The 113,138-nt window shown below is 71.2% G+C and carries 95 protein-coding genes (1 of these 95 running past the window's edge); 56 read left to right on the top strand and 39 right to left on the bottom strand.

What is annotated here, in order from left to right; all coding sequences use genetic code 11:
- Positions 1 to 105 precede the first annotated feature (105 nt).
- Positions 106 to 1,638 (top strand): ATP-binding protein, encoded by a 1,533-nt coding sequence (locus JYK02_RS15750; protein WP_207051882.1) that lies wholly within the window; start codon positions 106 to 108, stop codon positions 1,636 to 1,638.
- A complete protein-coding gene (locus JYK02_RS15755; protein ID WP_207051883.1) occupies positions 1,635 to 2,348 on the top strand; it encodes a response regulator transcription factor in 714 nt (237 codons plus the stop codon). Before JYK02_RS15750 ends, JYK02_RS15755 begins: the two co-directional genes overlap by 4 nt.
- Before the next feature lie 9 nt (positions 2,349 to 2,357).
- Here JYK02_RS15755 and JYK02_RS15760 read toward each other — a convergent pair whose 3' ends face one another.
- Positions 2,358 to 3,056, bottom strand: coding sequence for a class I SAM-dependent methyltransferase (locus JYK02_RS15760; protein ID WP_207051885.1), 699 nt, complete (start codon positions 3,054 to 3,056; stop codon positions 2,358 to 2,360).
- 217 nt (positions 3,057 to 3,273) lie between these two features.
- Between JYK02_RS15760 and JYK02_RS15765 the strand changes: the two genes are divergently transcribed.
- The 4 genes from JYK02_RS15765 (at position 3,274) to JYK02_RS15780 (ending at position 10,641) form a co-directional block, all read left to right on the top strand.
- Positions 3,274 to 4,995, top strand: a complete 1,722-nt coding sequence (locus JYK02_RS15765) for a hypothetical protein (protein ID WP_207051887.1) — start codon at positions 3,274 to 3,276, stop codon at positions 4,993 to 4,995.
- Positions 4,996 to 5,424: 429 nt separating this feature from the next.
- On the top strand, positions 5,425 to 8,421 hold the full coding sequence (locus JYK02_RS15770) for an SBBP repeat-containing protein (RefSeq protein ID WP_207051889.1): 2,997 nt from the start codon (positions 5,425 to 5,427) through the stop codon (positions 8,419 to 8,421).
- 149 nt (positions 8,422 to 8,570) lie between these two features.
- The gene (locus tag JYK02_RS15775) at positions 8,571 to 9,935 is read left to right on the top strand and encodes a sigma 54-interacting transcriptional regulator (RefSeq protein WP_207051891.1); all 1,365 of its coding nucleotides are present in this window, start codon (positions 8,571 to 8,573) and stop codon (positions 9,933 to 9,935) included.
- Positions 9,936 to 9,993: 58 nt separating this feature from the next.
- Entirely contained in the window at positions 9,994 to 10,641 is a 648-nt protein-coding gene (locus JYK02_RS15780) for a DUF3332 domain-containing protein (protein WP_207051893.1), read from the top strand.
- Between the two features lie 50 nt (positions 10,642 to 10,691).
- Here the strand turns inward: JYK02_RS15780 and JYK02_RS15785 are convergent, their stop codons facing one another.
- Positions 10,692 to 11,240, bottom strand: coding sequence for a hypothetical protein (locus tag JYK02_RS15785; RefSeq protein ID WP_207051895.1), 549 nt, complete (start codon positions 11,238 to 11,240; stop codon positions 10,692 to 10,694).
- Positions 11,237 to 12,565: a hypothetical protein gene (locus JYK02_RS15790; protein ID WP_207051897.1), complete on the bottom strand. Its 1,329-nt coding sequence runs from the start codon at positions 12,563 to 12,565 to the stop codon at positions 11,237 to 11,239. Before JYK02_RS15790 ends, JYK02_RS15785 begins: the two co-directional genes overlap by 4 nt.
- Before the next feature lie 74 nt (positions 12,566 to 12,639).
- Between JYK02_RS15790 and JYK02_RS15795 the strand changes: the two genes are divergently transcribed.
- Positions 12,640 to 13,293, top strand: a complete 654-nt coding sequence (locus JYK02_RS15795) for a gluconate 2-dehydrogenase subunit 3 family protein (protein WP_207051899.1) — start codon at positions 12,640 to 12,642, stop codon at positions 13,291 to 13,293.
- The gene (locus tag JYK02_RS15800) at positions 13,290 to 14,942 is read left to right on the top strand and encodes a GMC oxidoreductase (protein ID WP_207051901.1); all 1,653 of its coding nucleotides are present in this window, start codon (positions 13,290 to 13,292) and stop codon (positions 14,940 to 14,942) included. Before JYK02_RS15795 ends, JYK02_RS15800 begins: the two co-directional genes overlap by 4 nt.
- Positions 14,943 to 14,964: 22 nt before the next feature.
- Here JYK02_RS15800 and JYK02_RS15805 read toward each other — a convergent pair whose 3' ends face one another.
- A complete protein-coding gene (locus tag JYK02_RS15805) occupies positions 14,965 to 15,405 on the bottom strand; it encodes a hypothetical protein (RefSeq protein WP_242588764.1) in 441 nt (146 codons plus the stop codon).
- Positions 15,406 to 15,493: 88 nt separating this feature from the next.
- On the opposite strand from JYK02_RS15805, the gene JYK02_RS15810 reads away from it, so the two are divergent.
- A complete protein-coding gene (locus JYK02_RS15810) occupies positions 15,494 to 15,928 on the top strand; it encodes a hypothetical protein (protein ID WP_207051905.1) in 435 nt (144 codons plus the stop codon).
- 59 nt (positions 15,929 to 15,987) lie between these two features.
- Here JYK02_RS15810 and JYK02_RS15815 read toward each other — a convergent pair whose 3' ends face one another.
- The 5 genes from JYK02_RS15815 to JYK02_RS15835 form a co-directional block, all read right to left on the bottom strand.
- Positions 15,988 to 18,285 carry a hypothetical protein gene (locus JYK02_RS15815; protein ID WP_207051907.1) on the bottom strand — a complete coding sequence of 766 codons (2,298 nt, stop codon included), beginning with the start codon at positions 18,283 to 18,285 and terminating at the stop codon, positions 15,988 to 15,990.
- Positions 18,286 to 18,313: 28 nt separating this feature from the next.
- Entirely contained in the window at positions 18,314 to 20,104 is a 1,791-nt protein-coding gene (locus JYK02_RS15820; RefSeq protein ID WP_207051909.1) for a VWA domain-containing protein, read from the bottom strand.
- Complete coding sequence (gene mtsD, locus JYK02_RS15825) at positions 20,101 to 22,083, bottom strand: cell-cell cohesion protein MtsD (protein ID WP_207051912.1); 1,983 nt, start codon at positions 22,081 to 22,083, stop codon at positions 20,101 to 20,103. The genes JYK02_RS15820 and mtsD overlap by 4 nt, the downstream gene beginning before the upstream one ends.
- Before the next feature lie 35 nt (positions 22,084 to 22,118).
- Complete coding sequence (mtsC, locus tag JYK02_RS15830; RefSeq protein ID WP_207051914.1) at positions 22,119 to 23,441, bottom strand: cell-cell cohesion MYXO-CTERM protein MtsC; 1,323 nt, start codon at positions 23,439 to 23,441, stop codon at positions 22,119 to 22,121.
- A 169-nt stretch (positions 23,442 to 23,610) separates the two neighbouring features.
- The gene (locus JYK02_RS15835; RefSeq protein WP_207051916.1) at positions 23,611 to 25,248 is read right to left on the bottom strand and encodes a calcium-binding protein; all 1,638 of its coding nucleotides are present in this window, start codon (positions 25,246 to 25,248) and stop codon (positions 23,611 to 23,613) included.
- 246 nt (positions 25,249 to 25,494) lie between these two features.
- Here JYK02_RS15835 and JYK02_RS15840 point away from each other — a divergent pair, with 246 nt between their 5' ends.
- The 3 genes from JYK02_RS15840 (at position 25,495) to JYK02_RS15850 (ending at position 27,422) form a co-directional block, all read left to right on the top strand.
- Positions 25,495 to 25,806: a hypothetical protein gene (locus tag JYK02_RS15840; protein ID WP_207051918.1), complete on the top strand. Its 312-nt coding sequence runs from the start codon at positions 25,495 to 25,497 to the stop codon at positions 25,804 to 25,806.
- 105 nt (positions 25,807 to 25,911) lie between these two features.
- Positions 25,912 to 26,442, top strand: coding sequence for a hypothetical protein (locus JYK02_RS15845; RefSeq protein ID WP_207051920.1), 531 nt, complete (start codon positions 25,912 to 25,914; stop codon positions 26,440 to 26,442).
- A gap of 29 nt (positions 26,443 to 26,471) precedes the next feature.
- Positions 26,472 to 27,422, top strand: a complete 951-nt coding sequence (locus JYK02_RS15850; protein WP_347402503.1) for a hypothetical protein — start codon at positions 26,472 to 26,474, stop codon at positions 27,420 to 27,422.
- On the opposite strand, the gene JYK02_RS15855 is transcribed toward JYK02_RS15850, so the two are convergent.
- A complete protein-coding gene (locus JYK02_RS15855; protein WP_207051924.1) occupies positions 27,408 to 29,747 on the bottom strand; it encodes an MtsA protein in 2,340 nt (779 codons plus the stop codon). The two genes, JYK02_RS15850 and JYK02_RS15855, sit on opposite strands and share 15 nt — an antisense overlap.
- Before the next feature lie 230 nt (positions 29,748 to 29,977).
- Here JYK02_RS15855 and JYK02_RS15860 point away from each other — a divergent pair, with 230 nt between their 5' ends.
- The 9 genes from JYK02_RS15860 to JYK02_RS15900 all read left to right on the top strand — a co-directional run bounded on the left by JYK02_RS15860 (position 29,978) and on the right by JYK02_RS15900 (position 42,304).
- The gene (locus JYK02_RS15860; protein WP_242588765.1) at positions 29,978 to 30,388 is read left to right on the top strand and encodes a hypothetical protein; all 411 of its coding nucleotides are present in this window, start codon (positions 29,978 to 29,980) and stop codon (positions 30,386 to 30,388) included.
- 39 nt (positions 30,389 to 30,427) lie between these two features.
- Complete coding sequence (locus tag JYK02_RS15865; protein ID WP_207051929.1) at positions 30,428 to 32,896, top strand: AgmX/PglI C-terminal domain-containing protein; 2,469 nt, start codon at positions 30,428 to 30,430, stop codon at positions 32,894 to 32,896.
- A gap of 58 nt (positions 32,897 to 32,954) precedes the next feature.
- Entirely contained in the window at positions 32,955 to 33,590 is a 636-nt protein-coding gene (locus JYK02_RS15870) for an outer membrane beta-barrel domain-containing protein (RefSeq protein ID WP_207051930.1), read from the top strand.
- Positions 33,587 to 35,197, top strand: a complete 1,611-nt coding sequence (locus tag JYK02_RS15875; RefSeq protein ID WP_207051931.1) for a hypothetical protein — start codon at positions 33,587 to 33,589, stop codon at positions 35,195 to 35,197. Before JYK02_RS15870 ends, JYK02_RS15875 begins: the two co-directional genes overlap by 4 nt.
- The gene (gene bamD / locus JYK02_RS15880; RefSeq protein WP_207051932.1) at positions 35,194 to 38,466 is read left to right on the top strand and encodes an outer membrane protein assembly factor BamD; all 3,273 of its coding nucleotides are present in this window, start codon (positions 35,194 to 35,196) and stop codon (positions 38,464 to 38,466) included. Before JYK02_RS15875 ends, bamD begins: the two co-directional genes overlap by 4 nt.
- Positions 38,463 to 38,960, top strand: coding sequence for a hypothetical protein (locus JYK02_RS15885; RefSeq protein ID WP_347402504.1), 498 nt, complete (start codon positions 38,463 to 38,465; stop codon positions 38,958 to 38,960). The genes bamD and JYK02_RS15885 overlap by 4 nt, the downstream gene beginning before the upstream one ends.
- Complete coding sequence (locus tag JYK02_RS15890) at positions 38,957 to 39,595, top strand: hypothetical protein (RefSeq protein ID WP_207051936.1); 639 nt, start codon at positions 38,957 to 38,959, stop codon at positions 39,593 to 39,595. Before JYK02_RS15885 ends, JYK02_RS15890 begins: the two co-directional genes overlap by 4 nt.
- Positions 39,595 to 41,502 carry a tetratricopeptide repeat protein gene (locus JYK02_RS15895; RefSeq protein ID WP_207051947.1) on the top strand — a complete coding sequence of 636 codons (1,908 nt, stop codon included), beginning with the start codon at positions 39,595 to 39,597 and terminating at the stop codon, positions 41,500 to 41,502. The genes JYK02_RS15890 and JYK02_RS15895 overlap by 1 nt, the downstream gene beginning before the upstream one ends.
- Positions 41,503 to 41,590: 88 nt before the next feature.
- Positions 41,591 to 42,304, top strand: a complete 714-nt coding sequence (locus JYK02_RS15900; protein ID WP_207051949.1) for a laminin G domain-containing protein — start codon at positions 41,591 to 41,593, stop codon at positions 42,302 to 42,304.
- Positions 42,305 to 42,311: 7 nt separating this feature from the next.
- Here the strand turns inward: JYK02_RS15900 and JYK02_RS15905 are convergent, their stop codons facing one another.
- From JYK02_RS15905 to JYK02_RS15920, 4 genes are all read right to left on the bottom strand, one after another.
- Positions 42,312 to 43,088 carry a hypothetical protein gene (locus JYK02_RS15905; RefSeq protein ID WP_207051951.1) on the bottom strand — a complete coding sequence of 259 codons (777 nt, stop codon included), beginning with the start codon at positions 43,086 to 43,088 and terminating at the stop codon, positions 42,312 to 42,314.
- 154 nt (positions 43,089 to 43,242) lie between these two features.
- On the bottom strand, positions 43,243 to 44,883 hold the full coding sequence (locus tag JYK02_RS15910; RefSeq protein WP_207051953.1) for a hypothetical protein: 1,641 nt from the start codon (positions 44,881 to 44,883) through the stop codon (positions 43,243 to 43,245).
- 270 nt (positions 44,884 to 45,153) lie between these two features.
- Entirely contained in the window at positions 45,154 to 45,642 is a 489-nt protein-coding gene (locus JYK02_RS15915; RefSeq protein WP_207051955.1) for a hemerythrin domain-containing protein, read from the bottom strand.
- A gap of 10 nt (positions 45,643 to 45,652) precedes the next feature.
- Positions 45,653 to 46,297 (bottom strand): hypothetical protein, encoded by a 645-nt coding sequence (locus JYK02_RS15920; RefSeq protein WP_207051957.1) that lies wholly within the window; start codon positions 46,295 to 46,297, stop codon positions 45,653 to 45,655.
- A gap of 56 nt (positions 46,298 to 46,353) precedes the next feature.
- Here JYK02_RS15920 and JYK02_RS15925 point away from each other — a divergent pair, with 56 nt between their 5' ends.
- From JYK02_RS15925 to JYK02_RS15935, 3 genes are read left to right on the top strand one after another with little or no spacing between them, the layout of a single operon-like run.
- Positions 46,354 to 47,196 (top strand): LEA type 2 family protein, encoded by an 843-nt coding sequence (locus JYK02_RS15925; RefSeq protein ID WP_207051959.1) that lies wholly within the window; start codon positions 46,354 to 46,356, stop codon positions 47,194 to 47,196.
- A 14-nt stretch (positions 47,197 to 47,210) separates the two neighbouring features.
- Positions 47,211 to 47,897 (top strand): leucyl/phenylalanyl-tRNA--protein transferase, encoded by a 687-nt coding sequence (aat, locus tag JYK02_RS15930; protein ID WP_207051961.1) that lies wholly within the window; start codon positions 47,211 to 47,213, stop codon positions 47,895 to 47,897.
- Between the two features lie 10 nt (positions 47,898 to 47,907).
- Positions 47,908 to 48,831, top strand: coding sequence for a hypothetical protein (locus tag JYK02_RS15935; RefSeq protein WP_207051963.1), 924 nt, complete (start codon positions 47,908 to 47,910; stop codon positions 48,829 to 48,831).
- 6 nt (positions 48,832 to 48,837) lie between these two features.
- On the opposite strand, the gene JYK02_RS40405 is transcribed toward JYK02_RS15935, so the two are convergent.
- Both JYK02_RS40405 and JYK02_RS15945 read right to left on the bottom strand, forming a co-directional pair.
- Entirely contained in the window at positions 48,838 to 49,839 is a 1,002-nt protein-coding gene (locus JYK02_RS40405) for a hypothetical protein (protein ID WP_207051965.1), read from the bottom strand.
- A 48-nt stretch (positions 49,840 to 49,887) separates the two neighbouring features.
- A complete protein-coding gene (locus JYK02_RS15945) occupies positions 49,888 to 50,682 on the bottom strand; it encodes a hypothetical protein (protein ID WP_207051967.1) in 795 nt (264 codons plus the stop codon).
- Between the two features lie 55 nt (positions 50,683 to 50,737).
- Between JYK02_RS15945 and JYK02_RS15950 the strand changes: the two genes are divergently transcribed.
- Entirely contained in the window at positions 50,738 to 52,135 is a 1,398-nt protein-coding gene (locus JYK02_RS15950) for a hemolysin family protein (protein ID WP_207051969.1), read from the top strand.
- A 10-nt stretch (positions 52,136 to 52,145) separates the two neighbouring features.
- Here JYK02_RS15950 and JYK02_RS15955 read toward each other — a convergent pair whose 3' ends face one another.
- From JYK02_RS15955 to glgA, 3 genes are read right to left on the bottom strand one after another with little or no spacing between them, the layout of a single operon-like run.
- Entirely contained in the window at positions 52,146 to 52,640 is a 495-nt protein-coding gene (locus tag JYK02_RS15955) for a hypothetical protein (protein ID WP_207051971.1), read from the bottom strand.
- Positions 52,640 to 53,557 (bottom strand): protein kinase domain-containing protein, encoded by a 918-nt coding sequence (locus JYK02_RS15960; protein WP_207051973.1) that lies wholly within the window; start codon positions 53,555 to 53,557, stop codon positions 52,640 to 52,642. The genes JYK02_RS15955 and JYK02_RS15960 overlap by 1 nt, the downstream gene beginning before the upstream one ends.
- 35 nt (positions 53,558 to 53,592) lie before the next feature.
- The gene (gene glgA, locus JYK02_RS15965; RefSeq protein WP_207051975.1) at positions 53,593 to 55,026 is read right to left on the bottom strand and encodes a glycogen synthase GlgA; all 1,434 of its coding nucleotides are present in this window, start codon (positions 55,024 to 55,026) and stop codon (positions 53,593 to 53,595) included.
- 71 nt (positions 55,027 to 55,097) lie between these two features.
- Here glgA and pdxH point away from each other — a divergent pair, with 71 nt between their 5' ends.
- Entirely contained in the window at positions 55,098 to 55,697 is a 600-nt protein-coding gene (gene pdxH / locus JYK02_RS15970) for a pyridoxamine 5'-phosphate oxidase (protein WP_242588766.1), read from the top strand.
- Between the two features lie 22 nt (positions 55,698 to 55,719).
- Here pdxH and JYK02_RS15975 read toward each other — a convergent pair whose 3' ends face one another.
- Together JYK02_RS15975 and JYK02_RS15980 are read right to left on the bottom strand one after the other, a co-directional pair.
- Positions 55,720 to 58,146 (bottom strand): CapA family protein, encoded by a 2,427-nt coding sequence (locus JYK02_RS15975; protein WP_207051987.1) that lies wholly within the window; start codon positions 58,144 to 58,146, stop codon positions 55,720 to 55,722.
- A 149-nt stretch (positions 58,147 to 58,295) separates the two neighbouring features.
- Positions 58,296 to 58,985 carry an SDR family oxidoreductase gene (locus JYK02_RS15980; protein ID WP_207051989.1) on the bottom strand — a complete coding sequence of 230 codons (690 nt, stop codon included), beginning with the start codon at positions 58,983 to 58,985 and terminating at the stop codon, positions 58,296 to 58,298.
- A 104-nt stretch (positions 58,986 to 59,089) separates the two neighbouring features.
- On the opposite strand from JYK02_RS15980, the gene hemG reads away from it, so the two are divergent.
- The 3 genes from hemG to JYK02_RS15995 all read left to right on the top strand — a co-directional run bounded on the left by hemG (position 59,090) and on the right by JYK02_RS15995 (position 62,577).
- Positions 59,090 to 60,490, top strand: coding sequence for a protoporphyrinogen oxidase (gene hemG / locus JYK02_RS15985; protein ID WP_207051993.1), 1,401 nt, complete (start codon positions 59,090 to 59,092; stop codon positions 60,488 to 60,490).
- A 255-nt stretch (positions 60,491 to 60,745) separates the two neighbouring features.
- Entirely contained in the window at positions 60,746 to 61,804 is a 1,059-nt protein-coding gene (locus JYK02_RS15990) for a sensor histidine kinase (protein ID WP_207052000.1), read from the top strand.
- The gene (locus JYK02_RS15995) at positions 61,801 to 62,577 is read left to right on the top strand and encodes a response regulator (protein ID WP_207052002.1); all 777 of its coding nucleotides are present in this window, start codon (positions 61,801 to 61,803) and stop codon (positions 62,575 to 62,577) included. Before JYK02_RS15990 ends, JYK02_RS15995 begins: the two co-directional genes overlap by 4 nt.
- Positions 62,578 to 62,611: 34 nt before the next feature.
- On the opposite strand, the gene JYK02_RS16000 is transcribed toward JYK02_RS15995, so the two are convergent.
- Both JYK02_RS16000 and JYK02_RS16005 read right to left on the bottom strand, forming a co-directional pair.
- Entirely contained in the window at positions 62,612 to 64,078 is a 1,467-nt protein-coding gene (locus JYK02_RS16000; RefSeq protein ID WP_207052004.1) for a hypothetical protein, read from the bottom strand.
- 136 nt (positions 64,079 to 64,214) lie between these two features.
- Positions 64,215 to 65,702 (bottom strand): glutamate--cysteine ligase, encoded by a 1,488-nt coding sequence (locus tag JYK02_RS16005; RefSeq protein ID WP_207052012.1) that lies wholly within the window; start codon positions 65,700 to 65,702, stop codon positions 64,215 to 64,217.
- A gap of 153 nt (positions 65,703 to 65,855) precedes the next feature.
- Between JYK02_RS16005 and rlmN the strand changes: the two genes are divergently transcribed.
- Positions 65,856 to 66,932 (top strand): 23S rRNA (adenine(2503)-C(2))-methyltransferase RlmN, encoded by a 1,077-nt coding sequence (gene rlmN, locus JYK02_RS16010; protein WP_207052014.1) that lies wholly within the window; start codon positions 65,856 to 65,858, stop codon positions 66,930 to 66,932.
- A gap of 200 nt (positions 66,933 to 67,132) precedes the next feature.
- Positions 67,133 to 67,519 carry a hypothetical protein gene (locus JYK02_RS16015; RefSeq protein ID WP_207052016.1) on the top strand — a complete coding sequence of 129 codons (387 nt, stop codon included), beginning with the start codon at positions 67,133 to 67,135 and terminating at the stop codon, positions 67,517 to 67,519.
- Between the two features lie 3 nt (positions 67,520 to 67,522).
- Here the strand turns inward: JYK02_RS16015 and JYK02_RS16020 are convergent, their stop codons facing one another.
- Both JYK02_RS16020 and JYK02_RS16025 read right to left on the bottom strand, forming a co-directional pair.
- Positions 67,523 to 69,133, bottom strand: coding sequence for an adenylate/guanylate cyclase domain-containing protein (locus JYK02_RS16020; RefSeq protein ID WP_207052018.1), 1,611 nt, complete (start codon positions 69,131 to 69,133; stop codon positions 67,523 to 67,525).
- Between the two features lie 33 nt (positions 69,134 to 69,166).
- Positions 69,167 to 70,021: a metallophosphoesterase family protein gene (locus tag JYK02_RS16025; RefSeq protein WP_207052020.1), complete on the bottom strand. Its 855-nt coding sequence runs from the start codon at positions 70,019 to 70,021 to the stop codon at positions 69,167 to 69,169.
- A gap of 88 nt (positions 70,022 to 70,109) precedes the next feature.
- Here JYK02_RS16025 and gluQRS point away from each other — a divergent pair, with 88 nt between their 5' ends.
- From gluQRS to JYK02_RS16060, 7 genes are all read left to right on the top strand, one after another.
- Positions 70,110 to 71,048 (top strand): tRNA glutamyl-Q(34) synthetase GluQRS, encoded by a 939-nt coding sequence (gene gluQRS / locus JYK02_RS16030; protein WP_242588767.1) that lies wholly within the window; start codon positions 70,110 to 70,112, stop codon positions 71,046 to 71,048.
- A gap of 156 nt (positions 71,049 to 71,204) precedes the next feature.
- Positions 71,205 to 72,149 carry a hypothetical protein gene (locus JYK02_RS16035; protein WP_207052025.1) on the top strand — a complete coding sequence of 315 codons (945 nt, stop codon included), beginning with the start codon at positions 71,205 to 71,207 and terminating at the stop codon, positions 72,147 to 72,149.
- Positions 72,150 to 72,221: 72 nt separating this feature from the next.
- Positions 72,222 to 72,866, top strand: coding sequence for an AgmX/PglI C-terminal domain-containing protein (locus tag JYK02_RS16040; RefSeq protein ID WP_207052027.1), 645 nt, complete (start codon positions 72,222 to 72,224; stop codon positions 72,864 to 72,866).
- Between the two features lie 43 nt (positions 72,867 to 72,909).
- Entirely contained in the window at positions 72,910 to 73,749 is an 840-nt protein-coding gene (locus JYK02_RS16045; protein WP_207052029.1) for a DUF4081 domain-containing protein, read from the top strand.
- A gap of 188 nt (positions 73,750 to 73,937) precedes the next feature.
- Complete coding sequence (locus tag JYK02_RS16050; protein ID WP_207052031.1) at positions 73,938 to 74,387, top strand: hypothetical protein; 450 nt, start codon at positions 73,938 to 73,940, stop codon at positions 74,385 to 74,387.
- A 105-nt stretch (positions 74,388 to 74,492) separates the two neighbouring features.
- Complete coding sequence (locus JYK02_RS16055) at positions 74,493 to 75,152, top strand: hypothetical protein (protein WP_207052032.1); 660 nt, start codon at positions 74,493 to 74,495, stop codon at positions 75,150 to 75,152.
- Between the two features lie 101 nt (positions 75,153 to 75,253).
- On the top strand, positions 75,254 to 75,880 hold the full coding sequence (locus tag JYK02_RS16060) for a tRNA-(ms[2]io[6]A)-hydroxylase (RefSeq protein WP_207055145.1): 627 nt from the start codon (positions 75,254 to 75,256) through the stop codon (positions 75,878 to 75,880).
- Here the strand turns inward: JYK02_RS16060 and JYK02_RS16065 are convergent.
- The gene (locus JYK02_RS16065) at positions 75,877 to 77,670 is read right to left on the bottom strand and encodes an SLC13 family permease (RefSeq protein WP_207052034.1); all 1,794 of its coding nucleotides are present in this window, start codon (positions 77,668 to 77,670) and stop codon (positions 75,877 to 75,879) included. The two genes, JYK02_RS16060 and JYK02_RS16065, sit on opposite strands and share 4 nt — an antisense overlap.
- 266 nt (positions 77,671 to 77,936) lie before the next feature.
- Between JYK02_RS16065 and JYK02_RS16070 the strand changes: the two genes are divergently transcribed.
- From JYK02_RS16070 to JYK02_RS16080, 3 genes are all read left to right on the top strand, one after another.
- The gene (locus JYK02_RS16070; RefSeq protein WP_207052036.1) at positions 77,937 to 79,730 is read left to right on the top strand and encodes a phosphoenolpyruvate carboxykinase (GTP); all 1,794 of its coding nucleotides are present in this window, start codon (positions 77,937 to 77,939) and stop codon (positions 79,728 to 79,730) included.
- A gap of 138 nt (positions 79,731 to 79,868) precedes the next feature.
- Positions 79,869 to 80,699, top strand: a complete 831-nt coding sequence (locus JYK02_RS16075; protein ID WP_207052038.1) for a hypothetical protein — start codon at positions 79,869 to 79,871, stop codon at positions 80,697 to 80,699.
- On the top strand, positions 80,699 to 82,135 hold the full coding sequence (locus JYK02_RS16080) for an ABC transporter substrate-binding protein (RefSeq protein WP_207052040.1): 1,437 nt from the start codon (positions 80,699 to 80,701) through the stop codon (positions 82,133 to 82,135). Before JYK02_RS16075 ends, JYK02_RS16080 begins: the two co-directional genes overlap by 1 nt.
- Here JYK02_RS16080 and JYK02_RS16085 read toward each other — a convergent pair.
- From JYK02_RS16085 to JYK02_RS16110, 6 genes are all read right to left on the bottom strand, one after another.
- Positions 82,116 to 83,291 (bottom strand): aminotransferase class I/II-fold pyridoxal phosphate-dependent enzyme, encoded by a 1,176-nt coding sequence (locus JYK02_RS16085; RefSeq protein ID WP_207052041.1) that lies wholly within the window; start codon positions 83,289 to 83,291, stop codon positions 82,116 to 82,118. The two genes, JYK02_RS16080 and JYK02_RS16085, sit on opposite strands and share 20 nt — an antisense overlap.
- Positions 83,288 to 83,566, bottom strand: coding sequence for a hypothetical protein (locus tag JYK02_RS16090; RefSeq protein WP_207052043.1), 279 nt, complete (start codon positions 83,564 to 83,566; stop codon positions 83,288 to 83,290). Before JYK02_RS16090 ends, JYK02_RS16085 begins: the two co-directional genes overlap by 4 nt.
- Positions 83,567 to 83,681: 115 nt before the next feature.
- Positions 83,682 to 84,377 (bottom strand): dethiobiotin synthase, encoded by a 696-nt coding sequence (gene bioD, locus JYK02_RS16095; protein WP_207052045.1) that lies wholly within the window; start codon positions 84,375 to 84,377, stop codon positions 83,682 to 83,684.
- Entirely contained in the window at positions 84,367 to 85,536 is a 1,170-nt protein-coding gene (bioF, locus tag JYK02_RS16100; RefSeq protein ID WP_207052046.1) for an 8-amino-7-oxononanoate synthase, read from the bottom strand. The genes bioD and bioF overlap by 11 nt, the downstream gene beginning before the upstream one ends.
- The gene (gene bioB, locus JYK02_RS16105; RefSeq protein WP_207052049.1) at positions 85,533 to 86,558 is read right to left on the bottom strand and encodes a biotin synthase BioB; all 1,026 of its coding nucleotides are present in this window, start codon (positions 86,556 to 86,558) and stop codon (positions 85,533 to 85,535) included. Before bioB ends, bioF begins: the two co-directional genes overlap by 4 nt.
- 175 nt (positions 86,559 to 86,733) lie before the next feature.
- Entirely contained in the window at positions 86,734 to 87,003 is a 270-nt protein-coding gene (locus JYK02_RS16110; RefSeq protein WP_207052051.1) for a GlsB/YeaQ/YmgE family stress response membrane protein, read from the bottom strand.
- Positions 87,004 to 87,183: 180 nt separating this feature from the next.
- Between JYK02_RS16110 and radA the strand changes: the two genes are divergently transcribed.
- Positions 87,184 to 88,545, top strand: a complete 1,362-nt coding sequence (gene radA / locus JYK02_RS16115) for a DNA repair protein RadA (RefSeq protein ID WP_171419675.1) — start codon at positions 87,184 to 87,186, stop codon at positions 88,543 to 88,545.
- A gap of 10 nt (positions 88,546 to 88,555) precedes the next feature.
- Here the strand turns inward: radA and JYK02_RS16120 are convergent, their stop codons facing one another.
- Together JYK02_RS16120 and JYK02_RS16125 are read right to left on the bottom strand one after the other, a co-directional pair.
- Positions 88,556 to 89,200 (bottom strand): hypothetical protein, encoded by a 645-nt coding sequence (locus tag JYK02_RS16120; protein WP_207052053.1) that lies wholly within the window; start codon positions 89,198 to 89,200, stop codon positions 88,556 to 88,558.
- Positions 89,201 to 89,344: 144 nt separating this feature from the next.
- The gene (locus tag JYK02_RS16125; protein ID WP_207052055.1) at positions 89,345 to 91,063 is read right to left on the bottom strand and encodes a hypothetical protein; all 1,719 of its coding nucleotides are present in this window, start codon (positions 91,061 to 91,063) and stop codon (positions 89,345 to 89,347) included.
- A gap of 291 nt (positions 91,064 to 91,354) precedes the next feature.
- On the opposite strand from JYK02_RS16125, the gene JYK02_RS16130 reads away from it, so the two are divergent.
- Positions 91,355 to 92,833, top strand: a complete 1,479-nt coding sequence (locus JYK02_RS16130) for a sensor histidine kinase (RefSeq protein ID WP_207052056.1) — start codon at positions 91,355 to 91,357, stop codon at positions 92,831 to 92,833.
- Here JYK02_RS16130 and JYK02_RS16135 read toward each other — a convergent pair.
- A complete protein-coding gene (locus JYK02_RS16135) occupies positions 92,802 to 93,371 on the bottom strand; it encodes an NUDIX hydrolase (RefSeq protein ID WP_207052059.1) in 570 nt (189 codons plus the stop codon). The genes JYK02_RS16130 and JYK02_RS16135 overlap by 32 nt on opposite strands.
- A 154-nt stretch (positions 93,372 to 93,525) precedes the next feature.
- On the opposite strand from JYK02_RS16135, the gene JYK02_RS16140 reads away from it, so the two are divergent.
- Complete coding sequence (locus JYK02_RS16140) at positions 93,526 to 94,932, top strand: sigma-54-dependent transcriptional regulator (RefSeq protein WP_207052061.1); 1,407 nt, start codon at positions 93,526 to 93,528, stop codon at positions 94,930 to 94,932.
- A 189-nt stretch (positions 94,933 to 95,121) separates the two neighbouring features.
- The gene (locus JYK02_RS16145; RefSeq protein WP_207052063.1) at positions 95,122 to 96,171 is read left to right on the top strand and encodes a TetR family transcriptional regulator; all 1,050 of its coding nucleotides are present in this window, start codon (positions 95,122 to 95,124) and stop codon (positions 96,169 to 96,171) included.
- On the opposite strand, the gene JYK02_RS16150 is transcribed toward JYK02_RS16145, so the two are convergent.
- A complete protein-coding gene (locus tag JYK02_RS16150; protein WP_207052065.1) occupies positions 96,172 to 96,714 on the bottom strand; it encodes a hypothetical protein in 543 nt (180 codons plus the stop codon).
- 135 nt (positions 96,715 to 96,849) lie between these two features.
- Here JYK02_RS16150 and JYK02_RS16155 point away from each other — a divergent pair, with 135 nt between their 5' ends.
- Positions 96,850 to 97,905 (top strand): hypothetical protein, encoded by a 1,056-nt coding sequence (locus JYK02_RS16155; protein WP_207052067.1) that lies wholly within the window; start codon positions 96,850 to 96,852, stop codon positions 97,903 to 97,905.
- 3 nt (positions 97,906 to 97,908) lie between these two features.
- Here JYK02_RS16155 and JYK02_RS16160 read toward each other — a convergent pair whose 3' ends face one another.
- A complete protein-coding gene (locus JYK02_RS16160) occupies positions 97,909 to 98,223 on the bottom strand; it encodes a tetratricopeptide repeat protein (RefSeq protein WP_207052069.1) in 315 nt (104 codons plus the stop codon).
- A gap of 60 nt (positions 98,224 to 98,283) precedes the next feature.
- On the opposite strand from JYK02_RS16160, the gene rsfS reads away from it, so the two are divergent.
- The 4 genes from rsfS (at position 98,284) to JYK02_RS16180 (ending at position 101,284) form a co-directional block, all read left to right on the top strand.
- Positions 98,284 to 98,829, top strand: a complete 546-nt coding sequence (rsfS, locus tag JYK02_RS16165; protein WP_207052072.1) for a ribosome silencing factor — start codon at positions 98,284 to 98,286, stop codon at positions 98,827 to 98,829.
- Between the two features lie 6 nt (positions 98,830 to 98,835).
- A complete protein-coding gene (locus tag JYK02_RS16170; RefSeq protein ID WP_207052074.1) occupies positions 98,836 to 99,300 on the top strand; it encodes a 23S rRNA (pseudouridine(1915)-N(3))-methyltransferase RlmH in 465 nt (154 codons plus the stop codon).
- 79 nt (positions 99,301 to 99,379) lie between these two features.
- Positions 99,380 to 100,525: an RNA ligase RtcB family protein gene (locus JYK02_RS16175; RefSeq protein ID WP_207052075.1), complete on the top strand. Its 1,146-nt coding sequence runs from the start codon at positions 99,380 to 99,382 to the stop codon at positions 100,523 to 100,525.
- Between the two features lie 57 nt (positions 100,526 to 100,582).
- Complete coding sequence (locus tag JYK02_RS16180) at positions 100,583 to 101,284, top strand: ComF family protein (protein ID WP_207052077.1); 702 nt, start codon at positions 100,583 to 100,585, stop codon at positions 101,282 to 101,284.
- Here JYK02_RS16180 and JYK02_RS16185 read toward each other — a convergent pair.
- Positions 101,277 to 102,122, bottom strand: a complete 846-nt coding sequence (locus tag JYK02_RS16185; RefSeq protein ID WP_207052078.1) for a Uma2 family endonuclease — start codon at positions 102,120 to 102,122, stop codon at positions 101,277 to 101,279. The genes JYK02_RS16180 and JYK02_RS16185 overlap by 8 nt on opposite strands.
- Positions 102,123 to 102,242: 120 nt before the next feature.
- Between JYK02_RS16185 and JYK02_RS16190 the strand changes: the two genes are divergently transcribed.
- Positions 102,243 to 102,542 (top strand): hypothetical protein, encoded by a 300-nt coding sequence (locus tag JYK02_RS16190; RefSeq protein ID WP_207052080.1) that lies wholly within the window; start codon positions 102,243 to 102,245, stop codon positions 102,540 to 102,542.
- Here the strand turns inward: JYK02_RS16190 and JYK02_RS16195 are convergent.
- Positions 102,526 to 102,843 (bottom strand): DUF3817 domain-containing protein, encoded by a 318-nt coding sequence (locus tag JYK02_RS16195; RefSeq protein WP_207052082.1) that lies wholly within the window; start codon positions 102,841 to 102,843, stop codon positions 102,526 to 102,528. The two genes, JYK02_RS16190 and JYK02_RS16195, sit on opposite strands and share 17 nt — an antisense overlap.
- A 181-nt stretch (positions 102,844 to 103,024) precedes the next feature.
- Here JYK02_RS16195 and JYK02_RS16200 point away from each other — a divergent pair, with 181 nt between their 5' ends.
- From JYK02_RS16200 to JYK02_RS16220, 5 genes are all read left to right on the top strand, one after another.
- Positions 103,025 to 104,056: an SIS domain-containing protein gene (locus tag JYK02_RS16200; RefSeq protein ID WP_207052084.1), complete on the top strand. Its 1,032-nt coding sequence runs from the start codon at positions 103,025 to 103,027 to the stop codon at positions 104,054 to 104,056.
- Positions 104,056 to 105,228 (top strand): N-acetylglucosamine-6-phosphate deacetylase, encoded by a 1,173-nt coding sequence (gene nagA, locus JYK02_RS16205; RefSeq protein ID WP_207052086.1) that lies wholly within the window; start codon positions 104,056 to 104,058, stop codon positions 105,226 to 105,228. Before JYK02_RS16200 ends, nagA begins: the two co-directional genes overlap by 1 nt.
- Before the next feature lie 57 nt (positions 105,229 to 105,285).
- Positions 105,286 to 107,325 carry a glycosyl hydrolase family 18 protein gene (locus JYK02_RS16210; RefSeq protein ID WP_207052088.1) on the top strand — a complete coding sequence of 680 codons (2,040 nt, stop codon included), beginning with the start codon at positions 105,286 to 105,288 and terminating at the stop codon, positions 107,323 to 107,325.
- A 262-nt stretch (positions 107,326 to 107,587) separates the two neighbouring features.
- Entirely contained in the window at positions 107,588 to 111,250 is a 3,663-nt protein-coding gene (locus JYK02_RS16215) for a DUF3857 domain-containing protein (RefSeq protein ID WP_207052090.1), read from the top strand.
- A gap of 84 nt (positions 111,251 to 111,334) precedes the next feature.
- Positions 111,335 to 113,138, top strand: the 5' portion of a protein-coding gene (locus tag JYK02_RS16220) for a hypothetical protein (RefSeq protein ID WP_207052091.1). The gene runs 488 nt beyond the window's last position; only the first 1,804 of its 2,292 coding nucleotides appear in the window; it begins with the start codon at positions 111,335 to 111,337; its stop codon lies off the right edge, out of view.

Below are 113,138 nucleotides of genomic sequence, written 5' to 3' on the forward strand. Positions count from 1 at the left end.
CGCCGTATGCCTCCCGACAATGCCGCCGACAGTGTCGGGAAGACTCCCCCTTCCCCTCAAATGCCGCGAGCACCCGGCCGCCGTCGCGTGTAGACACGGGGGGCCGTGTCACGTCCCGCGCCCGTCATCCTCAGCTTCCGGCGCACGTTCGCGCTGCTCATCCTGCTGGTCGTGCTGCCCTCGGCCGGCCTGTCCGGCTTCGGCGTCGTGGCCATCATCAACGAGCGCGCCGCGGTGGAGAAACGCCTGGAGGCCGCGTGGCGCGGCACGCTGGCGGACCTGTCCGCGGAGGTGCCCCGGGCGCTCAGCCGCGGACGCCTGGAGCCGGTGGGCAACGAGCGGCTGGCGTTCCTCTTGCCGGACGACCAGGAGCTGTCCGACCCGGAGGGCACCTTCCATGTCGAGAACGGGCTGGTGCGCACGAAGGATCCGCAGTTGGCGGAGGCCCTGGCGGCGCTGGTGCCGGAGGCCGCCTCGCTGCCGACGGTGACCACCGTCTTCTCGCTCGCCACGGGCAGCCGCGCGGTGATGGTGGCCGCCGAGCGTCAGGGCGCCTCCGTGCGCGGCGTGCGGCTGTCAGGCATCGCGCTGGACGCGCTCCTGTCGGACAAGGCGCAGGGCCGGGCCACGTCGGAGCCCGTGCGCTTCACGCTCCTGCCCGTGCCGCGCGACACCACCGGCGAGGGCGGGCTCGTCAACCGGCTGATGTCGGAGGTGGCCCAGGCGCGGCAGAACGCGCTGGGGCCGCCGGTGCTCGCGGAGCGGGTGCTGTCCGCGCCGCTGCAGGACTTCCGCCTGGTGGTGCTGCCCACCGGCGAGGACCCCGTGGCGAGCGCCTCCACGCGCAACCGCGTCGTTTACGGCGTGCTGCTGGGTTTGTTCTACCTGACGCTCACCTTCGGCGTGGCGTACACCGGCCGCGTGCTCTACCGCGAGGCGCGCCTGTCGCGCATGAAGACGGACTTCGTGTCGCTGGTGAGCCATGAGCTGCGCACGCCGCTCACCTCCATCCGCATGTTCATCGAGACGCTGGCGCTGGGACGGTTGAAGGATCCGGCGCAGCAGCAGGAGGTGCTGGACCTGCTCACGAAGGAGACCGAGCGGCTGTCGGACCTCATCGAGCGGGTGCTGGACTGGGCGCGCATCGAGAGCGGCCGCAAGGTGTACCAGCGCGACGCGCTGCCGGTGACGGAGGTGGTGGACGCGGCGGTGGCGGCCTTCCGCACGCAGCGGCTGGGCGACGACATGCAGTTCACCGTGAACGTGGACGACGGCTTGCCTCGCGTGGAGGTGGACCGCGTCGCGGTGGCGGGCGCGCTGCTCAACCTGTTGCAGAATGCCTACAAGTACAGTGGGCCCACGAACCGCAGAATCGCCCTCCGGGCACAGAGAGACGGCGGACACGTGAACCTGTCGGTGGAGGACAACGGGGTGGGAATCGCCAGGAAGGACCGCAGGCGCATCTTCGAGCGCTTCTACCGGGTGGACAACCTGCTCACGCGCAAGACGGAGGGCAGCGGCCTGGGGCTCGCCATCAGCAAGCGCATCGTGGAGGCGCACGGTGGCCGCATCACCCTGAAGAGCGAGCCCGGCCAGGGCAGCTGCTTCACCATCCAGCTGCCGGTGAGCCGCGCATGAGCACGTCCGTCCCTTCAGAGGAGAAGCCCCGGCGCATCCTGGTGGTGGAGGACGACCTGTCCATCCTCACCGGCGTGTCCATGAACCTGCGCTTCGAGGGCTACGAGGTCCTCCAGGCCCAGGACGGCCGCACGGGCCTGGCCAAGGCGCTGGATGAAGCGCCGGACCTGCTGGTGCTGGACCTGATGCTCCCGGAGCTCAACGGCTACGAAGTGATTCGCGAGCTGCGCGCGCGCGGCCGCGACACGCCCGTGGTGGTGCTGTCCGCGCGGGGCCAGGAGTCGGACAAGATATTGGGCCTCAACCTGGGCGCGGACGACTACGTGGTGAAGCCCTTCGGGCTCCAGGAATTGCTCGCGCGCATCAAGGCGGTGCTGCGCCGCAGGTTCGGCGGCACGGGCACCGCGCCGCCGCCGGTGACGTTCGGGGACGTGAAGGTGGACCTGTCCCAGCGCACGGTGTCGCGCGACGGGCAGCCGGTGGACCTGACCGCGCAGGAGTTCAAGCTGCTGGCGCACTTCCTCGCGCACCCGGGCCGAACCTTCACCCGCGAGGAACTCTTGTCCGGCGCGTGGGGCTACCACTACGAGGGCAGCGCGCGCACGGTGGACAACTTCATGCGCCAGCTTCGGCTGAAGTTCGAAGCGGACCCGGAGGCGCCCCGGCACTTCCTCACGGTGCGCGGGCTGGGCTACCGCTTCGAGCGCTGAAGCGGCTCGCTAGCTTCCGGCGACGCCAATCTGGCGCAGGTCCTCGAGGTCGAAGGGCTTGCCGTCGAAGCGGCCGAAGCGCTCGCGCAGCGTAAGGCCGCTGGCGGTGAGGGCGGTCTCCAGCTCCTCGGGGAGGAAGTGGCGCAGCTTGAGGCGGCGGATGGGGCTCTGGCCGCCGGCCGGGCGCCGCTCGCGCAGGTGCAGGGCGAAGAGGGGGCGGCGGGGCTCCACCGCGGCGCCGGGCTCGTCGTCGTCGCGCGGCAGCACGGGTTCGCGCGGGGCGTTGAGCACGTCGTAGATGAAGGTGCCGCCGGGGGCCAGGTGGTGGCGCACGGTGGCGAGGAACGCCTCCAGGTCGTCGCGCCCGGCCATCAGCCCCAGCGCGTGCTGTGGGGCGAGCACCAGGGGGAACTTCTCCGGCAGCCGCAGCGCACGGGGGTCGGCGGCCATGAGGCGCGTGCGGCCGGAGACGTCGGAGGACTCGGAGGCGCGGCGCTCCTCGGCGGAGCGGATCATCGCCTCCGAGGGGTCCACACCCACGGTGTCGAAGCCATGGCCCGCCAGCGCCCAGGGCACTCGGCCATTGGCGGCGCCCAGCACGAGCACGGGACCGCCATGTTCGGAAGCCTGCCGTGTGTAGAAGACGAGGTCCGGCTCCTGTCCCACGAGGGACAGCGGGGTGCGGCCGCGTGCGTCGTTCCCAGCCATTGCCCAGGCCCTAGCACGGTTAGGGGGCGCTTCGGGACCCCGGCGTTCACACATTGGGTAAACGGTTGCCCACCCGGTGGCGCTCCCGGGACGCGCACTGCCCGTGATCCGACGGTTTTCGGCCTCCAGGGGCTGGCACCCTCCTTGCCAGGAAGGGCTCGAACGAGGAGGTCCGGCAAGGGGACCTCCCGCTGCGCGAGTGTGAGGTGGGCGTCATATGAAGCACGGGTGGCGGTGGACGGGGGCGGTCCTGCTGGTGGGAGCGCTGGGGTGGGCGGGCTGCGGTGGGGACGACGGCAACACGCGGGACGTGGACAACCCGACGGTGCCGGTGACGCCGGTGGAGGACCCGCGGCTGCAGGACGGCGGCACGGGTGAGGTGGACGCGGGCACGCAGGTCCCCGACGCGGGCACCGGCACCGATGCGGGCACCGGCACGGATGCCGGGACTGGCACCGACGCGGGTACGGGCACGGATGCCGGAACGGGCACCGACGCGGGCACGGATGCAGGCACGGACGCGGGCGTTCCGGAGAAGGTGCAGACCTATCCTCTGCCCTCGGCACCGGGCTGGACGTTCTACAACCAGGAGATGGGCGCGCCGCGCTACGTGTACGGCATCTCCGCGGACCAGGGCGGCAACGTCTGGGTCGCGGGTGGCGAGGAGGGCCTGTTCCTCATCAAGAAGGGCTCCAACACCATCCAACGCTTCACCATGTCCGACGGTCTCCACCCGTTCGGCCGCATGCGCGACGGCGTGGGCGGTCCTCCGCCGGGCGTGCCGTACCTCAAGGTCATCTCCGTGGCGGGCGGTCCCGCGGGCACGGTGTTCGTCGGCTACGCCGGCAAGCCGCCCAAGGCGGGCATGCCCACCTGCGAGGACGAGTGGGACCAGGCGGAGAACGACCACCGCGAGCCGGACGCCAGCGTCTACAAGAGCGGTGACGCGGACAAGGTGACGCTCAAGGCGGACGGCACGCTGGACGTCGTGCACTACGACATCCACACCGGTCCCACGAAGGTCTCCCGCGAGCTGCGCGGGCGCGAGAAGCTCTGCACCATCTACCGCATCGCCTACGACCCGGTGAAGGAGGTCGTCTGGTTCGGCGGCAACCACGGCTTCGCCATGGGTGACGCGAAGTTCAACGGCATCGTCCCGGCCTACTGCTGGGATCCCCGCCCCTGGAACCAGCCGCCCGCGCCGGGTGAGGAGAAGTTCAAGTGGGAGTTCGAGTGCGCGGGCCTCTACGAGCACGTGCACCCCGCCATCGCCGGCCCCAAGGACGAGGTCCTGTCGGACCGGTACTACGGCATCGCCATCACGGAGAACCACGACGTCTTCTTCGGTGGGCAGATCCGCTCCACGCGCTTCCGCTACGGAACGAACGGGGACAACTACTGGCGCGCCCAGTCCGAGACGGAGGACTCGGGTTACGAGTGGAACCGCTTCGACATCTGGGCTGACGCCGTGCCGAACTACCCGAAGCCCGAGCAGCGCGTGGACGACAACGTCTCCGGCATGGCGATGGCTGGCAACGGAGATGTCTGGGTCAGCTCCTTCTACTACGGCCTGGCGCGCCTGGGCCCGGATGGCACCGTCCAGACGAAGGTGATGCAGGACCTGGTCAACTACACGCCCGCGAGCGGTGGCAACTCCGCGATGGCGCCCACGTCCTCCGTGGCGACGGACCCCTGGGACGGCAGCCTCTGGGTGGGCGCCAACTGGTGGGGCGGCATCACGCGCCTGAAGGGCGGCAGCACGGTGAAGTACAGCGGTGACGTCTTCGGCAACGTGGTCACCTCCGTCAGCAGCGTGTCCGACATCCAGTTCGACCGCTCCGCCGGCAAGCGCCGCGTGCTCGTGGCCATCGAGGGCGTCAAGAACGCGAAGACGGGCGTCGTCACCCCGGGCCTCATCGGCATCTACGAAGGCGACTGACGCCGCAGCCAGCGGCAATGCCTTGCACGGCCGTCCTTCCCGTCACGGGGAGGGCGGCCGTCTTCTTTTCACCAGACGTCAATCCAGTCCCTCCAACGCCAGACACCCAACAATCCCTCCGACTTTCCGCCCCTGACATCGCCAGACCAAACGTGCCGTTGCGTCTTCGAAGCACGCCATCCCCGGCGTCAACGTCGACCCACCACCGCCATGTCAGAAGCCATCCATCCCATCCCCCGTCACCTCTTCCATCCTTTATCTGGCGCCCTGCTGCTGCTGGGGCTGGCACTCGGTTGTCAGGACGTCGAACCTGAGCGGCCCCGTGAAGAGCCGCAGGTCCGCCTGGCCACCAGGACCGCCACGCAGGCGCTCCTGCCTTCCTGCGCGTCCGTGAGCGCTGGCACCCCCTGCGTCGGTGCGAGAAGCGCCATGAACACGGCGTTCGTCGACGCCGCGCCCTCTGCTCCGCACCTGATCCGTCACGTCGGGATCCTCTGCGGGACCTGGGGAGGCATCCCAAACGCGGACCGCCCCTACTGCTCCGACAACAGTGACGGTCTCACGCCCCAGACCGCGTGGGCCACCCTGCAGTACGCCGTGGACCACGTGCCCCCGGGCGGAACCATCTACGTGCACCAGCCGGCCTTCACCCCCAGCCCGGATGACCGCTACAGCGAGCAGGTCGTCATCTCCCGGGCCGGCAGTCCGAGCCAGCCGTTCCGCATCATGCGGGCCCCCGAGGAGATGGTCAGCTCCAGTGGGTTCTACGCGAATCCCACCCTCTACTCTCCCATGCATGCCACCCAGAACCGGCGGCTGGCCCCCCTCGTCTTCGTCGACGGCGCGGCCTACTGGAGTGTCGAGGGCCTGAGCATTGACTGCGAGGAGGCCCCCGTCGTCGGCATCACGCTGTTCAACACGGTCAACGTCCAGCCCCGCATCCGCTCCATCGCCTTGCGCTTCATGGATGTCCGCCGCTGCGACAACGGCGGAGCAGTGGTCACGAACTCCGAGGACATCCTCTTCGACCGGAACCACTTCATCGACAACGCGCGGATGTATCCCTCTGGCGACGCGATCCAGGACGCGCATGGCATCCTCGTGACCAAGAAGAGCTCGCGGATCCTCGTGCGCGGCAACACCATCACGGGAAGCTCCGGTGACGCCTTCCAGTGCCAGGGCCGGGAGACGCCGCAGGACGGCTGGACCCCTGAACAACTGGGGCCCTCCACGGACATCACCCTGGAGAACAACACCTTCACGGGTGACTTCGAGAACGCCGTCGACATCAAGGAGTGCGTGGGCGTCACGGTCCGCAACGGCGTCTATTCAGGCTATCGGCCCAAGTCGAACACCGCGACCCAGTGCGGCGGGGATGCCGTCATCTTCCACTTCGGCTCCAGCAACATCCTCTTCGAGAACAACCGCATCTCCGACAGCGGGCTGGGCGTCATGCTCGGCAACAACTTCAAGGTCCAGGCCACGGACTCCGGCCCCACCTACGTCAGCAACGTCGTCATCCGGAGGAATCAAATCTTCCGGATGACCCAGGATGGCGACGGCGATGCAACGAATGGAACCCAGACGCCGGGCATTCGTGGCGGCGTCGGCTGCGCGGATGGCATCCGGATCGACTACGCGCGGGACGTGGACATCTACAACAACACCTTCGATGAGGTGGGACACTCGGCGATCCGCCTGGGCATCGACGGATGGAACAACGACCTGAACGCCCGCCGCCTCCAGCAGGCCGTCAACGTGCACGTCTGGAACAACATCATCCGGAACACGGGCACCGTGCAGTACCTGGAGGCCAGCAAGGTGGGCCAGCGCAAGGGCGGTGCGCTGGACTTCCACACTTCATCCACCTATTCGCCGGGGCTGACGAGCAACTACAACCTCGTCTTCAACACCTCGGGGCCCGTGCTGCTGCGCAAGGACAACGAGCCGGATACCTTCGCGCCGCGAAACCTCGCGCAGTGGAAGTCGGCGACCGGCCTGGACGCGGCCAGCTTCGAGCTGGATCCCCTCTTCGACCCCAACTCCGCGCATACCGGCTACATGACGCTCACGGGCTCCCCGGCCCGCAACGCGGCGCTGGATGATACCAACAACGACAATGATCCCACCGTCCCCTGCGGAAGCCCTGCCCGGCTGGACCTGGGCGCCGTCGAGAGTGATTGCGGCGTGGGCTCGACTCCTTCCGGCGAGTGGCAGCGGCAGCGCGGCACCAGTGATTCCGACCAATACAACGCGGTCGTGACCGACAGCGCTGGCAATGTCTACGCCGCGGGTTACTCAAGGGGCAGCTTCGGGTTCACCAACCAGGGCAAGGCGGACGCCATCCTGAAGCAACACTCCGCGACGGGTAACAACGGCTGGACGCGCCAGCTGGGTGGATCCGAGGACGACCAGGCCTATGCCCTCGCCTACTCGGGCACGCCTCCCTTCGCGCCCACCCAGCACTATCTGTACATGGTGGGATTGACCACGGGGCCGCTGCCTGGAACGTCGACGAGTTCGCTCGTGCCCGCCGGCTTCGTGGCGCAGTACGACACGGCCGGCAACCGTGGCTGGACCCAGCGGGTGGGCACGTCTGGCTTCAGTGATTTGCGCGCGGTGGCGGTGGATGCCGCGGGCGACGTCTATGTCGCGGGTGGGACGTGGGGATACGAAACGGGAGGCGGGATGCCGGACGGCGCCCTCATCCTCATCGCGAAGCTGAGCGGTGAGACCGGTGCCATCCTGTGGAAGCACGTCCATTTCGGGAACACGAGCGCCAGCCTCGGACCGACGGGCATCGCACTCGATGCCCAGGGGAACATCTTCGTCGCCGGGGAGATCCGCTCCTCCTCCAACGCCCAGCCCATCGCGGGGTTCATCGGCAAGTACAGCGCCGATGGCACCCAGCAGCTGGCCCATACGTCCCTGGGCGGGCTTGGCATCACCTCCGTGTCGTCGCTTGCCCGCGACACCACTGGCGCGCTGGTGATTGGCGGCTTCGCCAGCGGACTCGTTCCTGGAAAGCAGAGCGCCGGTGGCCAGGAGGGCGTCGTCGCCAAGCTCAGCGCGGCGGACTTCTCTCCCATCTGGCTGGAGCTGGTGGGAACCTGGGGTGACGACGCCGTCAACGCGGTGGCCGTGGATCCCCAGACGAACAACATCTGGGTCGCGGGCCGTACTGGGGGGCCGCTCAACGGCTTCCCCAACTACGGCGGCGGCGCGGACTTCTTCCTCTGGAAGTGGAGCCCTACTGGGAGTCCGACCTCGACCTTCCGCCAGGCAGGGACCGGGCTGGAGGAGGAAGCCATGGCGGTCTGCGTGGATCCCTCTGGGAACGCAGTCTCCGCGGGGTGGACCTCCGGTGCGCTGCTCGGCCAGTGGAACGGTTCCACGGACGCGGTCCTCCTGAAGAAGAACCCTTGAGCCCCCACGTCTCACCGCCCGAGAAAACAAACCGGTGAAAACGTCCCCTGGGGAATGACGCGCCGTGCCCGGCTGGCCACCAGCCGGGCACGGTCCGTACCGACAGAACGTTCGCGCGGGCCAGAAGCCGACTAGAATCCCGGCCGCTCATGCCCCCCGTTCCCCCCGCCCCCATCCCCACGCACACCGTCGTCGCCGCGCGGGCGCTGGGCGAGCCGCTGTCCGCACAGCGCTTCCACCTGGTGCTGCTGGACACCGAACGCGCGGGCACCGTGTACCCGCTGGCCACCGAGGACCTTCGCGTCGGCAAGTCCACCGACAACGACGTCGTCATCGACCACCCCACCGTCAGCCGCAACCACCTCGTGGTCCGCCGCCAGGGTGACCGCTTCCTCGTGCAGGACCTGGGCTCCACCAACGGCACCTTCCTCGACGGCGCCCAGGTGCGTGAGGCCTACCTGCGCCCCGGCGCCCTCCTGGAAGTGGGCGACGTGCGCCTGCGCTTCAGCCCGCAGATGGCGCCCGTGCAGGTGGAGCCCACCGCCGAGGACCGGCTGGGCGACCTGGTGGGCCGCAGCGTGCCCATGCGGCAGATCTTCGCGCTGCTCCAGCGCATCGCCCCCACGGACTCCACCGTGCTCCTGGTGGGCGAGACGGGCTCCGGCAAGGGCGCGGGCGCCAAGGCCATCCACAAGTTGAGCCCCCGCGCGTCCGGGCCGCTCGTGGTCTTCGACTGCGCCAGCGTGTCCGACTCCCTCATCGAGTCCGAGCTCTTCGGCCACGAGAAGGGCGCCTTCACCGGCGCGGTGGGCCAGCGCATCGGCTGCCTGGAGCGCGCCCACGGCGGCACCCTCTTCCTGGACGAAATCGACGACCTCGCCCTGGACCTGCAGCCCAAGCTGCTGCGCGCCATTGAAGACCGCGAGTTCCGGCGCCTGGGCTCCTCCACGCCCATCTCCTTCGACGCGCGCATCGTCGTGGCCAGCAAGAAGGACCTGTGGGCGGAGACGCAGGCGGGCCGCTTCCGCGAGGACCTCTACTTCCGCCTGTCTGTCTTCACCGTCAGCCTGCCGCCCCTGCGCGACCGCAAGGAGGACATCCCGCTGCTCGTGGAGGCCTTCGCGGGCGAGGGCCTCTGGCCCCGGCTGCCGGAGAAGATTCAAGAGCAGTTCCTGGGGCACACCTGGCCGGGCAACGTGCGCGAGTTGCGCAACGCCCTGGAGCGCGCCCGGCACATGGTGGACATCCCGGGCCTCGCCGGGGACAACCTCCTGCGCGAGTACACCCGCGACGTGCCCGCGCCCGCCGGGGACTTCCTGCCGGTGGAGTTCACCGGGCCGTTCAAGGTCTGCAAGGACGAGCTCGTGCGCGCCTTCGAGCGCGAGTACCTCACGCGCCTCCTGGGCCGCGCCCGGGGCAACATCGCCCGCGCCGCTCGCGAGGCGGAGCTGGACCGCAAGCACCTCTATTCGCTCCTGCACAAGTACGGGCTGGTTCAGAGCGAGCCGGACTGAAGCCTTCGTGGCATGGTGGCGGCCGCTTCCGCGGTCCCCCATCCCCCAGGAGGGCTTCATGAAGATGCGTCCGTCCCGCTGGCTCGGCGTGCTGTGCGCGGGTGTCCTGATGATGAACGCCACCGGCTGCTTCGGCTCGTTCAAGCTCACGACGAAGATCTGGCAGTTCAACAAGGGCATCTCCGGCAACAAGTTCGTCCAGTGGCTGGTGTTCCTCGTGTTCGTCGTGGTGCCTGTCTATGAGATTGGCACGCTGGTGGACGCGCTCGTCGTCAACAGCATCGAGTTCTGGACCGGCAGCAACCCGGTGAGCAGCGTGGAGGGCGAGGACAGCGACACGCGCATCGTGAAGCTCGGCCCCACCGACACGCTGAAGATGTCCCGCGACGTGGAGTCCGGCGTCATGCGCCTGGAGTTGCAGCGCGAGGGCCAGGAGCCGCTGGTGCGCTACTTCGAGCCGCTGGAGGACGGCATGGTCGCGCGCGACGAGGCGGGTGCCCTGCTCATCCGCGCCCAGGGCCAGCAGGACGGCGCGGTGAAGGTGACGGATGCCCGCGGCACCACCGTGACGGTGCACGCGCGGGACGCGGTGGACGCCGCTCGCCAGCTCTTCCTGGACGGGGGCGCTCCGGCGCTCGCTCGGTTCGCCACGCACCAGGGGCAGCTCTCCCAGGGCATGGCGGCGCTCGACACCTGCACGCCGTGAGACGAAGCCCAGGGCTTCCGGCTTGAAGTCACCGGAAGCCCCGGGGTGGATCAGGGAGCGGGCTCGTCCACCACCACGTCGCCCAGGTCCGGACCGAAGCCCGCGTCGAGCGCCAGGGAGTTGAACGTCCCCTCCATGCTGCGCCCCGCGCCGTAGCCGTCGCCCTTCTTGAACGACAGGGAGAAGTCCCCGCGCGTGGCCTCGCCCGCGTTGCCGCCTTCGTCCAGGACCAGGTCGCCCCGCTCCACCTGGGTGAAGACGCGCGCGGGCTCGCCCGCGGCCACGTGCACCACCGACGCGCGGTCGCGGCCGGACGGCGTGGTGCCGCCCAGTTGCACCTTCGTGCCCGGCTTCAGGTCCACGCCCTCCGTGTCCACGGTGAGCCGCGCGACCAGGTCCACGTCCAGGCCGTTGTTGCGGAAGTAGCTCACCTGGAGCGCCTCCGGGTTGCGGCGGATCTCCACCCGCGACACGTCGGTGACGGGGAACAGCTCCGACACGCTGCCGGACAGCTCGTTGTCACCGCGGCACGCGACAGCGCCCGCGCCCAGCACGGCCGCGAGCCCCAGCGCCGCCATGGCGCGTCCCGCGAGGCTCACCGCTCCACCGCCAGCGTCAGGGCCTGCGTGCCGCCCGCGCGGTAGAGCACCACGCGCTGTCCGGTGGACAGGAACGCCAGCTTCGGCGACCAGCCTCCCGCCGTGTCCACCACCACCTCGCGCCACTGGTCCTCCACGCGCGTGGCGATGACGAGCGCGTCATCCGACGGCGAGCAACTGCCCTCGTTGCGCCCGGACTCCAGCGAGCAGACGTGGAACGCGATGGACGGGTCGTGCGTCTTCGGGTCGAACGCCAGCGACGGGTACCAGCCGCCGGAGCCCGTCTGGTAGACGGGGTCCGGCGTCGTCCAGTCCTGCGCCGCCGCGCACTTCGTCCCCGTCGTTCCGCCGCAGCCGATGAACGTGAGCTTGCTGGTGAAGCGGTCCACCGCCGCGATGCCGAAGCCCACCACCGGGTCATACGCCAGGGAGGCGCCCAGCATCGTGCCGCCCACCGACTGGACCTTCACCGGCGGCGTCCACGTGGTGCCATCCGTGTTGCGGCGCTGGAAGAACACGTTCTGCCCGGAGGCGTCCGCGGCGCCGAACGCCTGGTCGAACACCAGCGCCGGCTGGTCGCCCGCCATCAACAGCTGGAGGCGCCCGCCATAGGCCGGCTTCTCATCCGTGCCATTGCCTCCCGCCGCCACCACCCGCTTCTGCCAGGTCGTGGGCCCGCCGCTGGCCAGCTCCACGTCGCTGCCCGCCCAGTCCTGCTGCGGGGACTGCCCGTTGTGCACGTCGCGGTAGACGACCAGCGCCTCGCTGCCCCTGAAGACGATGGAGGGATTGATTCCCACGAGGTAGCCCGTGTCGCTCACCGGGTTGCCCGCGATGGCCTCGTCGCCCCGCTTCACCGCGATGCTCTCCGTCCAGGTGCCGTTCGCGTTGCGGAAGGACACCGCCAGGTCGCTCTGGAGCCAGAAGACCGACTGATCACTCCCGCCACCCAGGTAGCTCACCGCGGGCTGGCCCGTGGAGCTGAACGCCAGCGACACGCCGTACATGCGCTGCACGGTGGCGATCTTCTCCCCCGTCGCCTGCACCTGGCCGTCCTTCACCTCGCGGTAGCGCAGCTCGAAGTCCTTGTCGCTCACCTTCACGAAGTAGGCGATGCCGATACGGTCGTCCGGGGCCACCGCCATCGCGATGTTGGAGAGGGCCGTCTGCTCGCTCGGCTCCGTGTCGACCGTCAGCCGCGCGAAGGGCGTGTCCGTCGTTCCGCCATCGTTCTGCGGATTCGAGCCCGCGTCCGGGTTGGCCGGCTTGCCGCCGCCACATCCCAGCGCGAGCGCCGCCCCCAGTAGCCACGCGTGCCGTTTCATGCGGTTCTTCTCCTTGGTCCAATCGGCCTGGTTGAGCGCGCCATCCTAGGGCACCTGGGCTAGGCTTGCGCGCCATGGCTCGCGCGCGTTCGCTCCCCCCGAAGCTGTCCCGGCGCACCTTCATCCAGCGGCTCACCTTCTTCGGCGGCGGTGTCGTGCTGCTGGGCGCGGCCGCGTGTAAACGTTCGAAGGAAGCGGAAGCGCCCAAGCCCGCGGAGCCCACCGGCACCACCACCGCCGGGCAGGCCCTGCGCACCTTCTCCGCCTTCGAGTACGCCGTCGTCGTCGCGGCCACGGAGCGCCTGCTTCCCCGCGACGAGGACCCGGGCGCCCAGGACGCGGACGTGGCGCTCTACATCGACCGCATCCTGGAGACGCAGGGGCTGCAGGCCATGCACCGCGACTTCCTCCAGGGACTGGCCGCGCTGGAGCGCCGCGCGCAGCGCATGTTCCAGAAGGGCTTCGCCCAGGCCACGCCCGCCCAGCAGGATGAGCTGCTCGCCATCTTCAAGGACAGCCCGGCCGGCAGCGGCGAAGCCCACTTCTATGAACTGCTGATGACGCTCAGCCTGGAGGGCTTCCTGGGCGACCCGTCCTATGGCGGCAACAAGGGGCGCGTGGGCTGGCGTCTCATGGGCTTCGACACCGTGGGCACGCTCGCCATGGCGCCCCCCGAGGGCTACGACGGGCCCAAATGCCTGCGCGAGTGCGGAGGTCACCACCCGTGAGCCTGCCTTCCGTGGACGTGTGCATCGTGGGCAGCGGCGCGGGCGGCGCGCCGCTGGCGCTGGAGCTGGGCCGCGCGGGCTTCAAGGTCGTGGTGCTGGAGAAGGGGCGCCACTACCAGCCCAAGGACTTCGTCCACGACGAGATCCTCAACAGCCGCCGCAACTTCTTCATGCCGCTGCCGTGGGAGGAGCCGCACCTGGTGCGCCAGGGGCCCAAGGCCCGCTACGAGCGCAGCAACGCCGCGTGGACCGCCAACTGCGTGGGCGGCGGCACCGTGCACATGAGCGGCTTCTTCTACCGCCTCAAGCCGGTGGACTTCCGCCTGCGCTCCACGCTGGGCGCCGTGCCCGGCACCACCGTGGCGGACTGGCCCATCTCCTACGAGGAGCTGGCGCCCTTCTACGACAAGGCGGAAGCGGAGCTGGGCGTCTCCGGCCAGGCCGTCCCCCACCCCTTCGCCGAGCCCCGCAGCCGCCCCTACCCGCTGCCGCCCCTGGACGTGCACCCGGTGGCGTCGGAGATCGACAAGGTGTGCTCGGCGCTGGGCTGGCACGCGCTGCCCACCGCGCGCGGCATCCTCAGCAAGGCCTACAAGGGCCGCGCTCCATGCGCGTACTGCGCGCTGTGCGGCAGCTACGGCTGCGAGACGGGCGCCAAGAGCAGCACGCTCGCGAGCCTCATCCCCAACGCCATCGCCACCGGCAACGTGGAGGTGCGCCCGGGCTGCATGGCGCGCTCCATCGAAGTGGACCGGCAGGGCCGCGCCAAGAGCGTGGTGTACCTGGATCCGGAGGGCGTCGCGCAGGAGCAGCCCGCGAAGGTCATCATCGCCTCCGCCACCGCCGTGGAGAGCGCGCGCCTGCTGCTCAACTCCACCTCCGCGCGCTTCCCCAACGGGCTCGCCAACGGCAGCGGGCTCGTGGGCAGGAACCTGCTGTTCAGCTCCTTCGGCGGCTCGCGCGCGCACTTCCGGGTGTCGAAGCAGAAGGCCGCGCGCCCGTGGCTCACGGACCCCGCGCCCTTCGTGAACCGCAGCCTCCAGGACTTCTACATGATGCCGGACGCGCGCCACGGCTTCCGCAAGGGCGGCACGCTGGGCTTCATGTGGGCGCACCCCAACCCCATCTACGCGGCGGTGGGCCTGGCGGGCAGCGGTAGGTCCGGCGTGTTCGGCAAGGAGTTGAAGGACCGCATGCGCGCGTACCGCGACTCGCGCATCCTCGAGTTCGAGGTCTACGCGGAGTTCCTCCCCACGCCCGGCACCTCCGTCACGGTGGAGCCCGGCGTGAAGGACAAGTACGGCATCCCCGTGGCCGCCATCACCCTGGACCGGCACCCGGCGGACTTCGCCGCCACGCGCTTCCTCGTCGAGCGCGGGGAAGAAGTGCTCATGCGCCTGGACCCGGACAGCGTGGAGCGCGTGGGCACGCAGGGCGAAACCACCATCCTCCAGCACGGCACCTGCCGCTTCGGCGACGACCCGGCGGCCTCCGTGCTGGACAAGCACTGCCGCGCCCACGAGGTGCCCAACCTCTACGTCGTGGACGGCAGCTTCATGCCGTCGGGCGGCAGCGTGCCGTCCACGCTCACCATCGCGGCGAACAGCTTCCGCGTGGCGGACCACCTGGTGCGCACGCTCAAGGGCTGAAGGCCGCGCGCCGCCGCTGCCGTCACTGGATGCGCAGCGGCGTCACGTCCACCTTCACCACGTAGCGCGCCTGCATGTCGGAGTCGAACTCCACCAGGTGGTCACCCACGCCGGTGACGTCCGCCTGCTGCGTGAAGACGCCGAACTTCTCCATCTGGTCCAACGCCGCGCGGCCCGTGGAGGCCTTGCGCTGCCGTGCGCGGCAGCCCTCCTCGTGCACGGTGATGGCGGTCTCCTCACCCGCGGCCGTCACCTCCTCCAGGTAGAAGCTCACCTTGATGGTGGAGGCCTCCGGCACGCGCACCAGCACCTGCCCGCGTCCGGGGAAGCGTCCCTCGGAGTAGCTCTCCGGTCCGAGGATGCAGCCCGCGTACTCACTGCACACGGGCCAGGACGCCTTGCAGACATCCAGCACGCGCGGGCCGATGAAGTCATCCCGCGAGCCGCCGCATGCGACGAGCATCAATCCCATCACAGCGCCCGCCAGTCGCGAGACATTCCGTGTTACAACACCAGACATTCTTCTGAACCTCACCGAGGAGTGGATGTCCATGCGCCTGCGCAACCTGTGGCTGCCTCTCACCATCATCGCCCTGACGGGCTGCGGAGACGAAACCGAGGACCTGCCCAACACGCCGCAGCTGCTCATCGACCGCACGGAGCTGAGCTTCGACACGGAGTTCTCCGCGGGCACCTACGTGGGGGCGACGACCTTCAACACGCTCTACATCGAGAACCGCGGGCTCCAGACGCTGGAGCTCAACGAGGCCTCCATCTCCGGCCCCAGCGTCTTCACGATGAAGAGGCCGGAGGAGTGGCCGGAGAACGGCCCCCTGAAGCTGGAGACCTACCAGCGCGCCTTCATCGAGGTCGCCTTCAAGCCCAACGCCGCCAAGGAGTTCACCGGCACGCTCACCCTCAAGTCCAACGCCGCCAACGGTGAGACGCGGGAGCTGCCGCTCAAGGGCAAGGGCATCGCCCCGTAGTCGCGGCGGCGCCCCCGGAGGCGGCGGAGGCGTGAAGCCCCGCCGCCCGGCCGGCGCTGCTAGCGGGTGAACTGGCAACCGCCCACCCACGTGCCACCGTCCTGCGTGGGCGCCGGGCACGACGTGGGCGAGCCGCCATCCGCCGCCGTGTAGCTGCGCGGGTAGTCGCCGTAGCCGGTGCGCAGCGTGTAGCCCACGGGCCGGTAGTCCGTGCGCTCCGTGGCGCTCACCGCCACCGAAAGCGTGCCGCCCTTGATGAAGCGCCGCTCCAGGCAGGAGCACGCGTAGGGCGACACCGTGACGCGCGTGGTGGTGGCCGTCTTCTCCAGTTGATACAGCGCCTGGTAGCTGCTGAGCGGCGCGCTCGCGGAGGTGTGCCACGCGCGCATGGACGTGGGGCTGTAGGCCAGCGTCAGCGCACCGCCCGTGCTGGTGGTCGTCACCGGCGTGCACGTGCCGGCGCCACCGTCCGTGCTGTTGCCGTCGCAGAAGGTCAGGTCCAGCGCCAGCCCGTGCGGGGTGCCGCCGTCGGGCAGGTTGTCCACGTCCCACTGCACCAGCCACGCCGCGTCCTCCGGCGCCGTCCGGTCGGGGAGCTGGTACTTGAAGGTGTCCGTGTCGGAGGCCACCGCGTCGTAGTCCGTGGGGCCGCGCACGCCCAGGCCCGTGGCGCGGTCGTTGCCGCGCAGGCGGCCGTGGCCGTACGTCAGCTGGCCCTTCGCCTCGAAGGCGGCGTTGCCCACCGGCAGGTTGCCCGTGCCCACGTCGCCGAGCGTCTTCGCGCGCGGCTGCTCCACGCCGCCGCTGTAGGCCGCGTCCTCCTCCGCGTCCAGCGCCTCCCAGGAGACCTCCAGGCGGTAGTCGCGGTCATCCGCCCAGTTGTTGCCGTCGTCCTGCACCACGAAGTGGTACGTCAGCTCCGCGCCGTGCGCGGGCACCGGCAGCACGCCCTGGAAGTTGCTCAGGCCGGGGAAGCGCGCGGGGTCGCTCTCCTCGCGCAGGGACTGGATGCACAGCACGGCCTCCGGGTTGTTGCAGTAGGTCTGCACCAGCCCCGGCGCGTCGGGGTGCTCGCGCGTGTCACGCGGGCACACGGTGGCGTCGTTGGTGCAGGTGGCGCGCTGCTCCGCGGTGACGGTCGTGGCCACCGTGGTGAACACCAGCACCTGCCGGTCCGCCATCTGGCCCAGCGGCAGGGGCAGCGGGTCGAAGCGCGTGGTGGTGGGCACCTCCACCAGCTTGTAGCGCAGCAGGCTGGGCTTCGTGAGCGAGGACAGCTTCACGGAGAACCAGTCCCGGTCGGACACGTAGCCCAGCCGGCCCTCGAGGTTCGTGGACGCGCCCGGCGCCCCCAGGTTGGCCGGGGATGCGCGGGCATAGGTGTCGTTGTCCCCGGACTGGTCGCGCGGATCCGCCTCGTCCACCACGCGCACCTCCACGTCGTAGGGCTGCTTCAGGTCGCCCGCGGGCACGGGCTCGTTGTTGCCCCGGTAGCCCTTCACCACCAGGGTCCAGGTGCCCGCCAGCTTCACCTTGCGCGCGGTGGCCAGCACGCCCGGGTGCACCTTGGGCAGCACGTTGCCTTCCGACTCCTTGTCGGTGCCGTTGGGGCGCAAGAGCTCATAGGACAGCCGGTAGTTGGGCGGGGCGCCCTGGGACGGCGCGGTGAGGCGCACGTAGGCGATCTTCCCCGCCGTCAGCGGGAAGCTGAAGCGGTCCACGTCGCCGTCCGTGGCCAGGTAGCCCTTGGCGGTGCCCACCTGCACGGCGCCCTGCGCCGCCAGCGCGATGGGCGTGGGCGTCACGTCGTTGGGCTCGTTCGTGTCCGGGTTCTCGATGAGCTCCACGGTGAGCCGGTAGGGGTTGCGCGCGTCGAAGGCGGGGCGCGCGGGGTTCACCGGCGCGTCGCGCACCACGATGACCAACTGCGTGTCCGGCGTGCCGTACGGCAGCACGATGTCCACCGGCTTCGGCGCACCCGCGCCGTGCTGGTCCGACTTCGACACCAGCGCGGTGCTCTTGTCCTTCTCCTGCACCGTCACGGACAGGTTCACCGGCGTGCTGGACGCCAGGTACGTGCCGGTGACGTGCACCAGCGTGCGCGCGTTGGCGGAGGCCGGGATGCGGACGCTGTACCAGTCCTCGTCACCGGCCTTCACGTCGCCCGTGAGCGCCAGGAAGCGCTCCACCGGCGTGCCCGGCTTCAGCTCGCAGTCCGCGTTCGTCAGGGCCTCCTCGCGGCTGTTGCAGAGGTCCTCCACCACGCCCGTGCCGGCATCCGGCGTGTCCTCCCCTTCCGAGGAACAGGCGGCCAGGAGGAGGAGCGCGAGCGGGAGCAGTCGGGTGCGAAGGCGCATGGGGGACTCTGGGGGAGGCTGCGGAAGGTCAGGGGACGGGCGAGAGGGTCGGGGCGACGCCGGGGCAGCGGTCCACGAAGTCCTCGGGGTTCACGCGGACGACGCCATCCGGAGGCGACTTGATGCCGCCCACGGGGTAGCGCACGGAGTCCACGCGGAAGGTGCGCACCAGCGTGCGCGCGGTCGGGTCATCCGCGGGCAGCATGGCCACGGAGAGGTAGATGTCGTTGTAGCCCGCGCCGCGCTGCACGGTGCCGGCGTCCACGCCCCCGTCCACGCCGCCGTCGGCGACCATGGCGATGGTGGGCGCGAGCAGCACGTTGTCCACGCGGAAGCGGTAGCACTGGCGGCCCTGGTCATCCACCGGGCCGTCCGCCTCCATGCTGTAGCGGTACGCGTCCGAGGCCAGGTTGGCGGTGTCCACCTGGAGGGGCCGCATGTGCATGCGCGCCTCGCTGCGGTTGGTGAGCCCGTCGGTGTCCGGGTCCTCGTCCAGGTCGCTGCTGGAGCCCTGCGTGCCGCCGCGCCACTCCATGCCGTCCGGCACGCCGTCGCCGTCGCTGTCCTGGAGCGTGGCGTTGGTGCCGATGAACTGCTCGTCGCAATCCAGCAGGCCGTCGCAGTCGGTGTCCACGCCGCGCAGCGCGGGCGGGCAGCCCTTGTCCAGGCCGCCGCCGTCCGGCTGCACTTCCTGGGTGGGGTCGAACTGCACGCCGCGGTCGCGGAAGTACACCTCCACGCCGTCGCTGAAGCCGTCGCCGTCGGTGTCGCGCAGGTTGGGGTTGGTGCCCAGCTCGTACTCGCGCGCGTCGTCGAGGCCGTCGCCGTCGGTGTCCGCCTCGTCCAGCGGGCTGCCCGGCGGCGCGGAGAAGTTGGAGGCCACGAACTCCTTCACCACGAAGGCGCGGCGCACCTGGCCGAACTGGAAGTTGAGGAAGTTGATGGGCTCGTTGTTGCGGAAGTCGCGGAAGTTGCCGCCGCCCAGCGTGGCCATCTTCTCCAGGCGGTCCGCGTTCTGGTTGATGATGAGCAGCGGGCAGCCGCCGTCGCCGAAGCCGCCGTCCTCCGACACCAGGTCGCACACGGAGGGCACGGGCTGCGTGGGGTTGAAGACGTGCACGGTGTTGAAGCGCACGTCCTCCACCAGGTCGCGCAGCTGGCGGATGCGCACCACCGCGTCGCCGCGGATGAGCTCGTCGTCCTGGTTGTTCGTGGGCTTGCCGTCCGACAGGAAGATGACCGAGTAGCGCGCCTGCGCCAGGGCCTCGTTCCCGCTGGGCTGCTGCCGCGCCCGCGCGATGTCCGTGTTGATGAGCGAGTAGATGTCCGACAGCGGCTTGACGAAGTCCGTCGAGTCCCGGTTCGGCGACGTGTCCGTGTTGCGGAACGTGAGCAGCTTCTCCGTGAGGATGGCCTTCGCGTTGGCGTCCAGCGCCGACACCTGCACGAAGCCGTCCTCCGGCGGCGGCCCCGGGTCCTGCGTGAGGAACGCCGTGGTGCTGCCCGCGAAGAGCATCACCGCGATGGAGACCTCCGGGTCCTGCGGGAGGTTTTCAATCAGGTCCACGAGCGCCGTGGCGCGCGTGCCGTCCGGGTCGCTCACGCGCATGGACTGGCTGGCGTCCATGGCGACGATGATCTTGATGGGCCGGATGACCTCGTTCGCGCCCAGCGTGCAGAACCGCCCGTCCAGCGACACGGCCCGGTCCGCGGGCACCTCCGTGTCACGGCGCGGGTCGTAGAGGTACGAATCCGTACAGGCCACCACCACGGCGAGCCCCACCAGGGTGAGGGCCCAAAGACGTCCCGCGCGGCTCACGGCGACGCGCCTCCCTGCGACGGCGACACGCCGACGCAATTGCCCTGGGTCCTCCAGGGGTCCACCAGTTGATCCGGCCGGCGGAAGTCACCGTCGTCCATGGCCAGGTCCGGCCCCAGCGGCACGCGCACGCTGGGGGGCGCGTACTGCGCCCACGCGCACGCGGTGCGCCAGACGCCGTAGTCCGTGGCCACGCCGCTCTCCGGCGCCTCCGCGAACCACACCTTGAACAGGTTGTAGCCCTGCTTCACGCCCGAGCGGTCCGGCGGCGTCACCAACTGCAGGTTGGACACGGTGAAGTCGTAGCAGACGCCGTTCGTGTCGTTGCCGCCCGGCACCTTCGTCACCTCGTACTGGATGCCGTACTTGTCGTGGAACAGCCGGTCGCGCCGGGTGGGGTCGCTGCCGGCGCGCAGCTCCTCGTCGTCCGGCACGCCGTCGCCGTCGGTGTCCAGGCCGGCCACGCTCGACTGGAGCGGGTTGAGGCCGTACTTCGCCTCCACGCCGTCCGGCGAGCCGTCGCCGTCGCTGTCCACGATGCCCTGGCGCGTCTTGAGGTACTCCTCCGCGAACTGCGACAGGCCGTCCCCGTCCGTGTCCCGGCAGGTGCAGCCGGGCGTCAGCGGGGACTTGGGGTCGCAGCCGCGCGCGTCCAGGTCGTTGCCCGGCTTGAAGCCCTGGTCCTGGCGCCGGAACTCGAAGCCATCGCTCAGGCAGTCCCCGTCGCTGTCGAGGGTGAACGGGTTCGTCTTGAGCGTGAAGCTGTTGTCCACCGCGTCCGGGACGCCGTCGCCGTCGCTGTCCAGCACCCGGCCCTCGTCCCCCGGCGCGGAGCTCAGGGGCTCCACCATCAGCGTCTTCATCACGTTGGGCGACGCGAAGGACGAGTAGTCCAGCGCGCCCAGGCCCAGCTCGGAGATCTCCGCCGTGTCGCTGAACTCCTGGTAGACGCCGTTGCCCATCTCCGCGAAGCGCTTGAGCAGGAAGGAGGCGATCTTCTTCGCCGCGGCCGGGTACTGCGCCGGCGCGACCTCCGGGTAGGTGCCGTAGATGTCCTGGCAGATGGGGCCGCACGCGCGCACGGCCTCCTCGTTGAAGAGCAGCACCGTGTGCATGCGCACGTCGCCCACGTTGTACTGCGTCTTCAGCTCCATCAGCCGGCGCACGTAGCTGAAGAGCTGGTAGTTCTGGTTGCGGTCCGTGCCCACCTCGAAGCCGGTGATGGCGTCGGTGGTGCTGGTGGCGTTGCAGAAGCTGGAGATGGAGTCGCGCCAGGTGAGGTCCGGCGTGTCCGGGCCCGCGTAGACGGACAGGTTGTCGTTGCCGGAGCAGCGCGGGTACGGCGTGCCGTCCGTGAGGAACACGACGACGTAGCGCGTGCGCGGCAGGAGCTCCGGCGTGGCCTGGGACACCGCCTCGATGTCGCTCGCGATGAGGCTGTACGCGTAGCTGAGCGCGCCCTGGTAGTCGGTGCCCTTGCCCAGCTGCGACTGCAGGCCCTCGATGTAGCCGTTGATGTTGCCCGGCGGCGCGAAGCGGTCGCCACCCGGCGGAGGCCAGGTGTTCTTCACGTTCGTTTCGAACGGGGCAATGGCGATGCTGATGTTGCCCTGGCGCGCGTCGTTGATGCGCTTGAAGCCGTTCACCAGGTTCTTCAGGGCGCGCACGCGCGCGGGCTCCGTGACGCCCGGCGGGATGATGGCCTGCACCTCCGTGCGCTCGCAGAAGCCGCTGCCCTCCTGCGAGCCCGGCGGATCCGACACGCACATGCTGCCGGACTCGTCCACGACGAGCACCACCTTCACCGGGAAGCCAGTGGGGTTGGCCGGGCGCGTACACACCCGGCCGGTGAGCGTCAGCCGGTCATCCAACTGGGACTGCTCCTGGGCGCGCGGCTCCAGGAGCGTGTCGGAACAGGACAGCACACCCAGGGCCAGGAGGCCGGTCGCAAGAAGCGGAACCACGAGCTGACGGCGCATGCGATGCGGACCTCCTGACATGGGTGACACCCTTCTTACGCCTTCTTGCGGCGGCGCAGCAGCAGGCCGAGCACGCCCGCGCCCAGGGCCGCGGCGCTACCGCCCGCGGGCAGCGAGGTGCAGCCGCCGCCGTTGCCGTCGTCCTTGCCCACCTTCACGAAGAGGCTGGACACGGAGGCGCGCTGCTCCGGGAACACGCGGTCCGCGAAGGCCAGGCGCGTGGACACCTGCAGCTCGTACTCGCCTTCCTTGTCCGGCTGGAAGTTGGGCACGCTGCCGTCCACGTACTGGTACTCCCAGTGGCGGCTGTAGGTGACGGCGCCCTTGGGGTTCTCCACCACCGCGGTGGAGCCGGAGGGACGCTTCACCACCGTCCAGGTGTACTCGATGGCCGCGCCGTTGCGGTTGGCGAACAGGGGCGGGCGCACCGCCATGCTCGTCGACTCCACGTTGATGACGCCGCCGGTGCCCACGCTGAAGGGCGCCTTCGGGTCGAGGCAGTCGTTGGGCTGGTCCTTGTTGAGCACCACGCAGTAGCGCGTGTCGCACGCGTCACCCAGGCCGTCGCCGTCGTCATCCGCCTGGTCGCGGTTGGCCACCGCGGCGCAGTTGTCCTGGGCGTTGAGGACGGAGTCGTTGTCGCGGTCCGGATCGCAGCTGTCGCCGATGCCGTCCACGTCCGTGTCCTTCTGGTCCGGGTTGGACAGGCCGGGGCAGTTGTCCAGGTTGTCGGAGATGTTGTCGCCGTCCGCGTCCACGCGGCACAGGCTCACGTCCGCCGGCAGCTGCTGGTTCTCGTTGGAGACGAGCGGGCAGTTGTCCTCGCCGTCCTTGCGCCCGTCGTTGTCGTCGTCGTCGTCACAGACGTCGCCCAGGCCGTCCTTGTCGTTGTCCGCCTGGTTGGCGTTGGGGATGGAGGGGCAGTTGTCCTCGCCATCCGGCTTGCCGTCGCCGTCGTCGTCCGTGTCGCACGCGTCGCCCTGGCCGTCACCGTCGGTGTCCAGCTGCGTGGCGTTGGAGACGGCCGCGCAGTTGTCGCAGGAGTCGCCGGCCAGGTCGCCGTCGCCGTCCGTCTGGTCGCGGTTGGACGTGAACGGGCAGTTGTCCTTGTCGTCCGCCTTGCCGTCGCCGTCCGCGTCGTCCGTGTACGACAGCGTCTTGCCGTCGTCCGTGTACGCCACCCAGACGGAACAGCCACAGCCACAGCCGCAGCCGCCACCCTCCTCCTTGGGGCGTCCGCACTCGTCTCCGAGGCACTCCGGGTTGTCCGGGTTCTGCTCCTGGGCCTGCACGGTGCGGGGGCTCAGCACCAGGAAGGCTCCGAGCGCCAACATGGGGGCAATGCGACCGATAGTCATGGTGACTCCTTTCACAACCCCTCCCCTAGCAAGAGCCGATCCCACTGCTGTAGGAGTTTCAGGGTCAGGAACTTCAAGGGGTTGCGGGCTCGGAAGAGGCTGCTACAGGATGGGTGTGGGGGGAACACCCCATTGAGACTGTGGGGGACACCCCACGCTGAGGGCCGGCTCAGATGCCCACGATGAAGTCGTCGGACGTGAGGGAGATCATGCCCGCCGGGGTGCGGCCGGTGTCCGGGTCGTACTTGATCTCCTGGATGAAGAGCGAACCCACGCCGGCGCCGCGCGGATCATTGTCCCGGCCCACCTGGAGGTAGAGGTAGACCTCGTTGGTGCCCGCGGGGATGAACTCGCCGGGGAAGAACGGGTGCGGGCGCTCCAGGGTGGGGACCAGGGAGACGTTCTCCACGCGGGTGCGGTAGCAGGCGCGGTCGCTGGTCTCGGTGGGCGGCAGCGGGACGACGGAGTAGCCGTAGCCGCGCTCGCGGTGGAAGTCGAGGTCGGCGCTGAGCGGGTCGGCGTGGGCCTCCACCTCCGCCACGTTGGAGACGCCGTCGCGGTCGCTGTCGAGCAGGTCTTCTGGGACGAGCGGGTTGGTCTGCGACAGGGCCTCCACGAGGTCCGGCAGGCCGTCGCCGTCGGTGTCGCCCACGCAGGGGTCGCTGCCGAGCACGCGCTCCTCGCAGTCGTTGAGCCGGTCGCCGTCGGTGTCCTGCACCACGCTGCAGCCGTTGATGACGTCCACGGCGAGCGGGTCCAGGCCCATGCGCAGCTCCACGCCGTCCATCAGGCCGTCCTGGTCGGTGTCGGGGACGACGGGGTCCAGGCCCATGGCGCGCTCCTCGTCGTCGCCCACGCCGTCGCCGTCGCTGTCGGTCAGCATCTGGCCGTTTCTCACCTGGACGTTGCGGTTGAAGGCGAGGAAGCGCTTCAGCTTGAGCGCGTTGTCGAGCGAGCCGTAGTCCAGCCGCGCCAGCGCGTTGGGCAGGCCCACGGAGTCCGTCTCCACGGGCGCGCTGCCGCCCGCGTTGGCGATGGCGGCCACCTGCAACCGGGTGACGGCGTCCGGCGCGTCGCCGCGGACGTAGACGGGCTGCACGCTGACGTCGCCCGCGCCCAGTTGCTCCACCAGTCCCTTGAGCTCGCCCACCACGGCGGTCAGCTCGCACTGGCTGCACGAGGCGTTGCACTGGGCCTGGGCCGCCGGGGACGCGTTGCAGCCGGCGGCCTGGGACAGCGCGGTGCAGCGGCTGTCGATGCCGATGTTGAAGGCCGGGTTGTCACAGCTCACGTCGGAGCTGCGGATGACGGGCGCCACCACGTAGCGCGTGCGCGCGACCTCGCCCTTGCAGGAGGCCTGCATGTCGCCGGACAAGAGGCTCTTGGACAGCCGCAGCGCGGAGCGGACGCTGATGGGGCCCTGCTGCTGGTAGCTGGCGTAGCGGGGCAGGACGGCCTGGAACGCGGCGGCGTCCGTGAAGCTGCCCTGCAGGCCGGTGGCCACCGAGTGGAAGGCCACGAGCCCGAAGCGCATCTGCGGGCCGGTGAAGCGCGAGGTGAGCGTGGTGAGTCCGTCCACCGCGGCGCCCACCACCTCCGGCTCCACACCCGTGCCGCCCTGGAGCGCGAAGACGACCTTCACGGGGAACGCGTCGCCAGTGGCCTCGGGGACGCAGAGGTCGCCCTCGAAGTTGGCGCGGTCGCGTGAGCCGCCCGCGCGGTCGTCAATCGAATAGAGCCCCGCGTCGGTGCACGACAGCCACAACGTTGGAATCAGGAGCCAGGCGACCCGGGGGGAGGAACGCATTCGTCGGATTGTAGACCTCAGCTCCCCCACCTGACGCAAGCAACCCGCGGGGCGGATCCGCGCGAAGCCCCGTCACCGCCCCGACTTTCCACCTCCCCGGGGAACAGGTCGCCGCCAACCGGGCTGGAATGTCCACATCCTGCCTGGAACCAATCGCCGACAAATTCCTGGGCTTACCGGGATGGTTCCGATTCCGGGAAGGGGAAAGACATTGCCCATGCTGTCCAATCCCCAAGGAGCAAGACCATGAAGAAGACGCACATGAAGGTGGGCGGGACCGTGGCGATGTTCGTGCTGGCGCTGGGTGCGACGGGCGCGATGGCTCACAGCGGCGACGTGCAGGGCCACGACCCGCGCATGGCGGTGGCGATGGAGGAGGTCGTGCTCGTGTCGAAGACGGGCCCCCTGGCCGGCGGCTCCGGCGGCTCCGGTGGCTGCGGCTTCGTGAGCAACATCCTGGGCAACGTCGCCGGCAACCTGCTGGGCAACACGACGGGCACGCTGCTGGGCATCATCGGCAACGTGTTCGGCGGCGGCGCGAGCGGCAACTGCAACTGAAGCAGCCCGCCGTCACAACCCCCTGAAGCGATGTAGCCGTTCATTCAAGACGCACCCGACGCCGGAGGTTACGCCTCCGGCGCTCGGGCTTTGGAGCGAGCCCCCATGCGACACACCCTGACTCCCAGGCACGGGTTGTTGACCGGCCTTGCCGCGGTGCACCTGCTGCTGGTGGCCTGTGGCGCGTTTCACGTGCCCTTCCTCCAACTCACGGACACCGTGAGGCCCTGGGCGCAGGGCTACGCGCACTGGACGGGCGCGAGCAGTGGCTTCAGCTTCTTCGCCCCCGGGGTGAGCCCGGCGGTGAAGGTGGCCTTCGACCTGGAGGGGGCGTCCGGCGAACAGCTGCACGACGACTTCCGGTCCGACAACAGCGCGGTGAACGTGCGCATCCATTCCATGATGTTGCGCTTCGGCCTGCCGGACAGCCGGGACGCGCTGGCCCGCGCGTGGGCCGCGGCGATGTTCGGCCGGCACCCGGGCGCGCGCTCCGTCACGGTGCGCGTGGAGTCCCTCCAGCTACCCTCCATGGAGGCGCACCTGCGCGGTGAGCGCCCCGTCTGGTCGGAGGCCTACCGCGCGGTGTTCGAGCGGCGGGTGCCCGCGGCCTTTTCCGCCGGGGAGGTGACGCGATGAGCGCTTCGTCTTCGTCATGGAGGTCCGCCGTGGGTCCGAAGCTGGCAGCGTTCGTGAGCGAGCCCTCCGCGCCGCAGCCGCTGGGCGTGCTGCGCATCGGCGTCGCGGCGCTGCTGCTCATCCAGGCGTGGAGCCTGTCGCAGAGCCTGCCGGAGCTGTTGGGCAACCGGGGCTGGGTGCCCTGGAGCGTCTCCGAGGCGCTGGCGTCCCCGTCGGTGCCGCGCGTGGACGCGGTGGTGGCCGCGCTGGCGCCGCTGGGCATCTCCCAGACGGCCGGCATCCAGGCGCTGGCGTTCGTCTACGTGGTGGCGCTGGTGGGGCTGCTCCTGGGTCTGCACACGCGGCTGTCCGCGGTGGTGGCGTGGGTCATCCACACGGTGCTGCTCAACAGCATCAGCTTCTTCTCCTACGGCGTGGAGACCTTCGCGCACATCAGCCTGTTCTACTGCGCGGTGATGCCGGTGGGCGCGGCGTTCTCCCTGGACGTGCGGGCGGGGAGGCGCTCCAGCGCGCCGTCCGCCCTGGCGACGCTGTCGCTGCGCCTGTTGCAGGTGCACCTGTGTGTCATCTACCTGGCCACGGGGCTGGAGAAGCTGCTGGGGCCAGTGTGGCGGGACGGGACGGCGCTCTGGGAGGTGCTGATGCAGCCCCAGTACGGCCAGTTCGACTTCGCGTGGCTCGCGGTGGTGCCGTGGATGGTGAAGCTGTCCACGTGGGGCACGCTGGTGGTGGAGGTGGGCTACGCGGTCTGCGTCTGGCCCCGGCGCACGCGGGGGCTGTGGGTGGCGCTCACCGTGGGCATGCACCTGGGCATCGCGGTGATGATGGGGCTGTGGCTGTTCAGCGGGATGATGACCGTGCTCACGTTCGCCGCGTTCGGCTGGCCCCTGGTCGCCGAGGCGATGGTCACGCGGGTCCGGGCCATGGCCCTGCTGCCCTTCCACTCCGGCCCCGCGCGCCAGGCCTCACAGGGTGAGTAGATAGGCGAGCAGGTCGTTCTGCTCCTCGGGGGTGAGCGCCCGCGCGTTGCCGTGCTCCGGCCCGGAGGACTCCAGCAGCATGCGCAGCGGGAAGCGCGCGGCCGCCACCAGCCGGTCCCCCTGCACCGCGTAGCCCAGCGTGGCGCTCGTGAGCAGGGGCCACACGTCCCAGGTGCCCACCAGCGACGGCGGCGCCGCGCCCTTCACCAGTTGCTGGAGCTCCGGCCGCAGCTCCAGCGCGATGGGCGTGCCCACGTCCTGGTACTGGCCCCGGGTGGCGGGGTCCTGATCCAACGTGAAGAGGGGCGCGGGGTGGCAGGCCATGCACCGCGCCTTTCCCTCGAACAGGGCCCGGCCCTTCGCCGGGTGCCCCGTCTTGCCGTCCGGCATCGTCACCGTCTCCAGCGGCGCGCCGTCCGCGCCCCGGTAGGGGTTGGGCGGCGTGGACAGGAGCGACGTGTAGAGGGCCAGGGCCTCCACCTCCGAGGGCAGCGGATCCGGGTTGTGGTAGCGGTTGCGCCCGCCCACCGTCTCCGCCGTCTCCGCGAGGCTGCGCGTGCTCGCGGGCGTGAAGTAGGGCGGCGTGTCCCGGCTGCCCAGCGCCGTCGTCGAGCGGTAGATGCGCATGGGGCGCGTCTTCTCGAAGAAGACGCCGCCCGTGTGACCCTCGATGTGGCACGCGTCGCAGCTCATGCCCGTGCGCCCCACGTCGGTGAAGTAGAGCACCTGGCCCAGCCGGCGCTGCTCGCGCGGGCGCACGTCCACCACCGGCCACTGCCGCACCACGCGCGCCCTGCCCTGCCGCGCCTCGCTCACGTCCACCACCGCCACCGTGCCCGTGAAGCGGTTGAGCACGTAGAGCGTGCGCGCGTCCGGGGACAGCGCCAGCGAGCGGGGCCCGGAGTGCAGCTCCAGCCCGGCCCGGCCCTTCGTGCCCAGGTCCTCCACCGGGCGGATGAAGGGCGTGCCGTCCGGGGGTGGCACGGGCAAGGTCTGGAGCACCGCCTTGCGCGCCGCCGCGTCGCTCGCCGCCAGCGCGTTCGCGTCCACCACCCGCACCTGCCCCAGCCCCACGTCCGCCGCGTAGAGCAGCCCGGCGCGGTCATCCAGCGCCAGCCCCTCCGTCACGCCCGCGCCGAAGCCGAGGTGGCGCACCACCTCCTGCCGGTCCAGGTTCAGCACCGCGACGCCGCTGTTGGCGCTCACCTCCATGCGCTGGGCGTTGGGGCCCACGTTCGGCCCCAGGCTCGACATGAAGAGGCGGTTCAGGCGGTCGCTCACGACCATTCCCCGGGGCGCCTTGCCGCCCATCACCTGCGCGGAGAAGGCCTCCGTGGGCCCGCCGATGATGGGGACGCCCGGGCCCGGAACCACCGGCGCCAGCTCCCGGCCGTCCGTGTTGTCGAGCAGCACCACCTGACCGGTCTGGAGGCTGCCCACCATGAGCAGCTGGTTCCGCAGCACCAGCTCGCGCGGGTTCGGATCCACGTCATGGGCCCACCTCTCGCGGCCATCTTCCAGCGAGAGCGCGTGCACCTTGTCGTGGACGTGCTCGGCGACGAAGGCCACGCCCTGCGCGGCATCCACCGCCAGGCCCCACACGCCCACGGGCGTGGGGACGACGCGGGCCTTCCGCTCCGGCACGTCCAGCGCGTACAGCCAGAGCGCCGGGGCGTACTGGTGGGCCACGCCCAGCCAGGGGCGCCCGCTGGCGTCCTTCCACGTCGCGAGCGCGGACGGCCCGTCCCCCACCGCCAGCGGCTCCACGCGCCCGGACTCCACGTCCAGCGCGAACACCGTGTCCGTGGGCGGTGACGCGACGAAGAGCGTGCGCCCGTCCGGGGACAGCGCCATCGCCATCAGGTCCGGGAAGGCCGCGTCGTTGACCAGCGTGAGCCGCGCGCTGCCCGTGGGCTTGAGGTCGGTGCCCGCGGCCAGCGACAGCTGCACGTCCGTCTGGAACGTGCCCTCGGGGAGCCTGAGGTCCGCGGGGAGCCTCGCGTAGGCGTGGCGCGCGTCCGCCACCGTGAGCGGCACCTCGCGGGACAGGGGCGCGCCCAGCACCAGCCGCAGGCCCGGCACCAGGTTCTCGCCGTAGAGCGAGAGCGGCTGCGAGGTCTGGTTGCTGGTCAGCTTCGGCCCCACCGCCTGGAGGATGGGGCGCGGCGGCGCGGGTTGGGGGGGCTCTGGGGCCTCCCGGGGCAGCACGACGATGGCCAGGAGGCCCAGGATGGCCACGCCCGCGAGCCCCACCGCGATCCACTCCAGCTTGCGAATGTCACCCTTCACGCGTGTGCGAGCCTCCCGCGCGCGAGCATCCTCCATCCGCCCACCGTGTCACGATGACTTCGCACCACGTCTGCTCGCATGCTGGGGAGGCACCGTGTAGAGGGAATTCCACGCGACCTTTCCAGCCTACCGGCACGAAGCGGGACGGTTCGTGGAGAGTCCGCCCCAGGTGAGGTGGACTGCCCCCCACACCTGATCTGCACAGGTCATGCGATGGGGCTGGAGTGTGCGTTGACAGGTCGGGGCTCGCATCGCTTAACCTGTTGATGATGCGACGTTTCCTCCTCTTCTGTGCCGTCGCCAGCGTGCTCGGCTTCGGTCCCCTCTCCCCCTCGAACGATGCCTGGGCCCAGGGGCGCACGCGTGCCTCCAAGGCGAAGGCCCAGAAGACGGCCAAGGCCAAGAAGGGCTCGAGCAGGACGCCGCCGCGCATCGAGACGAAGTCGAACTCGGCGGTGACGGATCCGGTGACGGGGGATGCCTCCGCCGCCGCGTCGTCCGCGCCGCCGCAGCGCGGCCCGTCGCGCATCGACTTCGACGACCGGCTCATCCAGGGCCAGACGAACAAGTCCGGCGCCGTGTATCTGTATGACCGCAAGGAATTGAAGACGCGGTCGATGCTTCGCGAGCGGGACAGCTTCCGCTCCGAGACGCTCGCCACCGTCTACGATCAGTAGGGCCGTACCGCCCATCACCCTTCGAAGGGAGCGTCACCGTTGAGCGGCCAGCCCAGCGTCCTGCAAGTCGTCATCCTCCGCGACGGCCTCCTGGTGGGGACGGAGGTCTTCGTCCCCGGCACCTATGCGCTCGGATCCGATGCGTCGTCGGATCTGCGGCTGGACGACGCGTCCGTGTCGCCGCGCCATGCGTTGCTGTACTTCCAGAACGGCCGCACCGCGATCCAGGACGCGGGCGGCGGCACCAGCGGCGTCTTCGTCAACGGGCACCAGGTCACGGCCTGTGAGATCCGCTCGGTGGACGAGGTGCTGTGTGGTCCGTTCGTCCTGAAGACGCGGATCCTCAACCAGCGTCCCGTCGAGACCAAGCCGCAGCCGCCGCCCGAGGTCGCCGCGCTCCTCGGAGGCGCTGGGGCTCCGCCCGCCGCGCCTCCGCACGTAAACGGCTTCGCGCCGCAGCACGGCGCGCAGGCCGCGCACGCGCAACAGGCGGCCTACGCCCAGCAGCAGGCCGCGCTGGCTCAGCAGCAGGCGCAGCAGGCCGCACTCGCCCAGCAGCAGGCGCAGCAGGCCGCGCTGGCGCAACAGCAGGCGCAGCAAGCGGCGTACGCGCAGCAGCAGGCTCAGCAGGCCGCGCTGGCACAACAGCAGGCGCAACGAGCCGCGCAGGCCCAGCAGGCCGCACACGCGCAGCAGCAGGCCGCGCTCGCGCAGCAGCAGGCTCAGCAAGCCGCGTATGCACAGCAGCAGGCTCAGCAAGCCGCGCTCGCGCAGCAACAGGCCCAGCAGGCTGCGTATGCGCAGCAGCAGGCTCAGCAGGCTGCGTATGCGCAGCAACAGGCCCAGCAGGCTGCGTATGCGCAGCAGCAGGCCCAGCAGGCCGCGCTCGCGCAGCAGCAGGCCCAGCAGGCCGCGAAGGCGGCTCACGCGCAACAGGTCGCACGCGCGCAGCCCGCGGCTTCGAAGCAGGCCCCCGCTCCCGCCGTCCCCGCGGGCACCGTGCCCTCCACGCGGCGCCGTCCTCCTTCGGAGGCGATGCCCAGCCTGCTGGTCGTGGACGACCTGCTCGCGGACGTGGACAGCGACGTCGCCGCGCCCTCCTCCGGTCCGCTCGTCCTCGACGCGGCCCCGGCCACCCGCCCCACGCACGCGCCGAAGATCGGCCCGGGCAAGAAGGGCGCGGCCCAGCTCTACCTGGAGCTTTACTGGGGCGCCGTGCGCCGCGACGCGCGCCGCTTCGCCCCGGACGTGAAGAAGCCCGTGAAGGCCGCCGTGGACGAGCTGGCCCCCATGCCGCTGTGGGGCTTCTCCCTCCCGGAAGGCGACGCCTTCACGCTCGCTGAATCCGTCAACGGCAACTACCGCCTCTTCGTGCCCCCCGGCACCGAGGTGGAGAAGGCCAACGGCGACGGCCGCTTCACCCCCGTCACCACCGCCGCGCTCGAGTCCGACGGCAGCCGCCGCTTCGTCACCCTGCGCGACGGCGCCGCCGCCCGCCTCACCCAGGGCAAGATGTCGCTCGTCGCCTACGCGGCCCCCACCCCCGAGCGCGTCTTCGTCAACCCGCTCAAGGGCCTGCCCTGGCTGACCCTCTTCTTCCTCGCCATCTTCGGCGGAGGCCTGGGCTGGTTCATCGCCACCCGGCCTCAAGGCCCCGCGACCGCGGACTTCACGCAGAAGAACCTGCCCCCCGTCGCGCTGCGCCTCATCGCCCCCGAGCCCAAGAAGAAGGAAGAGGCCAAGAAGAAGCTGGAGTCGCTCAAGAAGAAGGAGCCCGTGAAGGAGAAGCCCGCCGTCGCGGAGAAGGCGCCTCCCAAGCCCGTCAAGGAAGTGCAGGTCCCCAAGGCCGTGGCCGCCGCGCCGGAGAGCAAGGCCCTCAAGGCGCTCGCGAAGCTGTCCGCCGCGGGCCCCGCCGCCAACGACCTGCTGGCCGCCGTGGACAAGCTGGGCAGCGGCCCGGGCAGCAAGAACGCCAAGCAGACCAACTACAAGCTGGCCGGCCTCATCGGGAAGGCCCCCATCGCCAACGCGGGCCTGGGCACCTTCGGCCTGGGCGGCGGCGGCAAGGGCGGCGGCGCCACCCTGGGCGCGGAGCTCTTGCGCGGCAAGGGCGGCGGCGGCATCGGCGCGCTGGGCGCGGGCGGCGTGGGCAAGGGCGCGGTCGGCGGCACCGTCACGCGCGCCACCGCGCGCAGCATCTCCTCCACGCAAGGCACCGTGGACCGCGAGGCCGTGGCCAAGGTCATCAACAGCCACCTGAATGAAGTGCACGGCTGCTACGAGCGCGCGCTGCTCAAGGACCCCGGCCTCGCCGGCAAGGTGGTGCTGGAGTGGGCCATCGGGCTCAACGGCCGCGTCGCCTCCGCCAAGACGAAGTCCTCCACCCTCCGCAATGCCTCCGTCGAGGCGTGCATCCTCAGCAGCCTGAAGGGCTGGCAGTTCCCGGCTCCCAAGGGCGGCCAAGTCATCATCACGTACCCGTTCCTCTTCAACTCGGTCGGCTACTGACGCGGGGTCACTCCCCCACCCCACGTCGGCCCCCGCCTCCTGACAGGAAAAAGTCCCCGTGCGATTCCTCCTGCTCTCCCTCCTGTGCCTGGTGCCCGGCCTCGCGCGCGCCCAGGCCGAGGAACTCGAGAACCCTGGCACCGTCTCCGCGGTGCAGGACCGCCTCTACCGCATGCACCACGAGCTCTCGCTCGGCGTGGGCGTGCTGCCCGCGGACGCCTTCTACAAGGGTCTCATCGGCACCGTCGGCTACACGTACCACTTCAGCGACAGCCTCGCGTGGCAGGTGGGCCGCGGCACGTACAGCTACAACGTGCAGACCAGCCTGCGCAGCCAGTTGGAGCGCGACTTCGACGCCGCCCCCACCGCCACCGCGTTCGAGGACCAGGTGCAGTGGATGGTGGGTTCCGACCTCATGTGGAGCCCGCTGTACGGCAAGACGTCCTTCCTCAACTCCAACGTCATCCACTTCGAGGTCTTCCTGCTCGCCGGTGGCACGGTGGTGAAGGTGGACCGCAGCGACGGCTTCCGTCCCGCCGTCAACCTGGGCCTGGGCGTGCGCGTGTTCTCCACCCAGAACGTGTCCTTCCGGCTGGACGTCACCAACAACACCGTCTTCGCGGGCGCGGCGCGCATCATCAACGTGCCCACCGTGCAGATTGGGACGGCCTTCAACTTCGGCGCCACGGAATGACGTCCCGCCCGCTCATCGTCGCCGCGCTGACCAGCGCCGCGCTCCTCGTGTCCCCGACGGTCGCCCTCGCGGCGCCGGACGCGGGCACGCTGCCCATGCCACCTCCACCGGCCGCCGCCGCGAAGGCCCCCGCCGCCACGGACGCGGGCACCGCCGGCCCCACGGACGCGGGCACCACCGCCGGTGCGCCCGCGCCCGCCAAGGCGGGCGTCGCGGAGGCTCCGCCGCCCCCGCCGCAGAAGGTGCCGCCGGAGACCTTCGACAACGCGCTCAAGGCGTACTTCGACGGCAAGCCGCGCGACGCCGCGGGCCCGCTGTACGCGTGGCTCCAGGCCACGCCCCGCACGGACGACAACTACGCGTGGGGCCAGTACTTCCTCGCGCGAAGCCTCATCGACCTGGGGCTCACCCACGCGGGCGCGACGTACCTGGCGCGCATCGCGCGCGAGCGCTCCAACCCCAACGTGCTGCCGCGCGCGCTGGACGCGCTCAAGGGCCTGACGGACCGGCCGCACGACGAGGTGATGATCGACGAGCAGGTCTTCGGCGCGCTCGACCTGGGCTTCCTCCCGGATGAGACGGGCGCCTACGCGCACTACCAGCAGGGCCTGGTGGACCTGCGCGTGGGCAACGAGCGCTGGGCGAACACGCACTTCTCCAAGCTGCCGGAGACCAGCGCCGAGGCCAGCCGCGCGAAGTTCGCGCTGCTCGTCACGCGGCTCAAGCAGGTGAAGGATCCGCCGGACGAGATGGTGAAGGACTTCCTCGACCTGTCCCAGGACGAGAAGCTCACCCGCGAGGCGCGCAACGAGGCGGCGCTCGCGGTGGCCCGCCTGCGCTACGAGAAGAAGGACTTCCCCGGCGCGCTGGACGCGTACGGCAAGGTGAAGCTGCCGGACCTGGACCCCGGCCGCGCCAGCCTCTATCTGGAAGAAGCGTGGACCCGCTACAAGCTGGGCGACCTGCGCGCGGCGCTGGGCATCCTCACCACGCTGGACGCGCCGACCTTCCGCGACGAGTTCATGCCGGACAAGTACCTGCTGCGCGCGCTCATCTTCCGCGACCTGTGCCACTACCTGCCCGCCAAGCGCGCGGCGAAGGAGCTGACGCGCCGCTACGCGGACTCGCTGGAGTCCGTGCGCAACCGCGAGGACCTGAGCCAGGACGCGCGCCTGCGCCGCGCCGCCAACGCGCACGGCAACACCCAGCGCGCCGCGAAGTTCGTGTCGCTGCTGGACCTGGAGGGCGAGCGCCTGGGCCGCTTCGCCGGCAGCTTCGGCGACCGGCTCTTCGGGCACCTGACGCGGCTGTATGACCTGTCCCACGCGGAGGCCGTGCGCGTGTACGACGCCCGCCTGCAGGAGGCCGTGCGACAGGAGGCGGACACGCTCCTGCGCGCCGCGGAGCAGGTGCGCCTCATGGAGTACGAGGTCGGCCTCAAGCTGTACGAGCGCGTGAAGAAGGGCGCCCAGGTGGTGGCGGCGGAAGAGGAAGAGCTGCTGTCGCCCGCGCAGGTCGCCTTCAAGTTCGACAACGAATACTGGAACGACGAGCTCAAGTCCTACCGGGTCCGCATCGAGAGCCGTTGCATCGAGGAAACCCCATGACCGGCCCGTTCACCGGCCTCATCACCGCCGCGCTGCTCGCGGCCGCGGCCCCCGGCCCCAGCGGCCGCGTGGGACCCAACACCAACCCCATCGTGTCCAAGGCGAAGGAGCGCGAGGAGCTCATCGCCAAGCTGAAGCGCGACATCTTCAAGGTGGACCGCGCCATTGGCGAGACGGAGAAGCTCATCTCCAAGAGCCGCAATGCCCCCTACCTGCCGGACCTGCAGTTCCGGCTGGCGGAGCTCTACGTCGAGAAGAGCCGCTACGTGTACTACCTCCAGGCGGAGACCCGGCCGGAGGGCGCCACGGGGGCCATCGTCTCCCCGGAGACGCGCCTGATGAAGCAGAAGGCGGTGCAGATGTACTACCGCCTGCTGCGCGAGTACCCGGACTTCAAGGACGGGGACCAGGTGACGTTCTACCTGGCGCACGAGCAGCGCGAGCTGGGCCAGTTCGACGAGATGCTCAAGACGCTGGGGGACCTGACGCGCAAGTACCCCAACAGCCCGCTGCGCCTGGAAGCCGAGCAGATCCTGGGCGACCACTTCTTCGACAAGGCGGACCTCGTCGAGGCGGAGAAGCACTACCAGGCCATCCTGGAGCTGCCGCCGTCGCCGGTGCACGACCTGGCCCGCTACAAGATGGGCTGGATCCGCGTGAACCAGGCCAAGCACGCGGAGGCCGTGACGTTCTTCGAGGCGGCGGCCGCGAGCGCCCCCCTGCCCGGCGTGGACGTGAAGAAGGCGCTCAACGTCAAGCGCGAGGCCCTGCTGGACCTGGTCTACAGCTACACGGAGGCCAAGCCCCCCAAGGGCGCGCTCAACTACTTCGAGAAGCTCAGCGAGGGCCGCGCCACGTACGCGCTCGCGCTGGACAAGCTGGGCAACCGCTACTTCATCAAGCAGCAGTACGAGTGGGCCATCCCCGCGCTGCGCAAGCTGATGGAAGTGCAGCCCGACCCCGAGCTGGACCTGGAGCGCGGTCAGAAGCTGTATGACTCGCTCAAGGCCGCCAAGGGCAAGGTGATGCCGGAGCCGGAGGACATCCGCTTCCTCGTGCGCGCCGCGGTGCAGATCAAGACCGACCCGGAGATGGCGGAGGCGGACCGCAAGAAGCAGCTCGCGGAGACGGAGGAGATGGCGCGCGACCTGTCCACGCAGGTCCACCTGGCCGCGCAGAAGGCGGACTCGCGCGAGCTGTACGTGAAGGCCGCGGACGCCTACCGCGAGTACCTGGGCCTGTTCCGGCCGGAGCAGTACGTGCGGCCCATCATGAAGAACCGCGCGGACGCGCTCTTCGCCGCGAAGGAGTTCCCGGAGGCGGCGCGCCAGTTCGAGGAGCTGGCCCGCTACGAGGACAAGGCCAAGGACAACAAGGCCGTGGACACCGCCATGTACGGCGCGCTCCTGGCCCACTTCTCCACGCTCAAGCCGGAGGAGGCCCAGAAGCGCAACGCCTTCGAGGTCGCCGACGCGCGGCAGGCGCTGAAGCTGCTGGGCGCGAACTACGTGTCTCGCTACCCGCAGAGCCCGCACGTGCTGGACGTGAAGTTCAACATCGCGCGCGCCTACTACGAGGACGGCGAGTACCCGAAGGCGGCGGAGCTGTTCACCGCGTTCGCGCTGGCGCACCCGAACTACAAGGACGCGCCGGTGGCGGGCAACCTGGCCCTGGACAGCCTGCGGCAGGTGAACGACTTCAAGAAGCTGGACGAGACGGGCAAGAAGTTCCTCGCGTCCGCGCTGCCGCAGGGCTTCCGCGGAGAGGTGCAGAAGATCCTCGCGCAGAGCAAGGCGGAGGCCCTGGACGAGCTGGCCCTGCAGAGCGCACAGGAGACGGGCGACGTCATCGAAGGCCTGATGAAGGTCGCGGACGAGAACAAGAACACGGACATCGGCGAGAAGGCGCTCTACGGCGCGTTCACCGCCGCGCGTGAGAAGCGCGACCTGCCGCGCGAGCGCGAGCTGGGCACGAAGCTGGTGCAGTCCTACCCCAAGAGCCAGTACCTGTCGGACGTGCTCCTGACGCTGGGCCGGCACGCGGCGGAAGCAGCGGCCTTCAACGAGGCGGCCGGCTGGTTCGAGCAGGTGGGCCAGAAGCTGACGGGCGACCTGGCGTCGGTGGACGGCTGGATGGCCGGCGCCCGCCTGCGCATCGCGCTGGGTGAGTACAAGGAAGCGTCCCGCAACCTGGAGACGGCCGCCGAGGCCTCGGGCGCGCGCAAGGGCGAGGTGCTGGCCCTGCTCGCCGAGACGCGCCTGAAGCAGAAGGACTACGCCCGCGCGAAGACGGCGGCGGAGACGGCCATCAAGCTGGACAAGAACAACGTGGCCGCCGCCGCGGTGCTCGCGGAGGTGCAGGCCACCACGGCGCCCACCGCGCCGCCGGACGCGCTCATCTCCACCCTCACCGCCGCGGTGCAGGGCCCCAACGGCCAGACGGAAGAGGCCGCCAAGGGGCTCTGGTACCTGGGCGAAATCCTCTACCGCGGCTACAAGGACCTGCCGGCGGACAAGGTCGAGGAGAAGGTCGCCGCGCTCCAGGCCATGGAGGGCGTGTACACGCAGGCCGCGTCGCTCGGGTATCCGGAGTGGGCGGTGGCGTCGCTGTGGAAGATTGCCCTCGCGTACGGCCACATCGCGGACGTGGTGGACCAGACGCCGGTGCCCGGCGGGCTGTCCGCCGCGGAGACGAAGCAGTTCCAGGACGCGGTGAAGCAGCAGGTGGGGCCTCTCAAGGCCCGCTCCGACGAGGCCTTCAAGGCGTGCCTGTCCCGCGCGGAGTCGCTGGAGGTCTTCAACGCGGCGGTGGTGGGCTGCCGCAACCGCACGGACGTGGCCGCGCTGCCGGTGCCGCAGCCGGCCGCGCCCACGCAGCCCGCGGCGCTGGAGGACCTGCGCAAGAAGGCGGAGAGGGTCCTCACCGCCGAGGCGCTGGAGGCCCTGGGCATGGGCTACCTGGACGCGCACCAGTACGGCATGGCGCAGCTGACGTTCGGCCGCGTGACGGAGCTGCAGGACACGCGCGCGTCCGCGCACGCGGCGCTGGGCTGGGCCATGCTCAACCTGGGTGACGCGATGGGCGCGCGGGCGGCGTACGCCAAGGCGCTGGAGGCGGACCCCACCTACGACAAGGCCCGCCTCAACCTGGCCGCGCTGCGCTGCCGCTTCGGCGACACGGACGGCGCGCGCCGCGAGCTGGCCGTGCTCAAGGACATGGGCACGCTCAACGGCCCGGACGTGGACGCCGGGTGGAAGGCCTGCAAGTGAGCGCGTCCTTCCGCCTCATCGCGCCAGTGCTGTTCGCGCTCGCCGCCACCGCGTGTGGTGACGAGGGCGGCAAACTGGAGGGCAGCGTGACGGAGCTGCTCGACCTGCGCTACCAGCGCACGGAGGCGGCTCTCGCGGAGGGCACGCTGGCGGTGAGCTTCGTCAAGACGCAGGGCAGCGGGCAGGACGTGGTGTTGAAGGTGAGCGCGCGGGTGGCGGACATGCTGCCGGACAACGAATACGCGGGCTCGCTGGACATCGACCTGGCGGAGGCGCTGGAGGACGGCTCGCAGCGGGGCAGCGTGGACCGCAGCGTGCTGGACGAACCGGTGCGCCCCTTCCCGCAGCTCGTGCGCGGAAACCTCTTCGTGAAGTCCCTTCCGAAAAACCCCGGAGACCGGGTGTCGGGCGAGTTCAACGTCACGTTCACCAACGGCACCGACGTCTACTCCGGCCGCACCATCTTCAGCCGTTTCGAGGCCACTGCTCCATGAAGCGCCACCTGCTCCTCAGCCTGTCCCTCCTGACCGCCGCCTGCGGCCCGAGCTACGGCATGCGCGTGCCGGACACGCTGGTGAAGAAGCTGCCGTACGAGACGCGCATCGAGCTGTTGGAGGCGGAGAACGACCTGGCGCTGGCCATCGACCGCGTGGACGAGGCGGACAACGAGGTCAACCGCGCGCGCGACAACATCCGCCGGGCGAAGTCCCGCCAGGAGGCCGCCGAGGACGAGGAGGACCGCGCCCCGGACGCCTCCTCGCGCGAGGTGGCGCAGCTGGCCATCGCGGAGTCCGAGTCCCGCGTGGAGTACCTGCGCGCGCACCAGCGCCTCAACGTGGGGCTGCGCGAGGTGGAGCAACTGGCGCTGCGCTGCGCCTTCGCCCGCTTCGAGCTGGCGCGGCTGACCGCGGCGCGCAAGGCGAAGGTGCAGGGCAGTGAGCGCCTGGAGCCGAAGGAATTCGAGGAGCAGGTGTCCGAGTGCGAGGCCGCCGTGAAGGAACAGCGCGCGAACCTCGGGGGGGACACGAAGGAAGCGCAGGCGGCGAAGGAGGCGTGGGAGGCGAAGAAGGCCGCCCTCGCCAAGAAGACCTTCGACGCGCGCGCCAGCCCGTACGTGGAGAACCTGTGATGACGAAAGCCGGAGTCCTCATCCTCCAGTTGTTGACGGCCCAGGCTCCCGCGCCGGAGGCCCCTCCGCCGGAGAAGCCCGTGGCGGCTCCGCGCGCGGACAAGCTCCCGGACGACCCGGACGCGCTCTACAAGCTGGGCACCGCCTTCCTGTCGCAGAACCAGGCGCGCCGCGCCGTGGCGCCGCTGACGAAGCTGGTGGGCCTCACGCCGGACGGCGTGCCCGCCAAGGTAGCGCTGGCGCGCGCGCTGCGGCTGTCGGGGGACGTGCCCAAGGCCAAGGCGCTGCTGGACTCGGCGCTGGCGGCCTTCCCGGAGGAGGCCACGCTGCGCTCGGAGCGCGGCCTGCTGGCGCGCATCCAGGACGACACGGACGAGGCCATCACCCAGTACTCGGTGGCCACGGAGCTTTCGCCCAAGGACGCGGAGCTGCGCTTCAACCTGGGCGAGGTGCTCCAGCGCGCGAACCGCACGGACGACGCCATCGAGGCGTACCGCGAGGCGCTGAAGCTGGACGGCGCGCTCCAGGTGGCACGGGTGAACCTGGGCAAGGCGCTGGCGGAGAAGGGCCAGAACGCCGAGGCCAAGGAGACGCTGCGCGAGGCCATCCGCCAGAAGGACACCGACGCGGAGGCGCACTACAACCTGGGCGTCGTGCTGATGCGGGAGAACGACGTCACGGGCGCGTTCGCGGAGTACCAGGCGGCGCTCAAGGCGGACCCGAAGCACGCGCGCGCGCAGAACAACCTGGGCGTGGTGCTGGACGGTCAGGGCAACGCGCGCAAGGCGGCGGAGGCGTTCCAGAAGGCCATCGCGTTGGATCCGAAGTACGCGGAGGCGCACTTCAACCTGGGGCTCGCGTGCTTCCAACTGGGAGAGAACGCCCGGGCGACGAAGGCCTTCGAGAAGGCGCTGCTCCTGGAGCCGCGCCGCGCGAGCGGTCCGTACACGCAGCTGGGCCAGCTGTACCTGGCGCAGGGCAAGAAGACGCAGGCGGTGTCCGCGTTCCAGAAGGCCATCGAGAAGAGCGCCGACGACGGCAAGAAGACGACGGAGGCGTACCAGGGCCTGGCACGCGCGTTCTTGGAGCTGGGCAAGGTGGACGACGCGGTGGCCACGCTGAAGACGGCGGTGGAGACCTTCCCGGACGAGCCCGGCGTGCGCGCGGGCTACGGCGACGCGCTCAAGGCCAAGGGCGACCTGGCCGGCGCCATCGCGCAGTACCTGGCCTGCGTGAAGCTGCAGCCCACGGTGGACAACCGGCTGATGCTGGCGGAGGCGTACGCGAAGAAGCACGTGGGCGCCCAGGCGCGGCCCCTCTACGAGGCCGTGCTCCAGGAGGACCCGAAGCACCGCGCGGCGAAGCTGGGCCTGGCGGACCTGCTGCTTTCGATGGGTGACTACGCGGCGGCGGAGAAGCTGCTGGCGCCCGCGGAAGGCGAGGAGGCGGACACGGCGGCGCTGGCGCGGCTGGGCATCCTGCACTCGCGGCGCGGCCGGCCGGAGCTGGCGGTGCCGGAGCTGGAGGCGGTGGTGGCGAAGGACCCCGCGCAGTTGGAGGCCCGCGCGGAGCTGGGCTTCCTGTACCTGCGCGGCGGTGACGAGACCAAGGCGCTGCAGGTGCTGAGCGACGTGCTGGCGGTGGAGCCTCGCAACTCGCTGGGCCTCCTGTACCTGGGGCACACGCTGTACCGGCAGGGCAAGCTGCCGGAGGCGGAGAAGGCCTTCCGCGGCTCGGCGCAGGTGGACGCGAGCGCGGGCGAGCCGCACTTCGCGCTCGCGCAGTTGCTGGAAGCCACCAACCGCAAGCCCGAGGCGAAGAAGGAGTACGAGGCGGCGGTGAAGTTGCAGCCGGACCACGCCGACGCGAAGTCCGCGCTCCAGAAGCTGGCCGTCGACGTGCCGTGACGTGCGCGGCGGGGAAGCCTCCCCGCTCCCCCAGGGGTTGAGTCCGTGCTGGAGTGGCACGCTCACGCAGTCCCTGGGGAGGTACGTCATGAAGATGCGGATGGGGTTCACCGCGGTGTTGTTGCTGGGGCCACTTTCGGCCGGCGCGGTGAGCCAGAAGCTGCGCTACCGGTTCGAGTCCGTGTCCGACCCGGTGACCACCGTGGTGGACGACAGCGGCAAGGGCCACACGGGCACGGTGCAGGCGAGTAACGGCGGCACCGTGACGGTGGAGACGCCGGGCTACGAGGGCCAGGGCGTGCGCTTCCCGGCCGTCTGTGTCGGGACGACGTGCGCGAAGGCGTTCATCAGCGCGGCGGACTCCGTGTCACTCAACCCGGGCACGGCGCTGTTCTCCTTCGGGGCGCGCGTGCGCGTGACGCTCGCGGAGCTGAGCGCGGACCACGGCTCCAACCTGGTGCAGAAGGGGCTCTCCTCCACGGCCCAGTGGAAGCTGCAGCTGGATGACGCGGTGGGGGGCAAGCCCAGCTGCGTGGTGCGCACCACTGGTGGCGCGGACGCCGTCATCGTGAAGTCGTCGGTGGGCATCGCGGATGGCGTCTGGCACAAGGTGACGTGTCAGCGCACCAGCACCACGTTGACCATCCTCATCGACAACGTGGCCCGGGGCAGCGCGCTGCTCGCCAGCACCTACGACATCAACCCCACGGGCCAGTCCGTCGGCATCGGGGCCAAGAGCGCGGGGAACAACAACGACCAGTTCCACGGCGCCATCGACGACGTGTACTTCAACCTGGACTGAGTCCGGGCTACTCGCGCGAGCGCATGAGCTCCCCCGGCAGCGGAGGCCCCGTGGGCGCGGGCCGGGGGGACTCCGCGAGCGTCCGGCCGAAGCGGTAGCGCGCCTCCGCCTGGACGCCGAAGGACTCGCCTCCGGCGCTCGCGAGCAGCACGAGGTCGTCATCGGGGCTCGCGCCCGCGGGCAGGCCCAGGGTCCAGGGCACTTCGCGCGTGTCCCCGTCCAGGACGATGGGCGCGGTGGGGCCTTCGCGGAGGACCGTTCGCGGAGGTACGCGCAGGGAGACCTGCACGGGCGCGGTGAAGCCCGGGCTCCGGTCGAACCGCGCGACGAGCCGCACCGTGTCCGCGCTGACGTCCACCACTCGCCAGGAGACGTGCAGCGGCGCGGGGATGCGCGCCGTGGCGGGGAGCACCGTGGGCCGTGGCGCCGTGTCGTCCATGGGCGTGGCGCCATCCTCCGGGCCTTGCATGGGCGTGATGGAATCGGAGGTTGTCACCGCGTCCGTGGCGTGAGTCTTCACGGAGGCGGGCCGGGATCCGTGGCGCTCCTGCGATGGCGGTAGGACCCATGAATCCATCCCGTGCGATGGGAGCGCCACCGACCGCGCGGACGCGAGGAGCGTCGGCGACGAGGCGTGGACGGGCTTCTCCTTCGCCTGGGGCGGTGGCTCTGAATCGCGCGGCGGCTTCCTGCGCCGCACGCGGTCCACGCCGGACGCCATGCTCGCCGATAGTGCTCCGACCAGCGCCAGGGCCAGCACGGCCCCCGCGACGCGCTTGCGCATCAAGGGTCGCAGAAGCGTCAGTGACACGGCTCGCCGGCTTCGCGGCATCGAACGAGGAAGCTTCATGGGCACAGGGGCACAGATGCGGAGCTACCGCCGCGAGGAGACGTCATGGGCAGACGACACGGGCTCGGCGCTTCCGCTTCGCGGGACGTTATGGGCACAAGGGCTCGTGGCTGGGGTACGGGAACGCGGTGGTGGGCTCCGTGGCCGCGTCCACCAGGGTGCTCGGGAAGCCCTGGCACATCAGCGCGTCCAGGAAGTCCGCGAGGCTCGGTGAGGGCTTGCCCGTGTCCACGACGTCCATGAGCGCGCCCTTCTCGTCGCGCTTCCAGGTGTGCCGCGTGTAGCCGCGGGCCCAGGGCGCGCGGTTCATCGCGGGCGCGGCGAGCGCGTCGTACAGGGGCTGGCTCGACGGTGTGCCGGTGGCCGTGCGGTAGAGGATGGCGGCCACCTCGTTCTCGTCCACGGTCTGGAGCAGTCCTGCTTCCGCGCGAGGCCGCGTCCAGGGGCTGACCGAGGAGGCTCGCGCGGACAGGTCCACCCAGAACATCGTCCCGGCCTGCCGGTCGAAGTAGCGCGGGCTGCGGCGCGCGTCCGTGCTGAACCACGTGGCCCAGCCTTCACTCCACGCCTGCCCCGGGAAGGTGGGCACGCCCACGAAGTGCGGACCGCCCTCCTCCGGACTGGTGCCCCGGCTGGCCATCACCCAGTGCCCCAGCTCGTGCATCACCATCGCGTCCGACCACCACGCCGCATCCGAGTCCCCCGGCAGCCACACCTGTGACTCCCAGCTCCGCCCCACCGCCGTCACCGGCCACGGCGCGAAGCACGCACCGCAGGACCAGGTCGTGCCGAAGCCCAGCCACGCCACCACGGGCAGACCGTCGCGTCCGCCGTAACGCTCGCGCATCCGGCGCCAGGCCGTGCCCAGCACGTCGAACACCGCCGCCGCGCCAGAACCTTCGGACTCAGTGAGGGTGAAGATGGATTGGCTCGACAGCTCGCGCGTCGTGCGCGACCAACTCCAGATGCGAGCCGCTTCACCCGGCACCGTCGCCACGGATTGCTCGCCAGGGAGTCCCGGGTCCGCCACCGCGTAGGCCACCGCGCCGTCCCGTCCCCGTCCCGCCGCGTACACGACGATGCGGTCGTCCTCACCGAACGAGGACGCCACCTTCAGCGTGAAGCGGCCGGCGTCGTCCGTCACCTGCGAGTCCAGCACCTTCGAGCCCTGGAACGACACGATGAGGAAGCCGCGCGCGGGCACGGGCTCCCATTCCAGGGCCCATGCGCGGAACTCCGCGTCAGGGAAGCGGCGTGCGTAGCGCACCGTGCCGCTCAGCGTGGGGCCGGGCGCGCCACAGAAGCCCCGGCCCGGTGTAGCGGTACAGGCCACGTCACAGGCCCGAGCGCTCCAACGGCCATTCGTGCACACCTGCAGTGTCCGCGACTCCGTGCATCGCGAGACGCCGTCGACACAGGCACTGCCCGAGACGCAGGCGACCTCGGGTGATTCGACACAGGTCGTGTCCTCCGCGCAGTCCTCCCGGTGCACGGCGCCCCCTACACACCGCTCCAGCACCCGGGGCCCCAGGCACCGTGACGGCGCGGGGAGCTGATCACACGCCAACGCGGGCTGGGGACGCTCCTCGGGAAGGGACGTGACACAGGCCGCGCACGCCGCGCCCTCGCAGTCGGCGGCACAGGGCGTCAGCTCCGCCCCCGGGTCGCAGCCCGTGAGCCCCAGCAGGGCCATGAGCCCCCAGCACCACACCCAGACACCGCGTCCCACCAGGAGGAAACCTCGTTCGAAACAACGCGAGCGAAAGACAGCACGCACGCCTCGAACCCAGGCAGAGCCGAGCAGACCAAGGCCCCCCTGCCCGCCCGCCCTCCATCAGGCATCACGGCCCCGAACCGCTGCCCCCTGAATCCGTTCCTACGGATGAGAAGGTGAGAACCCGGCGGGGACCGCCCATCCGCGGCGGACCGGACGAACTGGTCCGACAGTCGGACCAGTTGGAGACCGCTCGGGCCGGAGGGCCGTTCGGAATCCAGGGATTCAGCGAGAAGGAGCTTCCGTGCGCGCGAGGAACGCGGCCAGGAGAGACCTCCGCTCCTCTTCCCCCAGCACTCCATCCAGCGCGGGGAACAGGTACGTCTCCTCGCGCAACGAGTGGTGGTGCTCCAGGTGCTTGAACGTGCTCTCCATGTCGAACACGCGCAGCACCGCGCGGCGGTAGTCCGGGGCGCTCGCGTCCAGTGCGTCCACGGCGTCCTGGCACTTCACCAGCAACTCCCGCATGCGCTGGTGCTCGCCGGTGAAGAGCTCCGGCGCGGCGCCGCGGATCCGTCCGGCGCGGGGCAGCTCCGGGAGCAGCAGCGCTTCCTCCGCCTCCAGGTGCCGCGTCAGCTCCTCGCGATACCTCGCCAGCCGTTCGCGCGCCGCGGGCAGGTCCATGCCCATCAGCGCCTCCTGGTGCTGGAGGAACAGCTCTTCCAGGTCGCGGTGGAGCGCACCCAGGCTGACGAAGTCGGTGGGGCCGGACATCGACAGGCCTTCAGTGCACCTTGTCGTCGCGCACGTGGGCCTCGCGGGCCACCCGGGGACGCGGCGTCACCATGCGGGCCACGCCGGAGTAGAGCTGATCCTCCGTGTAGACCTTGCGCACGCGGCGGTGCGACGCGCGCGGGTGGTACGCCGGGCCCGGACGCTCCAGCCACTGGAGCACCCGCACCTCGCCGGAATACGCCAGGTCCGCGAGCAGCGCCTCCGGGCACAGCTTCAGGTAGCGGCGCACCAGCGGCCGCAGGCGGCGCCCGAACTCCGCGCCCAGCTTCGCGTGGCGGCGGCCCGCGTGCAGCGTGCCGTCGAAGCGCAGCGAGATGTGGAAGAGCTCATGCAGCAGCGTCTCCAGCCGCGACTTCGCGGTGGAGCCCCGGAAGAAGAGCGGGCGCAGCGTGATGCAGTACAGGATGCGGCGGCCCCGGATGCGCACCACCGGCTTGCGCCGCCCCGCCTTGTCGATGCTCTTGCCCCCCTTGAAGCACAGGGGCTTCACCGTGCCGCGCGATGCCCGGCGGGCCTCACCGGCGACGACGAGGATGCGCCCCACCTTCACGTGGCTGAACTCGGGCATGCGCGCGGCGATGTCCCGGATGAGGGAGCGCAGGGTCCGGTTGAAGTTGGGACGTCGGGGAGCCACGGTTGGTGGACAGTCTAGCGGAAAACCCCTTGGGACCAGCCCCTGTCCTCCCCAGAATGTCCTCCGTGAATCGCTCGACCTGCCTGATGGCCCTGGTGTCCGCGCTGTTCGCTCTTTCCTCCGGGTGCGCCTCCGCCCCGGTCCGCTCCGGCGCCCCCCCTGCCCTGACGGCCCAGGAGACCACCGTCGTCTCCCAGGGGCTCACCGACGCCTCCGTGCGCTACACCGGACAAATCACCGGCACCGCCACCGGCGTGGTGGAGCGCGCCGACTACGAGCTCGTCGCCGACGGGCAGGTGGTGAAGAAGGGCTCCGCGAAGCTGGGGGTGCCGTTCGCCCCGGGCACGCCCGCGGACTTCTCCATCGAGGAGAAGTCCGCCTACGTGAAGGGCCCGGAGGACCTGGCCCGCCTGAGCGCCCAGGGCGGCACGGTGCTCATCGCGCTGCGCGGCACGCTGGTGGTGCGCTCCGGGGAGAGCGAGGACACCCTGCCCTTCGCCGCCAGCCGCGCCGTGCGCGTGCCCCGGCTGCCGGAGGTCATCGTGGAGAGCCTGGATGCCGCGCGCTACTCGCCGGAGGAGGTGCAGATGAACCTGCGGCTGGGCGTGCGCAACCCGAACCCGTTCCCGCTGCGGCTCGACTCGCTGACCTACAAGGTCACGGTGGCGGACCGCCCCCTGGAGGAGGGCACGGCGGCCCAGGCGGACACGGTGGACCCGTCCGCCACGGGCGTGTACCCGGTGGAGGTCGCGGTGACGGCGCAGTCCTGGGGCCCGGGCGTCAAGGGGCTCATCTCCAAGGGCGTGCTGCCCTACAGCATCCAGGGCGAGGTGAAGGGCCCCATGCTGCAGGTCCCCTTCGTCCTGAAGGGTGACGTGAAGCTCAACGTGTCCCGCTAGACTGGCGGGTACGCGTGCCCATCTACCTGCTGAGCGACGACGAGCCGGAGCTGTTCCCCCCGCCCTCCAAGGCGGACAAGAGTGGGCTGCTCGCGGTGGGCGGCGACCTGCGCCCGGAGCGGCTGGTGGCGGCCTACGCGCAGGGCATCTTCCCCTGGTACAGCGAGGGGCAGCCCATCCTGTGGCACTCGCCCGACCCGCGCTTCGTGCTGGAGCCGGAGAAGATCCACGTGGGCCGCTCGCTGCGCAAGGTGATGAACCGGGGCACGTACACGGTGCGCTACGACACGGTGTTCGCGAAGGTCATCGACGCGTGCTCGCGCGTGCACCGGCCGGGGCAGGACGGCACGTGGATCACGGATGCGATGAAGCAGGCGTACATCCGGCTGCATGAGCTGGGGCTGGCGCACTCGGTGGAGGCGTGGGACGGCGAGGTGCTGGTGGGCGGGCTGTACGGCGTGTCGCTGGGCGCGGCGTACTTCGGGGAGAGCATGTTCGCGCTGGCGCCGGACGCGTCGAAGGTGGCGTTCGCCACGGCGGTGGAGCGCTTCAAGGGCTGGGGCTTCCAGCTCATCGACTGCCAGGTGGAGACGGAGCACCTGGAGCGCTTCGGCGCGGAGTCCTGGCCGCGCAAGCGCTTCCTCGCGGCGCTCGACCAGGCGTTGAAGGAGCCCACGCGGCGGGGGCCGTGGACGGAGTAGGCTCGCGGGGATGGACGTCCACTACACCTGGATTGGCCCCCCTCCGGCGGACCGCAACCGCGACATCAACGCACCGAAGGCGCTGGCGACACGCTGCGCGGGTCAGAGCGTCAAAATCTATTTCTGGTGTCTGGATGCGCAGGTCGCGACGTACACGCGCGACTTCGCCGCGCACAAGAACGTCACCGTGCGAGGCATGGAAGCGTTCCTGGCGAAGGCGGGCACGAAGGCGTATCGCTGGTACTACTGGTACCAGGAGTCGGATGACTGGGCCGTCGCGGCGATGACGGACATCCTGAACTGGGGCCTGGCGAACGGGACGCCGCCGTCGTACCGGGCCTTCGTGAAGGACGCGTGGTCGCTGTTCCTCATGTACACGTGGGGCGGCTACGTGCTGGACGCCGGCGTGGGTCCGCACGGTGGCGGCGCGTTCGCGCTGCCGGAGCCCACTGCGTTCATGGCGCCGTCGCTCACGCGCGATGACGCGCTGTCCATCCGCCGCTTCCAGCTGTCGCGGCTCGCGGGATGGCAGGCGCAGGGCGACGTGACGCTCAACGACATGCGCGTGGACGAAGTCTGCGGCGCGATGAACTACGCGAACCCGGACGACGGGGTGACGGAGATGTGTCCCCAGTTGGAGGTGTGGATGCTGGGGAGCCCGCGCTACTCCAAGGGCGCGTGGGCAGCGCTCAAGCAGTACTGCGTGGTGTGGAAGGAGATGCAGCAGAACAACGCGCTGGTGAGCGCGACCGCGCCGCAGGTGTTCCGCTACCTCATCGCCGGCTCCGTCTACAACGGCCTGACGCGCACGGCGAAGGGCGGCGTCCAGGCTCCGCACGGCTCGTTCTGGTACAGCACGGACAACAAGGACGGCACGGTGGACGTGCCGGCCCTGAAGCTGCGCAAGACGTACCACGGCTCCAGCGCTCAGTAGCGCTGGCTACTTCTTGCACGGGGACAGCGTGCGCTTCGCGTGGATGAGGTCCTCTTCCGTGGGACTTCCGTAGCGCACGGCCTTCGGGGCGGCCTTGAGCTTCTGGTAGTCGTACGCGTAGAGCACGCCCATGTCGCGGCTCAGGATGAAGCGCGGGCCGTTGAAGTCCCAGAGGCCTCCGAAGAGCTGGCCTCCTGGCTTCAGCGGCGTCAGCGACGTGCTGTCCCGCATCCTCACGAACAGCATCGACAGGTCGTCCGTGGCCCAGTTGCACGGGTTGCTGCCGTTCCGGTGCAGGTAGGACACCGTCAGGTCGAACGCGCCCTCGCCCTCGTCGCCCGTCACGCCGAAGTACTCCCACAGCCGCGCGCACTCCGGCGCCGCGCAGTCCTGCGGCGGGATGTGCTCCGCGTAGTCCGGCGGAATGCCGTCCATCTCCTTCCCCGTCAGGTTCCGGTTCGGCCGGCGCAACACGCAGCCCGTGGGCTCGTCCTTCTGACGAATGGCGATGGGCGTGCCCGGAAGCCGCCCGGGCGGCAGGACCTCGCACTCCATCGCCAGCTCCGCCATCAGGTACGTCTGGCGGTCCTCGTCCGTCCCCATCCGCACCGCCCAGTACGCGATGGGCGTCCCCTTGCAGGCCTTGGACTTCTCCTTGCCGAACACCCAGATGGGCGCCTTCGTCGTGTCCAGCGCGCCCAGCTTCTTCGCCTGGTCCATGGGCACCGGCTTCACGCCAGAACGGCTGCGCGCCCCTGCCTGGAAGAACTTGTCCTTCGACGCCGGGATGATGGCCTGGTGCACCAGCCAGCCCAGCCGCTCGATGCCCACCTGCCCCATGGGCGTCATCGGCAGGAACTCCGGCTTCACCGGGCAGCCCCGGTCCGGCTCCGGCATGTCCACCACCACCGCCGAGCCGTCATCATCCGCCTGCGCCCACGCGGCACCCGGCCCCACCGTCAGCGCCAGCACCAGCGCGAGCCTCGCGCGCTTCACTCCGTTCGTCATTCCGTCGGACCTCCACCCGCGGTTCTACCGCAAGCGGCAGCCCGAAGCTCAGCGCGGCTTCTTCGGAGCCGGCTTGCGCTTCACCGGCGGTGCCACCGGAGCCACCCCGGCATCCGGCGCCACGTCCGACACCGTGGCGTCCACCGCGTCGTCCTTCACGTCCGGCTTCGGCGGCGCCTCCACCTCCGTGCGGTCCTCCAGCGGCACGCGGCCCACCGCGCGGTTGAAGAGCTCCCACAGCGCCTTGCGGTGCCCGGCCCGGTCCGTCTTCCCCGACAGCACCAGCCCCGCGCCGCTGTAGCGCACCGTCAGCCCCGGCGGCATCCCCGACTCGAAGTCCTCCAGCTGCGCCTGGAGCTGCGGCACCGCGAACGTCAGCTCCAGCTCCGGCGCCAGGTACGCGTGCGTCTTGAGGAACGTCCGCAGCGCCAGCCGGCACGCGTTGTCGTTCACCGTCGCCGTCAGGCTCCGCTCCGCCCCTTGCGTCGCCTTCAGGTCCGGGCAGGCCTTCTTCGCCGCCGCGAGCTGGGCCTCGGTGTTCTGAAGCTCGATGGGCCCCACCATCACCCGCCACACCGCGAAGCGCCCCTCCGCGTACAGGAGCACCCGCGCGATGCCGGCGTCATGGGGCGTGAGCAGCAGCTCGCCGCTCTGGGGCAGCGCCTCCGCCGTCACCACGGAGGGCGCGTCGGATTCCGCCCAGTCCACCGCGGTGAGCTTCTGGAAGCGCTCCTTGCCGGGCTCCAGCGTCACGGCCTGGTCCACCGGCCAGGCCAGGGCCGCCGCGGGCGCCAGAAACGCGCTCAGCAGTCCGCCAATGACGTACATCCGACGTCCCCGCATGGTGCCTCCCGCCAGGGTGGTATGCCCCTCTAGCACGGGATAAGAACCTCCCCCTATGCCTACCTGGACCCTCTGGGTCGCCTGCCTGGCCCTCTGTTTCATGAGGTCCCTGGTCGCCGCCGCGGAGTCCGCGCTCTACGGGACGTCCGACCTGCGCGCCCAGGAGCTCGCGGAGGAGAGCAAGACCACCGCCGCCCGCCGGGTGCTCCGTCACAAGACGCACCGTGAGCCCGCCGCCACCGCCCTGCGCCTGGGCATGGTGCTGTCCGGCTTCCTCGCCGCCGCCATTGGCGCCTTCGTCCCGCCGCGCATGCTGGACTTCAGCCGCTACGCCGAGGCCACCTGGGTGCCCGTCGCCACGGTGTGCGCGGGCGCCCTCTTCGTGGGCGTGCTGGCCAGCCTCATGGAGGTGACGCTGCGCGGCCTGGCCAACGGCAACCCGGAGCGCTGGGCCCTGCGGCTGTCGGGCCTGGTGTCCCTGCTGGTGGCGGTGCTCTACCCGCCCATGCGCCTGATGCTGGGCCTGCTCAACCTGGGCGCCCGCACCATGGGCCGCACCCTGCGCTTCGAGCCGCCGCCCCCGCCGCTGGAGGAGCTGGAGAAGCTGCTCGCCGCCCAGGCCGCGCGCAACGAGGTGGACAAGAGCGCCCCGCAGCTCATCCGCTCCATCTTCGAGCTGTCCGACAAGCGCTGCCGCGACGTGATGGTCAACCGCACGGACGTCATCTCCGTGGACGTGACCACGCCGCCGGAGGAGGTGCTGCGCATCCTGGCGGAGGAGAACCACTCGCGCATCCCCGTCTACAAGGACGACGTGGACCACATCGTCGGCGTGCTGCACGCGCGCGACCTCATCCCGCTGCTCCAGCACCCGGAGCTCATCGTCCTGCAGGACGTCATCCGCCCCGCCCACTTCGTGCCGTGGATGAAGCCCGTGGGCGACCTCCTGCGCGACATGCAGAAGCGGAAGATCCACATGGCCATGGTCGTCGACGAGTACGGCGGCTTCATGGGCGTCGTCACGCTGGAGGACATCCTCCGCGAGATCGTGGGCGACATCGGCGACGAGTTCGAGGTGGAGGAGAAGCTCGTCGAGAAGATGGCCGACGGCACCTCGCTGGTGGACGCCGCCATGGAGGTGGATCAGTTCACGAAGCTCTTCGGCTTCCCGCTGCCAGAGGGCGACTTCGACACGCTGGGCGGCTACCTGTCCTCGCTCGCGGGCCACCTGCCCGACGTGGGCGAGCGCTTCACGTACAACGGCTGGCAGTTCGTCGTGGCCACCAAGGAGGGCGCCCGCATCGACCGCGTGCGGATGTCCCGCCTCAAGAGCGTCGCCCCCGGCACCGCGGACGGCGCGCCCAAGGACGGCGTCCCCGCGCCGAAGGACGACGGCCAGGGCCCTCCGCGCCCGCCCGCGGACTCCGGCGCGGCGCCCGACGCCAAGAACTGAAGCAAGCGCCTCAGGGCGCCGGGCTGGACTCGCCGCCCGGCATCCACGGGATGTCCAGCGAGCGCGCGTCCCGGAAGGGCGCGCGCCGCTCGGAGCCTCCGAAGCGCAGCACCACGCCGCCCTCCACCCGCACCGCGTGCGCGCCGCCTTCCGGCCGGCTGCCACCGCGCGCCACGGCCAACGGGAAGCGGACCTCCAGGGGGACCTGGCCCCTGCCGTCCAGGGGCACGCCCATCACCTGCTCGCCCGTGGCCACGCGGCGGCCATCCACGCGCAGGTCGAAGTCCACGCGCGTGAGCGTGGCCGCGTCGGAGGACGGGTTCTCCACCTGGAGCTTCAGCGTGAGCGCGCCGGAGCCGTCCCGTGTGAAGGCCACGTCCACCGCCTCCACCCGCACCGCCTCGTCGTAGGCGCGCGGTCGGAAGGGCACCACGCCCAGACAGCCGGACAGGAGGAAGAGGCCCGTGGACAGCCCCAGCCCGAGCACCGCCCGGCGCGAGCGCATCAGCCGCCCAACAGAGGCTGCAGCGCCTCCACCGTCAGGGGCCAGCCCGCGCGGCGCGCCAGCACCTCCAGCGCCTTGATGAACTCCGCCGCGGACTGGAAGCGGCGGGCGCGGTCCGCGAACAGCGCCTTGCGCGCCACCCGCGCCGCGTAGTCCGGCAGGTCCGGCGCCAGCGACGACAACAGCGGCACGCGCGCGTCCCGCACCTGGTGCATGAGCTGCGCTTCGTTCTCTCCGGTGAAGAGGCGGCGGCCGCCCCACAGCTCCCAGAGGATGACGCCCACCGCGTACAGGTCCGTGCGGGCATCCACGGCCTGCCCCAGCACCTGCTCCGGGCTCATGTACGGCAGCGTGCCGCGCAGCGCGCCGGCGTCGCCGCGGATCATCCCCTCCACCTCCGCCACGCCGAAGTCGGTGAGCTTCACGTCGCCCTGGACGCCCAGCAGCACGTTGGCGGGGTTCACGTCGCGGTGGACGATGGTGGCGCCGTTCTCCCCCACCTTGGCGCGGTGGATGTAGTCCAGCGCCTTGAGGATGCACCACGCGATGTAGCAGGCGGACTCGGGCGGCATCGCGGCGCCCGCCTTGATCAGCAGCTCCTGCATGTAGCCCAGCGTCCGGCCACTCACGAGCTCCTGCACCATGAGGTAGTCCGGCCCGGCGCGGAACAGCCGGAACGTCCGCACGATGTGCGCGTTGCGCAGGCGCACCGTGAGCTTCGCCTCGTCGACGAAGGCCTTCACGTACGCGGGGTCGTTGCGGAAGGACGGGTGCAGCCGCTTGATGACGACTTCCTCGGGCTCGCCCGGGGAGCGCTGCGTCGTCTCACGGGCACGCGCCTGATACACCTCGGCCATGCCGCCGACCGCCAGCCGGCCGACCACTTCATAGCCACCCAGGTCCGGAGCTTCCGCCACGCGGCAACTTTAGCGCGGATCCGGAGGGGGCCCCACTATTCCTGCACCAGGGAGTGGAAGAGGGCCTCGTACTTCCGGGCGGACGCGGCCCAGGAGAAGTCCTTCCCCATCCCCCGCACCTGGAAGTCCCCCAGCCGTGCGGGGTCCGCGTACAGGGAGAGCGCCCGGCGGATGGCGGCCAGGAGCGCCGAGCGGTGGAAGGACTCGAAGAGGATGCCGTTGCCGTCCAGCCCCCCCTCCACCGTGTCCACCAGCCCGCCCGTGGCCCGGACGATGGGCACCGTTCCGTAACGCAGGGAATACATCTGGTTCAGGCCGCAGGGCTCGTAGCGGCTGGGCATGAGGAAGAAGTCCGACCCCGCCTCCACCAGGTGTGACAGCGCCGGGTCGAACCCGATGTGCACCCCCACCTGCTTCGGGAAGCGGGCCTGCAACGCCCGGAGGCCATCCTCCAGGCCGGGCTCGCCGTTGCCCACCGCCACGAACTTGAGGTCCGCCTGGAGCGCCGCGGGCAGCGTCTCCAGGAGCAGGTCCACGCCCTTCTGCCACGCCAGCCGGCTGACGATGCCGAACACCGGCGCGTTTCCCTCGGTGGGCAGGCCGAAGCGCTCCAGCAGGGCGCGCTTGCACACGGCCTTGCCCGTCATGTCGTCCAGGCCGTAGCGCGCCGGCAGCCAGGCGTCCGTGCGGGGGTTCCACTCGTGCGCGTCGATGCCGTTGAGGATGCCGGTGAGCGCGTGCGAGCGGCGGCGCAGCAGGCCATCCAGCCCGTAGCCCTGCTCCGCCGCCTGGATTTCGCGCGCGTAGGTGGGCGACACGGTGGTGAGCGCCTCGGAGTAGACGAGCCCCGACTTGAGGAAGTTGAGCTGGTCGTAGAACTCCACGCCCTCCGGGGTGAAGAGGTCCCACGGCAGCCCCAGGTCCTCCATGGTCCGCTTGGGGAAGTGCCCCTGGTAGGCCAGGTTGTGGATGGTGAAGACGCACTTCGCCTTCGCGAGCGGCGTCTCCTGGAAGCCGCGGCGCAGCGCCACGGGGACGAGCCCCGTCTGCCAGTCGTGCAGGTGGATGATGTCCGGGAAGAAGCGCAGCCGCTGCGCGGCCTGGAGCGCGCCCACGCACAGGTAGGCGAAGCGGCGGGGGTTGTCCGGGAACTCGCCGCCCGCGTCGCCGTAGAGGCCCTTGCGGCCGCCGTAGAAGGCCTCGTTCTCCAGGAAGAGGACCTCCAGGCGTTCGGTGAGGCGCGCGGACAGGATGGGGCCGCCCGTCTCACCAAAGGGGAAGCGCAGCACCAGGGACTGGCCGGTGGGCAGCAACTGTCCGGTGTTGCGCACGTCCTGGTAGCGGGGCGTGACGATCTTCACGTCGTGCCCCAGGCCGGCAAGGGCCGTGGGCAGGGCCCCGGCCACGTCGCCCAGTCCCCCCGTCTTCGAGAAGGGGGTGACCTCCGAGGCGATGAAGAGGATCTTCATGAGTCCCGCCATTGCGTGCGAGTCCCGACAGGGAGTCAACCGCGAACGTGCGCACGGAAGCCGTGTTTCCTATGGTGCGCCGCGTGACGACGATTCCTGCCGACCCCATCCAGCGCTTCGCGGACCTCTTCGCCCAGGCGAAGGCCGCAATTCCCGTGGACCCCAACGCCATGGTCGTGGCGTCCGTGGACGACCAGGGCCGCCCCAGCTCACGCGTGGTGCTGCTCAAGGACTTCGATGCGCGGGGCTTCGTCTTCTTCACCAACTTCACCAGCCGCAAGGGGCGCCAGCTCCAGGCGCACCCGTACGCGGCGCTGTGCTTCTTCTGGCAGCCCCTGGAGCAGCAGGTGCGCATCGAGGGCCGGGTGGAGCAGGTGACGGACGCGGAGGCCGACGCGTACTTCCAGAGCCGCGCGCGCGGCAGCCAGATTGGCGCGTGGGCCAGCCTCCAGAGCCAGGAGCTGCCCTCGCGCGAGCTGCTGGAGCAGCGCGTGGCGGAGGTGGAGGCGCGCTTCCAGGGCCGCCCGGTGGAGCGCCCGCCGCACTGGAGCGGCTTCCGCGTGGTGCCGGACCGCATCGAGTTCTGGCACAGCCGTCCCAGCCGGCTGCACGAGCGCAACCTGTACCTGCGCGACGGCGCGGGCTGGAAGACGCAGCTGCTCTATCCGTGAGCCCTTGAGCCCGTGAGCCAGCTCAGGGCACGCGGTGCTCGCGGAAGGTGACGCGCAGCGTGTACGTGCCCGCCGGGGCCTCCACGCGCACGAAGTCCCGCGCGTGCGGCGTCGCCTGGGTCAGCGTGCCGCCCGTGGCCTGCTTCTCCCAGGCCACCAGCGCCAGGTCGTCCACCGCCGTCACGCCCTGGCCGGACTTCGGCGCCGCGGTGTTGAGCGTCAGGTCCAGGGCCCAGGGGGCGTTCCACAGGTTCGGGCCAGGCGGGTCGGCGGGGAAGTTCAGGTCCTCCGCCACCAGCGTCCAGTCGTAGGTGCCGCCGTCGTGGCGCAGCAGCGTCTGCTCTCCGAAGAGGGTGTAGGACTCCACGGGCACGTACTGCACCTTCGCGGAGAAGGCGCCGCCGCCCTGCCCCTTCAGCCACGCCACCGCCGTGAGGTCGCGGTTGGGCGGGCCTTCCGCGAAGCCCGGCGGACGGAAGCGGTTGACCAGCTTCACCGCCGCGCTCCGCTCGCCCGACGCCCGGCGCTGGCAGAGGGCCGCGGCGCCCCGGTGCGGCCCGTCCTGGCAGACGTAGCCGGCATTCGGCCCCACGCTCCAGCGCGCCGCCTCGTTGGCGTCGTCGTCCACGTCGTGGTCCTCGAAGTCGCCGTGCAGCAGCACGTCGCGTCCGGCCTTGAGCTTCACGGCCGTGCCCTCCGCCGTGCCCGTGAGCCGGGCCACCGCGACGGATTCGCCCTCGTGGCGCAGGGGCCGCAGGTCCACCGTGGCGCGGCCGTTGGCGTCCACCGTCACCGGCACGTCCACCGTGCGCTCGCTCACCGTGGCCTGGGTGCCTTCGGGGAGCAGCTCGCCCCAGGAGGGCTGGGGCACCAGCTCCACGCCGCCCTCGCGGGACAGCTCCGCCAGGTTGCGCAGGAAGCCCTCCGCCAGGTCGCCCGCGACGGGCCGGGGGCGGTAGTCCTCGATGTAGACGGGCACCGCGCGGGCGCGGTCCACGTGCGCGCCCGTGGCCTCCACCTCCGCCATGAGGCCCACCATCGTCTCCATGCGGTCCTGGTCGAAGGCGAAGTTGCCCAGCGACTGCGCCATCAGCACGCCTTGGTGGCGCGCGAAGCCCTGCGGGATATGCGGGTGGTGCGCGATGACCAGCCCCGCGCCCGCGTCCACCAGGTCGCGCATCCGCTGCGCCGTCGGGGTGGAGGGCCGGACGCTGTACTCGACGCCGGTGTGCAGCACCGCCACCGGCACGCGCCCCTGCGCCCGCTCCGCGCCCAGGAGCGCGGACACCCGCGTCATGTTCCGAGCGTCCGCCGCGCCGCCCTGGTTGGGGCCCGCGACGTACTGCTGATCATGCGCGCTGCCGGTGATGGAGCACATGGAGACCAGGCTGTAGCTCGTGCCCGCCAGCGGCACGCGCGCCGGGACGAAGGCCTGGTCCTCGTTCTGGCCCGCGCCGCTGTAGGCCATGCCCGTGGCGGCCACGTGCGACAGCGTGTCCGCCAGGCCCGGCGCCAGGTAGTCGTAGACGTGGTTGTTGCCCAGGCTCACGTAGTCCACGCCCAGCCACGGCAGCGCGGGCATGGAGCCGGGCAGCGTGAAGAACGCGTAGGCCTTCTCGTCGTGGGGCGTGGACGGCTGGTCCGTCACCGGCGTCTCCAGGTTCACGGCGCGGAAGTCCGCCGCCTGGAAGTACGGCCGCACGTGCGTGAAGACGGCCTTCGTGCCCGGCAGCGGATCCGACACGCGGATGAGCGCCGCCGGGTCGTCCTGGGGCATCTGGTTGCGCGGCGTGGTGTCGTCCGGATCCAGGAAGCGCCGGCCCAGCGACACGTCACCCGCGAAGAGCATCCGCACGCCATCCTTCGGCGACAGGCGCACCGGAGGCAGCGTCACGCGCTTCTCCGTCAGGCCCCGGCGCAGCTCCACCGCGACCACCGCCGGACGGAAGCCCTCCGCCTCCACCGTGAGCAGCCGGTTGTGACGGGGCAGCACGGGGAAGCGGAAGTGGCCGGCCTTGTCCGTGCGCGCCTGCGCGTCCCCTACCTTCACCACGACGTCCGCGACCGGCGCGCCCGCGGTGGAGACCAGCGAGCCCTCCAGCGCGATGCCGGTGCACGCGTAGTCGCGCCGGGCGGAGCGCTCGGCGTCGGGGAGGGAGGCATCCGCCGCGGGCTCCGGCGCGCAGGCCGTCAGCACCGGGGACTCCTCCTCCGGGGGCGGCTCCTCGGCCGTCTCGTCGGGAGGGGGTTCCTCGCCGGGAGGCGGCTCCTCGTCGGGCGGGGGCGTCTCCTTGGGAGGTGTCTGGTCGTCCGGAGGCGTCACCGGCGTCTGGGGCTCATCGCCCGGCGTCACGGCGTCCTGTCCCTGCTTCGGCGTGGACGTGCCGGAACCACACGCCACGAGCAACGCCGCCACCCACCCCACGGGCCACCACCGCCGCCACGCCATCCACCCCTCCGCCGCGAACGTCCTCGCGACGAGATGGGGACGAGGGCAGACGGGCGCCAGGGAAGGCCTCGCACCCCAGGGCTGCTTGCCTGCCCCCGGGGGCCGGGCCGGTGTTCACCGGGGAACACCCGCCCTGTCCCTTCCGTCCACTACCAGGGGACTTCCGCGCCCTCGTAGTCGAAGAACCGGCCGGAGTGCTCCAGCGAGATGCTGTCGATGACCCTGAGCATCCCGCGCACGGACTCCTCCGGCGGCAGCGGCGCGTCCTGCCCGCCCATGTCCGTCTGCACCCAACCCGGATGCAGCAGCACGCACGCCAGCCCCTCGCGGCGCAGGTCGTTGGACATGGAGCGCACGCCCATGTTCAGCGCGGCCTTGGACATGCGGTAGGCGTACGCGCCGCCCTCCGTGTTGCTGGAGAGCGACCCCATGCGCGACGTGACGTGCGCCACCTTGCGCCCCGCGCCGGTCCGCAGCGCGGGCAAGAGCGCGGAGGTGATGCGCAGCGGCCCGAGCGCGTTCACCTCGATGGTGCGCGCCAGGTCCTCGAAGTCCAGCTCGTGCAGCCCCACCCACTGGCCGGACACGCCCGCGTTGTTGATGAGCACGTCCACCGGCTCGCGGGAGACACGCTCCGCGAACGCCTGGACGCTCGCCGCGGAGGTGACGTCCAGCGGGTGGATCCTCAGGCGGTTGCCTGCTTCCAGCAGCAGCGGCTCCAGACGGCGCGCCAGCTCCGGGGCCCGCACACCGGCGTCCACGGTTTCCCCCCGTCGCAGCAATTGCTGAACGAATTCGAAACCGATGCCACGGCTGGCACCTGTGATGACATAGCGCATGCCTTTATTAACGCGCCGGGTGGCGCTCCTTGGCAAAGGTCTTGCCTTCGCACCAAGGCGCCCAGGGGTGCTCAACCCAGGACAAGGGTAGGAGTCGCAACGTCATGACGGTCGCGGTCATTGGGGGAGGAATCACCGGGCTGGCCCTGGCCCACCGATTGCGGGCTCGCGGCACGGCTGCCGTGGTGCTGGAGTCGACTTCGCGCGTGGGTGGAAACGTTCAGACCCACGCCCGCACGGGCTACTTGTTGGAGGCCGGGCCCAACAGTTTCCTGGACCGGGAGCCGACGACCCGTGCGCTGGCGGAGACGCTCGGTGTGTCTTCGCGCATACGTCCGGCGGATGCGGCGGCAAAAAACCGTTACGTATACACACGCGGTGCGTTGAGGGCCCTGCCCGCGTCACCGCCGGCCTTCCTGAAATCGGACATCCTCCCCCTCGCGGCCCGCCTGCGGGTGGTGGGGGAGCTGTTCAGCGGACGCAACCCGACGGGTTCGGATGAGTCCCTGGCCCAGTTGGGCCGGCGCCACCTGGGACGTGAAGCGACCCAGGTGCTGCTGGACGCGATGCAGACGGGCACCTACGCGGGGGACCCGGAGCAACTGAGCGCGGAGGCCACGTTCCCGCAGCTCGTGAAGATGGAGCGGGAGCACCGCAGCCTCATCCTGGGCGCCATCCGGGCGCAGCGCGCGGCGCGACAGGCGAAGGCCTCGGGCGCGGCGGCGGCGGGCCCCGCGCTCACCGGGCAGATGAGCACGTTCGACGGCGGTCTGGGCGTGCTGGTGGACGCGCTGGCGAAGGCGCTGGGCGACGCGGTGCGCACGGACGCGAAGGTGGAGGGGCTGGAGCGCGCGGCGGACGGCTGGAAGGTGCGCTTCACGCAGCGCGGCCAGCCGGCGGAGCTGACCGCGTCGCACGTGGTGCTGGCGGTGCCCGCGCACGTGGCGGCGGGGCTCTTGCGCCCGCTGGACGCGGAGCTGGCGCGAAACGCGGACAGCATCCCGTACGCGCCCATCGCGGTGGTGCACCTGGGCTTCGCGCCGGGGACGGTGCCGAAGCCGGACGGGTTCGGGTTCCTGGTGCCGGCGGTGGAGGGCACGGCGATGCTGGGCACCATCCACGTCTCCACCACGTTCCCCTTCCGCGTGGAGGGCGGGCGGGTGCTGTTGACGTGCCTGATGGGTGGCGCGCGCCGGCCGGAGGTGGTGTCCCGGGACGAGGACGCGCTGGCGGCGCTGGCTCGCGAGGAGCTGAAGACGATGACGGGCCTCACCGCGACGCCGGAATTGACGGAGGTCATCCGCTGGCCGCGCGGGATTCCGCAGTACACCGTGGGCCACCTGGAGCGGATGGCGGCGATGGACGAGCGCCTGAAGCGCTGGCCCGGCCTGCACCTCACCGGCAACGCGTACCGGGGCGTGGGCGTCAACGACTGCCTCCGCGAGGCGGCGCGGCTGGCGGACGCGCTGGGACAGGAGGCGGCGGGAGCGGTCCGGAGCGCCTGAGCGACCGCTCACCCCGGACTCGCGACGGCCGGGGGCACCCCTCCCCGAAGGGTCCCTGGGGCGGTGTCACAGTGCGTGGGCATGTTTCACGGACACCGGAGAAAGCCCCCATGTTCTCACTGCGCTCGCCGCTCCTGTTCGTGCTCGCCGTCGTCTTCTTCCCCGCGGTCCTCGCCGGGACGCTCGTCCTGGACCTCATGCCCGCGCCCGTCCCCCAGCGCTAGCGGGCGGGACGGTGTAGCCTTCCGCTTCCGCATGCAGGAGACGTCGCCGGAAGGCTCCATCGTTCGCGCCACGCTGCGCGCGCTCGTCGCGCCGTGGCGGCTGGCGCCCATCGTCCTGGTGTCCCTCCCGCTGCTGGCGGCCCAGGTGCGCTGGAGCGTGGAGCCGCGCGCGTTCTGGATTGGCCTGCTGCTGTGCCTCCTGTGCGTCGTGGTGGCGCCCGTGTCGTACCGGGTGCTGTTCCCGGAGGGGCTGGACCTGAGCCACGGAGGCATCCGCCTGCTGCTCTACGCGGCGGTGGGCAGCGGCGTGGTGCTGTCGGTGGGCTACGCCCTGCCGCGCGTCACGCTGATGCAGGACATGTTCCTGTCGGAGCCGTACAACCTGGCCATCTGCGGCGGCTTGTTCCTCGTCGCGGGCTGGGGGCTGGGGCGCGACATCGGCTTTGAAGAGACGCTGGCGCGCGAGCGGGCCCGCGCCACCCGCTTCGCCTGGGAGGCCGAGCAGGCGCAGCTGCTGGCCCTGCGCAGCCACCTGGATCCGCACTTCCTCTTCAACACGCTCAACGCCATCGCGGAGTGGTGCCGCGAGGACGGCGCCGTCGCGGAGGCCGCCGTGCTGCGGCTGTCCACGATGCTGCGCTCGGTGCTCGCGGGCGTGCGCAGCGTCAGTTGGCCGCTGGCGCAGGAGCTGGAGTTGATGCGCACGCTCTTCGAGCTGCACCTGCTGCGCGACCCGGACCTGTTCCAGCTGCGCATGGACGTGGCGGACGGGCTGGCGGACGTGCCCGTGCCGCCGCTGGTGCTCTTGCCCCTTGCGGAGAACGCGGTGAAGCACGGCCCGGCGGCCGGCCACCGCGGCCTGCTGACCGTCGAGGTCACGGCGCGCGACGGGGCGGTGGTGGTGAGCATCGACAACCCGGGCGCATCCAAGGGCCCGCGCGAGGGCAGCGTGGGCCTGCCCACCGTGGAGCGGCGGCTGGCGCTGGCGTACGGCGGCCACGCCCTCTTGTCCCTGGAGAGCGCCGACGGGCGCACCCGTGTCACCGTCACCCTGCCCCGCCAGGGCCCCCAACCCGGAGTCCTCACGTGAGAGAGCCCCTGCGCGTCCTCATCGCCGACGATGAACTGCTGGCCAGGAAGCGCCTGTCGCGCCTGCTGGCCGCGCTGCCGGACGTGAGCGTTTGCGGCGAGGCGGTGGATGGGGACTCGGTGCTCGCGGCGGTGCGCGCGGGCGGCGTGGACGTGGTGCTGCTGGACATCCACATGCCGGGGCTGAGCGGGCTGGACGCGATGGCGCTGCTGCCCGAGGGCGGCCCCCACGTCATCTTCTGCACCGCCCACGCGGAGCACGCGGTGAACGCCTTCGAGCACGGCGCGGTGGACTACGTCCTCAAGCCCGTGGAGGCGGCGCGGCTTCAGAAGGCGCTGGAGCGCGCGCGGGCGCGGCTGCCGGCGCGGGTGAAGTCCGCGCCCGTGGCGCAGCCGGCGGTGCCCACCGGAGAGAAGCCCGCCTTCGCGCGGCTGCCCATCCCGACGCGGCAGGGACTGGTGCTGGTGTCACCGGACGCCATCTCCCACGCGTCGCTGGAGGACGAGCTGGTGACGGTGTTCACCGCGCAGGGCGACTTCCTCACCGACTTCACGCTGAACGAACTGGCGGACAAGCTGCCCCCGGAGCACTTCCACCGGGTGCACCGCCGCGCGCTGCTCAACCTGTCGCACGTGACACGGCTGGAGCCGCTGGAGACGGGCGGCTACCTGGCGCGCACGGCGCGGGGTCACGCGGTGGAGGTGAGCCGCCAGTCCGCGCGCGAGCTGCGCCGCATGCTGGGCCTGCGCAAGGGCGCGGAGGACGAGGGCTGAAGCCACGCGCCCTTCGCGCCGGGGCCGCGGGCCTTCAGTTCCAGACGAACAGCCGGTGCACCTGCGCCGCGTCGTCGCCCAGCGTGTCCATCAGGGCCTGCTTCGCGGGCGCGGGCAGCTCCGCGCCGCCACGCGCGCAGCGGGCCGCGTCCTCGAGGGCGAACGAGGGCGCGTCGCAGAACGACTCCTGCCAGCGCGACAGGAGCGACGCGAAGAAGGTCTGCTCGTAGCCGCGCAGCTGGCCGTCCAGCCAGCCCTCCTTGCTGGGGCGCTCGAACTTCTGCGGGCGCACGCCGCCGGGCTCGAAGGTGATGTTGTGCTCGATGCCGGTGGCCTCCAGGGACTGCTCCGCCTTCACTGCCAGCGGCGCGTGCCGCTCCTGGAGGATGCCCTGGGCCACCACCGCGAAGTGGTACTCCACGCCCCGGCGCTGCGCGCGGTAGTCGAAGGAGCGCGACACGTCGCGGTACTTCGTCACCTCCACCGTCGTCTTGTACTCCACCGTCTTCTTCTGCTGGACCAGGCGCTTCTTCATCACGCCCTTCTCCTCGTAGGACTCCTCCACCGTGTACGGCACCTCCGCCGTCGCGGTGCGGTCCTCGTGGTCCGTGTACGGCACGCGCTCCGTCCACGGCGCCGTCAACTGCACGGGCTCGCTGATGCGCCGCTCGCTCATGCTGCCGGCGATGGTGAGGGGCGCGTGGCGCTGGGACGCCTCCGAGTACCAGGGCGAGGCCTCGAACGCGCCCGACAGCCGCGTCATCAGGTACTGCACCACGTCGTTGCTGATGCCATCCACGGACACCTGCCACGTGGGTACGCCCAGCGCCTCCGGGAACATCTCCGCGCGGGGCGCCGGCTGCTGGTAGTGGCCGCAGTAGCGCGACACCAGCTCCGTCCAGTGCTGCGCGCCGCCGGACAGCGACTGCTTCAGCTTCGCGCACGTCGCCGCGCCGCCCTGCGCCACCGCCTCCTCCACGTCGCGGCGGATGGGCGCCATCTCCGGGTTCCCCAGCAGCGTGCGCTTGCGGTCCATGCGCGCCTCCGCCGTCAGCGCGTGGCCCTGCTTCGCCGGGTCGATGATGAGCTGGCGCAGGTGCCGGTGCGTGCCCGCCATCTCCTCCAGGAGCGAGCTCTCCATGCCGCCGTCCAGCTTGGAGTTCCACTTCGCCTTGTAGGTGAAGAACTGCTCCAGGTTCACTTCCGCGTCCTCGTCCCGCCCCTCCACGCGCGCCTGCCGCGCCTGGGTGAGCAGCTGCGACAGGCCGCGCCAGCGCAGGTCCTCCAGCGACGCGCGGTACTCCGGGTTGTTGGGCTCGTCGTTGACGAGCTTCACGTAGACCTCGGCCGCCTCCACGAAGCGGCCCTTCTCCGCCAGGTCATTGGCGTGGCCCCGGGTGGTCGAGCAGGCGGTGAGTGCGCCCGCGCACAGCAGCGCGGGCACGAGGAAGGACTTCCGGCGAGCGCCGGAGCGGAACGAAGCGAACAGGGAAGCAATCACGGGAACGGCACCCTTCAGCGCGAGGCGAGTGGCCCCGCAGGCTGACCGACAGGATGCCGCGATTATTCACCGCGACGGCCCCATCCCGACAAGGCCCCCCAGGGTGACCCGGGGCCCCCGAGGCTCCGGAGAACCCTCAGCGATCCACCGGCCAGGTGTGCACCGGCAGCCCCTCCTCGGACAGCTCCAGGTAGCGCTCCATCATGGCCGCCAGCGCGTCCTGGCGGGGCATGTGCGCCTCCAGCCGCTCCAGCACCGCCCGCTGCCAGCGCGCCCCGGTCCGCTGGAGCGCCACCCGCCGGGAGATGATGTCCAGGAGCGCATCCGCCTCCGCCGCGTCCACCCCGGCCTCCACCAGCCCGCGCCGCGCCACCGGCAAGAGCTGCTTCACCAGCTCCACCGCCGGCATCACCCGGGGGCTGGGCGCCGCCTCCGCCGGCCACAACAGCGTCGCGTCCAGGCCGTGGCGCGCCGCCTGCTTGAAGTTGCGCCGCGCCTGCCAGAAGGGCAGCGCCGGCAGCAGCGCGTCCACCCGCCCCGCGAGCCCCAGCGTCAGCCCCAGCAGGAACGCGCCGTTGGCCACCATGTCCACCGGCGTGGGACCCGACGGCAGCGCGCGGAACTCGATGCGCATGTGGCCTTCGCCCTGCGGATCATAGACGGCCCGGTTCCACGACCAGACCGTCCCGTGGTGCAGCCGCAGCTCCTCCAGCTTCGGCAGGCCTCCGGCGGCCACCACCTCCAGCGGGGACTCGTGCCCCATCACCGGCAACAGCGGCGGGTAGAGCGCGACGGCCTCCGCGAACAGCTCGTGCGGGCCCTCGCGCACCCAGCCATGGCCGAACGTCACGCGCGGGTGCAGGTGCGCGGCCTCGTCGCTGTCGCTGCGGTCGTCGGTGGCCTGCTGGAAGAGGGCCACGCGCGTCTCCTCCCACAGCCGCTTGCCCAGGAACACCGGCGAGTTGCCGCACGCGGCCAGCACCGGCGCGGTGGCGAGCTGCGCGGCGTTGTAGACGTGCGCGAAGTCCTCCAGGGCCACGCGCAGGTGGAACTGGAGCGACGTGTTGGCCCCCTCCAGCGTCACGTCCTCCCAGGTGAGGTTGAGCGTGTCGTCACCCGCGATGGCCACCTGGAAGGGCCCGTCGCGCCGCTTGCGGATGGCGGTGGACAGCGCCCGGTAGCGCGCCTGCGGGGTGAGCGCGTTCTTCCCCAGGTCCGCCTGCCGCAGCGTGGGCAGGATGCCCACCGCCGCCACGCGCGCGCCCTCCGTCGCCGCCGCGCGCTTGAGCTCCGCCAGCACGTCGTCCAATTGGGCCTGGAGCCCCGTGAACGGCCGTCCCGCCAGCGGCGAGGGACGCAGGTTCATCTCCATGTTGAAGCGGTTGAGCTCCAGCGTGAGCCGGTCGTCCTTCGACTTCGCCAGCACCTGCTGGTTCACCGGCAGCGGCGAGCCCGCGCCGTCCACCAGCGCCACCTCCAGCTCCGCGCCCATCGTCACGGGCCCCGCGCCGAAGCCGGGACGCCGCAGCACCTGCCGCAGCGCCTCCAGGCTCTCCGCGAGCCGCGCCACGAACCGCGCATGCTCCTCCGGGGTGAACTCCTCCTGCTGGATGGCCAGACCCATAGGCCCTGCACGATTGGCACGACGCGGCACGCTCGCACGCGAGGTGTCACCCGCTGGACGCGTGCGCGTGCTCCGAGGGCTGCTCCCCTGGCCGCTCCCCGGGCCGGCGACCCTGGGTGCGCCAGCGGCGGGTGTGTTATCCCAGGCCCCGTCATGCCGGATGCCACCCTCGACCTCCACGACCTGCCCCGCCCCGCGCTGGATGAGCGGCTCGCCGGCTGGGGCTTCAGCCCCCAGTACCGCGAGCGCGTGTGGACGGGCCTGTACCGCGACGGCGTGACGGCGCTGGACGACATGACGGGCCTGCGCCCGGACCTCCAGGCCGTGCTCAAGGAGCGCGCGCACCTGGGCGTGCTCGCCACGCACCATGAGAGCTTCAGCAGCGACGGGCTCACCCACAAGCTGCTCCTGCGCCTGCACGACGCGCAGACCATCGAGACGGTGCTGATGCGCTTCAAGGGCCGCGCCACCGTGTGCGTGAGCACGCAGGCCGGGTGCGCCATGGGCTGCGTCTTCTGCGCCACCGGACAGATGGGCCTGTCGCGCCACCTGACGCCGGGCGAAATCGTGGGCCAGGTGCTCCACGTCACCCGCGTGCTGCGCGCGCAGGGGGAGGCCTTGCGCAACATCGTGCTCATGGGCATGGGCGAGCCCCTGCACAACTACGAGCACACCATGGCCGCGGTGGACATCCTCGTGGACCCCAAGGGCCTGGCGCTGGCGCCGCGCTTCATCACCCTGTCCACCGTAGGCGTGGTGCCCGGCATCCTCCGGCTGGCGGACGAGGCGCGCCCGGTGCAGCTCGCGGTGAGCCTCCACGGCGCGACGGACGCCGAGCGCGCCGCGCTGGTGCCCGCGGGCCGCCGCTGGCCGCTCCAGGAGTTGATGGACGCGTGCCGCTACTACGTGGCGAAGCGCAAGCGCCGCATCTTCTTCGAGTGGACGCTCATCTCCGGCCGCAACGACACCGCGGAGCACGCGCACACGCTGGGGCAGCTCTTGCACGGGATGGACGCGCACGTGAACGTCATCCCGCTCAACCCCACGGTGGGCTACGACGGCGGGCCCAGCGTCCCCGACGCGGTGCGCGCGTTCCAGGACGTGCTCACGTCGCACGGTGTGCCCAGCACGGTGCGCCAGCGCCGCGGCATCGACATCGACGCGGGCTGTGGCCAGCTCAAGGCCGCCGTGGAGCGCAAGCCCCGCCGCTCCCTTCCCGTCGCGTCCTGAGCAACGTGCGGGGTCGCGCGGCACACCACCCGACCTGCCGTGTCACCCTGGAGCGCTAGTGTCCGCGCCGCCCGCACGTGCGTAACGAGGTGTGGGCGGGAAGCGGATGTTCATGGGCCCTTGCGTGGCATGGGCTCGTGGGCACATTCTTCAAGACGGCTTCCACGCAACCCCAACGGCTTCTCTGGCGGAGGTGGGCAATGCTTTCCATCCAGGAGCACGGCACGGTGGAAGAGGCGAGCAACAACCTGCTCGACTTCATCCTGATCCCCGACAACTGGCTCGAGCAGGCGCTCCCGCAGCCCGAGGGCTCCTCCACATGGCCGGCATCGGACACCCAGTACCAGCGCCGCGTGGGCCCGCTGCGCATCTGTGCGTCGGTGGACGTCGCGCCGTCGCTGGACGTGACGCTCCACATCGCGTTCCGCGCGCCGGGGCTCACGCCCCTCAAGGCGGCGGACCACCTGGAGAGCTTCCTCAAGCAGCGCCTGCCGCTCACGCCCAACAGCGAGTGGCAGGTGGAGGTGGACGAGCGGCGGTGGATCCACTTCTCGCGCCGCTACGCGGGCACGCACCTGCTGGCTTGAGGGTTACGGCGCCAGCCGGTAGTGCCGCAGCGGCTGCGCCACGTTCTTCACCGGCGTCTCCGTGAGGCCGCCGAAGTGGAGCTTCCGCACGAAGGGCTCCTGCGACTGCTTCAGCGCTTCGTGCACGCTCTCCATCACCAGCGTCTCCCGGTAGCCCGCCAGGGACTGCAGGCGCGCGGTCTGGTTCATGCCGCTGGAGAACGCGGTGTAGTTGCGGTTGGGCCCGAAGAGGCCGCAGTTCGCGGTGGCCAGGTTCACGCCCACCGCCACGCCCAGCCCCGGCAGCTTCACCCGCTGGCACAGCGCGGCCACCTCCTCGCGCGCGCCCAGCTCCGCGGTGAAGGCCTGGATGTCGATGGCGGCGCGCATGGCGGCCTCCGCGCGGCGCACGCGGTCCGTCTGGAAGAAGGGCGGACCGAAGAGGCCGATGACGCAGTCACCCACCATCTTGTCGAACACCCCGCCGCGCGCCCAGATGCAGTCCACGGCGCGCGCGCTCCACTCGTCCACGAAGCGGCCGATGCTGCGCGGGCTGTCGAAGCCCTGCTCGCAGATGCGGGTGAAGCCGTTGATGTCCGCGAACAGGATGCCCACCTCCTGCTCCTGCGCGCGCAGGTGCCGCGCGTAGTCCGGGTCCTCCAGCAGCGCGTCGATGGCGCCCGTGGGGAAGAACTGCGACAGGTGGATGCGCTCGCGGTTGTAGTCCAGGAGGCGCTGGCTCAGCGTGGAGGCCAGCACGCGGATGAGGTCCATCGCGTACGCGGAGAAGCCCTCGTTGCTCCAGACGACAATCTTGCCCAGCGGCTCGCTGCGCGTGGCCGCGGAGATGAGCACGGCCTCCGTGGTGCGCCCGTCGAACAGGCGCTTGAGCACGCCCGCGTCCCCGTGCAGCAGCCGCGTGCCGTGCTGGTGCAGCAGCGACTCCAGCGGGGCGCTGGGCTGCTCTCCGCTCTCGTACTCCAACTGCCCGTGCCGGTACGTGCGGTAGTGCAGCACGTGCGGCTGCACGGCGTCGCGGTACAGGAGGAGGAAGCCCGGCAGCCGCACCCGCTGCGCCAGCGTGCGCACCGCGTGGTCCATGCCCGCCTCGAAGACGGGGTTGGCCAGGTGCTCGTTGCACTGGAGGATGACCTGGTGCTTCTCCGACGCGGTGTGGACCAGCATCAGCACCGTGTCCAGCTCCTCCGCCACCACGTCCAGCGCGCGCAGGCGCCGCGCGGTGGTGTTCGCGTCGCCCGGCGGCCCCGCGTAGAGCACGCCCAGCGTGCCCACCGGTGAACCCGCCACGTCCAGCGTCTGCGTGAGCAGCGTGCCCGTGTCGTGGACGCTCTGGCCCGTGGGCCCCGCCAGCAGGCTCCCGGGGAAGCCGCCGCCCCAGTCGCCCTCGTGCCACGTCTGCTCCACCAGCTCCTCGTCGCGCGTGGTGACGGCGATGCCGCGCGCGCCCAGGTGCGACAGCAGCGTGGGGAAGCAGCGCCGGAAGCACTGGGTGAGCGTCTCACGCTCGCGGAGGCTCTCCTCCAGGAGGTCGTCCGTGACACGTCCCAACTGGCGCAGGAACCGGTACTCCTCCAGGGACAACTCAGCGGGTGGGGACGTAGGCGCCGGGGTCATGTGCGCCCCTTGTACCGCCGCCGGGAGGAACTGTCACAGCGCCGGCACGTGCTTCGTGCCGCCCACCACGACGCCGTCCTGGACCTCGATGAGCCAGTAGCCCTCCTTCCCCGCCTGGGTGGAGGAGCCCGCGCCGAACAGGTGGGGCCGCTCGGGGGTGGCCGGGTGGTGGTAGCGCTGGTGGATGTGGCCGTGGAGCACCGCGAAGCGCGGCCCCGGCAACAGCTTCAGCAGCGCGTCCGCGTCATGCAGCCCGTGGTGCCAGCCGTCCGCGTGGTTCGCGGAACTCCGGGGCGCGTGGTGCACCACCACCAGGATGGCGCGGCCGTCCAGGCGGGCGTCCTTCAGCAGGGCCGCCAGGCCTTCGAGCTGCGCGGGGCCCACGCTGCCGTAGGACAGGCCGGGCGTGGGCAGCGGGCGCGCGGAGCACAGCCCCACCACCGCGGCGCCCTCGCCCACCAGCCGCACGAAGGGGAACGCGCCCTCGCGGCGGTACTCGGGCAGGTCGCTCTCCAAGAGGTCCCCGAAGTGCTGGGCGAAGCGGCCCGAGCGGGCGGCGCCGGGGGTGAAGACGTCGTGGTTGCCGGGGATGACGGTGCAGCGCGCGGGCGTGGGGGCCAGGGGCGCCAGCGCGGCGCGGGCGGCGCGGAACTCGCCTTCGAGCGCGTAGGCGGTGAGGTCGCCGGACAGGATGAAGTGGTCCACGCCGTGCGTGCCCGCCTCGCGGGCGATGGTGGAGAGCGTGGCCTGCGCGTTCCGGTAGGCCTTCGCCCGGCCTCCCGCCGTCAGCTCCACGAGCGCCACCCAGCGGCGCCAGCCCAGCTTGCGCAGCGGCAGGGCGAAGTAGTCCTCGGTGATGTGGACGTCGGAGCAGTGCAGGAAGCGCATGGAGGCAGTCACATCCCACGGAACGGAAGGAAGCAACGGGGCATTCTCTCCCAGCCCGCCGGGCGGGGAAGTTATGGTTCTGGCCACGATGCGAGGACGCTTCGCCCCCAGCCCCACCGGCCGCATGCACCTGGGCAACGTGAGAAGCGCGCTCCTGGGCTGGCTCCAGGCCCGGGCCGCGGGCGGCGCGTTCCTCCTGCGCATCGAGGACCTGGACCGCGCGAGGTGCCGCCCCCAGTTCCTCCAGGACCTCTACGAGGACCTGCGCTGGCTGGGCCTGGACTGGGACGAGACGCCCCTCGTCCAGAGCGAGCGCGACGGCGTCTACCGCGAGGCCCAGGCGAAGCTCGAGCGCGAGGGGCTCATCTACCCGTGCTTCTGCACGCGCACGGAGATCGCCCGCGCGGCGAGCGCCCCCCACGGCCTGTCCGACGAGGGCCCGCGCTACCCGGGCACGTGCGCGAACCTCACCGCCGGGCAGATCTCCGAGCGCTCCCGCACGCGCGCCCCCGCGTACCGCTTCCGCGCGCGGCCCGGCGAGGTGCGCTTCGTGGACGCGTTGATGGGCCCCCAGGTCCAGGACGTCCAGGCGCTGGTGGGAGACTTCGTGGTGCGCCGCAACGACGGCGTGGCCAGCTACCAGCTCGCGGTGGTGGTGGACGACGCGGCCAGCGGCATCACCCACGTGCTGCGCGGGGACGACCTGCTGCCCTCCACGCCGCGGCAGCTCCAGCTCTACGCCGCGCTGGGCCTGGGCGCGCCCGCGTTCCTCCACGTGCCGCTGGTGCTGGGCGAGGACGGCAAGCGGCTGGCGAAGCGCGACGGGGCGTTCGCGCTCGCGGAGCTGCGCGCGCGCGGCCGGCCTCCCGAGCACGTCCTGGGGCTGCTCGCCGCCTGGAGCGGCCTGGGTGACGGCGGCCCGGTGACGCTGCCCGCGCTCGTCGCGCGCTACCGCACGGACGTGCTCCCGCGTGCGCCGGTGGTGGCGCGCGAGGCACTGCTCCTCGACGCGCTCGGCCTGCGCTGAGGCTCACCCGGCCGTCCGTCCCACCCTCCCGGACGGGGCGGCCGTGAGGCAGTGAAATGAAGCGGCGGCACTGGTGCACACCTTCATCCCAGACACGTACGTCCTGGCCGTGCCGCACGCGGCCAGGCGACTCACGGGAAGCGAGGGTGGAGTCCAATGGCAGCCATTGTCGAAAGCGAACGCGCCGGCGTCATCCCAGCGGTGCCGGGCAGTGCGTACAAGCTGAGCTGGGGGGCCATCTTCGGTGGCACCTTCGTCGCGCTCGGCGTCTGGATCTTGCTCTACACGCTGGGGCTCGCGCTGGGCCTGTCTTCAGTGGATCCCTCCAACGCGGGGAGCGCGAAGTCCGCGGGCATCTTCACCGGCATCTGGAGCGTCATCGTCCCGCTGGTCGCGCTCTTCGTGGGCGGCATGGTGGCCGCGCGCAGCGCCGGCATCGTGGACAAGGCGGGGGGCGCGCTGCACGGCGCGGTGCTCTGGGGCGTGACGACGCTCCTGGGCGTCTTCCTGGTGGGCATGCTGCTGTCGAACGTGCTGGGCGCGGTGTTCAACGTGGGCAAGACGGCGGTGAGCGCGGGCGGCTCCGCCGCGGCGGGCGCCGTGTCGGAGGGTGGCGGCGCGGCGAAGGCGTTCGGCCTGGACGCCAACGACGCGCTCGGGCCCGTGAACCAGCGGCTGAAGCAGGAGGGGAAGCCCACCATCACCGCGAACCAGCTGGAGGCGGCGACCAAGGACATCGTCACCGAGGGCGTGCGCCAGGGCCGCATGGACCGCGAGCTCCTGGTGAGCAACATCGCGCAGAACACCAACCTGTCGCGCCAGGACTCGGAGGACGTGGCCACCCGCGTGGAGCAGCAGGTGGACCAGGCCAAGAGCAAGGTCGGTCAGGTGGGCCAGCAGGTGCAGCAGGGCGCGCTGACGGTGGCGGACCGCTCCGGCCGCGTCTTCTGGGGCATCTTCGCGGGGCTCTTGCTGGGGCTCGTCGCGTCGGTGCTCGGCGCCACGCTGGGCGTCAGCCGCAAGCAGCGCATCCGCGCGGAAGGGGCGGTGGTGACGCCGCCCACGCCCACGCCCACGTCGCGGCGCGAGGTGTACCCGTAGCCTCGGGCGCTCGCGTGCATCCCCGCTTCACGGTCCACCGTGAGGCGGGTATGACACGCGGGCTCCCGGCCCATGGCGTCCTCGAACCGCACCCTCCTCCGCTGGCTCCTCATCCCCGCCGTGAGCCTGGGGCTGTTCCTGCTGCTCACGCTGGGGGCCGCGTGGGTGACGCGCTTCATGGACGCACCGGAGCCCTCTGGACCGGCCGCGCCACCGCCGGTCCTCCCGCCGCGCGTGGCCGTGCCCTCCGAGCCGTCCCGGCCCGAGCCCCCCACCGCGCCGCTCCCCCGCCCCGCCGCGCCGGTGCGCGAGCCCCCCCGGGCCCCCCCTCCCCGCGAGGATTGGGACGCCCCCGACCCGCGCCGCGTGGAGGCGGTGGAGCCGGTGGTGGAGGCCTCCTCCGGCCGCATCGACGCGGAGGACATCCGCCTGGCCGTCCAGGCGGTGACTCCGCTCGTGCAGCAATGTTTCCAGGACGCCGCACAACGCAACCGGGGCACACAAGAAGTGAAGCTGCGCTTCACCGTGGAGGGCGAGGGCTCCGAGGGGAAGATGAACCGGGGCGTGCTCGTCTCCAGCACCATCCCGGACCCCATGGTGCAGGCGTGCGTGCTGGACTCGCTCCTGGACGCGCGCTTCCCGGCGCCCCACCTGGGCGGGTCCGCGACGGTGCTCTACCCATTCCGTTTCACGGTGCCGGGGGACGCTGGCCCGTGAGGTCGGGTTGCGCGTAAGGTTCAGCCCCCTTCGCCCCCTCGACATGCCCGTCACCGTCGAACAGCTCGCGCCTTCCCACACGGACGCCCTGCGTTCGCTCCTGGCGAAGGATCCCGTCCACAACCTCTACCTCTTGGGGTTGCTGGAGGAGTTCGGCATCGCGGCGCCGGAGCGGCAGGCGGCCTTCGCCTTCCACGGCCGCTTCGACAGCGGCGTCCTCACCGCGGCCGTCTTCGTCGGCGGCGAGGGCGGGCTCGTGGTCCCCAGCGCCAGCGACGCCAGCGCCACGGGCGTCATCGCGGACGCGCTCGCGGCCAGCCTCAAGCTGCGCGCCACCGTGGGGGACAAGGCCGCCGTGGACGCGCTGGTGCGCAGCCTCTGCGAGGGCAAGCCGCGCCTGTCGCGCACCCAGCGGCTGTTCAGCGTCTCCGCGGACGACCTGGGCCCCTTCACCAACCCCACCCTGCGCCTGGCCCGCGAGGAGGACGTGCCCCGCCTGCTGCCCCTGGCCCAGGGCTACGTGCGCGAGCTGTTCGAGCGCGACCCGCTGGCGGAGGACCCCACGCACTACGAGGCCCGCGTCCTCCAGCGCGTGCGCCAGCGCCGCACCTACGTCCTGGAAGAGGGCGGCGAGCTCGTGTTCAAGGTGGACATCGGCTGCCGCTCGCAGTTCGGCGCGGAGCTGGAGGGCATGTACACGCCCCCGTCCCGCCGCCGCCAGGGCCACGCCACGCTGTGCCTGGGACAGATTTCCCGGCACCTGCTGTCGTCACTGCCCCGGCTGGCCCTGCGCGTGGACGAGCGCGACGAGAGCACCGCCCGCATCGCGCGCAAGGTGGGCTACCACGCCGGCCGCACCCAGCGGCTCGTGCTGGTGGAGTAGCCCCCGGAGCCACACAGGCAACACCTGTCCGTTGCTCCCGGGACAACAGGGATTGCCAAAAAGACGCGCAAGCAACTGAAACCACGTCATCCCTGGTGAGGGCATGGCGCTTGCTCCCATGCCTTGCGGCGCGCGCGTTCGCGAGCCCGGCGGCCCCAATCACCGCCGCATCCCACGGGAGCAGTTCAATGAAGCGTTTCCAGACGTTGGCGAAGGTGTGCGCGTTCGGTGTGGTGGCGTTGAGCGCGGGGACCGCGGCCGCGTGGCAGTACTACCCGGGCGCCGCGTTCAAGGCCGCGTATGCGTCCGACGCGTCGTGCTTCAACGTGAGCAGCTACTCCGGGCTGGTCAACAACTGTACGACGACGCGTCTGGCGATCGCCACGGTGCCCATGTGGACGGTCGGCTACCACCCGACGACGGTGCAGATCTACGGCAACAACAGCTGGTGCGAGACGACCACGGTCAACGGCGTGGGCAACGGCGCGCACCTGGGCGCGACCACGTACACGGTGGCCGGCCCCATGGCGTGGCAGACCATCAACACGGGCGACCGCTACGTGTGGGAGGACTTCGCCATCGTCTTCCGCTGCGGCCTGCAGTCGGGCGGCATCATCGGCGGCTTCACCATTGACTGACGCACGGGCCTGTCCCGTGTGACGCGGGCCGCGCGAAGGCTTCACCTTCCTCCCCTTCGCGCGGCCCGTTCCTCCTCTCCGCCTTCTGCCTTCCGTGAGCGCCCCATGTCCTCCCGGCTCCAGACCATCCTCGCCCTCGTCAACACCGCCGCCATCGCGGGCGTGCTGTTCGCGCTCGTGAGCCACCAGCAGTCGTCGGAACAGGAGCTGGAGGACCTGCGGGCCCAGGTGCGCAAGAGCGCGGCGAGCACCGACGCGAACCTGGCCGAGCGCCGCGCCGCCGCGCAGACCGCGATGCGCATGTGGGCGACCCAGGCCGCGCAACCCTCCGCCCCGCGCGCGCAGCCCCAGGCCCAGTCCCCTGGCGCCACGGAGGAGGACGGCGCGGAGGCTCCGGACGCAGTGCCTCCGCCGCCGCCCCTGCGCCCGCCGCCCCCGTCCTTCGAGCAGTCACACTCGCGCGTGATGACCGCCTTCGCCGAGGAGCCGGTGGACAACGACTGGAGCGGCCGGGCCACGCAGACGCTCAACGAGACCCTGCGCCAGCACCTGCCCTCCAGCTCGCGCGTGAAGGCGCTGGACTGCCGCGCCACGCTCTGCCGCGTGGAGCTGGTGCACCGGAGCGCGGCGGACAGCGCGCCGTTCCTGATGAACGGCCTGCGCGCGTGGCCGGGCTCCGTCTTCGTGGCCAGCGAGGCGCAGGAGGGCACGGACTACGTCGTCACCCTCATCGCCGCGAAGGAGGGCACGCGCCCGCCGCTGTAGCCCGCGCGCCGCCCGCACGTCCCGGGAGGAGGCAGGCCCGGCCCGCCGCGTGTGACTCCGGCGCGCACGGCGCCCGGCGGATGCCCTACAGTCCGCCCGCGATGAGCAGCCGCCCCACACCCTCCCGCCGCCCCCTCTCCGGAGCGGGCCCCGTCATCCTCCACGCGCCCACCGACCCCGGCTGGCTGCCGCTGGCGCTCGCGAACTTCGACGCGGTGCTGGTGGACCACGCCCACTGCGAGAAGAAGGCCGCCGCCAACGCGCTGTCCATGCTCCAGGCCTACCCGGACCTGCCGGGCCTGCCCTCGCAGATGGCCCGCCTGGCCCGCGAGGAGAGCGCCCACCTGGCGCGCGTGCTGGACCTGATGGCCGCGCGCGGCCTCACCCTCACCAAGGACGCCGGCGACCCGTACGCGCAGGGCCTGCAGAAGCACGTGCGCACGCCCGCACCCGAGCGGCGCGTGGACCGCCTGCTCGTCGCCGCCATCATCGAGGCGCGCTCGTGCGAGCGGCTGTCCCTGCTCGCGGAGGGGCTCACCGACCCGGCGCTCGCCCGCTTCTACGGAGAGCTGGCCCAGTCCGAGGACGGCCACCAGTCCCTCTTCCACCGCCTGGCCGTCACCGCGTCCAACGGCGACGAGGCGTCGGTGGACGCGCGCCTGCAGTACCTCCTCGCGCAGGAGTCGCGCGTGCTCGCGGACGTGGGGCTGCGCGCGGCCATCCACTAGAACGGCCACACCCCGGGGACGGCGAAGACGAGGAACACCACCAGCACCGCGGTCAGCGGCGTGCCCAGCCGGAAGAAGTCCGTGAAGCGGTAGTGCCCGGGCCCGTAGACGAGCACGCAGCTGGGCTCCAGCGGGGTGATGAACGAACAGCTCGCCGCCAGCGTGATGCCCATGGCGAAGGGGCGCACGTCCACGCCCAGCTGCGTCGCCGCGTTGAGGGCCACCGGCAGCACCACCAGCGCCGCGGCCTGGTTGCTCATGGGCGCGGACAGCACGATGGTCAGCACCATCAGCAGCGCCAGCACCGCGCGCGGCCCGCCGTACGCGCCCAGCCGCGCCACGTGCTCGCCGATGAACTTCCCCGCGCCGCTCACCTCCATGGCCAGCCCCAGCGCCATCATGCACCCGATGAGCAGCACCACCCGCCAGTCCACGCGGAACGCGGTGCGCGCATCCACGCACCCGGTGGCGATCATCAGCAGCATGCCGGTGAGCCCCGCCAGGGACAGCGGCACCAGGTCCAGCGACCCCGCCGCCAGCGCGCCCAGGAAGATGACCACCGCGAGCAGCGCCTTCGCGTAGCGCGGCGGCTCGTACTCGTGGCCCTCCAGCACCATCAGCGTGTGGCCCGGCGCCAGCTCCGCCACCTTCTGCCGCGGGCCGCGCAAGAGCAGCACGTCCCCCACGGACAGGGGCAGCGTGGACAGCGAGTGCTCCTCCCGCGCGCGTCCCAACAGCTGCAACTTCGTGAGCCGCTGGATGCCGGGCCGGCGGTGCAGCCCCAGCGCCACCAGCCCGAAGCGCTCCACGAACAGCGTCTCCCGCAGGCTGCGCCCCACCAGCGGACTGCCAGGGGGAACGCCCACCTCCGCGAGCATCGACTCCGGCCCCTCCAGCTCCGCGTCCGACAGCCGCACGTCCGGCCGCAGCGCCAGCCCCCGCAGATCCTTCACCCGCAGGATGTCCTCGCGCCGGCCCTCCACCAGCAGCCGCTCCTCGCCCGTCAGCACGTATGCCGGCTTCGCGTTGAGCGTCTCGCCGCCCAGCACCACGCCAATCACGCGCAGGCCCAGCCCTTCCGTCAGCTCCGCCAGGGGCTTGCCCACGTAGCTCGAGTCCCCGGGCACCACGGCCTCCGTGAGGTACTCGCGCAGCGCGAAGCCCTCCGTGCCCGGCTTGCCCTCGCGCGCGGGCAACAGCCGCCGCCCCAGCAGCACCACCACCGCGATGCCGATGAGCACCACCGGCAGCCCCACCGGGGCCAGCTCCGTCACGCCAATGGGCGCCATCCCCTGCCGCTTCAGCGCCGCGGACACCACCAGGTTCGTGGACGTGCCGAACAAGAGCACCGTGCCGCCCAGCATGGACGCGTACGCCAGCGGCAGCAGCACCTTGCTGCGCGGCACCTTCGCCCGCTGCGCGGCGCCAATGGCCACCGGCAGGAAGGCCGCCGTCGTCACCGTGTTGGAGATGAACGCGGAGAAGAACGCCACCACGCCCATCATCGCCAACACGAACACCTGGGGGCCGAAGCGCGCGAAGAACGCCATCCGCTGCCCCACCACCTGCACCACGCCCGTGGCGGCGAGCCCCTGCGTCATCGCCAGCAGGGTGAAGATGAAGATGACCGTGTCGTTGCTGAAACCCTCGAACGCCTGCGCCGGCGTCAGCACCCCGGACAGCGCCAGGAGGCACACCACCCCCAGCGAGGTGAACTCGATGGGGATTGAATCCAAGGAAAACAGGACCAACGCGACGACAATGACGGCCAGGACGAGGGCAATGGACATGGCGTAGGTGCGTCCCTCTCAAGTTGGGCACGCCATGACGCGTTGACAGTGCGTGCCGCACCGCGCCGTTTACTGATGGGCGACCGGGCGCTGATAAGTGGAATTAGGCCAGAGCGGTCGAAAGTCCGGTTGACTGCCCGACGTCGGTTGCTTTTGGGGCCCCGGTCCAGAAGGTTTGGTGTTCCTTCCGCTGTAGGGTTTCCCCCCCTCGCACAGAAGCGGGAACGCGGGACACCCCACGCATGAGACACCCCGAGGAGACCTCCATGGCTTCGACGCAAGCGGCCGCCGCCACCGAGCAGGCGCCCACGAAGAACCCCACGCTGCTGGCCTGGGTGGCCAAGATGGCCGCGATGACCCAGCCGGACCGCATCGTCTGGTGTGACGGCTCGGAGGCGGAGAAGCAGCGCCTCACGGAGCAGGCCGTGAAGGACGGCACGCTCATCCCGCTCAACCCCCAGAAGCGCCCCGGCTGCTATCTGCACCGCTCCAACCCCAACGACGTGGCGCGCGTCGAGCACCTCACGTTCATCTGTACGCCCAACAAGACGGACGCGGGCCCCACCAACAACTGGATGGAGCCGGAGGCCGCCTACACGAAGCTCTCCCAGTTGTTCGAGGGCTGCATGAAGGGCCGCACCATGTACGTGGTGCCCTACGCCATGGGCCCGCTGGGTGGCCCGTCCACGAAGATTGGCGTGGAGCTGACGGACAGCGACTACGTGGTCCTCAACATGCGGATCATGACCCGCATGGGGAAGGCCGCGCTGGACATGCTGGGCGACAGCGACGACTTCAACCGCGGCCTGCACTCCACGGGCGACGTGAACCCGGACCGCCGCTACATCTGCCACTTCCCCCAGGACAACACCATCTGGAGCTTCGGCTCCGGCTATGGCGGCAACGTGCTGCTGGGCAAGAAGTGCCTCGCGCTGCGCATCGGCAGCTACCTGGGCCGTGAGGAGGGCTGGCTCGCGGAGCACATGCTCATCCTGGGCGTCACCTCTCCCAAGGGTGAGACGACGTACATCGCCGCGGCCTTCCCGTCCGCGTGCGGCAAGACGAACTTCGCCATGATGATCCCGCCCAAGGAGTACGCGGGCTGGAAGATTGAAACCGTCGGCGACGACATCGCGTGGATGCGCCCGGGTCCGGATGGCCGCCTGTACGCCATCAACCCGGAGGCCGGCTACTTCGGCGTGGTGCCGGGCACCAACTACAAGACCAACCCCAACGCGATGGAGACCATCGCGAAGGACACGCTCTTCACGAACGTGGCGCTCACGCCCGACGGCGACGTCTGGTGGGAGGGCAAGGACGGCGAGGTCCCGGAAGAGCTCATCGACTGGCAGGGCAAGCCCTGGAAGAAGGGCAGCACGGAGAAGGCGGCGCACCCGAACAGCCGCTTCACCGCGCCCATGAGCAACAACCCGGTGCTGTCCGGCAAGGCGAACGACCCCCAGGGCGTTCCCATCAGCGCGCTCATCTTCGGCGGCCGCCGCTCCAACACGGTCCCGCTGGTCATCCAGGCCTTCAACTGGACCCACGGCGTGTTCCTGGGCGCCACCATGGGCTCGGAGACGACGGCGGCGGCCACCGGCAAGGTGGGCGTCGTGCGCCGCGACCCCATGGCCATGCTGCCCTTCTGCGGCTACCACATGGGTGACTACCTCCAGCACTGGCTGGACATGCAGAAGTCCATCCCGCAGCTGCCGAAGATCTTCCAGGTCAACTGGTTCCGCCAGGACAAGAACGGCAAGTTCATCTGGCCGGGCTTCGGTGAGAACATGCGCGTCCTCGAGTGGATCGTGAACCGCGTCCACGGCCGCGTCCCCACGCAGGAGACGCTGCTGGGCTGGGTGCCGCGCCAGGACAACGGCCTGAACCTCAAGGGCCTGGACCTGTCCGAAGAGGCCATCCAGGAGGCCACCTCCATCAAGGAGGACGAGTGGAAGTCCGAGCTCAAGAGCCAGGAGGTCTTCTTCGAGCAGCTGGGCACCAAGGCCCCCGAGGCCCTGATGCTCCAGCGCAAGCTGCTCATCGCGCGCCTGGACGGCTGATCGCCGGCTGACGCCTGGGAAGGCCTTCCGGGGCCGCTTCCTCCCCTGTCGCTGACGGGGGTGGGGGTGGCCCCGGTGCTTTTTTAGGGGGGCCAGCGCTTCGACGGCCGGAATGTTCGGCGCTAGGCTCCCCGCCCCATGAGACTGGTTTTCGTGTTGTCGCTGGCGCTTGCGTTGTCGCCGGGCTCCGCCCTGGCGCAGCGGGGTGGCTCCAAGGTCAACGTCCAGGCCCTGCTGAAGGAGGGCAAGCGCCTCTATGACGCGCGCAAGTACCGCGAGGCGGCGGAGGTGCTGAAGCAGGCCAACGAGGCCCAGCCGCACCCGCGGCTCGTCTACAACATCGCCGTGGCGCTGGAGTACGCGGGCGAGCCCCGCGAGGCGATGGACTTCTACCGTCAGTACGTCACGTCCAACAGCGAGGACACCGACCCCACCCTGCTGAAGAACAGCACGCGCGCCATCGACCGGCTGCGCGTGCAGCTGGACCGCGAGGACCAGGCGCAGGCGGCGGCGGACGCGGACCGGAAGCGCCTGGAGGCCGAGGCGGAGGCCGCGCGGCAGAAGGCGGACGAGGAGCAGGCCGCGGCCCGGCGCGCGCAGGATGAGAGCGAGCGCCAGCGGCAGGCGGAGCTGGACCGCGCCGTGAAGGCCTACCGCAACCAGCGCATCGCGGCGTTCGCCACGGGCGGCGTGGCGGTGGTGGGCGTGGGCGTGGGCGTGCTCTTCGGGCTGCAGGCGCGCGACCAGCGCGAGCAGTTCGACAACGCCGCCACGCTCGCGGACAAGCAGCGGCTGTCGGACAGCACCAAGAGCAAGGCGCTGCTGGCGGACATCGGCTTCGGCGTGGGGCTCGCGGGGGCCATCACCGCCATCATCCTGTATCCCAAAGAGGGCCCTCCCGCGCAGGGCGAGGTCCGCGTGACGCTCGCACCGCGCGGCGCCGGGGTTGGCATGGAGGGTCGTTTCTGATGCGCGCGCTGGGAATGATGACGTTGGGCATGGCCCTCTTGGCGTCCGGGTGCAGCTTCACCACGGCGGGCGGCCTGTCCGAGTGCACGACGAGCAGTGACTGCGGCAGCAACAGCGTCTGCACGTCGGGCTTCTGCCTGCCGCAGCCGGAGGGGTGCGACCAGGTGGTGGGCGCCACGTCCGCGCCGAACCCCATCGTGCTGGGCGCGCTGCTGCCGCTCACCAACGTGAGCGGCAACGCGGAGATCGAGCAGCAGCGCTTCAACGGCCTGAAGCTGGCGCTGGACGAAGTGAACTCGCTGGAGGGCGTGGGCGGCCGGCAGTTCATCATGTACGTCTGCGACACGAAGGCGGACGTGGAGAACGCGAAGACGCAGGCCACGTGGATGGTGAACGACAAGGGCGTGGTGGCGGTGTTCAGCGCGGGCAGCGCGCAGACCACCGGCGTCAGCACCGTCACCATCAAGAAGAACGTGCTCCTGATGAGCCACACGGCCACCAGCGCGACCTTCACCACGCTGGACGACAAGAACGGCGGCCCGGTGGGCCTGGTGTGGCGCACCACCCCGTCGGACCTGCTCCAGAGCCGCGTCATCGCGGACGTGCTGAGCGGCAAGACGGCCATCAACGACCCCGGGGGCACCTTCACGCCGCCCAACAAGATCGCCGTGGCCTACGTGAACGACCCCTATGGCCAGGGCCTGTTCTCCCAGCTGCTGGAGCGGCTGACCACGAAGCAGGTGGACGGCACGCAGTACGTGCGCAACGGGGACGTCACCGGCGCGGCGACCTGGCTGAAGAACTACAAGCCGGAGCTGACGGTGCTCGCGGGCTTCACGGAGGACAACGCGCGCCTGGTGCCCGCGGCGGTGGCGGAGCAGGTCAAGGTGGCCAACGGCAACCGGTGGTTCCTGACCGACGCCAGCAAGGACCCCACGCTGCTGGCGAACACCGACACGGCCACGGAGCTGGCGGGCACGTACGGCACCGCCCCCGCGTCCGCGCGGCCCAACGAGCCCGTCTACCAGCTCTTCAACAGCCGCTTCAAAAGCGCCTACAACAACACGGACCCGGCGCAGTTCTCGTTCACCGCGCACGCGTACGACGCCATGTACCTGGTGGCGCTCGGCTCGGCGTATGCGATTGGCAACGACCTGGCCAACCCCGGCGCCGTCACCGGGACGCGCATCGCGGAGGGGCTCACCAAGCTGACGCCCCCCACGGGCCAGACGGTGAAGAGCTACCAACTGGGCCCGGTGCAGTTCAGCGGCGCGCGCGACGACCTGCGCGCGGGCAACATCGTCAACGTGCGCGGCGCCAGCGGCGAGCTGGACTTCAACAACGACACCGGCGAGGCCATCTCCCCCTACGAGCTGTTCAAGGTGGAGGGGAAAACCTTCAAGCAGATCCAGGTGCTCACGCCGTCGGCGGACTGAGCACGCGCACCAGCGGCTCCAGGGCGGCGGTGAAGACCTCGGGCGTCGGCAAGAGCGACAGCACGAGGTACGCACCGCCGCTGAAGTCGAAGAAGTAACCCGGCTGCACGCGCACCCCCTCCTCCACGAGCCGCAGGCAGGTGGCCTCCTCGCCGGGGTGATGGGGGATGCGCAGCACCGCGCTCCAGCCGCCGTGCGCGGGCACCACGTCCCACGCGGCGCCCGCCGGACGCGCTCGAATCAACCGCTCCCGGTTGCCCCTCACCCGCTCCAGCAGGACCCGCTGGAAGCGCGGCGCGTGGGCCAGCAGCGCCGGCAGCGCGAGCTGCACGGGCGTGCCCACGGACAGCGCCGCGTCCGCCACGTCCTCCAGCCGGGCCAGGGCTTCGTCGCGCGCGTGCGCGGGGCCGCCCACGTGCAGCCACGCCAGCTTGAGGCCGGGCAGGCCCGCCACCTTGGACAGGCCGGAGAGCGAGAACGTCAGGCACGGCAGCGCACGTCCCGCCACCGACGTCACCCTCCCCGCCTCCGTGTCCCAGGCGAAGCCGGAGAACACCTCGTCGCTGATCAGCGCCAGGCCGTGGCGCGCGCACACGTCCGCGAGCGCGTGCAACTCGTCCTCGTGGAGGAAGTGGCCGGTGGGGTTGCCCGGGTTCACCACCAGCACCGCGCGGGTGCGCGCGTCGAGGGCGGCCTCCACCTGCCCCGCGTCCAGGCCGAAGCCGTGCACGGCGGGCAGGCGGTAGGAGCGCGCGTGCACGCCCTCCAGGCGCGCCAGCACGTCCACCAGGGGGTAGCCCGGCGCGGGGAGGAGGACGTTGTCCCCCGGGTCGCACAGCAGCTTCAGCAGCCACCCGTAGGCCTCGCTGGTGCTGGCGCCGAGCACGACGTGCGCGGCCTCCACGGGCGTGCCCCGCTGGCGCAGGTGCGTGGCCACGGCCTTCCGCGCGGACGGCAGGCCGAAGGGCTCTGGCGCGTAGCCGAAGGGCTCGGGGAGGGCCCCGAGGTCCACGTCCGGTGGGGGCAGCCCCACGCGGGTGGGGTTGGTCTCCGCCAGGTCCAGCAGGGGCAGCCCGCGCGCGTGGCGCTGGGCGACGGCCTGGGACAGCGGGTTGGGCGTGCGCGGGAAGGCGGAGCGGAGCGAGAAGCGGCTCACAGCCCCGTCTGGAGCATGGCCGTGGCCACGCGGCGGATCAGCTCGCGGCGCAGCTCCAGGCGGCAGTGCTCGATGGCCTTCTCGTGCGGCCTGGGCAGCTCCGGGTTCCGGGTGCGGATCGCGGTGCGCAGGACCAGCTCGACCTTCGTCGGCTCAATCTGGAACAACCGCGGTCCATCTTTCTGGAGGAAGTAGGACAGCCCGCGCTGTTCGATGAGCTTCTGGAAGAAGCGTCGGACGTCCGCGAGGAGCGTGATGTCGATGATGTCCGCCATTCGTGACGGCTTTCTCGCGCGGAAAAAACGGGCCGTCCAGATCACGGCCGCCACCACGCGAAAACTTGCGCGACCTGTAGCACGCGCCTTTCCGCCGAACGCGGCGGAGGCCGATTTATCGGGCCCGCGCGCGTTCGGGCACCAGCGGCGCCAGCGCGCGCCGGAACGCCAGGCGGCGCTTTCTCGGATCCTCCACATACGGTACCGGCCCCAGCACCTCCACCCCGTGGCGGGCCTCCAGGTAGCGCCGGTTGTCCCGCTCCGCCAGGTCACGCCCGGGCACCCCGCGCGACAGCACCACCGCGCGCACGGGCACCTTGCGCGCCGCCAGCGCCTCCAGCGACAGCGCGACGTGGTTGAGCGTGCCCAGCCCCGCGCGCGCCACCAGCACCACGGGCAGGCGGAAGGCCTGGATGAGGTCCACCACGTCCCGCTTCGAGTCCACCGGGACGAACAGCCCCCCGGCCCCCTCCACCACCACCGTCCCGCGCTTCAGCCCCTTCCACGCCGTGAGCGTCACCCCGAAGTCCGGCTCCCTCCCCAGCCGGGCCGCCGCGATGCCGGGGGCCAGCGGCGCCTTGAAGCGGTGCGGGCAGAGGGCGTCCACCGGGAGCGTGCTGCCCGCGGCCTCGCGCATCGCCAGCGCGTCCGAGGGCGCCTTCAGCGACGCGCAGCCGCTCTCGTAGGGCTTGAAGCCCTGGGGCGCGTAGCCCGCGTCCTTCAAGAGCGACAGCAGCGCGCACGACACCTGCGTCTTGCCCACGCCGGTGTCCGTGCCGGTGACGAAGAACTGGAGGACTTCAGGGGCCACGGGAGACTCCCACCCGGCGCAGGGCCTCCAGCGCCAGGTCGATGTGGCCCGTCGAGTGGGCCGCGGAGAGACAGAAGCGCAGGCGGCTGGTGCCGTCCGGCACGGTGGGCGGACGGATGGCCTTCACCAGCAGGCCCGCCTCGCGCAGGCGCCTGGCCGCGTCCAGCGCGCGCGAGGGCTCGCCCAGGATGACGGGGAAGATGGCGCTCCGGGGCTCGGCGGACAGCCCCAGGGCGCGCAGCCCGTCGGTGAAGCGGTGGATGTGGCCCCACAGCCGCTCGCGCGAAGCGGGGTCGTGCTCCACCAGGTCCACCGCGCGCTCGGCGCCCGCGCACAGGGCGGCGGGCAGCGCGGTGGAGTAGACGAACGGCCGCGCGCGGCTCACCAGCAGGTCCGCCACCGCGCGCGAGGTGGCGACGTACGCCCCCATCCCGCCCAGCGCCTTGCTCAGCGTGCCCATGCGCAGGTCCACCCGGTCCTCCACGCCCAGCGCCTCGCACAGCCCCGCGCCGCGAGCGCCCAGCACGCCGGTGGCGTGTGCCTCGTCCACCATCAGCGCGGCGCCGTGGGCCTCGCACGCGGCCAGGATGTCGCGCAGCGGCGCCACGTCCCCGTCCATGGAGAAGACGCTGTCCGTGACCACCAGCTTGCGCCGCGCGGGCGTCTGTTCCAGCGCGCGGGTGAGCGCGGCCACGTCCGCATGCGGGTAGACGACGACGCGCGCGCGCGACAGCCGGCAGCCGTCCACCAGCGAGGCGTGGTTGAGGGCGTCGGAGAACACCGCGTCGCCGGGGCCCACCAGCGCGGGCAGGATGCCGGTGTTGGCCGCGTAGCCAGAGTTGAAGAGGCGCACCGCCTCCGCGCGCTCGAAGCGGGCAAGGCGCGCCTCCAGCCGCTGGTGCGGCACCATGTCCCCCACCACCAGGCGGCTGGCGCCGGTGCCCACGCCGTAGCGCTCCAGCGCGGACGCCACGGCGGCGCGCACGGCGGGCGACGCCGCGAGCCCCAGGTAGTCATTGGAGGAGAAGTTGATCAACCGCTCCTCCCCCACGCGCACCTCCGCGCCCTGGGGGGAGTCCAGCGGCTCCAGCGCGCGGCGAAGGCCCCTGGACGACAGGGCCTCCAGGTCCTCGCGCGCCCACTGCGTGGCGGGCTTCACCGGTCCTGCCGGGGCTCCAGGGGACGGATGCCCGCCTTCTCCAGGAGCGCCATGTCCTGGGTGTACTCGGGGTTGCCGGTGGTGAGCAGCTTCTCCCCGAAGAAGAGCGAGTTGGCGCCCGCCATCATGCACAGCAGCTGCGCCTCTTCATTCATCTGCATGCGGCCCGCGGACAGGCGCACCATGGCCTGCGGCATGAGCAGGCGCGCGGTGGCGATGGTGCGCACCATGTCCACCGTCTCCACGCGGTGCTGATCCGCCAGCGGCGTGCCCTCCACGGGGACGAGCGCGTTGATGGGCACCGACTCCGGGTGGACCTCCTGGTTGGCCAGCGTGCGCAGCAGGTTGCAGCGGTCGTCCACGGACTCGCCCATGCCGATGATGCCGCCGCAGCACACGGAGATGCCCGCGTCGCGCACCCGGTTGAGCGTCTTCAGCCGGTCGTCGTAGGTGCGGGTGGAGATGATGTCGCCGTAGTGCTCCGGGGACGTGTCCAGATTGTGGTTGTACGCGGACAGGCCCGCCTCGCGCAGGCGCTTCGCCTGGCTGTCGGTGAGCATGCCCAGCGTGGCGCACGCCTCCATGCCCAGGGCCCGTACGCCCTTCACCATCTCCAGCACGCTGTCGAACTGCGGACCGTCCTTCACCTCACGCCACGCGGCGCCCATGCAGAAGCGGGTGGCCCCGGCCTGGCGCGCCTGGGACGCGGCGGCCAGCACCTCCGGCACCGCCATCAGCTTCTCCGCCTTCACGCCCGTCTTGTAGCGCGCCGCCTGCGGGCAGTACGCGCAGTCCTCCGGACACCCGCCCGTCTTGATGGAGAGCAGCGAACACAGCTGCACCTTGTTCTCCACGAACACCTGCCGGTGCACCGTCTGCGCCTTGTGCACCAGATCCAGGAGCGGCAACTGGTACAGCGCCTTCACCTCCGCGAGCGACCAGTCGTGACGCACCGCCACCCCTTCCGGGGCGGGGGCGGCGTGGTGGGCGTGGCCGTGGAAGGACTCGGCGGTGTCGGACATGCGGGCTCCTTGCCTTGGGCAGGCGTCAGGAGGCCGACGGTGCGTAACCCGGAGGCCATTGTCAACGCTCTCGCGACCAGGGGTTGACGAGTGCCCGCAAAGACAGAAGGGACGTCCGTCTGTGACGGACGTCCCCTGGCTGTCTCCCGCCTCATCGGTCGAGGAGCCCTACGAACTAGACGTGGACGCGACGGCCGCGGCCGGCGAGCCCCACGAGGAACAGCACGAGCAGTGCGCCCAGGACGGAGAACAGCAGGCCCGTGGGGTGCAGGTCGAAGGCGCGACCGTCACGCGAGAACAGCGAACCCACGAAACCGCCCACGAACGAGCCCGCGATGCCCAGCAGCGTGGTGGCGATGAGCCCCATCGACTGGTTGCCCGGCATGATGGCTCGAGCAATGAGACCCGCGACCAGACCAATCACCAGAAACGCGATAATCCCCATGGCACTCTCCCTGTGTGGGGGGCGCGCTATCCCGCGTCGCCCGTGGAGCAGAAACTGGGTTCCCCCTCCCTGTGGGGCAACCCGCTACCTGATCCACGACAACCTGCCTGCCTGCTCTGCTGGCATGGCGCACGCATGAGGCGGGGAAACGTCAGGGGTCTGGGGTAGACACCTCAACCCATGGCGAAGGCGAAGACGCACTACACCTGTCAGGCCTGCGGCTACCAGACGGCGAAGTGGCTCGGGAAGTGTCCGGACTGCGGGGCCTGGAGCTCGCTCCTGGAGGAGACCGAAGCGAAGGTGGACGACAAGCGCCCGGCGTGGGGCGCGTCGGGGGGCGCTTCACGGCCGGTGAAGCTCCAGGACGTGACGGCGGAGACGGAGGTCCGCCGCCGGACGGGCATCACGGAGTTCGACCGCGTGCTGGGCGGCGGCGTGGTGGGCGGTTCTCTGGTGCTGCTGGGCGGCGACCCCGGCATCGGCAAGTCCACGCTGCTGCTGGCGGCGCTGGACAAGCTGGCGCGGCACGGGCCGGTGCTCTACGTGTCGGGTGAAGAGAGCCTTCGGCAGACGAAGATGCGCGCGGAGCGCCTGCGGGTGGAGAGCGAGGCCATCCACCTGTTCGCGGAGACGGACGCGGACCGGGTGCTGCAGGCGGCGGAGGCGCTGAAGCCGCAGGCGCTGGTGGTGGACTCCATCCAGACCATGTACCTGCCGGAGCTGGGCAACGCGCCGGGCAGCATCACCCAGGTGCGCGAGGTGGCGGGCCGGCTGATGGCGTTCGCCAAGCGCAGCGGGGTGCCCACGTTCCTGGTGGGGCACGTGACGAAGGAGGGCTCCATCGCGGGTCCCCGGGTGCTGGAGCACATGGTGGACACGGTCCTCTACTTCGAGGGCGAGCGCGGCCACCCGTTCCGGCTGCTGCGCGCGCACAAGAACCGCTTCGGCAGCACCAACGAGATTGGCGTCTTCGAGATGAAGGGCGCGGGGCTGGTGGAGGTGGCGGACCCGTCCGCGCTGTTCCTCTCCGAGCGGCCGCAGGGCAAGTCCGGCAGCGTGGTGACGAGCACGCTCAACGGCACCCGCCCGCTGCTGGTGGAGGTGCAGGCGCTGGTGGCGCCCACGGGCTACGGCACCGCGAGGCGCACGGCGATTGGCGTGGACGGCAACCGCGTGGCGCTCCTGGCGGCGGTGCTGGAGAAGAAGGAGGAGATTCCGCTGGTGGGCTGCGACCTGTTCGTCAACGTGGCGGGCGGCATGCAGTTGAGCGAACCGGCGTGCGACCTGGCGGTGTGCGCGGCGCTGGTGAGCAGCCTGCAGAACCGGCCGCTGGACGCGAAGACGCTGGTGCTGGGAGAGGTGGGGCTCGCGGGCGAGGTGCGCGCGGTGGGCCAGGTGGACTCGAGGCTCGCGGAGGCCGCGAAGATGGGCTTCCAGCGGGTGGTGCTGCCGGCCGGCAGCGCGCGGCGCGTGGAGGAGACGAAGCTCCAGGTGGTGGGCGTGGAGACCCTGAGCGAAGCGCTGTCCGCGATGTTCGACTGACGTCCGGGCGTCAGTGCTTGTGCAGCATCCACGACACGTCCGGCACGCGCGTGGGCTTGCGCGGGGTGGGCAGGTCGAAGAAGGCGTCAGGTCCCAGGGTGGCGATGAGCTGGCTTTCCGCGGCGGCGCCCTCCGGGGTCATGGCCTGGGTGGGCAGCGCATAGGGCTGGACGAGGACGAGGCCGCCGTCGAGTGACTGGCGCTGGGACGCGGGGATGGCGTCCAGGCGCGGTCCGAAGAGGTCCACGAAGGGGGCGCCGAAGACGTTGCGCCAGTAGAGGCCGGAGAGGCCCTCGCTGTAGTCGCGCACGTTGAAGACCCGCTCGGAGCCGAAGCCGTACTCCGTCGGCACCAGGCGCCAGTTCTTGCGCTCGAAGTCGTCATCGAGTCCCGACTGCACGAGGGGGGAACCCAGCAGGTGCATGATTTCGACGACCTGCCGCAGGTGGGCTTCACGCCAGCCTGCCTTCCGCGCCTCCACGACGGACGTCACCCAGCCGAAGGCTCCGGCGAACGGGTACTTCCCGTGGCGCTCCGGGGAGAGATAGATGAAGTCCCGATCTGTCTTCGCCCCGATGAAGAAGCTCTTGAATTCGTCGTAGCGGTCCGCGAGCGCATCCGGGACGGATGAACCGGGCTCAAACCGTTCTCCCATCCCGACGCCTCCGTAGCGCACGGGCTGAAACCAGCGGCCGCCCGTGAAGAACCGATGGACCAGTTCGCGAACAGTGTCCGTGGATGGAACGCCAGGAGGCAACGCGAAGGTCGTGTCCAGGGTTCGAGGGGCCATGAGGCGTTCCTAAGGAAAGGGGACGACCTTCGCACGACCTTGCGCGCCAAGGAGGCGCAACTCTCTTTTCAACGGCTCTGTGAGTCGCGTTGCGCCCTCGGGGTGTTTGGCGGAGCGAACCCAGAGTTCGATGGATCCACCATACCGCTTCACATACTCCAGCATGGCTTCCACATTGCCCGTGAGCGCCAGCTCCTTGCGACCCTTTACTTCGATGAAATCGTAGGCACTGCCCCAGACCAGGTCCCCCTTGTGCCCCGTCACCGCGTCCGGGACGAAACCCTGGGCCTTGCTTCCCGGCGGTGGCATCAGGAGGTCCGTGTTCTTCGGCAGCCTCCGGCCCTGGAGCACGGACTGTTCGAACGCAGTGCCCGCGCCCTTGTTCTTGATGACCGTCTGGTAGAGCCGCTCCCATTCCGGATCCACGGCGTACTTGAAGCTCCGGTACTTCTCCGGGTGACGGAACTGGTAGTCCACCCACGCCTGCGCCAGGTGCTCCGCGCTGCCCGGCACCAGCCGCGCTCCCTCCGCCGTCGCCCGTGAGCCCACCAGCGCCACGCGCTTGCCCTGGGCCAACACACGGCCTGCCTCCGCGAGCGGTGCCTCCAGCCGCTTCGCCAGCCCCTGGAGCCGCGCCACGTCCTCCGGAGACACGGCATCACCGCGTCCCGCCGCGCGCAGCACCCGGCGAAGCTCCTGTGCTTCCTGCGGCGACAGGTGCTGCACCACGCGCTGCAACACCTGCACCTCGTGCAGGCTCCGGCCCGTCAGCAGGGCCACCCGCTCCACGCCCTGCGCGCCTTCCGACAGCAACCGCCCCGACACCACCGGCAGCGCCACGCTCACCGCGCACAGCAGCCGCTCACCGTCCGTCAGGGGGTACCCCAGGAGGCTCTGGCCCAGCACCACGCCGCTCACGTCCGCCACTTCTCCAGTGACGGGCAGCAGCCCGAGCGCGATCTCCAGCACCACCTCTTCCGGCGGAATGCCCGGAGGCTCACGGGCCGGATCCCACGCCGGTGGCGCGACGCGGCCCGCCTCCACCGCCGACGCGAGGACGCTGTCGCGCGCCAGCAGGTACAGCGCCACCTCACTGGGGCTCTTGCGCGGGAAGTCGGGGTCCTCCATGTGCGTGGAGGCCCAGTCCAGCACCGCGTCCAGCAGCGCCAGCTGGGTCTCCTCGTAGAGCGGGCTCTCCGTGAGCAGCCCATCCCCTCCGAGCCCGCGGAAGTGCGCGTCCGCCAAGGCCTGACGGCGCGCGTCCGCCCAGCGGTGGAACTCCTCCAGCTTCGCCTCCGCCCGGGCCGAACGCGCCCCCTCCTCGCGCAGGGCCTCCGCGTGCTTCGCCTTCAGCCGCAGGTACACCTCCAGCGGCTCGTCCTTCGCGAGCTCCTCCTCCGTCCGCGCGGACGCCCAGAGCAGCAGGTCGTTGAGCGCGGCATGACCCACCTCACGCTCCCCCTCCATCACGGCGGGCTGCTTCAGGGCGGCACGCTTCTCGCGGATGAACGCGAGGTAGCGCCCCAATTCCTCTCCTCCCACGGTGCCGCCAGAGCCCGCGCGCTTCCACGCGCTGTCCCGCCCGAACGCGGCAGGCGATGCACTGTGATAGCGCCCGTAGCCGTGCAGCCCCACCGGCAGCGTGCGGGAGCCCGGCGTCCCACAAGCCGTGAGCGACAGGACCAGCACCGACGCCGCGCCGAGTCGTCCCAGCCATCCTGTCAGCATGACGCGCCCCCTCAATCACTCACATCTACCAGCCGTGTCTGACGTTTTTCGTGAGCCTCTTCCTGACGTGCGTGACGTCCGCGGGGACAAGACACCAGGTGCTGGAAGCCGGTTCCGAAGCGCGTTTCCCACGGCTCCATCCGTGGCCCATCAACGCCACGCACCGGCGGCCACCGCCATCACCCGTCCGGGGGATTCCGCTCGCAGCGCGCCGCCGTGGAACGCGGAACGAGGACTGGCCAGGAACCGGGGCATGCCGTTTGATGCGGGGGTGCGAGGAGCACCGCCCGGATGAAGCATCGCCCCCAATCCTCCCGTCTGCGGGACGCGCTGGGCTCGCTGTCCGCGCGGCTGCTGCTGGCGTTCCTCCTGCCCACCCTGCTCTTCCTGTCGCTCGCGGGCGCCTCCGTGTACGCGCTCGCTCGCGCGAGCCTGGAGGACGAGTTGGGCGCCAGCCTCTCCGCGCTCGCCGCCGCCACCGCCAGCCAGGTCAGCGGCGAGCGCATGCTCACCATCGAGCCCGGCGACGACGTGTCCGGCACCCGCACCTGGCGCAACCTCCTGCGCCTGCTGGACGGCGTGCGCACCGCGAGCGGCGTGCGCCGCGTCTACGCCGTGGACACGCGAGGCCGCGTGCGCGCGGACGCGGGCGGCAACCTGCCCGTGGGCACCGAAGTTCCGGACCTCGCGCGCGACCGGTTGGAATTGACGCGCGTCCTCGCCGGCAAGCGCGCCGCCAGCCAGGTGCTCTTCACCGGCTCCGACGGGCTGCTCTACAAGACGGGCTACGCGCCCGTGGTCCAGGACGGACAGGTGGTGGGCGCCATCGGCGTGGAGGGCAGCGCGGCCTTCTTCGGACCGCTGCGGCGGCTGTGGCGCACGTTCGTCATGGCCAGCGCCGTGGCGCTCGTCGCGCTCGCCGTCATCGCGCTCATCACCGCGCGGGGGCTGGCCGGCCCGCTGCGGCGGCTGATGGACTCCGCGCTGAGAATCGGCCGGGGGGACCTGACCACGCCGGTGCCTCCGGAGCCCACCCGGGAAATCGGTGTGCTCGCGCGGGAGCTGGAGGTCATGCGCGGCGCGCTGGAGAGCCGGGACCGGCAGCTCAAGCTGATGCTCGCGGGCGTGGCCCACGAGGTGCGCAACCCCCTGGGCGGCATCGCGCTCTTCTCCGGCCTGCTGCAGGAGGACCTGCGCGCGGGCGCGCACGCGGACGCGAACAGCCATGTCGACCGCATCCAGCGCGAGGTCGCCTACCTCCAGCGCATCGTCGAGGACTTCCTCGCCTTCGCCCGGGAACAGCCGCTGGCGCGCGCGCCCATGGAGGCGCCCGACCTCGTCTCCAACGCGTGCGAACTGCTCTCCGCGGAGGCCCAGGGCAAGGGCGTGTCCCTGGACATGACCGCCGCGCCCGCGCACCTGGAGGCGGATGGCAGCCTGCTCACCGCCGCGCTCGTGAACCTGGTGAAGAACGCCGTGCAGGCCGCGCCCGCCGGCAGCCGCGTGCACGTGCGCGGCGAGCTGCGCGACGGCCGCTACGCCATCGACGTCCAGGACTCGGGCCCCGGCGTGCCCGAAGCCGAGCGCGAGCGCATCTTCGAGCCCTTCTTCACCACCCGCGAGCAGGGCACCGGCCTGGGCCTGCCGCTCGCGCGGAAGATTGCCCGGGCCCACGGCGGCGAGCTCGCGCTGCGCTCCGCCCCGGGCGACACCGTCTTCACGCTGACGCTGCCCTGCCCTACGCCGGCTTCAACGCCTCGCGCGCCTTGAGCAGCATGCGGCGCAGCGGCGCTTCGTCCGCGCGCGCCATCGCCTCGTCCCAGCCCAGCCACTGGATGCCGAACGACTCCGCGGGGTCATGCGCGAGCGACTCCGGGTCCTCCGCCACCACCAGGTAGCGCACGTCCAGATGACGGTGCTCGGGCTCGTCCTTGCGCGCGGGGATGACGTGCACGTCCACGTCCAGCGGGCGCGGCGCCGTGGGGTGCAGGTGCACGCGGCAGCCCGTCTCCTCACGGGCCTCGCGCAGCGCGGTGGCCTCCATGTCGCCTCCGTCCCCGGCCTCCGCGTGTCCTCCCGGCTGAAACCAGCGCTTCAGCTTCGCGTGGTGCAGCATCGCCACCCGTCCGCCCGCCGCGTCCACCACCACCGCGCTGCCGGTGAAGTGCGCCTCCACCTGTGAGCGGGAGAAGGGCTCCTTCAGCGACGTGGCGAAGAGGCGCATGCGCGCAAGGTCCTCGCGCTCCTTGTCGTCCGTGGGGACGTGGCGCGCGAGCAGGTCAGCGAGGGCAGCGGAGACGGAGGCCATGCGCCCGGATAGACACCCGCCCGGCCCCGGACGCCAGCCCTTTCACGGCCGCCCCCCAGTGCACCCCGGCCGGTCCGGTGTAGGGTGGCCTGGCGTGTGCATCGCGCCGGACCCCATCCCGGCGACACCCCACCCTTCCTTCCCGAGCAGGCGCATGGCCCGCATCCTCGTCATCGACGACCACGACACCCTCCGCGAGGGCATGACCGTCACCCTCACCCGCTCCGGCCACACCGTGTCCGCGGTGAAGAGCGGCGCGGACGGGCTGGCCGCGTACAAGAAGGGCCCCTTCGACCTGGTCGTCACGGATTTGAAGATGGACGGCATGGACGGCATCGCCGTGACACGCGCCCTCAAGCAGGCGGACCCGGGCGCCGTTGTCATGGTGGTGACGGCGTTCGGCACCATCGAGACCGCCGTGCAGGCCATGCAGGAGGGCGCCTACGACTTCATCACCAAGCCCTTCCCCCCGGAGGTGCTGCGCGCCAAGGTGGACAAGGGCCTGGAGCTGTCCGCCACGCGCCGCCAGGTGGAGCGCCTCACCGCCCGCACGGACGCGCACGACGCGGACGCCGCCCTCACCCACCGCGACCTCGTGGGCGACAGCGAGCCCATGCAGCGGCTGCTCGCCCAGGTGCGCAAGGTGGCCGCCAGCGACGCCACCGTGCTCGTGCGCGGCGAGAGCGGCACCGGCAAGGAGCTGGTCGCGCGGATGATCCACCAGCGCTCCCCGCGCAAGGACGGCCCCTTCGTCGTCGTGCACTGCGCGGCCCTGGCGGAGACGCTGCTGGAGAGCGAGCTGTTCGGCCATGAGCGCGGCGCCTTCACCGGCGCCGTGAAGCGCAAGCTGGGCCGCTTCGAGCTGGCCGACGGCGGCACCCTCTTCCTGGACGAGATTGGAGAGATTCCCGCCTCCGTGCAGACGAAGCTCTTGCGCGTGCTCCAGGAGAAGGAGCTGCAGCGCGTGGGCGGCGAGGAGACGCTCAAGGTGGACGTGCGCGTGGTGAGCGCCACGCACCGCGACCTCCAGGCGGAGGTGAAGGCGGGCCGCTTCCGCGAGGACCTCTACTACCGGCTGCACATCGTCCCGCTCACCCTGCCGCCCCTGCGCGAGCGCCCCGAGGACCTGCCCGCGCTCGCCCGTCACTTCGTCGCCAAGCACGCGCCCCGGGTCAACCGCCGCGTCACCGGCATCGACGACGCGACGCTGCACGCGCTCACGCGCCACGCGTGGCCCGGCAACGTGCGCGAGCTGGAGAACGTGATGGAGCAGGCGCTCGTCTTCGCCGAGGGCGACACGCTCACCCCGCAGGACCTGCCCTCGCACCTGGCCGGCCAGACGCCGCGCGTGGACGCGGGGCTGCCGGTGCCCCAGGGCGACCGCCCGCTGCCCGACATCCTGGAGGACCTGGAGCGCCAGCTCATCGCCCGCGCCTACGAGAAGGCCGGCGGCGTGAAGACGGAGACCGCCCGGCTGCTGGGCATCAAGACCTCCGCGCTGTACTACAAGCTGGAGAAGTACGGCTTCCTGCCGCGCGGCGAGCGCCCCGAGGAGGGCTAGCCCGGGAACGGAGCCCTCGGAAATCCGTCACCCCCGCCCTGGCCCCATGACTTTCCACCGGTCCGGCCCACCCACCCCGTCCCACCCGGCCCGTGCAGGTGCCCGGAACCAGGGCGCTTTCCGTCGGGCCCGGGAACGGGGTAGGAGGGAAGGACTGGCATCCGCCTTGCTGACGGTGTCCCCCCGATTATGTCGCGTGTCCTCCCCCTCCTCCTGTGCCTGCTCGTGGCCGCTCCCGCCGGGGCGACGTCCGGCCTGGAGCAGGCGCGCGCGAAGGCCCAGGCGGCGCGCACGGAGGCACGCACCCTGCGCACCCGGCAGCAGGGGCTGCGCGACGAGCTCAACGGGCTGGCCGCGCGCATCGAAGCCCTCAAGGCCCAGCGCCAGGGGAAGCTCACCGCGGGCGGCGAGCTGGAGTCCGCGCTGCGCCGCTCGCAGGAGCTGAGCGGCGAGCTGACGGGGCTGGCCCAGTCGGTGTCCGGCGCGGACGGCGAGGTGGAGCGCGCGCACCTGGCGCTGCACGGCGCGCTGTCCCAGGAGCTGACGCGGCTGCGCGCGGCGTGGGACACGACGACGGACCGGACGGAGCGGGCGCGGCTGGTGGAGCAGATGCGGTCGGTGCGCGGCGAGCGCGAGGCCGTGCGCGCGGCGCTGCCCGCCTCCCAGGTGCCGGCGCTGGATGGCGCGGCGCGCGGGGACGACCCCGAGGACCTGCTCGCGCAGGCGGACGCGCTGCGCGACACGCAGGACAAGGTGAAGCAGCGGCTGGCGGCCCTGAAGGCGCGCATCACCGAGGTGCGCGAGGAGCGCGACCTGGACCGCCGCATGAACGACTTCCTGGGCGAGGAGTCCATGTTCGACGACCAGGACCGGCGCCTGCGCCTTCGCGCCACGGGCGACCGGGGCCTGCTGGTGGCCCCCACCCAGCGGGGCGGCGGCAACGGCCCGGTGCCCGTGAATGACTCCCTGGCGGAGTCGCCGAACTACACGGGCGACCCCTCCGTCGGAGAGGGAACGGGGACCGGGACCCCCGCGGGCGGGCAGGCCCCGTCGCTCGGCGTCACCGCCAGCGACCGGCGGCCCCAGGTGGACCCGGTGCGGGCCCAGGCGCTGGCCGCGGGCGGGCCGGAGGACCTCTCCTCGCTGGAGCAGGAGGCCGCGCGGCTGGAGTCCCTGGCGCGCGAGCTGGATGGACGCGCGGGCGCGCTGGAGCGCCGCGCGAAGACGCTGGCCCCGTAGCTAGAGCAGGCCGCCCTCCACCTCCAGCACCACCGTGGCCTGCACGCGCACCTCGCGCTCCGGCAGGCGCCCCGTGCCGCGCAGGATGATGGCCATGGTGGGCGCGGCCACGTAGGGCCGCAGGTCCACGCTCCCGTCCGCCTTCAGCGACAGCGTGGGGTTGGGCGCGCCCAGGCCCAGCCCGGCGATGCCATCGCGCGCCGCGAAGCGCGACTCGGTGTTGCCCGCGCGGGCCACCGCCTCCAGCGAGTCCAGGAACTCGAAGCCCTGGTCGTTCGGGCTCAGGATCTTGAGGGTCATCGACTGCACCTGCACGCGCGACACCTCGTCCTTGGTGACGTCGCGGTTCTTGAAGTCCTGGTTCTCGTTGAAGTCCAGCGCCGAGAAGCTGCTGATGGCGGGGAAGGCGTTGAGGAGCGTGGGGGTGCCGGCGGGGCTCGCGGGCACCGTCGCCTCGCCCTGGACCTCCGTGATGAAGGACGACGCGGAACAGGCGGAGAGCGACAGGCCGGCCGCCACCGCGAGGAAGGACGCGTAAGACATGGCCGCAATGTACCGGGCGGCCGGGTGCGGCGTCACCGACCGCGGGCGCACCCCGGGTGTCCCCGGGACGACCCGGCCGGAGGGACGCTTGCGAGGGTGGGGCACGCCCACGGGCCGGAGTATGGTGCGCGCGTCTTGGACCGCCGCCTCCTCCCGCTCCTCTTCGCCCTCGCGTTGCCTTGGGGCGGAGGTGCGCGCGCGGCCGAGTGGCAGGGCTCGCTCCGGGGCACCGGCCGGCTGCTCGTGGACAGCAACGCCCCGCGCGACTTCACCGACACCCGCACGCGCGGCCCCGGCACGGACCTGGCGCTGAGCGTGCTGGGCGTGGCGGAAGGCAAGGGCACCGGCGAGCGCGCCCAGGTGGTGGGCCGGTACGAGCTGGGCGGCCGCAAGTACGTGGACTACGCCAACGAGGACACGCTGGTGCAGGCGGGCGCGCTGGAGGGCTCCCTCGCCCTGGGCACCGAGTGGGGCGTGGGCGCCGAGGGGCACGCCAAGGACCGGCGGGGCGGCAGCCGCGCGTACTCGGACCTGGGCACCAGCCTCTTCGCCGAGTACGCCCCGGACGTGCGCCTGGCCCTGCGCATGCGCCTGGGCGCGCGCCGCTTCGTGTACCGCCCGGACCACACGGCCGACTTCGGCGGGCCGGAGGTGGGGGTGCTGGGCCGCTACCGGCTGAGCCCGCACCACACGCTGAGTGTCTTTGGCGAATGGGGCTCGCGCCGCTACGGCCCCTTCGCCCGCCCCTTCCCGGGCGTCAGCGCGGCCCCCGAGCGGCGGCAGGACGGCGCGCTGGTGGCGGGGGCGGGCTACACGTACCGGGGGCCGGTGAAGCTGTCGCTCACGTATGCCTTCCAGGAGGTCAGCTCCAACAGCTTCGGTGAGACGGCGCTGCGCCACCGGCTCACCGGCAGCGCGGGCGTGCGGCTGCCCTGGCGGGTGACGCTGCTGGCGCAGGGCACGCTGGGCCTGGCGCGCTACCCGGACGGCATCTTCCTGTCGCCGGAGATTGTCCTGGTGGAGGAGGACGAGGGACAGAACTCGCTGTCCCTCAAGCTGGCCCGGCCCGTCTCCGCCCACGTGGACGCGGAGCTGTCCTGGGGCCTCTGGAGCACGCGCCTGCCGCGCAACGGCCTGAGCTACACGCGCCAGGTGTTCGGCGTGGGTTTCACCTGGCGTGACCAGGACTGAGAGTCATTCCAGGTCGGCGATGCGCTCGTCGATCTCCTCCGCGAGGCTGGGGTGCTGCTGGGCGAGCGCGTGGTCCCGGGCGGTGGTGAGCACCGCCTTCGCCTTGTCCGTCTGGCCGGCCCCCGCGTAGGCGTCCCCCAGGGAGACGAGGGCGGCGGCGTACTTCGGGTCCAGGCGGACGGCGGTTTCCAGACTCTGGATGGCGCTGTCGTATTCCTTGCGCTCCAGGTGGAGCTTCCCCAGGGAGAACCAGGCCATGGGGGCATCCGGGAACTGGGCCGTCATCTTCTTGAACTGCTCCAGGCGGGCGTCGCTCATGGACGAACCCATTAGAGGAGCGCTGGAAGCTTGCCAAGGGTGCGATAGGGTATCCGCCACATGGCCACGAAGAAGAAGACCCCTGCATCCAAGAAGGCGAAGGCGAAGACCGGCACCCGGGCTCCGGCCCGCAAGAAGACGGCCGCCAAGAAGGCGAAAAGCGGCGTGCGTCCGCCGCCGCGCAAGAAGACCGCCGCCGCGCGCAAGAAGGCCCCGAAGGCCGCTGCCCCGCCGCCGCCGCCCAAGCCCGCGGACAACCCGAAGGCGCGCGAGCTGGCGCGCCGCATCGGCAACCTGCTGCTGGACAAGAAGGCCACGGACGTCGTCATCCTCGACATGCGCGGGATGACGTCCTACGCGGACTACATCGTCATCGCCTCCGGCGAGAGCGACCGCCAGGTGAGCGCCATGGCGGAGAACGTCCAGGTGCAGCTCAAGCAGGAGCAGCAGCCCCTGCGCCCCATCAGCACGGAAGGCCTGGAGACGGGCCAGTGGGTGCTGCTGGATTACGACGACGTCGTGGCCCACCTCTTCAACGGCGAGGTGCGCGCCTTCTACGACCTGGACGGGCTGTGGGCGGACGCGCCCCGGGAGAAGCTGGCCTAAGCCGCCGTGAAGGTCCGCCTCCTCTCCATCGGCAAGGACCGCTCCGGGCTGTTCGAGCCCGCCGTGCAGGAGTACGCGCGGCGGCTCGAGCACTACACGCGCTTCGAGCTGCTGGAGCTGAACGAAGCCTCGGGCCGCAAGCTCAAGCCCGGCGAGGCGAAGTCCGCGGAGGCCACCGCCATCCTGGGCAAGCGCAAGCCGCAGGACTGGATTGTCGCGCTGGACGAGCGCGGCACCCTGCTGGATTCCGTGGAGCTCAGCCGCTACGTCGCCAAGGCGCAGACGGGCTCGAAGGACCTGCTCTTCGTCATCGGCGGCGACGAGGGGCTGGATGACTCGGTGCGCGGCGCGGCGCATCAGGTGATGTCACTGTCGCGGATGACGCTGCCCCACCGGCTGGCGCGGGTGGTGCTCATCGAGCAGCTCTACCGCGCGTTCACCATCCTGAAGGGCGAGCCCTACCACAAGTAGGCGGCCGGGCAGGCCGGCCCGAGGCGCTGGAGCCCGGGGCGTCAGGGCGCGTGGAGTGCCCGCGTCGGGACCGGCCATCATGAACACCCCTTCTCCTGAAACCTCCACGGCCGCCACCGTGCGCATCATCGCCTCGCCCCAGTCCTGGGTGGAGGGCGAGGCCGTCCGCCAGTTGGAGGCGGTGTCGCGCCTGCCCGGCATGCGGCTCGCGGTGGGACTGCCGGACCTGCATCCCGGCAAGGGCGCCCCGGTGGGCGCGGCCTTCGAGTCCGAGGGCTTCTTGTATCCCTACCTCGTGGGCAGCGACATCGGCTGTGGCATGGGGTTGTGGGACGTGGATCTGCTGACGCGCAAGGCGAAGGCGGAGCGCTGGGCGGCGAAGCTGGACCTGGAGGGGCCGTGGGAGGGGGACACGAAGTCGGTGCTCACGGAGCACGGCGCGCGCGCCGCGGGCTTCGAGTCGGCGCTGGGCACGGTGGGCGGCGGCAACCACTTCGCGGAGGTGCAGCGGGTGGAGGAGGTGCACGACACGCGCGTCTTCGAGGCGCTGGGCCTGCGGGAGGAGCGGCTCTTGCTGCTCGTGCACTCGGGGTCGCGCGGGCTGGGGGAGGCCATCCTGCGCAAGCATGTCGACCGGCACGCGGCGGGCGGACTGGCGGCGGACTCGGATGAGGCGCGCGAATACCTCAAGCGGCATGACGGCGCGGTGCTGTGGGCGAAGGCGAACCGGGCGATGGTGGCGCAGCGGGTGTTGGATGGGATTGGGGCGACGGGGCGGCGGGTGCTGGACGTGTGCCACAACAGCGTGACCGCGAGACATGCGGACGGACGCATGTGGTGGTTGCACCGCAAGGGCGCGGCGCCGTGGGACGAGGGGCCGGTGGTGATTCCCGGCAGCCGTGGGGCGCTGAGTTACCTGGTGTTGCCGGTGGGCACGGGCGAGCAGAGCGCCTACAGCCTGGCGCACGGCGCGGGGCGCAAGTGGACGCGCACGGCGGCGCGGGAGCGGCTGAAGGAGCGCTTCACGGCGGAGTCGCTGACGCGCACGTCCTTCAAGAGTCACGTCGTGTGCGAGGACCGGGACCTGCTCTTCGAGGAGGCGCCGCCCGCGTACAAGGCCATCGACCGCGTGGTGACGGACCTGGTGGAGGCGGGGCTGGTGCGGGTGGTGGCGACGCTGGCGCCGGTGCTCACGTACAAGACGCGGGGCCGCACGGCGGAGTGAGCGGCACGGGGCTGGCACGAGGGGCGCGAGGATGCGCTGCCCCTGGGAGCCCCGGTGATGTGGAAGGCCCTGCTGGATTTGCTTTATCCGCCCATGTGTCTGGCCTGCGCGAAGGTGCTGCCGGGCATGGGCGCGGTGTTCTGCGAGACGTGTGACACGGCGCTGGAGCGGCTGCCGCCGGTGTGTTGCCGGACGTGCGCGGAGCCCGGTGCGTTTCCCGGGAGCACCTGTCCCCGCTGCCGGACGGTGCCGCCACCGTTCAGCCGGGCCTGGGCGCCGTTCGCGCACGAGGGGCCGGTGGCGAGGGCCATCCACCGGTTCAAGTACGAGGACCAGCCGGACCTCGCGGCGCCGCTGGGAGCGCTGCTCGCGGACGAAGCACGCCGGTTCCTCAGGACCGCGCCCGGCTGCGTGGTGGCGTTGCCGCTGCATGCGAGGCGCTTCCGGAAGCGGCAGTACGACCAGGCGCACCTGCTCGCGAGTGAGCTGGCGAAGGCCACGGGGCGGACGGCGCCGGGAGGCTGGCTGACGCGCACGCGGGAGACGCGACGGCAGGTGGGGCTGAGTGAGGCGGAGCGCGCGGGCAACGTGGCCGGAGCGTTCGTGGCGTCGCGGGAGGTGAAGGGGCAGGAGGTGTTGCTCCTGGACGACGTGTTCACCACGGGCTCCACCGCGCGGGCCGCGGGCATCGCGCTACGAGACGCAGGGGCCACACGGGTGGAGGTGCTCACATTGGCGAGGGCGTTCACCCTCACTTGAGCCGGGCGAGCTCGGCCTGGACTTCCGCGAGCCGACGCTCCAATTCCTCGCGGCTCTGTGCCTCCAGCTCGCGACGCTGCGCTTCCCTCGCGAGACGCGTCTCCAATTCCTCGCGACGCCGTGCCTCCTCCGCCAGACGCCTCTCAGCGTCTTCCGCGCGTCGTTGAAGCCCCATCGCCTGGTCTTCCAGCCTGCTGAAGAGTTCTCTCAACTCCAACAGCGGAGCGTCGTCTGCCCAGAAACGCAGGTGCTCCCCTTCGACCTGAAGCTCAAGTCCCAGCACCGCGGAGACGTAACGGCCTTGCCGCGGCTCCATGCGCGAGTAGACACGCGCATCACGTGTCGCCAGGTGGTAGCCCTCCAGCGTGAGCCGTCCACCGTCAAAGATGAAGTACTCGGGAATTCCCAACCGGGCATAGCGGCTCACGTTGAACTCGGCGTCTTTCTTCCTGTCGCCGCCAACATGCACTTCCATCACCCAATCGAGCCCGTGCCCCTCGTGGCTGACCACCCACTTGTCTCGGGAATGAGACTCCGCGTCCAGGACAACCAACAGGTCAGGCGCGAAGCGCCGCTCCGCTGGGTAATACACGGGCAACTCCGAGCCCACGTACACCTTGCGGCCACGGCGCGTGAAGAACCCTTCAAGGACATCCACCACGCTCCGCTTCGGCTTGGAGTGGCGATCCCCCTCGGGCATCGCCATTTCTTCGTACGTCACCTCACCCGGCAGTGTGGCCACCACCCGGTCCCGCTCCTCCTGCCCCATCCGGTCCCACTCTTCCTGCGAAGGCGCCCGGGGGAAGGCGTCTCCAACCTTGTCGGTATGACGTCCCATGACCTTGAGCCTGCGTCGGGTAGGTCCCATGGTCAATCGCCCCCGCGCAGGCCCTGAGCAAGCAACACGCCAAGAGACTTCCGCGCAGTGTCTATGCTGCGCGGAGAGAGGAAGCTCACGATGCTGACGCCAGAGGAGCACAAGCGGGCGCGCGGGGGCAGGCTGCTGGCGCATGGCAGCTGGTGGCTCTACGTCATCGCGGTGCTGATCCAGCGGCTCGCGGATCCCGCGCTGCTCGGCTCACGGCCCCTGGGTTACGTCCTGGTGCTGCTCTTCGGCTCCGGGTTCGTCATGGGGCTCGTGGCGCTCCTCCGCCACAAGCGCTACCGGCCTGCCCGGGTGTTCGCGCCCGCGGTGGCGGGGATCATCCTGAACGGCTTCGTCTTCGCCAGCATCGCCATCGTCATGGCCGGGGAGTAGGCGCGCTCAGCGCCTCTTCGCCCCGCAGCTGCGCGTCCAGCCAGAACGTCCCGCCCGGCACGAGCGAGGCCACGAAGGCCACGGCGATCCGCTTCACGTCCCAGCGGTATTCGATGGCCGCCATCATCAGCGTGTAGAGGTACGCCATGAACAGCAGGCCGTGCGCCATGCCCACCACGCGCACGCCCAGCGGCATGTGCAGCACGTACTTCAGCGGCATGGCGATGAGCAGCAGCACCAGGAAGGACAGGCCTTCCCAGAAGGCGACGGCGCGGAAACGGCCCAGGGCGGTCTTCAGCATGACGTCCTCTCTCCTCTGCCCCTCCCCTGCCGTCAAGACTCCCGCGCCTGCCCGCTCCAGGTCCTGCCTGACGTCATGACGTCCCCGCCGCGCGCCGGATGTCGGGCGCATCACGCCCCCCACCTTCCTCCACCCGTCCACCCCCGGAGGCTGTTATCCCCTGCGCGTGGACCCCACCCAGATGAACCCTTCGCTTCCCGCCCTCGCGCGCGAGGCCGCCGAGGCTCCGGCCGCCGCCCGCCGCCAGCTCGAGCGCTGCCGCGACACCTTCGCCTACCTGGGGGCTCGCCTGCGGCGCACGCCTCCCCGCTTCGTCGTCACCTGCGCGCGCGGCAGCTCCGACCATGCGGCCGTCTACGGCAAGTATCTGATTGAAACCACGCTGGGCCGCGCCGTGGCGTCCATGGGCCCCAGCGTCGCCTCCGTCTACAACACGCGCTCGCTGGACCTGCGCGACGCGCTCTTCATCGCCGTGTCCCAGTCCGGCCAGAGCCCCGACCTGCTGCGCATGACCGAGGCCGCGCGCGCGGGGGGCGCCGTCGTGCTGGGCTTCGTCAACGACGAGTCCTCGCCGCTGAGCGCGCTGTGCGACGTGCGCATCCCGCTGTCCGCCGGTCCCGAGCACAGCGTCGCCGCCACCAAGTCCTATCTGCTCTCCGGCCTCGCCTTCCTCCAGCTCGTCGCGCACTGGTCGGACGCCTCGGAGCTGCACGACGCGGCCCGGCGGCTCCCGGACGCGCTGGAGGCCGCGGGGAAGCTGGACTGGTGGTCGGCGCTCGCGACGCTCCAGGAGGCCACCAGCCTCTACGTCGTCGGCCGGGGCAGCGGCCTGGGCGCCGCGCTGGAGATGGCCCTCAAGCTCAAGGAGACCTGCCGCATGCACGCGGAGGCGTTCAGCACGGCGGAGGTCCTTCACGGTCCGCTCGGGCTCGTGCGGCCGGGCTTCCCCGTGCTCGCGCTGGGCCAGGAGGACAACGCCGCGCAGGGCACGCGCGACGTCGTGCAGCGCATGGTCGAGCTGGGCGCGAGCGTCCACACCGCCCTGCCCGTCCCCGGCGCGCACTCCCTGCCCACGCTGCCGGACCTGCCCGCGGCGCTCGCGCCGCTCTGCCAGGTGCAGAGCTTCTACTTCGCGGTGCACCAGCTCGCGACGGCACGCGGACTGGACCCGGACGCGCCCGCGCACCTGCGCAAGGTCACGGAGACCGTGTGATGACCACCGTCCTTCAGGGCGCTCGCGTCTTCACCGGGGACCAGGTCCTCGAAGGTCACGCTGTCGTCCTTGAAGGCGACTCCGTCCACGCCGTCGTCCCCGCCTCCGCAATCCCTCTCAACGCCGCCGTGCACACGCTGCCCGGTGACACGCTGCTGGCTCCCGGCTTCGTGGACGTGCAGGTCAACGGCGCGGGCGGAGTGCTCTTCAACGACACGCCCACCGTGGAGGCCGCGCTCGCCATCGCCTCCGCCATGCGCGCGTGCGGCACCACGGGCCTGCTGCCCACCTTCATCACCGACGACGCCGCCCGCATGCGCGACGCCTGCGAGGCCGCGCTCACCGCGACTTCGCGCCCGGACAGCGGCGTGCTCGGCATCCACCTGGAAGGCCCCTTCATCAGCCGCGAGCGCGCGGGCGTCCACGTGCCGTCGTTCATCCGCACGCCCGACCCTCGCGACCTGGACTACCTCACCGCCCTGCCCCGCCGCTTCGCCGCGCACGGTGGCCGCGTGCTGATGACGCTCGCGCCCGAGTGCGTGGATGACGCCACCCTGCGCCGCCTCGCCACCTCCGGCGTGGTGCTCAGCGCGGGCCACACCGCCGCCACCAGCGAGCGCACCACCCAGGCCCTGCACGCGGGCGTGCGCGGCTTCACCCACCTGTTCAACGCCATGCCGCCGGTGATGAACCGTCAGCCCGGCCCCGTCGTCGCCGCGCTCACCCAGGACGACGCGTGGTGCGGCGTCATCGCGGACGGCGTGCACGTGCACGCGGACAACCTGCGCCTGCTCCTCAAGGTCAAACCTCCGGGCAAGGTGTTCCTCGTCACGGACGCCATGCCGCCCGTCGGCACGCCCGTCACGTCCTTCACCCTCCAGGGACGCACCATCCTGCGCCGCCACGGCCGGCTGGAGACCGAGGACGGCACGCTCGCGGGCGCGGACATCGACCTCACGGCGGCGGTGCGCCACTGCGTCCACTCGCTCGGCGTGCCCCTGGAGGACGCGCTGCGCATGGCCTCGCTCCACCCCGCCACGTTCATCGGACTGCACGGCCACCGCGGCCGCATCGCTCCGGGACAGCGCGCGGACCTCGTGCTGCTGAAGCCGGACCTTTCCGTCCACAGCACATGGGTGGGCGGACAGACAAAATCCAACGCCAGCCATTAACCCGGAAAAATGGGGACGTGACTCCTTCCGCGTGTACCGCAGGCGAGGAGAACACGAATGCGTCGTAGCAAGTGGATGGTGGGCCTGGTGGCGTCCGCGCTGACCGTCGCCGGTTGTGGTCAGGAGTCCTTCGCGCCCGAAGCCGAGGGCCCTGGCAGCGTGATGAAGGCGCCGCTGGACGCCGCGTGGGCCGTGGGTGTCGCGTACTCCGTGGGCACGCGCGTCACCTATGAAGGCCGCGTCTATCAATGCCGTCAGGCCCACACGTCCCAGGCGGACTGGACGCCTCCGGCCGTGGCGTCGCTGTGGCTGGACCTGGGCCCCGTCACGGGCGGCGGCGACACCACCGCCCCCGTCGTCTCCGCGTCGAGCAGCAAGACCAGCGTCACCGCCGCGGGCTCCATCACCGTCTCCGGCAGCGCCACCGACGACACGGGCGTGACGAAGATCGAGATTCTCGAGAACGGCACGCTCGTCGCCACCGCGTCGTCCTATACGCGCGGGTTCTCCGGCTCCGGGCAGAACGGCACGTACACGTACACCGTGAAGGCCTACGACGCCGCGGGCAACGTGGGCTCGAAGACGGTCACCGTCACCGTCGCCATCCCCTCCAACGGCGACGTCACCGCCCCCGTCGTCACCGCCAGCGCCAGCGCGTCGCGCATCACCGCCGCCGGCTCCTTCACCATCTCCTCGAGCGCCACCGACAACGTGGGCGTGACGAAGGTGGAGATCCTGGAGAACGGCACGCTCGTCGCCACCGCGACGTCGTTCACCCGGACCATCTCCTCGTCCGCGCAGAACGGCACGTACACGTACACCGTGAACGCGTACGACGCGGCCGGCAACGTGGGCTCGAAGACCGTCAGCGTCGTGGTGGAGCTGCCCACGACGCCTCCGCCTCCGGGTGGCAAGCGCATCGTCGGGTACTTCACCGCGTGGGGCATCTACGGCCGCAACTACCAGGTGTCCAACGTCCCGGCGTCGAAGCTCACGCACATCAACTACGCCTTCTCCAACATCTCCCCGGACGGCAAGTGCATCCTCGGCGACCCGTTCGCGGACATCGACAAGGGCTTCGGCTACCCCGGCGAGTGGGACCCCGGCGCGCTGCGCGGCAACTTCCGCGCGTTCAAGGAGCTGAAGAAGACGAACCCGAACCTCAAGCTGCTCATCTCCATTGGCGGCTGGTCCTGGTCCAAGTACTTCTCGCAGGTGGCCGCCACCGCCGCGTCGCGCACCGCGTTCGTGAAGTCCTGCGTGGACCTGTACGTGAAGGGCCAGTTCCCCGGCGTCACCCCGGCCAACGGCGTGGGCGTGTTCGACGGCATCGACGTGGACTGGGAGTACCCCACCGGCGGCGGCCTGCCGGACAACATCAGCAGCCCCGCGGACAAGGTGAACTACACGCTGCTCATGCAGGAGTTCCGCACCCAGCTGGCCGCCGTGACGGCGCAGACGGGCCAGCCCTACCTGCTCACCATCGCGTCGGGCGCGTCACCGGACCTGCTCGCCAACAAGCAGGAGACCGTGAAGCTGGCCGGCATCCTCGATTGGATCAACGTGATGTCCTACGACTACCACGGCGCCTTCGAGAGCACGGTCAACTTCCACTCCGCGCTCAACCGCGTGACGGGCGACCCGGGCGCCAACGACGGCTTCTACACCGACGGCTCCATCTCCAAGATGCTCCAGCTGGGCGTGCCCGCGTCCAAGATTGTCCTGGGCGTGCCCTTCTACGGCCGCGGCTGGGGCAACGTGCCCAACGTGAACAACGGCCTGTTCCAGTCCGGCGTCCCCACCAAGGGCACGTGGGATGACGGCCAGTCCGGGCTCACCGGCGTGTTCGACTACAAGGACCTCAAGGCCAACTACGAGCGCGCGGGCTCCGGCTACTCGAAGTTCTTCCACCCGGAGAGCAAGCAGGCCTACGTCTACAGCCCCACGACGAAGGTGTGGGTGGCCTACGACGACGTGCAGAGCATGAACGCCAAGTCGGACTACATCCTGGCCAAGGGCCTGGGCGGCGCGATGTTCTGGGAACTGAGCGGCGACGACGGCAGCCTCGTCAACGCGCTCTACGGCAAGCTCCACTGACGTCCGTCCCCTGAGAGACGGGGCACCCACACCGGGGCCGGCACGGGCATCCAGCGCCCGCGCCGGCCCTGTGCGTTTTTCCGCCGTTGCCTCCACGGGCACACCCCGCCCCACACCGGTCCGGCATAGAGTGGGACGCGAATTGGTTGCCTGCCCGCCGTCCGGGGCCGCATGCAGGGGAAGGCCGTGACGGGTCCGCCTGTTCACTGGCGTCATCGCCCCCTGCCTGCCCCCGGGCGCCGTCGAACTTCGAGGAGAACGGATGTCGCGTTTCACATCGCTGGCCGCACTTGTCGTGCTCACCTGCCCCGTGCTGGGGCTCGCGAAGCCGAACGCGGACGACCGGGCCCGCGAGTACGCGGCCGAGGCCGTCAAGGCCGCCAACTCGCCGCGCGGCGGTGCCGCCCTCCTGCGCATGCACGCGCTGGTGGATGACGTGGAGGACCTCACCCCGCTGGTGAGCACCTACCAGCAGATTGCCTCCCGCCGCACGTCGGACGTGAACACGCGCACCACCGCTCAAATCCTCCTCATGGACGCGGAGCGCTCGCGCGGCCGGATGGTGCGCGCCAACGAGGTCCGCCAGTGGCTGGGCTTCGTCAACGACTACTACGTCGTCGGCGGCTTCGAGAACGAGGGCAAGGCCGGCTGCGACACGGACTTCGGTCCGGAGGCCGCCAACCTGGACCTCACCGCGCGCTACCCCGGCGCGAAGGGCCACGAGGCCACCTGGCGCAAGCTGTCCGTCACGTCCGCGGACGGCTACGTGGACCTGGCCACCGCGGTGCGCCCCAACAAGGAGTCCGTGGCGTACGCGCTCACCTGGCTGGAGGTGCCGCAGGACACGCGCGTGGCGCTGGGCCTGGGCACCTCCGGCGGCTACCGCCTGTGGGTGAACGGGCAGCTCGCGTCCAAGGAGGACCGCTACAACCTGCCGCGCCCGGACCAGACGCGCGTGTCGGTGAAGCTCAAGAAGGGTCTCAACCGCGTGCTGGTGAAGGTGTGCCAGGAGTCCGGCCCGCTGGGCTTCTACCTGCGCTCGGAGACGGCCTCCGCCCGCGCCTCGCTGCCCGCCAAGGCCCCCGCCCTGGACCGCATGCCCGCGCCCGCGCCGCAGCCGCTGCCCACGCTGACGTCCTCCCTGCGCGCGCTGGTGGAGAAGAACCCGGACGACGCGCAACTGCGCGGTGACTACGCCCAGGTGCTGGCCTTCTTCCGCGCCTATGACGAGCGCGAGCACACCGCCAGCGCCGAGGCCGCGCTCGCGGCACAGAACGCGCCTGGCGACGCGCGGTTGCAGGTCCTGGCCGCCAACACCCAGACGGACGACCTCAACGAGCGCCGCCGCTTCCTGGAGGCCGCCGTGAAGGCGGACCCCACCTACGCCCCCGCGCGCCTGGCGCTGGCGGACCACGAGATGGACCGCGGCCACCCGGAGCGCGTGCAGCCGCTGCTCGCCCCCATCCTGGAGAACGAGGACGGCCGCAACGTGCCGGGCGCGCGCCTGCTGCTCGCCCGCGCGGCGGAAGGCCTGGGCGAGCGCGCCCGGGCGCACGCGCTGGTGGAGGAGGCCTTCCGTCAGCAGCCGCGCGTGCCCCGCGTGGTGCGCGTGGCCGCCGCCGCGTCCCGTCAGCTGGGCCGCGACCAGGAGGCCATGGACCGCATGCGCGTGGTGCTGGCGCTGCGCTACGACGACACCAACACCCGCCGCCAGCTGGCCTCCATGCTCGCGGACGCGGGCAAGGTGGACGCCGCCGAGCGCGAGTACGCCAAGCTCACCGACCTGAACCCCTTCGACAACGGCAGCCGCGTGCGGCTGGCGGAGCTGAAGGCCGCCAACGGCGCCGTGGAGGAGGCCACCGCCCTCTTCACCGAGGCCAAGGCCCTCTCCCCGGACGAGCCGGAGGTCTACGAGCGCGAGGGCCGCGCGCTGCTCGCCGCCGGTCAGCGCGAGCCCGCCCTGGCCGCCTTCGAGCGCTCGCTCCAGCTGCGCCCGCAGAACCCCGGCCTCAAGGAGGCGCTGCGCACGCTCAAGGGCGAGTCCGAGAGCGCGGGCACCCAGTACCTCGTGGACGCGAAGCCGCTGTCCAAGGAGGCCGAGGGCTACATGAACGAGGACGCCCTCTACCTCGTCGACAACACCTACGTGCGCGTGCAGAAGAGCGGCCTGTCCAGCCGCATGCAGCAGATGGTGGTGCGCGTGTTCAACCAGCGCGGCGTGGACGCGTTCCGCAGCGTGCCGGTGACGTACTCGCCGGACCGCCAGGAGGTGCGCGTGCTGCGCGCCCGCGTGACGAAGCCGGACGGCTCCGTGGTGGACAGCTACGGCGACGCGGACCGCAACATCAACGAGCCCTGGACGGGCATGTACTACGACGCCCGCGCGCGCATCCTGTCGTTCCCGTCGCTGGCCGCCGGTGACACGCTGGAGCTCACCTACCGCCTGGACGACACCGCGCAGGACAACCTGCTGTCGGACTACTGGGGCGACGTGGAGAGCGTGCAGGGCACCTATCCGAAGGTCCGCTTCCAGTACGTCGTGGACATGCCCAAGGAGCGGCCGCTGTACTGGAACAAGAGCCGCCTGGCCGGCGTGGAGCAGCAGCAGGAGGCCCCGGAGTCCGGCCGCACCGTGTACCGCTTCGGCGCGAAGCACGTCTCCAAGGTGGTGCCGGAGCCGGGCATGCCGGGCTGGGCGGAGGTCGCGCAGAACCTGCACATCTCCACGTACAAGACGTGGGACCAGGTGGGCCACTACTGGTGGGGCCTGGTGCGGGACCAGCTCCAGCCCAACGCGGAGCTGAAGACCACCGTGGATCAGGTGCTCACCGGCGTGGACCGCAAGGACCAGCTCGCCGTCGTGCGCGCCATCTACTCGTTCGTCGTCACCAACACCCGCTACGTGGCGCTGGAGTTCGGCATCCACGGCTTCAAGCCGTATCGCGTGGACCGCGTGCTCGCGCGCCGCTTCGGTGACTGCAAGGACAAGGCGAGCCTCATCCACTCCATGCTGAAGGTGGCGGGCGTGGACAGCAAGCTGGTGCTCCTGCGCATGCGCAACCTGGGCGCGCTGGACGCGGAGCCCGCGTCGCTGGCGGCCTTCAACCACGCCATCGCGTACGTGCCGAAGTTCGACCTGTACCTGGACGGCACCGCGGAGTTCCACGGCGCCAAGGAGCTCCCGAGCGCGGACCGCGTCGCCAACGTGCTGGTGGTGGACCCCAACGGCACCAGCAACTTCCTCACCACGCCGGAGGCGAAGGCGGACGACAACAAGACGACGCTGGCCATGGACGTGGCGCTGCGTCCGGACGGCGGCGCGGACGTGAAGGGTGTCAGCAGCGTGTCCGGCCAGTCCGCGCCGGACTACCGCCGCGCCTACCGCCCGGAGTCCACGCGCAAGTCCACCTTCGAGCGCGCGTGGGCGCAGAGCTTCCCCGGCCTCACCGTGCGCGAGGTGAAGCTCAGCGACACCACCCGCCTGGATGACGACGTGACGCTGGACTTCAACATGGGCATCCCGCGCTACGCGGAGGTGCTGCCCGGCGGCAGCCTGCGCTTCCTGCCCTTCGGCACGGGGCGCACCTACCAGCAGGCGTACGCGTCGCTCGCCGAGCGCCGCTTCGACCTGGTGATGCAGAGCCCCTGGGTGAACACCTTCAAGCTGCGCTACACGCTGCCCGGCGGCTACACCGTCGCGGAGATGCCGCAGGCGGTGGAGGAGACCACGAAGTTCGGCCACGTGAAGCTGAGCTACCGCGTGGAGAACGGCGCGCTCGTCGCCGACGGCGAGGTGGCCCTCTCCGTCGCCCGCATCAAGGCGGACGAGTACCCCCAGTTCCGTGAGTTCCTGGGCCGCGTGGACCGCGCCTTCGGCCGCCGCATCCTGCTCCAGGGTCCGGGGCAGAAGACGGCTTCGCGGTAATCGCGGACACTCGCGGCGCCTGATGGACGCCGCTTCGCACGGAGGGCTTGACCCGGACGCGGCCCTCCGTGCTTAAGCAGGTGCATGCACCGTGCACGCGCGCTCGTCCTTGGCTGCCTGCTGGTGGCGGGGGCCGCCACCGCCGCTCCCGTCGTCCAGCTCCCCGAAGGCGGCCGGGCGGTGGAGGTCATCCCCAAGGGCGTGCTGTGCGGCCCCGTGCGCGGCGGCTGGGTGCTGGAGGGCCGCACCCTCAAGCCGCCCACCCGCGCGGAGGAAGCCAGCCGCACGCTGGAGCTGAAGGTCGCCGCGGATGAAGCCGGCTGCGCCACGGCCACCGACACCGTGGTGGTGGTGGCCACCGCGCCCTTCCCGCGCATCGACAGCGCTTCCACGACCTTCTACCCGGATGACGGGCGGCTGGAGCTCAAGGGCACCGGCCTGAAGAACGTGGCCATCGCCTGGTCCGGGACGCCCCGGGGCGCGGACCCCAAGACGACGACGCTGGACGGCCAGGACGTCTGCCTGGAGCCCAACGGCCCCTCCGAGTGCGCCGTCCCGCTGACGCCCGGCCTGCCCACGGACGCGACGCTGTCGTGGGTGCCCGCGTACGGCCGCCGGGGCGCGGACGTGACGACGTACGACGCCAACGGGCGCTTCCTGGACGACGAGTACTTCCGCCTGCGCCCCGGCCGCACCGTGCTCACGCGGCCCCTGGTGCAGTCCTCCGGCGTGGACCTGTCCAAGGGCCCCGGCTACGCGGCGGTGACGCACTCGGAGGCCATCGCCTCCGTGGACTGCGGCACCGCGCGGTGCGAGGTGGCCGAGGGCGCCGTGTCCATCCGCAACGTGCCGGGCCTGAACCCCACGGTGAGCTTGCGCCTGCGGCTGGTGCCGCGCGTGTTCTTCGCGAAGGGCGACGCGCTGGAGACGTCCGTGGCGGAGACGCTGCCCGTGCTCGCGTGCCCGCTGTCCGCCGTGGAGGGCACGGTGCTGCGCGACGCGGAGGACTCCGGGCTGGTGATGCGCCTGGACGCGGCCTGCGCGCACGACCCGCGCGGCCTGCTGTGGACGGTGAACGGGGCGCGCGTGCGCGTGGAGCGCGTGGTGAAGGCGCAGGACGGCACCTACGTGCTGTTGCGCACCAGCGGCACCAACGAGCCGCAGGTCACCGTCACCGCCATCACCTCCCGCGTGGACGGCACGGTGGTGGCGTCGGAGACGGCGGAGACGCGGCCCGTGCCGGACCCTCGCGCGACGCTGGAGCTGCCCGGCCACGGCACCATCGACTTCGTGCCCACCAACCGCCCGGCGGAGGTGACGGTGGCGTCCAACGGCGGCCTGGGCCGCTTCGTGCTGCGCCCGCTGGGCGGCGCGTACACCGTGACGACGCGCGAGTCCGCCACGCTCATCCAGGGCGAGGCCACCGCGGGCGGCTTCGTGTCGCTGCGCTTCGGCTACCGGCTGCCCACGCTGCCGGCGGAGCTGGCCACGTCCGACCTGTTCCTCACCAGCGAGCGCGTGCAGCGCGCGGTGCGCGAGGCCAGCGTGCCCACCAACGTGGAGAACCTGGTGGAGTTCCTCTGCGCGGACAAGGAGGGCAACGACGAGAAGCTCTCCCCCAGCCGCCCGCACCGGGTGGACTACGCCATGCGCAACACCTGCCGCGTCATCATCCACCGCGAGCGCCTCACGCCGGAGGAGGGCAACCAGGAGATCACCCTGCGCATCACCGTCACGAAGTCGGACGGCTCCGTGCGCGGCGAGAGCAGCGTGGACCAGCGCCTGTTCCTGCGCCCCAAGGGCGAGGTGCGCGTCATCCCCGTGCAGGGCAACCTGGGCCAGTACGACCGCATCCTCGTGCAGGTGTCGCACGTCGCGGATGAATCCC

Origin of the sequence: Corallococcus macrosporus, assembly GCF_017302985.1 — a bacterium.
In the GTDB taxonomy this organism is placed as follows: domain Bacteria; phylum Myxococcota; class Myxococcia; order Myxococcales; family Myxococcaceae; genus Corallococcus; species Corallococcus macrosporus_A.

What these genes read in the sequence shown, in the direction of transcription:
- JYK02_RS15755 (WP_207051883.1), top strand. Translation starts at nt 1,635, where the DNA reads ATGAGCACGTCCGTCCCTTCAGAGGAGAAGCCCCGGCGCATCCTGGTG.
- JYK02_RS15915 (WP_207051955.1), bottom strand. Translation starts at nt 45,642, where the DNA reads ATGTCCGGCCCCACCGACTTCGTCAGCCTGGGTGCGCTCCACCGCGAC.
- rsfS (WP_207052072.1), top strand. Translation starts at nt 98,284, where the DNA reads ATGGCCACGAAGAAGAAGACCCCTGCATCCAAGAAGGCGAAGGCGAAG.
- JYK02_RS15895 (WP_207051947.1), top strand. Translation starts at nt 39,595, where the DNA reads ATGACGAAAGCCGGAGTCCTCATCCTCCAGTTGTTGACGGCCCAGGCT.
- JYK02_RS16075 (WP_207052038.1), top strand. Translation starts at nt 79,869, where the DNA reads ATGAGACTGGTTTTCGTGTTGTCGCTGGCGCTTGCGTTGTCGCCGGGC.
- JYK02_RS15790 (WP_207051897.1), bottom strand. Translation starts at nt 12,565, where the DNA reads ATGAAACGGCACGCGTGGCTACTGGGGGCGGCGCTCGCGCTGGGATGT.
- JYK02_RS15975 (WP_207051987.1), bottom strand. Translation starts at nt 58,146, where the DNA reads ATGGCGTGGCGGCGGTGGTGGCCCGTGGGGTGGGTGGCGGCGTTGCTC.
- JYK02_RS16175 (WP_207052075.1), top strand. Translation starts at nt 99,380, where the DNA reads ATGAACACCCCTTCTCCTGAAACCTCCACGGCCGCCACCGTGCGCATC.
- mtsC (WP_207051914.1), bottom strand. Translation starts at nt 23,441, where the DNA reads ATGACTATCGGTCGCATTGCCCCCATGTTGGCGCTCGGAGCCTTCCTG.
- hemG (WP_207051993.1), top strand. Translation starts at nt 59,090, where the DNA reads ATGACGGTCGCGGTCATTGGGGGAGGAATCACCGGGCTGGCCCTGGCC.
- JYK02_RS15990 (WP_207052000.1), top strand. Translation starts at nt 60,746, where the DNA reads ATGCAGGAGACGTCGCCGGAAGGCTCCATCGTTCGCGCCACGCTGCGC.
- JYK02_RS16215 (WP_207052090.1), top strand. Translation starts at nt 107,588, where the DNA reads ATGTCGCGTTTCACATCGCTGGCCGCACTTGTCGTGCTCACCTGCCCC.
- glgA (WP_207051975.1), bottom strand. Translation starts at nt 55,026, where the DNA reads ATGAAGATCCTCTTCATCGCCTCGGAGGTCACCCCCTTCTCGAAGACG.
- JYK02_RS16070 (WP_207052036.1), top strand. Translation starts at nt 77,937, where the DNA reads ATGGCTTCGACGCAAGCGGCCGCCGCCACCGAGCAGGCGCCCACGAAG.
- JYK02_RS15860 (WP_242588765.1), top strand. Translation starts at nt 29,978, where the DNA reads ATGATGCGACGTTTCCTCCTCTTCTGTGCCGTCGCCAGCGTGCTCGGC.
- JYK02_RS16140 (WP_207052061.1), top strand. Translation starts at nt 93,526, where the DNA reads ATGGCCCGCATCCTCGTCATCGACGACCACGACACCCTCCGCGAGGGC.
- JYK02_RS16025 (WP_207052020.1), bottom strand. Translation starts at nt 70,021, where the DNA reads ATGCGCTTCCTGCACTGCTCCGACGTCCACATCACCGAGGACTACTTC.
- JYK02_RS15935 (WP_207051963.1), top strand. Translation starts at nt 47,908, where the DNA reads ATGGACGTCCACTACACCTGGATTGGCCCCCCTCCGGCGGACCGCAAC.
- JYK02_RS16210 (WP_207052088.1), top strand. Translation starts at nt 105,286, where the DNA reads ATGCGTCGTAGCAAGTGGATGGTGGGCCTGGTGGCGTCCGCGCTGACC.
- JYK02_RS15855 (WP_207051924.1), bottom strand. Translation starts at nt 29,747, where the DNA reads ATGGAGGATGCTCGCGCGCGGGAGGCTCGCACACGCGTGAAGGGTGAC.
- rlmN (WP_207052014.1), top strand. Translation starts at nt 65,856, where the DNA reads ATGCCGGATGCCACCCTCGACCTCCACGACCTGCCCCGCCCCGCGCTG.
- JYK02_RS15890 (WP_207051936.1), top strand. Translation starts at nt 38,957, where the DNA reads ATGAAGCGCCACCTGCTCCTCAGCCTGTCCCTCCTGACCGCCGCCTGC.
- mtsD (WP_207051912.1), bottom strand. Translation starts at nt 22,083, where the DNA reads ATGCGCCGTCAGCTCGTGGTTCCGCTTCTTGCGACCGGCCTCCTGGCC.
- JYK02_RS16125 (WP_207052055.1), bottom strand. Translation starts at nt 91,063, where the DNA reads ATGCTGACAGGATGGCTGGGACGACTCGGCGCGGCGTCGGTGCTGGTC.
- JYK02_RS16145 (WP_207052063.1), top strand. Translation starts at nt 95,122, where the DNA reads ATGTCGCGTGTCCTCCCCCTCCTCCTGTGCCTGCTCGTGGCCGCTCCC.
- JYK02_RS15795 (WP_207051899.1), top strand. Translation starts at nt 12,640, where the DNA reads ATGGCTCGCGCGCGTTCGCTCCCCCCGAAGCTGTCCCGGCGCACCTTC.
- gluQRS (WP_242588767.1), top strand. Translation starts at nt 70,110, where the DNA reads ATGCGAGGACGCTTCGCCCCCAGCCCCACCGGCCGCATGCACCTGGGC.
- JYK02_RS16195 (WP_207052082.1), bottom strand. Translation starts at nt 102,843, where the DNA reads ATGCTGAAGACCGCCCTGGGCCGTTTCCGCGCCGTCGCCTTCTGGGAA.
- JYK02_RS15955 (WP_207051971.1), bottom strand. Translation starts at nt 52,640, where the DNA reads ATGCGCTCGCGCCGGGCGGTGCTCGGGCTGGGGCTGTCCACGGGCCTC.
- bioB (WP_207052049.1), bottom strand. Translation starts at nt 86,558, where the DNA reads ATGTCCGACACCGCCGAGTCCTTCCACGGCCACGCCCACCACGCCGCC.
- JYK02_RS16060 (WP_207055145.1), top strand. Translation starts at nt 75,254, where the DNA reads ATGAGCAGCCGCCCCACACCCTCCCGCCGCCCCCTCTCCGGAGCGGGC.
- JYK02_RS16080 (WP_207052040.1), top strand. Translation starts at nt 80,699, where the DNA reads ATGCGCGCGCTGGGAATGATGACGTTGGGCATGGCCCTCTTGGCGTCC.
- JYK02_RS15945 (WP_207051967.1), bottom strand. Translation starts at nt 50,682, where the DNA reads ATGCGGGGACGTCGGATGTACGTCATTGGCGGACTGCTGAGCGCGTTT.
- JYK02_RS16120 (WP_207052053.1), bottom strand. Translation starts at nt 89,200, where the DNA reads ATGGGAGAACGGTTTGAGCCCGGTTCATCCGTCCCGGATGCGCTCGCG.
- JYK02_RS16135 (WP_207052059.1), bottom strand. Translation starts at nt 93,371, where the DNA reads ATGGCCTCCGTCTCCGCTGCCCTCGCTGACCTGCTCGCGCGCCACGTC.
- JYK02_RS15775 (WP_207051891.1), top strand. Translation starts at nt 8,571, where the DNA reads ATGCCCCCCGTTCCCCCCGCCCCCATCCCCACGCACACCGTCGTCGCC.
- JYK02_RS15815 (WP_207051907.1), bottom strand. Translation starts at nt 18,285, where the DNA reads ATGCGCCTTCGCACCCGACTGCTCCCGCTCGCGCTCCTCCTCCTGGCC.
- JYK02_RS16200 (WP_207052084.1), top strand. Translation starts at nt 103,025, where the DNA reads ATGAACCCTTCGCTTCCCGCCCTCGCGCGCGAGGCCGCCGAGGCTCCG.
- JYK02_RS15925 (WP_207051959.1), top strand. Translation starts at nt 46,354, where the DNA reads ATGTCCTCCGTGAATCGCTCGACCTGCCTGATGGCCCTGGTGTCCGCG.
- JYK02_RS15950 (WP_207051969.1), top strand. Translation starts at nt 50,738, where the DNA reads ATGCCTACCTGGACCCTCTGGGTCGCCTGCCTGGCCCTCTGTTTCATG.
- JYK02_RS16190 (WP_207052080.1), top strand. Translation starts at nt 102,243, where the DNA reads ATGCTGACGCCAGAGGAGCACAAGCGGGCGCGCGGGGGCAGGCTGCTG.
- JYK02_RS15835 (WP_207051916.1), bottom strand. Translation starts at nt 25,248, where the DNA reads ATGCGTTCCTCCCCCCGGGTCGCCTGGCTCCTGATTCCAACGTTGTGG.
- JYK02_RS15780 (WP_207051893.1), top strand. Translation starts at nt 9,994, where the DNA reads ATGAAGATGCGTCCGTCCCGCTGGCTCGGCGTGCTGTGCGCGGGTGTC.
- JYK02_RS16130 (WP_207052056.1), top strand. Translation starts at nt 91,355, where the DNA reads ATGAAGCATCGCCCCCAATCCTCCCGTCTGCGGGACGCGCTGGGCTCG.
- JYK02_RS15760 (WP_207051885.1), bottom strand. Translation starts at nt 3,056, where the DNA reads ATGGCTGGGAACGACGCACGCGGCCGCACCCCGCTGTCCCTCGTGGGA.
- JYK02_RS15980 (WP_207051989.1), bottom strand. Translation starts at nt 58,985, where the DNA reads ATGCGCTATGTCATCACAGGTGCCAGCCGTGGCATCGGTTTCGAATTC.
- JYK02_RS16040 (WP_207052027.1), top strand. Translation starts at nt 72,222, where the DNA reads ATGGCGTCCTCGAACCGCACCCTCCTCCGCTGGCTCCTCATCCCCGCC.
- JYK02_RS16110 (WP_207052051.1), bottom strand. Translation starts at nt 87,003, where the DNA reads ATGGGGATTATCGCGTTTCTGGTGATTGGTCTGGTCGCGGGTCTCATT.
- JYK02_RS16055 (WP_207052032.1), top strand. Translation starts at nt 74,493, where the DNA reads ATGTCCTCCCGGCTCCAGACCATCCTCGCCCTCGTCAACACCGCCGCC.
- JYK02_RS16015 (WP_207052016.1), top strand. Translation starts at nt 67,133, where the DNA reads ATGCTTTCCATCCAGGAGCACGGCACGGTGGAAGAGGCGAGCAACAAC.
- JYK02_RS16090 (WP_207052043.1), bottom strand. Translation starts at nt 83,566, where the DNA reads ATGGCGGACATCATCGACATCACGCTCCTCGCGGACGTCCGACGCTTC.
- JYK02_RS16185 (WP_207052078.1), bottom strand. Translation starts at nt 102,122, where the DNA reads ATGGGACGTCATACCGACAAGGTTGGAGACGCCTTCCCCCGGGCGCCT.
- JYK02_RS16180 (WP_207052077.1), top strand. Translation starts at nt 100,583, where the DNA reads ATGTGGAAGGCCCTGCTGGATTTGCTTTATCCGCCCATGTGTCTGGCC.
- bamD (WP_207051932.1), top strand. Translation starts at nt 35,194, where the DNA reads ATGACCGGCCCGTTCACCGGCCTCATCACCGCCGCGCTGCTCGCGGCC.
- JYK02_RS16150 (WP_207052065.1), bottom strand. Translation starts at nt 96,714, where the DNA reads ATGTCTTACGCGTCCTTCCTCGCGGTGGCGGCCGGCCTGTCGCTCTCC.
- JYK02_RS15765 (WP_207051887.1), top strand. Translation starts at nt 3,274, where the DNA reads ATGAAGCACGGGTGGCGGTGGACGGGGGCGGTCCTGCTGGTGGGAGCG.
- JYK02_RS16045 (WP_207052029.1), top strand. Translation starts at nt 72,910, where the DNA reads ATGCCCGTCACCGTCGAACAGCTCGCGCCTTCCCACACGGACGCCCTG.
- JYK02_RS15770 (WP_207051889.1), top strand. Translation starts at nt 5,425, where the DNA reads ATGAACACGGCGTTCGTCGACGCCGCGCCCTCTGCTCCGCACCTGATC.
- JYK02_RS16020 (WP_207052018.1), bottom strand. Translation starts at nt 69,133, where the DNA reads ATGACCCCGGCGCCTACGTCCCCACCCGCTGAGTTGTCCCTGGAGGAG.
- JYK02_RS15845 (WP_207051920.1), top strand. Translation starts at nt 25,912, where the DNA reads ATGCGACACACCCTGACTCCCAGGCACGGGTTGTTGACCGGCCTTGCC.
- JYK02_RS16005 (WP_207052012.1), bottom strand. Translation starts at nt 65,702, where the DNA reads ATGGGTCTGGCCATCCAGCAGGAGGAGTTCACCCCGGAGGAGCATGCG.
- JYK02_RS16050 (WP_207052031.1), top strand. Translation starts at nt 73,938, where the DNA reads ATGAAGCGTTTCCAGACGTTGGCGAAGGTGTGCGCGTTCGGTGTGGTG.
- JYK02_RS15875 (WP_207051931.1), top strand. Translation starts at nt 33,587, where the DNA reads ATGACGTCCCGCCCGCTCATCGTCGCCGCGCTGACCAGCGCCGCGCTC.
- JYK02_RS15905 (WP_207051951.1), bottom strand. Translation starts at nt 43,088, where the DNA reads ATGCGCAAGCGCGTCGCGGGGGCCGTGCTGGCCCTGGCGCTGGTCGGA.
- radA (WP_171419675.1), top strand. Translation starts at nt 87,184, where the DNA reads ATGGCGAAGGCGAAGACGCACTACACCTGTCAGGCCTGCGGCTACCAG.
- JYK02_RS15900 (WP_207051949.1), top strand. Translation starts at nt 41,591, where the DNA reads ATGAAGATGCGGATGGGGTTCACCGCGGTGTTGTTGCTGGGGCCACTT.
- pdxH (WP_242588766.1), top strand. Translation starts at nt 55,098, where the DNA reads ATGGTGCGCCGCGTGACGACGATTCCTGCCGACCCCATCCAGCGCTTC.
- JYK02_RS15805 (WP_242588764.1), bottom strand. Translation starts at nt 15,405, where the DNA reads ATGCTCGTCGCATGCGGCGGCTCGCGGGATGACTTCATCGGCCCGCGC.
- JYK02_RS16035 (WP_207052025.1), top strand. Translation starts at nt 71,205, where the DNA reads ATGGCAGCCATTGTCGAAAGCGAACGCGCCGGCGTCATCCCAGCGGTG.
- JYK02_RS16160 (WP_207052069.1), bottom strand. Translation starts at nt 98,223, where the DNA reads ATGAGCGACGCCCGCCTGGAGCAGTTCAAGAAGATGACGGCCCAGTTC.
- JYK02_RS16065 (WP_207052034.1), bottom strand. Translation starts at nt 77,670, where the DNA reads ATGTCCATTGCCCTCGTCCTGGCCGTCATTGTCGTCGCGTTGGTCCTG.
- JYK02_RS15840 (WP_207051918.1), top strand. Translation starts at nt 25,495, where the DNA reads ATGAAGAAGACGCACATGAAGGTGGGCGGGACCGTGGCGATGTTCGTG.
- JYK02_RS15810 (WP_207051905.1), top strand. Translation starts at nt 15,494, where the DNA reads ATGCGCCTGCGCAACCTGTGGCTGCCTCTCACCATCATCGCCCTGACG.
- JYK02_RS40405 (WP_207051965.1), bottom strand. Translation starts at nt 49,839, where the DNA reads ATGACGAACGGAGTGAAGCGCGCGAGGCTCGCGCTGGTGCTGGCGCTG.
- nagA (WP_207052086.1), top strand. Translation starts at nt 104,056, where the DNA reads ATGACCACCGTCCTTCAGGGCGCTCGCGTCTTCACCGGGGACCAGGTC.